Annotated in this window: 113 protein-coding genes, 1 pseudogene and 1 riboswitch (1 of these 115 only partly in view); of the genes and pseudogenes, 92 read left to right on the forward strand and 22 right to left on the reverse strand. The window is 37.8% G+C overall.

Annotated elements, in window-relative coordinates; all coding sequences use genetic code 11:
* Nucleotides 1–331 precede the first annotated feature (331 nt).
* The 22 genes from FZF09_RS22985 to galU (FZF09_RS06475) all read left to right on the forward strand — a co-directional run bounded on the left by FZF09_RS22985 (nt 332) and on the right by galU (FZF09_RS06475) (nt 23,399).
* On the forward strand, nt 332–466 hold the full coding sequence (locus FZF09_RS22985; protein ID WP_255450391.1) for a hypothetical protein: 135 nt from the start codon (nt 332–334) through the stop codon (nt 464–466).
* 217 nt (nt 467–683) lie between these two features.
* Nucleotides 684–1,448, forward strand: coding sequence for a tyrosine-protein phosphatase (locus FZF09_RS06375; protein ID WP_158735752.1), 765 nt, complete (start codon nt 684–686; stop codon nt 1,446–1,448).
* A 239-nt stretch (nt 1,449–1,687) separates the two neighbouring features.
* Nucleotides 1,688–2,413 (forward strand): YveK family protein, encoded by a 726-nt coding sequence (locus FZF09_RS06380; protein WP_158735753.1) that lies wholly within the window; start codon nt 1,688–1,690, stop codon nt 2,411–2,413.
* A 19-nt stretch (nt 2,414–2,432) separates the two neighbouring features.
* Entirely contained in the window at nt 2,433–3,137 is a 705-nt protein-coding gene (locus FZF09_RS06385) for a CpsD/CapB family tyrosine-protein kinase (protein ID WP_233269420.1), read from the forward strand.
* A gap of 20 nt (nt 3,138–3,157) precedes the next feature.
* Nucleotides 3,158–4,060: an LCP family glycopolymer transferase gene (locus FZF09_RS06390; RefSeq protein WP_158735755.1), complete on the forward strand. Its 903-nt coding sequence runs from the start codon at nt 3,158–3,160 to the stop codon at nt 4,058–4,060.
* 552 nt (nt 4,061–4,612) lie between these two features.
* Complete coding sequence (locus tag FZF09_RS06395; RefSeq protein WP_158735756.1) at nt 4,613–6,430, forward strand: polysaccharide biosynthesis protein; 1,818 nt, start codon at nt 4,613–4,615, stop codon at nt 6,428–6,430.
* Nucleotides 6,431–6,449: 19 nt separating this feature from the next.
* Nucleotides 6,450–7,334: a UTP--glucose-1-phosphate uridylyltransferase GalU gene (galU, locus tag FZF09_RS06400; protein WP_158735757.1), complete on the forward strand. Its 885-nt coding sequence runs from the start codon at nt 6,450–6,452 to the stop codon at nt 7,332–7,334.
* 151 nt (nt 7,335–7,485) lie between these two features.
* Nucleotides 7,486–8,595, forward strand: coding sequence for a DegT/DnrJ/EryC1/StrS family aminotransferase (locus tag FZF09_RS06405; protein ID WP_158735758.1), 1,110 nt, complete (start codon nt 7,486–7,488; stop codon nt 8,593–8,595).
* Between the two features lie 5 nt (nt 8,596–8,600).
* Complete coding sequence (locus FZF09_RS06410) at nt 8,601–9,272, forward strand: sugar transferase (protein ID WP_304503057.1); 672 nt, start codon at nt 8,601–8,603, stop codon at nt 9,270–9,272.
* Nucleotides 9,241–9,861, forward strand: coding sequence for an acetyltransferase (locus tag FZF09_RS06415; RefSeq protein ID WP_158735759.1), 621 nt, complete (start codon nt 9,241–9,243; stop codon nt 9,859–9,861). Before FZF09_RS06410 ends, FZF09_RS06415 begins: the two co-directional genes overlap by 32 nt.
* A gap of 20 nt (nt 9,862–9,881) precedes the next feature.
* The gene (locus FZF09_RS06420) at nt 9,882–11,048 is read left to right on the forward strand and encodes a glycosyltransferase family 2 protein (RefSeq protein WP_158735760.1); all 1,167 of its coding nucleotides are present in this window, start codon (nt 9,882–9,884) and stop codon (nt 11,046–11,048) included.
* A gap of 40 nt (nt 11,049–11,088) precedes the next feature.
* A complete protein-coding gene (locus FZF09_RS06425) occupies nt 11,089–12,294 on the forward strand; it encodes a glycosyltransferase (protein WP_158735761.1) in 1,206 nt (401 codons plus the stop codon).
* A 164-nt stretch (nt 12,295–12,458) separates the two neighbouring features.
* The gene (locus FZF09_RS06430; RefSeq protein WP_255450431.1) at nt 12,459–13,460 is read left to right on the forward strand and encodes an EpsG family protein; all 1,002 of its coding nucleotides are present in this window, start codon (nt 12,459–12,461) and stop codon (nt 13,458–13,460) included.
* 114 nt (nt 13,461–13,574) lie between these two features.
* Nucleotides 13,575–14,675 carry a glycosyltransferase gene (locus tag FZF09_RS06435; RefSeq protein WP_158735763.1) on the forward strand — a complete coding sequence of 367 codons (1,101 nt, stop codon included), beginning with the start codon at nt 13,575–13,577 and terminating at the stop codon, nt 14,673–14,675.
* A 36-nt stretch (nt 14,676–14,711) separates the two neighbouring features.
* Nucleotides 14,712–15,644: a hypothetical protein gene (locus FZF09_RS06440; RefSeq protein WP_158735764.1), complete on the forward strand. Its 933-nt coding sequence runs from the start codon at nt 14,712–14,714 to the stop codon at nt 15,642–15,644.
* An 82-nt stretch (nt 15,645–15,726) separates the two neighbouring features.
* Complete coding sequence (locus FZF09_RS06445) at nt 15,727–15,945, forward strand: hypothetical protein (protein WP_158735765.1); 219 nt, start codon at nt 15,727–15,729, stop codon at nt 15,943–15,945.
* Between the two features lie 115 nt (nt 15,946–16,060).
* On the forward strand, nt 16,061–17,038 hold the full coding sequence (locus tag FZF09_RS06450) for a glycosyltransferase family 2 protein (protein WP_158735766.1): 978 nt from the start codon (nt 16,061–16,063) through the stop codon (nt 17,036–17,038).
* Between the two features lie 42 nt (nt 17,039–17,080).
* Nucleotides 17,081–18,184, forward strand: coding sequence for a polysaccharide pyruvyl transferase family protein (locus FZF09_RS06455; protein ID WP_158735767.1), 1,104 nt, complete (start codon nt 17,081–17,083; stop codon nt 18,182–18,184).
* A 91-nt stretch (nt 18,185–18,275) separates the two neighbouring features.
* Nucleotides 18,276–19,628: an oligosaccharide flippase family protein gene (locus tag FZF09_RS06460; protein ID WP_158735768.1), complete on the forward strand. Its 1,353-nt coding sequence runs from the start codon at nt 18,276–18,278 to the stop codon at nt 19,626–19,628.
* 73 nt (nt 19,629–19,701) lie between these two features.
* Nucleotides 19,702–21,138 (forward strand): hypothetical protein, encoded by a 1,437-nt coding sequence (locus FZF09_RS06465; RefSeq protein WP_158735769.1) that lies wholly within the window; start codon nt 19,702–19,704, stop codon nt 21,136–21,138.
* Between the two features lie 255 nt (nt 21,139–21,393).
* Nucleotides 21,394–22,449, forward strand: a complete 1,056-nt coding sequence (locus tag FZF09_RS06470) for a GDP-mannose 4,6-dehydratase (RefSeq protein WP_158735770.1) — start codon at nt 21,394–21,396, stop codon at nt 22,447–22,449.
* A 62-nt stretch (nt 22,450–22,511) separates the two neighbouring features.
* Nucleotides 22,512–23,399, forward strand: coding sequence for a UTP--glucose-1-phosphate uridylyltransferase GalU (gene galU / locus FZF09_RS06475; protein ID WP_158735771.1), 888 nt, complete (start codon nt 22,512–22,514; stop codon nt 23,397–23,399).
* Nucleotides 23,400–23,710: 311 nt separating this feature from the next.
* Here galU (FZF09_RS06475) and FZF09_RS06480 read toward each other — a convergent pair whose 3' ends face one another.
* Nucleotides 23,711–24,247: a competence protein ComK gene (locus tag FZF09_RS06480; protein ID WP_158735772.1), complete on the reverse strand. Its 537-nt coding sequence runs from the start codon at nt 24,245–24,247 to the stop codon at nt 23,711–23,713.
* A 77-nt stretch (nt 24,248–24,324) separates the two neighbouring features.
* Nucleotides 24,325–24,579 (reverse strand): helix-turn-helix domain-containing protein, encoded by a 255-nt coding sequence (locus FZF09_RS06485; RefSeq protein WP_158735773.1) that lies wholly within the window; start codon nt 24,577–24,579, stop codon nt 24,325–24,327.
* 788 nt (nt 24,580–25,367) lie between these two features.
* Here FZF09_RS06485 and FZF09_RS06490 point away from each other — a divergent pair.
* The 5 genes from FZF09_RS06490 (at nt 25,368) to FZF09_RS06510 (ending at nt 30,223) form a co-directional block, all read left to right on the forward strand.
* Complete coding sequence (locus FZF09_RS06490; RefSeq protein ID WP_158735774.1) at nt 25,368–26,678, forward strand: UDP-glucose dehydrogenase family protein; 1,311 nt, start codon at nt 25,368–25,370, stop codon at nt 26,676–26,678.
* A 415-nt stretch (nt 26,679–27,093) separates the two neighbouring features.
* Complete coding sequence (locus FZF09_RS06495) at nt 27,094–27,894, forward strand: SGNH/GDSL hydrolase family protein (protein WP_158735775.1); 801 nt, start codon at nt 27,094–27,096, stop codon at nt 27,892–27,894.
* A 250-nt stretch (nt 27,895–28,144) separates the two neighbouring features.
* Nucleotides 28,145–28,519, forward strand: a complete 375-nt coding sequence (locus tag FZF09_RS06500) for a GlcG/HbpS family heme-binding protein (RefSeq protein ID WP_158735776.1) — start codon at nt 28,145–28,147, stop codon at nt 28,517–28,519.
* 446 nt (nt 28,520–28,965) lie between these two features.
* Entirely contained in the window at nt 28,966–29,262 is a 297-nt protein-coding gene (locus FZF09_RS06505) for a hypothetical protein (protein ID WP_158735777.1), read from the forward strand.
* Between the two features lie 478 nt (nt 29,263–29,740).
* The gene (locus tag FZF09_RS06510; RefSeq protein ID WP_158735778.1) at nt 29,741–30,223 is read left to right on the forward strand and encodes a hypothetical protein; all 483 of its coding nucleotides are present in this window, start codon (nt 29,741–29,743) and stop codon (nt 30,221–30,223) included.
* 132 nt (nt 30,224–30,355) lie between these two features.
* On the opposite strand, the gene FZF09_RS22990 is transcribed toward FZF09_RS06510, so the two are convergent.
* Both FZF09_RS22990 and FZF09_RS06515 read right to left on the reverse strand, forming a co-directional pair.
* A complete protein-coding gene (locus FZF09_RS22990; RefSeq protein WP_255450396.1) occupies nt 30,356–30,481 on the reverse strand; it encodes a hypothetical protein in 126 nt (41 codons plus the stop codon).
* Between the two features lie 180 nt (nt 30,482–30,661).
* Nucleotides 30,662–31,600 carry an AraC family transcriptional regulator gene (locus FZF09_RS06515; RefSeq protein WP_158735779.1) on the reverse strand — a complete coding sequence of 313 codons (939 nt, stop codon included), beginning with the start codon at nt 31,598–31,600 and terminating at the stop codon, nt 30,662–30,664.
* Between the two features lie 230 nt (nt 31,601–31,830).
* Between FZF09_RS06515 and FZF09_RS06520 the strand changes: the two genes are divergently transcribed.
* The 11 genes from FZF09_RS06520 to cysC all read left to right on the forward strand — a co-directional run bounded on the left by FZF09_RS06520 (nt 31,831) and on the right by cysC (nt 47,741).
* On the forward strand, nt 31,831–32,778 hold the full coding sequence (locus FZF09_RS06520; protein ID WP_233269422.1) for a formylglycine-generating enzyme family protein: 948 nt from the start codon (nt 31,831–31,833) through the stop codon (nt 32,776–32,778).
* A 77-nt stretch (nt 32,779–32,855) separates the two neighbouring features.
* Nucleotides 32,856–34,400, forward strand: a complete 1,545-nt coding sequence (locus FZF09_RS06525) for a sulfatase (protein WP_158735780.1) — start codon at nt 32,856–32,858, stop codon at nt 34,398–34,400.
* Nucleotides 34,401–34,532: 132 nt separating this feature from the next.
* Nucleotides 34,533–35,576, forward strand: coding sequence for a tripartite tricarboxylate transporter substrate binding protein (locus tag FZF09_RS06530; RefSeq protein WP_158735781.1), 1,044 nt, complete (start codon nt 34,533–34,535; stop codon nt 35,574–35,576).
* 528 nt (nt 35,577–36,104) lie between these two features.
* Nucleotides 36,105–36,563 carry a tripartite tricarboxylate transporter TctB family protein gene (locus tag FZF09_RS06535; protein WP_158735782.1) on the forward strand — a complete coding sequence of 153 codons (459 nt, stop codon included), beginning with the start codon at nt 36,105–36,107 and terminating at the stop codon, nt 36,561–36,563.
* Between the two features lie 23 nt (nt 36,564–36,586).
* The gene (locus FZF09_RS06540; protein WP_158735783.1) at nt 36,587–38,104 is read left to right on the forward strand and encodes a tripartite tricarboxylate transporter permease; all 1,518 of its coding nucleotides are present in this window, start codon (nt 36,587–36,589) and stop codon (nt 38,102–38,104) included.
* A 25-nt stretch (nt 38,105–38,129) separates the two neighbouring features.
* Nucleotides 38,130–39,509 carry a sulfatase family protein gene (locus tag FZF09_RS06545; RefSeq protein WP_158735784.1) on the forward strand — a complete coding sequence of 460 codons (1,380 nt, stop codon included), beginning with the start codon at nt 38,130–38,132 and terminating at the stop codon, nt 39,507–39,509.
* Between the two features lie 807 nt (nt 39,510–40,316).
* Nucleotides 40,317–41,831, forward strand: a complete 1,515-nt coding sequence (locus FZF09_RS06550) for a sulfatase family protein (RefSeq protein ID WP_158735785.1) — start codon at nt 40,317–40,319, stop codon at nt 41,829–41,831.
* A 331-nt stretch (nt 41,832–42,162) separates the two neighbouring features.
* On the forward strand, nt 42,163–43,281 hold the full coding sequence (gene tnpB / locus FZF09_RS06555) for an IS200/IS605 family element RNA-guided endonuclease TnpB (protein ID WP_158735956.1): 1,119 nt from the start codon (nt 42,163–42,165) through the stop codon (nt 43,279–43,281).
* Between the two features lie 85 nt (nt 43,282–43,366).
* Nucleotides 43,367–44,374 (forward strand): LacI family DNA-binding transcriptional regulator, encoded by a 1,008-nt coding sequence (locus FZF09_RS06560; RefSeq protein WP_233269423.1) that lies wholly within the window; start codon nt 43,367–43,369, stop codon nt 44,372–44,374.
* Between the two features lie 639 nt (nt 44,375–45,013).
* Nucleotides 45,014–45,913 (forward strand): sulfate adenylyltransferase subunit CysD, encoded by a 900-nt coding sequence (cysD, locus tag FZF09_RS06565; RefSeq protein ID WP_158735787.1) that lies wholly within the window; start codon nt 45,014–45,016, stop codon nt 45,911–45,913.
* A 1-nt stretch (nt 45,914) separates the two neighbouring features.
* On the forward strand, nt 45,915–47,741 hold the full coding sequence (gene cysC, locus FZF09_RS06570) for an adenylyl-sulfate kinase (protein ID WP_158735788.1): 1,827 nt from the start codon (nt 45,915–45,917) through the stop codon (nt 47,739–47,741).
* Between the two features lie 51 nt (nt 47,742–47,792).
* Here the strand turns inward: cysC and FZF09_RS06575 are convergent, their stop codons facing one another.
* Nucleotides 47,793–48,209 carry a hypothetical protein gene (locus FZF09_RS06575; protein WP_233269424.1) on the reverse strand — a complete coding sequence of 139 codons (417 nt, stop codon included), beginning with the start codon at nt 48,207–48,209 and terminating at the stop codon, nt 47,793–47,795.
* Between the two features lie 935 nt (nt 48,210–49,144).
* Here FZF09_RS06575 and FZF09_RS06580 point away from each other — a divergent pair.
* A complete protein-coding gene (locus FZF09_RS06580) occupies nt 49,145–49,345 on the forward strand; it encodes a hypothetical protein (RefSeq protein WP_158735789.1) in 201 nt (66 codons plus the stop codon).
* On the opposite strand, the gene FZF09_RS06585 is transcribed toward FZF09_RS06580, so the two are convergent.
* The 4 genes from FZF09_RS06585 to FZF09_RS06600 all read right to left on the reverse strand — a co-directional run bounded on the left by FZF09_RS06585 (nt 49,272) and on the right by FZF09_RS06600 (nt 53,657).
* On the reverse strand, nt 49,272–50,633 hold the full coding sequence (locus FZF09_RS06585) for a GntP family permease (RefSeq protein WP_158735790.1): 1,362 nt from the start codon (nt 50,631–50,633) through the stop codon (nt 49,272–49,274). The two genes, FZF09_RS06580 and FZF09_RS06585, sit on opposite strands and share 74 nt — an antisense overlap.
* A gap of 138 nt (nt 50,634–50,771) precedes the next feature.
* The gene (locus FZF09_RS06590; RefSeq protein ID WP_158735791.1) at nt 50,772–51,797 is read right to left on the reverse strand and encodes a zinc-dependent alcohol dehydrogenase; all 1,026 of its coding nucleotides are present in this window, start codon (nt 51,795–51,797) and stop codon (nt 50,772–50,774) included.
* A gap of 14 nt (nt 51,798–51,811) precedes the next feature.
* The gene (locus FZF09_RS06595) at nt 51,812–52,807 is read right to left on the reverse strand and encodes a transketolase family protein (RefSeq protein WP_158735792.1); all 996 of its coding nucleotides are present in this window, start codon (nt 52,805–52,807) and stop codon (nt 51,812–51,814) included.
* 1 nt (nt 52,808) lies between these two features.
* A complete protein-coding gene (locus tag FZF09_RS06600; RefSeq protein WP_158735793.1) occupies nt 52,809–53,657 on the reverse strand; it encodes a transketolase in 849 nt (282 codons plus the stop codon).
* A gap of 195 nt (nt 53,658–53,852) precedes the next feature.
* Here FZF09_RS06600 and FZF09_RS06605 point away from each other — a divergent pair, with 195 nt between their 5' ends.
* Nucleotides 53,853–54,851, forward strand: a complete 999-nt coding sequence (locus tag FZF09_RS06605) for a LacI family DNA-binding transcriptional regulator (RefSeq protein ID WP_158735794.1) — start codon at nt 53,853–53,855, stop codon at nt 54,849–54,851.
* A gap of 859 nt (nt 54,852–55,710) precedes the next feature.
* Here FZF09_RS06605 and FZF09_RS06610 read toward each other — a convergent pair.
* The gene (locus FZF09_RS06610; RefSeq protein WP_158735958.1) at nt 55,711–56,073 is read right to left on the reverse strand and encodes a VOC family protein; all 363 of its coding nucleotides are present in this window, start codon (nt 56,071–56,073) and stop codon (nt 55,711–55,713) included.
* A gap of 272 nt (nt 56,074–56,345) precedes the next feature.
* Here FZF09_RS06610 and FZF09_RS06615 point away from each other — a divergent pair, with 272 nt between their 5' ends.
* The 5 genes from FZF09_RS06615 (at nt 56,346) to FZF09_RS06635 (ending at nt 58,855) form a co-directional block, all read left to right on the forward strand.
* The gene (locus FZF09_RS06615; protein ID WP_158735795.1) at nt 56,346–56,597 is read left to right on the forward strand and encodes a hypothetical protein; all 252 of its coding nucleotides are present in this window, start codon (nt 56,346–56,348) and stop codon (nt 56,595–56,597) included.
* Nucleotides 56,598–56,873 carry a type II toxin-antitoxin system RelE/ParE family toxin gene (locus tag FZF09_RS06620; RefSeq protein WP_158735796.1) on the forward strand — a complete coding sequence of 92 codons (276 nt, stop codon included), beginning with the start codon at nt 56,598–56,600 and terminating at the stop codon, nt 56,871–56,873.
* A gap of 478 nt (nt 56,874–57,351) precedes the next feature.
* Nucleotides 57,352–57,960 carry a hypothetical protein gene (locus tag FZF09_RS06625; protein ID WP_158735797.1) on the forward strand — a complete coding sequence of 203 codons (609 nt, stop codon included), beginning with the start codon at nt 57,352–57,354 and terminating at the stop codon, nt 57,958–57,960.
* 180 nt (nt 57,961–58,140) lie between these two features.
* On the forward strand, nt 58,141–58,350 hold the full coding sequence (locus FZF09_RS06630; protein WP_158735798.1) for a hypothetical protein: 210 nt from the start codon (nt 58,141–58,143) through the stop codon (nt 58,348–58,350).
* Between the two features lie 106 nt (nt 58,351–58,456).
* Nucleotides 58,457–58,855, forward strand: coding sequence for a hypothetical protein (locus FZF09_RS06635; RefSeq protein ID WP_158735799.1), 399 nt, complete (start codon nt 58,457–58,459; stop codon nt 58,853–58,855).
* Between the two features lie 458 nt (nt 58,856–59,313).
* Here FZF09_RS06635 and FZF09_RS06640 read toward each other — a convergent pair whose 3' ends face one another.
* On the reverse strand, nt 59,314–59,991 hold the full coding sequence (locus FZF09_RS06640) for a PspA/IM30 family protein (protein ID WP_158735800.1): 678 nt from the start codon (nt 59,989–59,991) through the stop codon (nt 59,314–59,316).
* A 303-nt stretch (nt 59,992–60,294) separates the two neighbouring features.
* Between FZF09_RS06640 and FZF09_RS06645 the strand changes: the two genes are divergently transcribed.
* The 3 genes from FZF09_RS06645 (at nt 60,295) to FZF09_RS06655 (ending at nt 63,174) form a co-directional block, all read left to right on the forward strand.
* A complete protein-coding gene (locus FZF09_RS06645; RefSeq protein WP_158735801.1) occupies nt 60,295–60,840 on the forward strand; it encodes a DUF4247 domain-containing protein in 546 nt (181 codons plus the stop codon).
* A 312-nt stretch (nt 60,841–61,152) separates the two neighbouring features.
* Nucleotides 61,153–61,551, forward strand: coding sequence for a DUF350 domain-containing protein (locus FZF09_RS06650; RefSeq protein ID WP_158735802.1), 399 nt, complete (start codon nt 61,153–61,155; stop codon nt 61,549–61,551).
* 69 nt (nt 61,552–61,620) lie between these two features.
* Nucleotides 61,621–63,174, forward strand: a complete 1,554-nt coding sequence (locus tag FZF09_RS06655; RefSeq protein ID WP_233269433.1) for a polyamine aminopropyltransferase — start codon at nt 61,621–61,623, stop codon at nt 63,172–63,174.
* A gap of 9 nt (nt 63,175–63,183) precedes the next feature.
* Here the strand turns inward: FZF09_RS06655 and FZF09_RS06660 are convergent, their stop codons facing one another.
* Both FZF09_RS06660 and speD read right to left on the reverse strand, forming a co-directional pair.
* Nucleotides 63,184–64,218 carry a potassium channel family protein gene (locus FZF09_RS06660; RefSeq protein WP_158735804.1) on the reverse strand — a complete coding sequence of 345 codons (1,035 nt, stop codon included), beginning with the start codon at nt 64,216–64,218 and terminating at the stop codon, nt 63,184–63,186.
* Entirely contained in the window at nt 64,206–64,598 is a 393-nt protein-coding gene (gene speD / locus FZF09_RS06665) for an adenosylmethionine decarboxylase (RefSeq protein WP_158735805.1), read from the reverse strand. The genes FZF09_RS06660 and speD overlap by 13 nt, the downstream gene beginning before the upstream one ends.
* A 136-nt stretch (nt 64,599–64,734) precedes the next feature.
* Between speD and FZF09_RS06670 the strand changes: the two genes are divergently transcribed.
* From FZF09_RS06670 to FZF09_RS06720, 12 genes are all read left to right on the forward strand, one after another.
* Nucleotides 64,735–65,262: a DUF4178 domain-containing protein gene (locus tag FZF09_RS06670; protein WP_158735806.1), complete on the forward strand. Its 528-nt coding sequence runs from the start codon at nt 64,735–64,737 to the stop codon at nt 65,260–65,262.
* A 462-nt stretch (nt 65,263–65,724) separates the two neighbouring features.
* Entirely contained in the window at nt 65,725–65,895 is a 171-nt protein-coding gene (locus FZF09_RS06675) for a hypothetical protein (RefSeq protein ID WP_158735807.1), read from the forward strand.
* A gap of 109 nt (nt 65,896–66,004) precedes the next feature.
* Nucleotides 66,005–66,208, forward strand: coding sequence for a type II toxin-antitoxin system PemK/MazF family toxin (locus FZF09_RS06680; RefSeq protein ID WP_255450432.1), 204 nt, complete (start codon nt 66,005–66,007; stop codon nt 66,206–66,208).
* Between the two features lie 164 nt (nt 66,209–66,372).
* Entirely contained in the window at nt 66,373–66,504 is a 132-nt protein-coding gene (locus tag FZF09_RS22995; protein ID WP_255450400.1) for a hypothetical protein, read from the forward strand.
* Between the two features lie 453 nt (nt 66,505–66,957).
* The gene (locus FZF09_RS06685; RefSeq protein ID WP_158735808.1) at nt 66,958–67,188 is read left to right on the forward strand and encodes a hypothetical protein; all 231 of its coding nucleotides are present in this window, start codon (nt 66,958–66,960) and stop codon (nt 67,186–67,188) included.
* A 194-nt stretch (nt 67,189–67,382) separates the two neighbouring features.
* A complete protein-coding gene (locus FZF09_RS06690) occupies nt 67,383–67,667 on the forward strand; it encodes a nucleotidyltransferase family protein (protein WP_158735809.1) in 285 nt (94 codons plus the stop codon).
* Entirely contained in the window at nt 67,664–67,996 is a 333-nt protein-coding gene (locus tag FZF09_RS06695) for a HepT-like ribonuclease domain-containing protein (RefSeq protein ID WP_158735810.1), read from the forward strand. Before FZF09_RS06690 ends, FZF09_RS06695 begins: the two co-directional genes overlap by 4 nt.
* Before the next feature lie 283 nt (nt 67,997–68,279).
* The gene (locus tag FZF09_RS06700) at nt 68,280–68,525 is read left to right on the forward strand and encodes an ATPase (protein ID WP_158735811.1); all 246 of its coding nucleotides are present in this window, start codon (nt 68,280–68,282) and stop codon (nt 68,523–68,525) included.
* A gap of 314 nt (nt 68,526–68,839) precedes the next feature.
* Nucleotides 68,840–69,658 carry a DUF368 domain-containing protein gene (locus FZF09_RS06705; protein WP_158735812.1) on the forward strand — a complete coding sequence of 273 codons (819 nt, stop codon included), beginning with the start codon at nt 68,840–68,842 and terminating at the stop codon, nt 69,656–69,658.
* Between the two features lie 349 nt (nt 69,659–70,007).
* Nucleotides 70,008–70,532: an RNA polymerase sigma factor gene (locus FZF09_RS06710; protein WP_233269426.1), complete on the forward strand. Its 525-nt coding sequence runs from the start codon at nt 70,008–70,010 to the stop codon at nt 70,530–70,532.
* Complete coding sequence (locus tag FZF09_RS06715) at nt 70,519–71,232, forward strand: DUF4871 domain-containing protein (RefSeq protein WP_158735813.1); 714 nt, start codon at nt 70,519–70,521, stop codon at nt 71,230–71,232. Before FZF09_RS06710 ends, FZF09_RS06715 begins: the two co-directional genes overlap by 14 nt.
* A 132-nt stretch (nt 71,233–71,364) precedes the next feature.
* On the forward strand, nt 71,365–71,961 hold the full coding sequence (locus FZF09_RS06720; protein ID WP_158735814.1) for a class I SAM-dependent methyltransferase: 597 nt from the start codon (nt 71,365–71,367) through the stop codon (nt 71,959–71,961).
* A 643-nt stretch (nt 71,962–72,604) separates the two neighbouring features.
* On the opposite strand, the gene FZF09_RS06730 is transcribed toward FZF09_RS06720, so the two are convergent.
* The gene (locus FZF09_RS06730; RefSeq protein ID WP_158735815.1) at nt 72,605–73,240 is read right to left on the reverse strand and encodes a GntR family transcriptional regulator; all 636 of its coding nucleotides are present in this window, start codon (nt 73,238–73,240) and stop codon (nt 72,605–72,607) included.
* A gap of 327 nt (nt 73,241–73,567) precedes the next feature.
* Here FZF09_RS06730 and FZF09_RS06735 point away from each other — a divergent pair, with 327 nt between their 5' ends.
* The 8 genes from FZF09_RS06735 to FZF09_RS06770 all read left to right on the forward strand — a co-directional run bounded on the left by FZF09_RS06735 (nt 73,568) and on the right by FZF09_RS06770 (nt 80,888).
* A complete protein-coding gene (locus FZF09_RS06735; RefSeq protein ID WP_158735816.1) occupies nt 73,568–74,374 on the forward strand; it encodes a sugar phosphate isomerase/epimerase family protein in 807 nt (268 codons plus the stop codon).
* Nucleotides 74,371–75,222 (forward strand): phosphogluconate dehydrogenase C-terminal domain-containing protein, encoded by an 852-nt coding sequence (locus tag FZF09_RS06740; RefSeq protein WP_158735817.1) that lies wholly within the window; start codon nt 74,371–74,373, stop codon nt 75,220–75,222. Before FZF09_RS06735 ends, FZF09_RS06740 begins: the two co-directional genes overlap by 4 nt.
* Before the next feature lie 159 nt (nt 75,223–75,381).
* A complete protein-coding gene (locus tag FZF09_RS06745) occupies nt 75,382–76,401 on the forward strand; it encodes a DctP family TRAP transporter solute-binding subunit (protein WP_158735818.1) in 1,020 nt (339 codons plus the stop codon).
* Nucleotides 76,402–76,658: 257 nt separating this feature from the next.
* Nucleotides 76,659–77,135, forward strand: coding sequence for a TRAP transporter small permease (locus tag FZF09_RS06750; RefSeq protein WP_158735819.1), 477 nt, complete (start codon nt 76,659–76,661; stop codon nt 77,133–77,135).
* Nucleotides 77,136–77,137: 2 nt separating this feature from the next.
* Nucleotides 77,138–78,412 (forward strand): TRAP transporter large permease, encoded by a 1,275-nt coding sequence (locus FZF09_RS06755; RefSeq protein WP_158735820.1) that lies wholly within the window; start codon nt 77,138–77,140, stop codon nt 78,410–78,412.
* Nucleotides 78,413–78,435: 23 nt separating this feature from the next.
* Nucleotides 78,436–79,428 (forward strand): dihydroxyacetone kinase subunit DhaK, encoded by a 993-nt coding sequence (locus FZF09_RS06760; protein ID WP_370514432.1) that lies wholly within the window; start codon nt 78,436–78,438, stop codon nt 79,426–79,428.
* 30 nt (nt 79,429–79,458) lie between these two features.
* The gene (gene dhaL / locus FZF09_RS06765; protein WP_158735821.1) at nt 79,459–80,106 is read left to right on the forward strand and encodes a dihydroxyacetone kinase subunit DhaL; all 648 of its coding nucleotides are present in this window, start codon (nt 79,459–79,461) and stop codon (nt 80,104–80,106) included.
* Nucleotides 80,106–80,888, forward strand: coding sequence for a triose-phosphate isomerase (locus tag FZF09_RS06770; protein ID WP_158735822.1), 783 nt, complete (start codon nt 80,106–80,108; stop codon nt 80,886–80,888). The genes dhaL (FZF09_RS06765) and FZF09_RS06770 overlap by 1 nt, the downstream gene beginning before the upstream one ends.
* A 518-nt stretch (nt 80,889–81,406) precedes the next feature.
* Here the strand turns inward: FZF09_RS06770 and FZF09_RS06775 are convergent.
* The 3 genes from FZF09_RS06775 to FZF09_RS06785 all read right to left on the reverse strand — a co-directional run bounded on the left by FZF09_RS06775 (nt 81,407) and on the right by FZF09_RS06785 (nt 83,653).
* The gene (locus FZF09_RS06775) at nt 81,407–81,673 is read right to left on the reverse strand and encodes an HPr family phosphocarrier protein (protein ID WP_158735823.1); all 267 of its coding nucleotides are present in this window, start codon (nt 81,671–81,673) and stop codon (nt 81,407–81,409) included.
* Nucleotides 81,674–81,692: 19 nt separating this feature from the next.
* Complete coding sequence (locus FZF09_RS06780) at nt 81,693–82,487, reverse strand: DeoR/GlpR family DNA-binding transcription regulator (RefSeq protein WP_158735824.1); 795 nt, start codon at nt 82,485–82,487, stop codon at nt 81,693–81,695.
* Nucleotides 82,488–82,639: 152 nt separating this feature from the next.
* Nucleotides 82,640–83,653 (reverse strand): LacI family DNA-binding transcriptional regulator, encoded by a 1,014-nt coding sequence (locus FZF09_RS06785; RefSeq protein WP_158735825.1) that lies wholly within the window; start codon nt 83,651–83,653, stop codon nt 82,640–82,642.
* 329 nt (nt 83,654–83,982) lie between these two features.
* Between FZF09_RS06785 and FZF09_RS06790 the strand changes: the two genes are divergently transcribed.
* The 12 genes from FZF09_RS06790 (at nt 83,983) to tkt (ending at nt 95,553) form a co-directional block, all read left to right on the forward strand.
* Entirely contained in the window at nt 83,983–84,741 is a 759-nt protein-coding gene (locus FZF09_RS06790; protein ID WP_158735826.1) for an SDR family NAD(P)-dependent oxidoreductase, read from the forward strand.
* 16 nt (nt 84,742–84,757) lie between these two features.
* Nucleotides 84,758–85,579 carry a sugar phosphate isomerase/epimerase family protein gene (locus FZF09_RS06795; RefSeq protein ID WP_158735827.1) on the forward strand — a complete coding sequence of 274 codons (822 nt, stop codon included), beginning with the start codon at nt 84,758–84,760 and terminating at the stop codon, nt 85,577–85,579.
* A gap of 4 nt (nt 85,580–85,583) precedes the next feature.
* Entirely contained in the window at nt 85,584–86,591 is a 1,008-nt protein-coding gene (locus FZF09_RS22620) for a dihydroxyacetone kinase subunit DhaK (protein ID WP_199256755.1), read from the forward strand.
* A complete protein-coding gene (gene dhaL / locus FZF09_RS22625; RefSeq protein WP_199256756.1) occupies nt 86,588–87,244 on the forward strand; it encodes a dihydroxyacetone kinase subunit DhaL in 657 nt (218 codons plus the stop codon). Before FZF09_RS22620 ends, dhaL (FZF09_RS22625) begins: the two co-directional genes overlap by 4 nt.
* Nucleotides 87,237–88,007 (forward strand): triose-phosphate isomerase, encoded by a 771-nt coding sequence (locus FZF09_RS06805; RefSeq protein ID WP_158735828.1) that lies wholly within the window; start codon nt 87,237–87,239, stop codon nt 88,005–88,007. The genes dhaL (FZF09_RS22625) and FZF09_RS06805 overlap by 8 nt, the downstream gene beginning before the upstream one ends.
* A 21-nt stretch (nt 88,008–88,028) precedes the next feature.
* Nucleotides 88,029–89,063, forward strand: coding sequence for a TRAP transporter substrate-binding protein (locus tag FZF09_RS06810; protein WP_158735829.1), 1,035 nt, complete (start codon nt 88,029–88,031; stop codon nt 89,061–89,063).
* Between the two features lie 142 nt (nt 89,064–89,205).
* Nucleotides 89,206–89,694, forward strand: coding sequence for a TRAP transporter small permease (locus tag FZF09_RS06815; protein WP_158735830.1), 489 nt, complete (start codon nt 89,206–89,208; stop codon nt 89,692–89,694).
* Nucleotides 89,691–90,962 carry a TRAP transporter large permease gene (locus tag FZF09_RS06820; RefSeq protein WP_158735831.1) on the forward strand — a complete coding sequence of 424 codons (1,272 nt, stop codon included), beginning with the start codon at nt 89,691–89,693 and terminating at the stop codon, nt 90,960–90,962. Before FZF09_RS06815 ends, FZF09_RS06820 begins: the two co-directional genes overlap by 4 nt.
* Nucleotides 90,963–91,048: 86 nt before the next feature.
* Entirely contained in the window at nt 91,049–91,501 is a 453-nt protein-coding gene (rpiB, locus tag FZF09_RS06825; RefSeq protein ID WP_158735832.1) for a ribose 5-phosphate isomerase B, read from the forward strand.
* Between the two features lie 204 nt (nt 91,502–91,705).
* Nucleotides 91,706–92,653 (forward strand): class II fructose-bisphosphatase, encoded by a 948-nt coding sequence (glpX, locus tag FZF09_RS06830; RefSeq protein ID WP_158735833.1) that lies wholly within the window; start codon nt 91,706–91,708, stop codon nt 92,651–92,653.
* Between the two features lie 27 nt (nt 92,654–92,680).
* Complete coding sequence (gene fba / locus FZF09_RS06835; protein ID WP_158735962.1) at nt 92,681–93,544, forward strand: class II fructose-1,6-bisphosphate aldolase; 864 nt, start codon at nt 92,681–92,683, stop codon at nt 93,542–93,544.
* Nucleotides 93,541–95,553 (forward strand): transketolase, encoded by a 2,013-nt coding sequence (tkt, locus tag FZF09_RS06840; RefSeq protein ID WP_158735834.1) that lies wholly within the window; start codon nt 93,541–93,543, stop codon nt 95,551–95,553. The genes fba and tkt overlap by 4 nt, the downstream gene beginning before the upstream one ends.
* A 129-nt stretch (nt 95,554–95,682) precedes the next feature.
* Here the strand turns inward: tkt and FZF09_RS06845 are convergent, their stop codons facing one another.
* The 5 genes from FZF09_RS06845 to FZF09_RS06865 all read right to left on the reverse strand — a co-directional run bounded on the left by FZF09_RS06845 (nt 95,683) and on the right by FZF09_RS06865 (nt 100,880).
* On the reverse strand, nt 95,683–96,951 hold the full coding sequence (locus FZF09_RS06845; protein WP_158735835.1) for a TRAP transporter large permease: 1,269 nt from the start codon (nt 96,949–96,951) through the stop codon (nt 95,683–95,685).
* Nucleotides 96,948–97,466, reverse strand: a complete 519-nt coding sequence (locus FZF09_RS06850) for a TRAP transporter small permease (protein ID WP_158735836.1) — start codon at nt 97,464–97,466, stop codon at nt 96,948–96,950. Before FZF09_RS06850 ends, FZF09_RS06845 begins: the two co-directional genes overlap by 4 nt.
* A gap of 252 nt (nt 97,467–97,718) precedes the next feature.
* On the reverse strand, nt 97,719–98,720 hold the full coding sequence (locus FZF09_RS06855) for a TRAP transporter substrate-binding protein (protein ID WP_158735837.1): 1,002 nt from the start codon (nt 98,718–98,720) through the stop codon (nt 97,719–97,721).
* A gap of 317 nt (nt 98,721–99,037) precedes the next feature.
* Complete coding sequence (locus FZF09_RS06860) at nt 99,038–100,030, reverse strand: transketolase family protein (RefSeq protein WP_158735838.1); 993 nt, start codon at nt 100,028–100,030, stop codon at nt 99,038–99,040.
* A gap of 1 nt (nt 100,031) precedes the next feature.
* Nucleotides 100,032–100,880 (reverse strand): transketolase, encoded by an 849-nt coding sequence (locus tag FZF09_RS06865; RefSeq protein ID WP_158735839.1) that lies wholly within the window; start codon nt 100,878–100,880, stop codon nt 100,032–100,034.
* Nucleotides 100,881–101,105: 225 nt separating this feature from the next.
* Here FZF09_RS06865 and FZF09_RS06870 point away from each other — a divergent pair, with 225 nt between their 5' ends.
* From FZF09_RS06870 to FZF09_RS06930, 12 genes and pseudogenes are all read left to right on the forward strand, one after another.
* Entirely contained in the window at nt 101,106–102,107 is a 1,002-nt protein-coding gene (locus FZF09_RS06870; RefSeq protein WP_158735840.1) for a LacI family DNA-binding transcriptional regulator, read from the forward strand.
* A 218-nt stretch (nt 102,108–102,325) separates the two neighbouring features.
* Nucleotides 102,326–103,159, forward strand: a complete 834-nt coding sequence (locus tag FZF09_RS06875) for a YitT family protein (protein WP_158735841.1) — start codon at nt 102,326–102,328, stop codon at nt 103,157–103,159.
* Nucleotides 103,160–103,379: 220 nt separating this feature from the next.
* A complete protein-coding gene (locus FZF09_RS06880) occupies nt 103,380–104,438 on the forward strand; it encodes a YeiH family protein (RefSeq protein WP_370514433.1) in 1,059 nt (352 codons plus the stop codon).
* Between the two features lie 161 nt (nt 104,439–104,599).
* Complete coding sequence (gene pta / locus FZF09_RS06885; protein WP_158735842.1) at nt 104,600–105,613, forward strand: phosphate acetyltransferase; 1,014 nt, start codon at nt 104,600–104,602, stop codon at nt 105,611–105,613.
* Between the two features lie 921 nt (nt 105,614–106,534).
* Nucleotides 106,535–107,122, forward strand: a complete 588-nt coding sequence (locus FZF09_RS06890; protein ID WP_158735843.1) for a histidine phosphatase family protein — start codon at nt 106,535–106,537, stop codon at nt 107,120–107,122.
* A gap of 41 nt (nt 107,123–107,163) precedes the next feature.
* Nucleotides 107,164–107,348: riboswitch (cobalamin riboswitch) on the forward strand.
* Nucleotides 107,349–107,700: 352 nt separating this feature from the next.
* Nucleotides 107,701–108,315, forward strand: a pseudogene (locus tag FZF09_RS06900) (precorrin-2 dehydrogenase/sirohydrochlorin ferrochelatase family protein).
* Between the two features lie 15 nt (nt 108,316–108,330).
* A complete protein-coding gene (gene cobA / locus FZF09_RS06905; protein WP_158735845.1) occupies nt 108,331–109,107 on the forward strand; it encodes a uroporphyrinogen-III C-methyltransferase in 777 nt (258 codons plus the stop codon).
* Nucleotides 109,108–110,142: 1,035 nt separating this feature from the next.
* Nucleotides 110,143–111,039: an AEC family transporter gene (locus FZF09_RS06910; protein ID WP_158735846.1), complete on the forward strand. Its 897-nt coding sequence runs from the start codon at nt 110,143–110,145 to the stop codon at nt 111,037–111,039.
* 1,062 nt (nt 111,040–112,101) lie between these two features.
* The gene (locus tag FZF09_RS06915) at nt 112,102–112,890 is read left to right on the forward strand and encodes a sigma-70 family RNA polymerase sigma factor (protein ID WP_158735847.1); all 789 of its coding nucleotides are present in this window, start codon (nt 112,102–112,104) and stop codon (nt 112,888–112,890) included.
* 124 nt (nt 112,891–113,014) lie between these two features.
* Nucleotides 113,015–113,227 carry a hypothetical protein gene (locus FZF09_RS06920; protein ID WP_158735848.1) on the forward strand — a complete coding sequence of 71 codons (213 nt, stop codon included), beginning with the start codon at nt 113,015–113,017 and terminating at the stop codon, nt 113,225–113,227.
* 344 nt (nt 113,228–113,571) lie between these two features.
* A complete protein-coding gene (locus tag FZF09_RS06925) occupies nt 113,572–114,756 on the forward strand; it encodes a M24 family metallopeptidase (protein WP_158735849.1) in 1,185 nt (394 codons plus the stop codon).
* Nucleotides 114,757–114,777: 21 nt separating this feature from the next.
* Nucleotides 114,778–115,343: the 5' portion of an AMP-binding protein gene (locus FZF09_RS06930; RefSeq protein WP_158735850.1), read on the forward strand. It continues 1,069 nt past the right edge of the window; the window shows 566 of its 1,635 coding nt (coding positions 1–566); its start codon is at nt 114,778–114,780; its stop codon lies off the right edge, out of view.

The raw sequence follows: 115,343 nt of genomic DNA on the forward strand, positions 1-115,343 counted from the left end.
CGACTCCGGGCCGCAGGCGACCCTGCGCGAAAGCTCCAGAACCTGTCGCGGGCTCCCAGGATGGGAGTCAGTTCGGCGTTGTCACAGGACGTGACGCTCGTAGCCGAACTTCCTTCTTTTAAGGCGCTGGCGCTTTTTTTAAAAGGTAAGAAATGATAAATAGTTGGCGTTTTTGATGTCTAGCTTCAGCGCCCAGCCGCTCGGGGTTTCTTCCCTTTCGACTCCGGGCCGCAGGCGACCCTGCGCGAAAGCTCCAGAACCTGTCGCGGCTGACCAGGGCGCTTGCGCTTTTCTTTAAAAGGTAAGAAATGATAAATATGTGGCGTTTTACATGTCTAGCGCAAGCGCCTACTCGCTCGAGATTCCTTCGGTTCGTCAATGGAAAGCAAAGATCAGCTTTCCATATGCCGACCCTCCAGGACTTGTCGCTCGTGAGCAAGGCGCTGGCGCTTTTCTTAAAAGGTGAGAGATTATAAATAGTTGGCGTTTTTGATGTCTAGCTTCAGCGCCCAGCCGCTCGGGGTTTCTTCCCTTTCGACTCCGGGCCGCAGGCGACCCTGCGCGAAAGCTCCAGAACCTGTCGCGGCTGACCAGGGCGCTTACGCTTTTCTTATAGCATTCATGTAAAATGGATGCTAAGATGTAACTAATAACAAGATGATAGAAAGGTGTGGCCATTTACCATGATAGATCTCCATTGCCACATTCTGCCGGGAATCGATGATGGTGCCAAGACGCTCGAAGACAGCCTCGACCTTGCTAGAGCGGCAGAAGCAGACGGTATACATACGATTGTCGCAACACCGCACCATCGAAATGGGGCATTTGACAACGATGGAAATGCCATTCCTCAACTCGTAGAAGACCTCAATAGCCATATAAAAGAGCACGAGATCGATGTAACGGTACTGCCTGGCCAGGAGAATCGCTTAACAGGAGAGCTGGTCGATGAATTAAAACAAGGCACAGCCATCCCCGTTCATAAGAGCCGCTACGTATTAGTAGAATTTCCAAGCGTCCAAGTACCGCATTACGCGAACCGGCTGTTTTTTGATCTGCAGGTGGAAGGGTACATGCCCATTATCGTTCATCCCGAGCGGAACAAAACATTCGCGGAGCATCCAAACAAATTGTATGAGCTGCTGCAAGCCGGAGCGCTCACACAGGTGACAGCGGATAGCTTTACGAAAAAAGTACCGAAAAAAACACGGCAATGTGCTGAACTTCTGCTAGACCATCACATGGTGCACGTGATCGCAAGTGATGCCCATGATGTGAATAGGAGGACGTTTGACCTTAGTACAGCCTACCAGTCGATTCAGGCGAAAAGAGGAGAAGAAGAAGTCTTCTATTTAATGGAGAATGCCGAGCGCATCATAGACAATGAAACTATTTACCCCGAACCGCCCCAGCAGGTGAAAAAGAAAAAGTTTCTCGGCATTTTTTAGAAATTCAAGCGGCAGTCATGCACAAAGGTGCAGGCTGCCGCTTTATTCGTTATGAGGTTACACCTAACGGCTCGTAATCTATACATAAAAAAGGCTAATAATTACCAAAAACAGGGTGAAACGGACGAAATTACTATGCATGAAAATAGCACCAATCGCGGGGTTGGCGGGAAATTCACGACCTCATTTGTGTTATAATGACGCATGACATTTGATTAATGACAAGCAGGAGGCGCACCATGGAAGAGACGATTTCATTAAAAGAAATAGCAGACGTCTTAAAAAAGCGGCTGCTTTTAATTATCGCTGTAACAGTCGGTGCCGTAATGATTAGCGCAGCGGTTACCTTTTTTCTATTAACACCAACCTATGAATCGACGAGTCAATTCATCGTCAATCAATCAGATGAGGAAATGCCAAATAATATATACGATGGAAACGATATACAAACAAGTGTAGAGCTCATTAATACATATAACGTGATTATTAAAAGCCCGGCCGTTCTCGAACAAGTGATTGACGATCATAATTTACACGTAACACCTGAAAAACTTGCCCAAAAGATTCAAGTCTCCAGTGAAGAAAACTCACAAGTAGTGACCGTAACCGTTACAGATGAAAGTCCCCACGCAGCAGCAGAAATGGCAAATGCTACCGTTAAAACATTCCAAGCCGAAATTCCGTCCTTAATGAACGTAGACAATGTCAATGTGCTCTCAGAAGCGAAAGTATCGCCAGATGAATCTCCTGTAAGCCCGCAGCCTCTATTGAATATAGCAATAGCTATGGTAGTCGGTGCAATGGCAGGGATCGGTCTAGCATTTTTACTAGAATTTATGGACAGCACAATTAAAAACGAAGAAGACATTGAAGGCTCGCTGACACTTCCTATTATGGGAAGCATTTCCACCATGAAAGACAGTGATGCACCAGCAGGAAAGTTCGAGTCACAACATATCAGTTAGGAAGAGAGGAGAAAGACGGTTGAGACTAAAACGGAAAAAGAATAAGCATAAGAACGCATTGGAAAAGCGGACGATTATTGCTCATGAGAATCCGCGCTCGCCCATTGCAGAACAATACCGTACCATCAGGACAAACTTGCAATTCGCGTCAGTTGATAAAGAGCTGCAATCTTTCTTGATTACTTCCCCAGGTCCATCAGAAGGAAAATCACTTACCTCAGCCAACGTAGCAGCGGTATTTGCACAGCAAGGAAAGAAGGTCCTGCTCGTTGACGCGGATTTAAGAAAGCCGACGGTCCATTATACGTTTCAAATAAACAATACAACGGGATTAAGCAGTTATTTAGTGAACGACATCGATTTAAACAGTACCGTACAGCAAAGCGGCATCGATCATTTATACGTTTTGCCAAGCGGGCCTGTCCCTCCGAACCCGTCGGAACTGTTAGCTTCCACCAAAATGAAGCAGATGATGTCAGAAGCAAATGACCTGTTTGATCTCGTCATTTTTGACACACCTCCGCTTTTAGCGGTCACCGATACACAAATTCTATCAAACGAAGTAGATGGTGTTGTGCTTGTCGTTCGCAGCAAACAAACCGAAGTCGAAGCAGCCGAGAAAGCACGCGACTTGCTGCAGCAAGCCCATGCCAATATTTTAGGTGTGGTGCTAAATGACCAAGACATTAGAGAGAACAAATACTATACTTATTACGGAGAATAACGTAAAGGCTGGAGAAGAATATGAGAAGAAAAAAGCGTCGGCTTCTTAAAATAGTGCTTGTGATCGCTTTGCTGCTGCTTATCGGAGGCGGAGCGTACGGCTATTATATCTATGACAATGTCAAACAAACCGTAGATACAAACATGAACGACCCGGTGGAGACAATTGATTACGAACGTACCGAACGAAAAGTAGAAGAACAAGAGACGATCAACATCCTGTTGTTAGGTGTTGATGAACGAGACGGTGACAGCGGCCGCTCAGACACCATGATTGTGATGACGCTCGACCCTAATAAAGACAGCATGCAATTAATCAGCATTCCAAGAGATACGAGAACGGTCATAGAAGGCACAGGGAATGAAGATAAGATCAATCACGCGTATGCGTTTGGCGGAACCGACATGGCACTGGACACCGTCGAATCCTTTCTAGATATTGAACTTGATTATTATGTGGACATGAACATGGAAGGCCTGGCGCAAATGGTCGATGCGGTCGGCGGCATTGAAGTAGAAAACGACTTTGCTTTCGAACAAAACGGAAAAGAATTTGAAGAAGGCACGATTGAATTAACCGGCGACGAAGCATTACGTTTCGTACGAATGAGAAAAAATGATCCAGATGGAGACGTAGGCCGCAACCAACGGCAGCGTCAAGTCATCCAAGGAATGATCGAAAAAGGCGCCAGTCTATCAGGAATGAACAATTATATGGAGATTCTCCAAGTAATGGGAGATAACGTCCGCACGAATATGTCATTTGAAAACATGACAGATTTAGCAATGAATTATCGAAGCGCACGAGAAAATATCGAAACCTATCAAATGACCGGAGAAGGGACACGAATCGACGATATCTATTATTTGATCGTGCCAGAGGAAGAAATTGAAAAAGTACACAAGATGATTACCGCATTCTAGTAAAAAAGAATGGGTGTTGTTTTTAATGAAAAACAGCACCCAACTCATTGAGAAAATATGGTAAAATGGTTGGCAGATAACAGTATAGAGCTTTCGAAAAATAGTTGATTTTGCTTAAAGTAGGAATATAGAACCAGATGGGATAAATAACAAGGAAAATTGTCATATATTTCATCTCTATTTATATTGTTGAGTAATAAAATTTAATGTAGAATATTGCGATGTAAATATTCACGTCATATACATATTTACTAGTTGAAAGGTTATTGTTCGTAGGACCTCTATCACAACGAACACTCGGCCGTGCTGTGGGACCCTGCAGACGCACTCCTTAGGCGCCCGTCGCCACTGGTGCGGTGTGAGGAAAGGTTGAATGCCTTACACATCAAAAGTGAAAGTGCTTTCATTATACTAAAGAAAATACAAATCACGCAAGAAAATTTAATATGGGTGAGTGTATTTTCTCTTGAGAGAATGGTGAGAGAACGTTCTTTCAAGTGAGAATATACGAATTTTATTTTGGGGAGAAAAAGTAAAAAAGAGGGGGTTCCAATGACTTACGGAAAACGGTTATTAACGTTGATGGGAATGGACACTTTTATTGTGATGATCGCAGTTTTTATCGGGGGCTTTCTTATTTATAATACGTCATACGTTGGATCTGCAATTATTTTCGCCAGCTCGTTCACTTTAGTGATTTCTCATCATATTTTTGCGTACATTTTTAAGCTATACAAAAGAGTCTGGCAATATGCCAGCATTAATGAACTGACAGAAATATTTAAAGGTGTTACGTTATCAATCTTAACAACAGCTGCAATGCAAGTGGTGGTGTTCGATGCTCTGCATATCCGAACCCTTACCATCACCTGGATGCTGCACATTCTATTAATCGGCGGATCCAGATTCGCTTGGAGAATGTACCGGGATAATTACATAAAACCGAACAAAAATAAAAAACGGACATTAATCGTAGGCGCTGGTCACGCCGGAACGATGGTCACAAGGCAAATGCTGCAGAGCTTAGAAAGTGAGCTGCTGCCAGTCGCTTTCGCGGATGACGATATCACAAAGCAGCATCTTGAAATCATGGGTGTCCCTGTAGCCGGCCCGGTAGATGACATAGAGCTCATTGTGGAAAACTTAGAAGTTGAACATATTGTCATTGCTATTCCATCGTTGAAAAAGCAAGAATTACAGCGCATTTATGAACAGTGCCAGAAAACAAACATACGAACACAGATCCTGCCAATGATGGAAGACCTCCTATCCGGAAAAGTTTCGGTCAAGCAGTTCCGCGATGTCGAAGTAGAAGACCTGCTCGGCCGGGAGCCAGTAGAACTTGATATTGACGAAATCTCTGACACTATCACGGGAAAGACCGTGCTTGTAACAGGTGCCGGCGGATCAATAGGTTCAGAGATTTGCCGTCAAATTGCCGACTTTGAACCAGAAAGACTCATTTTACTCGGGCATGGCGAAAACAGCATCTATGACATAGAAATAGAACTGAAACAAAAAGACCTACTTACCGAATTGATCACAGAAATATCAGACGTAAAAGACAAAGAAAAAATGCAAATCGTCTTCGAACGAGAACGACCAGACGTAGTCTTTCACGCCGCCGCACACAAACACGTACCGCTGATGGAACGAAATCCAGAAGAAGCCGTGAAAAACAATGTCATTGGAACAAAAAATGTTGCCGAAGCCGCAGACGAAAACGGAACAGAAACATTTGTGATGGTCTCAAGTGACAAAGCCGTCAATCCAACAAGTGTGATGGGCGCTACCAAACGGCTTGCGGAAATGGTCGTCCAGCACATGGACAAGACAAGCACCACCAAATTTGTTTCTGTACGATTTGGAAATGTACTCGGCAGCCGCGGCAGTGTGATTCCATTATTTAAAAAACAAATCCAAAACGGCGGCCCGGTTACTGTCACACACCCCGACATGGAAAGGTACTTTATGACAATACCAGAAGCGTCAAGGCTTGTCATCCAAGCTGGAGCTCTGGCTAGAGGCGGAGAGATTTTCGTTCTCGATATGGGGGAGCCAGTGAAAATCGTCGACCTTGCCAAGAATCTTATTAAATTATCAGGATACAGTGTGGATGAAATTGGGATTGAATTTGCAGGAATACGACCAGGAGAAAAAATGTTTGAAGAACTGCTGAAAGACGATGAAGTGTATCCCGAACAAATTCACCCAAAAATTCATATCGGGAAGACACCGGAAGTTCAAGAACAATTCTACAGCGGTGTGGTGAATAACTATCCTGTACTAACATCGATAGAATTACGAGATAATTTAATAAACATAGCAAATTTTAAAACGGAAGAATATACACTAACCAAAATGAGTTAAAGTGCTTGGGGGAAAGGCTATGAAAGTAAGAAAGGCTATTATTCCAGCAGCAGGCTTGGGGACTCGCTTCTTACCAGCTACAAAAGCACAGCCAAAAGAAATGCTTCCCATCGTGGACAAGCCAACCATTCAATATATTGTCGAAGAAGCAATTGAGTCCGGAATCGAAGATATTATCATTGTATCTGGACGTGGTAAACGTGCAATTGAAGATCATTTTGATAAATCCTATGAGCTAGAAGAAACACTAATAAAGAATCAAAAAATGGAGATGCTTGATGTAGTCCAGCGCATCTCATCCCTTGCAAATATACATTATATCCGCCAAAAAGAACCGAAAGGACTCGGACATGCTATTCACTGTGCCAGACAATTTGTTGGGAACGAGCCATTTGCTGTCCTGTTAGGTGATGATATCGTACAAGCAGAGCAGCCATGTCTGCGTCAACTCATCGATGTGTACGAGCGCTATTCTTCGTCAGTGGTTGGGGTACAGCAGGTTCCGGATGAAGATGTGTCGAAATATGGCATTGTAGCACCAAAAGGAGAGCCAATCCAGAACGGTGTCGTTCATGTACAGGACCTTGTTGAAAAGCCGGATGTTATCAATGCTCCATCTAACTTTGCAATTATGGGCCGTTATGTACTGCGACCAGAAATCTTTAATGTTCTCGAAACCTTGCCACCCGGGGCAGGCAATGAAATCCAGCTGACGGATGCAATTAAACAGCTCAATCAACAGCAGGCTGTGCTTGCCTGTGAATTCTCCGGAGAACGTTATGATGTTGGAGACAAGTTAGGATTTATTAAAGCAACCATTGATTTTGCTCTTGAGCGGAACGACTTGCGAGAAGATGTAAAAAAATATGTAGAAGAAGTTCTTGATAAGGAGCTTGTAAAATAAAAATAGACTATCCCTTAAAGCAGACTTCTATTTTGCTTTAAGGGATCTTTTTTTCGTAAGAGATCATTAGTAGTTTAGTAGTTGGTTGGATAGAATTCCAGTTAAGTACTAAGCAACTAAATGACTCCATAGAGGAAGGAAGTTTTTAAAAATGGGAGATCGGATATTCCTCTCATCGCCTCATATGAGTGATGAGGGTTATGAAATGGAATATGTTAAGGAAGCTTTTGATACGAACTGGATTGCCCCGCTTGGAGAAAATGTGAATGAATTTGAAAATGAACTAACGACTAAAGTTGGTTCTAATGCTGCAGCAGCATTATCCTCTGGAACTGCTGCTATTCATTTAGCACTAAGAGCAGCTGGAGTAGGTGAAGGAGATATCGTGTTCTGTCCGACACTTACATTCTCAGCGACAGCTAATCCCATTATCTATCAAAATGCCATACCTGTATTTATAGATAGTGATTATATAACTTGGAACATGTGCCCAAAAGCATTAGAAGAGGCTTTCAAGAAGTATCCAGAAGTGAAGGCAGTGATTGTTGTACATCTTTATGGTTTGTCTGCAGACATGGATAAAATAGTAGAACTGTGTAAGAAACATGATGTTATTTTAATAGAAGATGCTGCGGAATCTCTTGGAACTTACTATAAAGGAAAGCATACTGGAACCTTTGGTGATTATGGTATCTTCTCATTTAATGGGAATAAGATCATCACTACTTCCGGTGGTGGAATGCTCGTTTCCGACAATGAAGAGAGGATTGATAAAGCTCGATTTTGGGCGACTCAGTCTCGGGATACGGCAAGGCACTATCAGCATAGCGAATTGGGGTTCAATTATCGTATGAGCAATGTCGTTGCTGGTATTGGTAGAGGGCAGCTTAAGGTATTAGATCAGAGAGTTAAGAAAAAACGATATATCTTTGAGTGTTATAAAAGAGAACTTGGTGGACTTAACGGGGTTCAGTTCATGCCGAGTAATAAGTGGGATGAATCCAATTATTGGTTAAGTTGTTTGACGTTGAGTGAGGAAGTGAGACCACTTGATATGATGAAAGCTCTTGAAAATGAAAATATTGAAGCTAGGCCAATATGGAAGCCAATGCATATGCAACCGTTTTTTGAGAAATATGATTTTGTAGGAACGGATGTGTCGGAAAAGTTGTTTGAGAATGGAGTTTGTTTACCTTCTGATACGAAGATGACGGAAGGAGATTTGAAGAGAGTTGTAGAGATTATAAAAGGATTATGGTGAGTTAAATGGAGCATTCTAAAATTGGTATTTATAGAAGATTTATAAAGAGACCGATGGATTTAATATTAACCTTGATAGCTATTATAGCTCTCAGTCCAGTTATTATATTAGTAGCTATCTTAGTAAGAGAAAAATTAGGAAGTCCGGTGTTGTTTAAACAAGAACGGCCAGGTCTGAATGAAAAGATATTTATAATGTATAAGTTTAGAACGATGAAAGATGAAAGAGATAAAAATGGAGAGTTATTACCGGATAGTGTTAGATTGACGAAGTTTGGTGAACTCCTGCGTGCTACATCTCTTGATGAGCTGCCAGAACTCCTTAATATTCTTAAAGGTGACATGTCTATCATTGGGCCTAGACCATTATTGGTACAATACCTGCCTCTTTATAATGATCATCAAAAACGTCGCCATGAAGTTAGACCTGGTTTATCAGGTTTAGCGCAGATAAATGGTAGGAATGCAATCAGCTGGGAAGATAAATTTAATCTCGATGTAGAGTATGTAGATAATGTAAGTTTCATAGGGGATTTGAAGACTATATTTCTAACGTTAAAAAAGGTTTTTGTAAAGGAAGGTATCAATTCGGAAACCGCTGCAACTGTGGAACCCTTTAAAGGTAATCAAAGGACGGAATGTAACAATGAAAAACAAACTTCTAATAGTTGGAGCTAGTGGCCATGGGAAAGTAGTGGCTGACGTTGCACTAAAAATGAATAAATGGGAAAGTATTGCTTTTCTAGATGATCATGAAAGTATTAAATTATCCATGGGGATAGAAGTTATTGGGAGATCAAATGATGCTCTTACACATGTGAATCATTGCGATATTTTTGTAGCTATCGGTAATAATGCTATACGAGAAAAGGTGCAGGAAAAACTTGAAGCTGAAGGTGCAAGTATAACTACGTTAATTCACCCGAATGCAGTTATAGGAGAAGAAGTTAGGATAGAGTCAGGAACAGTGATTATGGCTGGAGTAGTCATTAATTGCTGCACCAAAATAGGAAAAGGATGTATTATCAATACTGGTTCCACGATAGATCATGATAATTTAATTGAAGATTTTGTTCATATATCACCAGGTGCACATTTAGCTGGAACGGTAAAAGTTGGACAAGGATCGTGGTTAGGGATTGGTAGCGTCATAAGTAATAACATAAGTATTACAAGTGGCTGTGAAATTGGTGCAGGAGCAGTAGTAGTTAGAGATACAAGCGAGACTGGAATTTATATTGGTGTTCCAGCAAGGAAAAAAGATTAAATATAAGGGAGAAATCTCTCATGGATCTAATTTTTAAAATTCTATTTTATTTAAGTGGATTTATTATTGTATGGGCAATGATTGGTTACCCGCTATCTTTAAAATTTATAGGGAAAGTTTACAAGAGACGCAAAATTGAAAAAGACTATTCTTATAAACCATCAGTAACTGTAATGGTGGTTGCCCATAATGAAGAAAAAGTAATACAAGATAAGCTAAATAACATATTGGGATTAAATTATCCGAAAGGTAAAATAGAGTTCTTGATTGCATCTGATAATAGCACTGATAAAACTAATGAAATCGTTAGGAACTTTATAGAACAAAACCCAGATAGAAATATTCGTCTATATGAAGTTAAATCTCGTAAAGGAAAAACAAATGCACAAAATGAAGCTCAAAAAACTGTTACAACAGAGTATCTTGTAATGACTGATGCGAATTCTATAATGGATAAAGAGTCTGTTAAAGAACTGATGGCAACCTTTACATCAGAAGATATTGCTTATGTTTCAGGAAGGTTGTCTATCATAAATCAGGAGTCTAGTGATGTAAGTAGTGCTGAAGCAAGCTACTGGGATAGTGATATGACTATTCGTGAAATAGAAGGAAGAATTCAAACTATAACAGCTGGGAACGGGGCATTATATGCGTGTAGGACAGTAGATTATTATGAATTCAATCCTATTGAATGTCATGATAGTGCAATGCCGCCATTATATGCAGTTCAAGGTAAAAGGGCAATTGCGAATCATGATGCTATAGCTTATGAGAAAGCCGGAGAAGTAATTGAAGATGAATTTGGCCGTAAGGTAAGAATGAATAGGATTATTCTAAAATATATTTTACCCGACGCAAGGATACTAAACATATTTAAGTATAAGTGGTTTTCTTACTTTTATTTTGGTCATAGGACATGTAGGTACTTACTTTGGATTTCACATTTTTTAGTATTAATTTCTAACTGTTTGCTGATTTCAGAGTCATGGTTTTATTTGATGGCATTTGTTGGTCAGGTAATGTTTTATTTACTAGCCCTAGTTAGAGCAATAATAAAAACAAATAATAAATATTTAACTTTAATATATTATTATTGTGTCACAATAAGTGCACAATGGGTTGGTGTTTATAACATATTAACTGGAAAGGCGAAGCCGTTTTGGGAAAAGGCTGAGAGTACAAGGTGAAAATTACCCAATAGTTATAATAAATTAAAGAAGGTGGAGTATGAAAATATTTATAATAACAATGATATTCCCAGCCAAGTCAGAAACATTTGCCGCACATGATGTCCTATCTTATCATGAAAAAGGTACTGATGTATCAGTCCATTCTCTTAGAAAAAAAATAAAAGGTACGACGAAATTAACAAGTGAAAGAAGCTTAGAAAATATACGCATTACTCATAGTAATTTACTGAGTGTTATAAATGGTATTTGTTTTGGGATGATGAGAATTAGTATTTTATTAGACTTGTTTTCCTGGATTGTTAAAAATAATATTAATAACAAAATACATTTACTAAAAAGTATTATTTTAATACCAAGATCATTAGATATAATAAAAACTATTAAAAAGGAAAAACCGGACATTGTTCATTTGTTTTGGGGGCATCTACCTTCAATAGTTGGATATTTAGTAGAGAAATATTGTTCCAACTCTAAATTAACAATGTTTTTAGGAGCTTATGATCTTGAAATGAATTATAATGGAAGTGGTATAGTAGCAAGAGATGCAAAGGTTGTTTTTACTCATGCTAAATACAATGTACCCTGGATTATGGAGTTAGGAGTTAATCCACAGAATATAATAGTATCATATAGAGGAGTTAATTTGGGGAATTTTAAAATAGAGGAAAATCCTAGGAAAGAAAAACGACGTATAGTATGTGCTAGTAGATTAATTGAATCTAAAGGTGTAGACAAAGTAATAAACATTTTTGCTGATATTAATTTAAAATATCCAGATTCAACTCTTGTTATACTGGGAGATGGAAATAAAAGACCTGAATTAGAAGAAATGGTAAAATTATTAAATTTATCAAGCGTTGTAACATTCAAAGGACATGTTAATCAAGAAATTTTATTTGAAGAAATGAAGAAGGCAGAAGTTTTTATGTTACTTTCTAAAAAACAATCAGAAAGGTTACCGAATGTTGTTAAAGAAGCTATGTTAGCAAAGTGTTTGTGTATAGTGACTGAAACACCTGGAATTGAAGAGTTGGTTGAAGATGGTAAAAGTGGATATGTAGTGAATTTGGAATATCCAAATAAAATACATGAAATTATAGATAAGGTATTTGTAAATAAAAGTAATAAGGAAGAAATAATAAAAAAAGGATTTAGTCATATAACGAATAATTTTGACATAAAAAAATTAGCTAAAAATTATATAAATAATTGGAAAGAAATAAAGAATCAGGTTCCAAAATAAATTTTTAATTTTTGTCATTATAATACTTTTATCTATTTTTATTGTTAAGTTTAGTAGGAGGATAATTCTTTGGATGTATATTCTTTATTGTTTTTAAAAGGTTATTTAGTCTCGGTATTTAGTACAATAAAAGATACAAAAAAAATTGTAGCTGTTTTTTTGTTATTGCGATTGTTATTTTGTTGATAATGAGCGGATTCAGATCTATAAACGTAGGATACGATAATGAAGATCACGAAAGATTCTTTCACAAAATAGCAAGTGGAAGTGTGTCTGTTCATGATTTTAAGGAACCAGGGTACAGCTTATTAAGTTTAGTAGTTTCATATTTTGGAAATTATAGTTTATTTCTTATAGTATATTCAGCAATATCAATATTGATATTAATTATTACCATTAGATATTTCTCGGTTAATCCTTATGTTTCTCTTTACATGTATTATGCATTTTATTTTTTAGGGAATAATATGGGGAAAATAAGACAATCATTGGCTGTTTTGTTTTTATTACTTGCTCTAAAATATTTAAATAAAAATGAAAAAAAAATTTTTGTAATCATCGTTATAATAGGGGCTACATTCCATGCTTCAGCACTTTTTTTCTTAGTTTTTTTATTCTTAAACAAAATAAATTTATCAAAAAAGGTTATGTACTTCTGCATAGTTTTAGCTGTAATTATTGGTCAATTAGGTATTGTTGAATATATATATTACAATTTAATTGGGAAAAGTCAATTTATTAGTTCAATTGATTTTTTAGATCTTAAAAGATTATCACTATATTCGGATTCTGAATATACAGTTAGACAGGGGGGAGGTTATTTAGGATTTCTTTATATTTTAATTAATTCCGTTTTAGTAGTTTGGTTTTTCGATAAATTTAAACAATTTAAAGATAAGAAAGCACTTATAATTGCTAAGACATATTATTGGGGGACGATATTTTTCTTCTTATTTTTTAATTTAGCCCTAATAAATTCAAGACTTACAATGGGATTTTTAATGACTCAAATTTTTTTAGTTCCATATTTGTTTAAGTTTATAAATAATAAATATATAAAATTTTTATTTGCAGCAATTATTTTAATCGTAGTGACGTTAAGAGGATATATAAATTTTGTTGATAATTATGATTTATTTGTACCATTTGAATTCTTTTGGGAATAATTCATAAAGGCTTTATAATGAATATTTAAAAATCTATAATTTGGAGTCTGCTTACTTTATTATTGGAGATTATATAACCGTTTATTCAACAGTGATATAGAAGGGGATTTGAAAATGAAAAAAAAAATATTGTTTTTTATGCATTCTCTCACTGGTGGAGGTGCTGAACGAACTGTAGTAAATATAATAAATAATCTCGAAAGGGAAAGCTTTGAAGTAGTTTTAGTTCTAGGTTCAAAAAAAAATAATGATTATATAGATTTTGTTTCAAAAGATATTAAAGTTAAATATTTAAATTGTGATCGACTTAGATACTGTTTGTTAAAATTAAAAAAATCTATTAAAGAAGAAAAACCAGATTTATTATTTAGTACTCTCAATAATAATAATATTATATTACTGTTAGCCAAAATATTTACTTTAAAAAAAATTCCTACTTTTGTAAGGGAGACTAATAACCGAACACAGTCAGGTAAATCCTCAAAGCTAAATAAATTAGTTACTTATATTTTATATAATTTTGTATCTAATAAAGTTATTGCATTATCCAAGGGTGTAAAAGAGGATTTATATAAAAACTTTCATATAAATAATAAAAAGATAGAAGTGATCTATAATCCAATTGAGGTTGAAAAAATAAAAAAAATAAGTCAAGAAATGGTGGAAGATACAGATAAAGTTAACGGTGAGAAATTAATAATTGCTGTAGGTAGGTTGGTAGAACAAAAAGATTTTTATACGTTAATAGAAGCTTTTAATTTAGTTTCAAAGGAAGTTAATGCTAAATTACTAATTCTTGGGAAAGGGCCTTTAGAAAATGATTTAAAGGACTTGAGTAAAAAGTTAGGTATAAATGATAGGATTGTTTTCTTAGGGTTCAACAAAAACCCTTATAAATATATGAAGGGTGCGGATGTATTTGCACTAAGTTCCAAATGGGAAGGTTTTGGACATGTAATCGTTGAGGCAATGGCAACAGGTACACCTGTAATTTCGACTGAATGCAAGTCTGGACCAGCAGAAATAATAAAAAATAATAAATACGGTATTTTAGTACCAGTTGGTAATTATGAATTATTAGCAAAAGAAATTACTCAATTGTTGAGCAATGAAGAGATGAGAAAATACTATTCCAATGTAGGATTAATGCGTGCAGATGATTTTAATGCTAAAAACATAGTAAAAGAATATGAACAGTTATTCATGATTACTTGAAACTTTTAAATAATTTAATTAGGAGTAACGAAATATATGTTAAACATTCTTTATAAATTCTATTTTTCCCTTAGAAGACAAAAGTGCAATGCCAAATTTTTGAAGAAATTGTATAATTTTATATCTAATATCCTTAGCAAAGCTGCAAACTTTTATGTGAAAGGCTATTACAGATTACCATTTTACAAAAACATTATAGGCATTAATACGAGTAAAAAGAGAGAGAAAAAGATAATTGTTTCTTTAACAACTTTTCCGGCAAGAATTAATGTAGTTTGGATTTCAATAGAATCTCTATTAAGACAATCGTATAAGCCTGACAAAATAATACTTTGGTTAGCGAAAGAGCAATTTAATGGAATTAAGAGTGTTCCCCACAAACTTTTAAAGCAGCAAAAAAGAGGTTTAGAGATAAGATTTTGTGATGATTTAAGATCACATAAAAAATATTATTATGCTTTTCAAGAGTATCCCGAAGAAATAATAATAACCGTGGATGATGATATTATTTATCCTAGAAACACTTTAAAAATACTAATAAATTTACATGAAAGATTCCCTGACTGTATTTGTTGTAATAGAGCACATTTAATCAAAAAACTTAAAAATAACGATCCTGCTCCCTATTCTGAATGGGTTCAAAACCCTCTAAGTTTAAATGAACCATCAAAGTTACTTTGTCCTACAGGTGTTAGCGGTATATTGTATCCACCAAATTCAGTTCATAATGAAGTTTTTAATAAACGAGACATTAAAGAGCTTTGTTTTCACGCAGATGACTTATGGCTTAAAATCATGTCATTAAAAAACAATACAAAAGTAGTTAAGACTGCAGAATTTACTAGTGTTCCTTTTAAAATAAATTCAAGTCAAAAAGAATCATTAGCTCAGTTGAATGTTAATGAAAACAAAAATGATTTGCAGTTGAAGGCAATATTAGATAAATATAATGTTGATTTCGACAAGTAACAATTTTGTACATACATTTATAACAATTAATAATCCTGTACTAGTTATATTGCTAGGGTCGAATTACCAGGCGGCTGTCACTATGCGATTTTTAGTAATCATCCAATATTTTACACGAGTTCGGAAACAACTAGTAGGTATTAATTTCTATAAGAAAGCAAATTTGCATTTAGTGATTGTAGGTGTCAATATTAACTGGTTGCTCGATCCTAATCATGGAGCTATAGGAGCTTCTATCTGCAGCTTTTTCATATATTGTCTTTTTTACGATAAGAACGTTTTGTACTTTGAAGTTTTTTAAAGTAAAATATACACTTATTCGCATATATGTAATGATATTTGTTGTTCTTATATGCGTTGATATCTATCATAACATGAAAAATGGGTCCACCATAGAAAGAGAGTGATTTCACATTATGACACAGCCCAAAATTACTATTATTATACCGATTTATAATAGTGAAGACTATCTAGCAGAATGTCTAAAAAGTGTTATAGAACAAACCTATAAAAATCTTGAAATATTGCTTATAAATGATGGGTCAACAGATAAGTCTTGGGAAATTTGCAAATATTATTCAGATAGAGATAATAGAATTATATTTATTGATAAACCAAACGGAGGTGTTTCTTCTTCCCGAAACTGTGGTCTTAAGTATGCCACTGGAGATTATGTAGGCTTTGTTGATAGTGATGATTATTTAGAAAAAGATATGTATGAGAGGTTACTTTGTGCCACTAAAAATTATAATGCAGACATTGCGGAATGTGGCTTTTATATAACTGATTCAGCAAAAAAAATACAAAAGAAATACAAATTAGAAAATAACATTATTTACGGTAATTATGAATGCAGTTACAACTATGTTACTAAAAAAAATACTACAAATTATAATTGGAATAAATTATATAGAAGGTCTCTTTTTAATGGTATACGGTTTCCTCATCTAGACTATAGTGAAGACTATGTGGTAAACGTAAAAGTCCATTATAAGTGTAACAAGAAGATAAGCATATCTGGTTGTTATTACAACTATAGGCTTAACGGTCAAAGTGCAGTGAATCGAGAGTTTTCATTATCAAGATTGGACACAATTAAAGCTGGAAAAGAAATATATAAATTTCACGAAGAACGATTTTCAGAATTATGTCCATTTGTTGCTTTATATATATTAAATTACATACGCAAATTTTATTTTCAAGTAAAAAGTTCAAACAATCCAAACAAATTAAAAATTACTAAAGAATTACTTACAGATTACAGATATTATTATTCAATTATTAAGAGAAATAAATTTGAAGTAATATCTTATCAAAAGAAAACAATTATATCATTATGGTTATTCAGTTTATGTCCATGTCTTTATCATTATGTAAAGATTGTAAAACTTTAATTTATTTATAGTAAATTATTAACACAAGGATGATACAAAACTATGAAAATAGGCATATTAACATTTCATGATGCGGATAATTATGGAGCTGTATTACAAGCATATGCATTAAAGGAAAGTATTCAAAGAATTAATAATAACTGGAATGTGCAAGTTGTAGACTATAAGATGTCATATATTATCAAAAATTATAAATTAATTAAAATTAATACAAAAAATCCTACTATACTGATTAAGAGTTTGATATTAACACTTTTAACTTTAAAAACCAATATCACTAAAAAGATCAAGTTTAATAGATTTAGAAACGATTATATGAATTTATCAGATTCAGTTTATCATAAACCTGAAGATATTAAAGAGTTTGACTCATTTATAATTGGAAGCGATCAAGTGTGGAATTTTGATATTACAAAAGGTGATAGTATTTTCTTTTTAGACTTTTGTAATGAAAAAACTAAAAAGATATCCTATGCTGCAAGTATCGGAAATGATAAATTAAGCTTAAAAGAAATTAATCACATTAAAAAAAATATTAATAATATAGATAATATTTCTGTTAGGGAACATAGTGCTGTAAATATCTTAAATAAAATTACAGATAAACATGTACATAGGGTATTAGACCCAACTTTATTAGCGGACATAACCATTTGGAATAATGTAATAAAACAGAATGCAAAAACAAGAAATGAAAAATATATTTTGGTTTATATGGTGTCAACTAACGAAGAAGTATTAAAGACTGCCGAGTTAGTTTCAAAAAAGAAAGGTTTGAAGGTTTTATTAATTCATGATTCTTTCAAAAACAACAAATATGGTTTTCAACACTTAAAAGGAATAGGACCAGTTGAATTTGTGCAACTAATTAAAAATGCTGAGTATATTGTAACAAATTCTTTCCATGGTACAACTTTTTCTATTATTTTCAATAAGAATTTTATAACAATTCCTCATAAAGTAACTGGTTCAAGGATGAATAATTTACTTGAATTATTAAATTTGGAAAAAAGATTAATCAATAAAAGGGAAGATGCTAATGAAATCATAAAATTTAATATAGACTATACTTTACCAAATATGTTACTAAAACAAGAAAAGGAAAAATCTCTTAAATTCTTGGTGGAATCTTTGAATAAGGAGTAATAGAAAATAAAATTATTATCTTTGGAAGTTTTAAATATCAGAATAATACAGAACTTGTTTTGCAAAGAATTTTATAGAAAGAACAGATAGAATGATGATTCAAAAATTAAAGTTAAAAATTATAAAAAAACTATCAAAAAATAAGAAGAATGTAGCGAAAATTTTAACTGGAACCTTCTTAGCTCAAGGAATCTCTTTGATTACATTGCCAATATTTACAAGGATATACGGCGCTGAAGTATTTGGTACTTTGGCTCTATTAAGTGCAATTTCTATAATTATCAACTCGTTTTCAGATTTAGGTTTAACAAATGCTATCATGACAGAAGATAGTGAGAAAAGAGTAATTAAAATATATAAAGTTATATCATCAATTGTTGCACCAATAAGCTTATTTACTGGAATTTTAATAGTATTTTACCATGGTATTTTTTTACCAAAACTAGAAGTGAATGTATTGTTTTTATTTTCATTTGTCGTGATATCAACCTTCACTTCAAAGCAAATTCATGTTTGTTATACCTGGCTTAACCGCAATGAAAGGTATAATATTTTAATGAAAAATCCACTTATATCTGGAATAATTCTGGGAGCAGTGGGAATTAGTCTAGGTTTAATGGGATTTGTAAAGTATGGTTATTTTATTGCTAGTATTTTAGGTCAAATTGCAACACTGATTCATATGAAACGATTTTTACCTAAAAATATGTTTACTCTAAATGTTCAGGACTATAGGGATGTTGTTACAACAAATCGAAAGTTTGTTGTATTTCAGTTACCAACAAATATACTAGTAAGTTTTAAGAATCAGTTACCGCAGCTATTAATTTCAACTCTATGGGGGGTTGGGATGTTAGGGTATTATTCTATAACAGTAAGATTGCTTCAACTTCCTATTAAGTTAATTGCAAATTCGTTAGGGCGAGTGTTTTTTCAAACTACTTCGGTAATGTATAGAGAGGGAAAAAATATAGGTGATTATGTTTATAAAACGATTACCACTGCTATGAAGATTGGCTTTTTGCCAATGTTCATATTAATGTCACTTGGTGATATCATAGTTGTGACAATTTTAGGAACTGATTGGGAGATAGCTGGGTATTTCATCCAAATCTTATCAATTCAGTACTTTTTTATGTTTTTAACTTTTACCACTCGAGGTGTATCAATAACAATAGGTAAACAAAAATATGCAATGATCTCTAATTGTGTGCAGGTTGTCGCTTATATTATTGGAGCTACAGTAGGTAGATATGTTTTTAATGATATATTCATTGCTTTAATATTAATGTCCTCTTTATTCATCACAATCAACATAATATATTATTGTAATCTATTTAAAGTAATGGGTGTTTCATGGATAAAATACTTGATTCATATAATATTTAATATTTATATGATGCTGACTTTAACAGCTATTTTGAGACTGTGGATATTTAATTAGTTTTGAAAGCAAGAGATTTATAAAAATAAATGATTATAGAGTATAAAATGTAAGTCCAATTAGGGGGAAAATAATGGAAACGTTAGTAATTGGAATTGATGGTGGAGACAAGAGAATTATTGAATCTTTAGAATTGCCTAATCTACATAAATTACTAAATGATCTTAAAGGGTTTAAAGTAACTAGTGATTTATGGAGTAGAGGATGGGCAGAAATTCTAAATGGACAGCCTGGTATGGAAAGTGGTGCCTTTTATGAAAAACCAAAACTTGATGGAACATATGGATTTACTCAATCATTTGGTTCTAAAGAACATGAAAATATAAATAACGTTAAACCTCTTTGGAAACTTATAAACGACTGTGGAAAATCTTGTGGCTTCATGAACGTGCCCTCAACCAATCCCGCACCAGAAGTAAATGGCTTTTTTGTTTCTGGAGCAGGAGGAGGGCTGTTAAGTGGTTCAGACGAAGTTCCCAAGGGAGCATGTTATCCAGAATCAGTATCAATGGAATTAGCGCAAATTAAATATATATTTGATACACGATTTAAACAATCAGGAATTCGAAACAAAGAGGTATTTTTTAATAGACTTACAAAAATGATAGAAAGAAGAACAGAAGCATTTATACATTTAAACAAGAAGTATGATGTTGACTTTGGATTTATAGCTTATATGGGTACCTGCAGAATTAACTATTTGGCGATGAGTGAAATAGAAGAATTAATAAAAAACCATGGTATTCCTCAAAATGACTTTCAACAAAGAATCGTTAAGTTATACAAAGATTTTGATAAATCATTAGGGATATTAATAAACAATATTAAAGCAGATAAGGTAATGATTGTCTCTGATCATAGTCAATCTCCGTATTTACATAGAGTTAATGTAAACAGCTTTTTACAAGAAATAGGCTTACAGCATAAAAAGAAAATTGATTCTGTAAACAAATCCTTATTCACACAAATTAAGAAAGCTATACCTGCTGATTTTAAAAATAAAATTAAACGTGGAATGAATATCCCAACTAAATCTAGTATTATTGATTATAGTAAGGATTATGCTTTTGGCTCAAATTATGTAAGTGGTATATATATTAATGATAATGAAAGATTCGGTGGCCCTGTCCATGGTCAGGAAGAAATTGATAGAATGGTTAATGATATAGTGGAAAAATTTAACAACAATAATAACGCAAAAAAACATATGCTAGTTGCTAGACCATATAGAAGAGAACACCGAACGGCTCGTTACAATAAAACATTACCTGATATATGGATAGATCATCCTGATTCTGTTTTCTTTGTTGGTCGCGGCAAGTTTGTTGAAGCAAATGAGAACTATGGTCCAATAAAATCTTTAAAAGATATTAAAGGGGATATGAATACAGGAATTAAAGGAAGATATCCTTTATTGTATGTAGATAAGAAAATAACTGAAGAATTTAAAGATATAAAGGAAACAGACCTTACTTTAGCATATAAATTTATAGAAAAGATTATAAAATAAGTTTGTATACAAAGAACAATCCCACCTATTCTAAAAGCAGTTATTTAGTTCATAATCATTATAGTAAAGCCGGGGAAGCTACCATTGAATTTCAAAGTGTAGACATCTTAATCATACAAAGTTTGATGAGAACTATGCCTGTACATGATAGTAGAAAAATTTGTGAAGATAAACAGATGAAAGAAGTAGGATTGAGATATTACTCCATTTTAAAGACAATCTACAGGTAAGAAGGTACAAAGGAGCCGAAGAACCTTGAATTATAAAACTCTTACAAGTAAAAAGTTACTGATCACAGGAGCAGCTGGTTTCATTGGATTTTACTTATGTAAAAAACTATTAGAGCGAGGCTGCCAAGTGATAGGTGTTGATAATATTAATGATTTCTATGACGTGAATCTTAAACATACTCGTTTAGAGAAACTTAAGCCCTATAAAAAGTTTACCTTTATCAAAAATGATATCTCGGACAAAACTATAATTAGTAAAATTTTTGAAGAATACAGGCCTAATATTGTAGTAAATCTTGCTGCTCAAGCTGGAGTACGTTATTCAATTGAGAATCCAGATGTATATATTCAAAGCAATATCATTGGTTTTTACAACATTCTAGAGGCTTGTAGAAATTACCCAGTGGATCATCTTGTTTACGCATCATCTAGTTCAGTTTATGGATCGAATAAAAAGATACCATTTGAGGAAACCGATTTTGTGGACAATCCAGTTTCCCTATATGCTTCAACAAAAAAATCAAATGAATTGATGGCACACACTTATAGCCACCTTTATAAAATCCCAGCAACTGGCTTGCGGTTTTTTACAGTTTATGGTCCTATGGGACGACCAGACATGGCTTACTTTGGATTTACGGATAAGCATTTTGCAGGTAAATCAATTAAGATTTTTAATAACGGTGATTTTGAAAATGACCTTTATCGTGACTTCACTTATATTGATGACATTGTTGAAGGAATTGAATGCCTATTAAATAACCCTCCTATGAGTGATGTTCAACATAAAGTATTCAACATTGGAAATAACAATCCGGAAAAGTTAATGACATTTATTGAAACTTTAGAAAAAAGTTTGAGTTATGCTTTAGGTAGAGAGGTACTATTTGAAAAAGTATTTGAGCCTATTAAACCAGGAGATGTACCCGCAACTTACGCGTCAACTGAATTATTACAGGAAGCGGTGGGATATAAACCAAAAACATCTATTAAAGAAGGTTTACAGAAATTTGCAAACTGGTATGTGAACTATTATGAGCTTAACAAAAAGCAGACGTTTGATAACTCACAAAGTAAATAGAACGTTATTATTACTTCTTTCCAGTGAAGAAAAGTTTTTTATGTATAAAAGGGGGCTTTAACTTGACAGTTAAAAAAGCAGTTATTCCAGCGGCTGGTCTTGGTACTCGTTTTTTACCGGCGTCCAAGGCTCAGCCGAAGGAAATGCTGCCGATTGTGGACAAGCCAACCATTCAGTACATTGTTGAAGAAGCGATAGTGTCGGGGATTGAAGATATTATTATTGTCACTGGACGCGGCAAGCGTACGATTGAGGATCATTTTGATAAGTCGTATGAATTGGAAGAAACGCTTTTAAAGAAACAAAAGATGGATATCCTCGATGAGATTGTAAGTATTTCGTCGATGGCTAACATTCATTATATTCGTCAAAAGGAACCAAAAGGGCTCGGGCACGCGATTCAGTGCGCGAGTCGTTTTATTGGAGATGAACCGTTTGCGGTGTTGTTGGGCGATGATATTGTACGCTCGGAAACGCCGTGCTTGCGTCAGCTGATGGATACGTATGAACGGTTTTCGTCATCGGTTGTGGGTGTGCAGCAAGTGGCGGATGAAGATGTGTCAAAATATGGCATTGTCGAGCCAAAAGGATCTCCTGTTCAGGAAGGGATTGTTCACGTCCAAGATCTCGTGGAAAAGCCGGATCTAGCTCATGCTCCGTCCAATTACGCGATAATGGGACGCTACGTACTTCGGCCGGAGATTTTTGACATTTTGGATTCCCTTCCACCAGGTGCTGGTAATGAAATTCAGCTCACGGATGCGATAAAAGAGTTGAATCAGCAGCAAGTGGTTCTTGCCTGTGAATTTACAGGTGAACGTTATGACGTTGGAGATAAATTTGGCTTTGTGAAAGCAACGGTAGACTTTGCTTTGCAGCGCGATGATTTACAAGACGACGTAAAGAACTATATTCAACAAGTACTCGGACAGCAGCTTGTGAAAGGATAAGGAACGATAACAACGAACATACCGTCGCAGGTACCTGTTATGTTGGGCTGGTGACCGGTGTGACTCTTAGAAGTCGGTTACACACTTCACTATATCAATGTGGATGAAACGAAAGTAAAGAACGTAAGGAAAGTCACTTCTCCTATTTACGAATCTGGCCTCGAGTAGTTTTTTTACGATGAACAAGGGGTTGAATAATAACATTATTTGTTCACATTTGGAAATAAGGTGTTTATGGCAGACTAAAAAGTCTATATTTAGGATTCCTAAGCGTACTGCAAACCCAGGAACGAAGGGATGCAAATAAGCTCTTAGGAAGTACCTGCTCCTTTTTTATGCAAAAGTTGCGATTCCTGCAATGGATTTGTAAAACGCAGAATACACATGGCGGTCCGCTGCATTTGTTTTTCTAATATGTACGTTGTTTCATTCATGGGAAGTTGGTGGCCGTTTTTAAAGGTGATGATCGATTGAATGGAAGGTTCTTCTGGAGAGCGGTGGGCTTGGATGGAATGGACGTGGTGATAGAAGATCCATTTGCATTCGTAGGTTCTTGGGGAAAGGGTTGGGAAGGCGAAGATATGATGAAGCGGGTCCACCGGAATCGGAACTTTCTGTTTGGACCCTGTTTGATGTATAACGGCCAGTCGCCTTCCTTCATAGGTTGAACCACCATCTAAACAAGCGGACTGAATCAAATGAATCGGTCTCTTCCGAACGAAAAACTCTTGCTGCTGTTCTAAAACATTGACATCGTAGTCGATGTTAGCTACAGATAGCAGAGCCATCGTGCTCGGGTTTATTTCGTAATAATCCACCACTTTTTTATTCTTAGACAAAACACTCATTCATCAAACACTCCTTTTTGGGGTTCATTCAATCAAGTGAATGTAATAGGGGGAGGGAAGAGGGGGATAAATAGGGGTTACATGTCTTTTTCGTTTTTAAGAAACTCGTATAGCTCTAAAATGTCATCAAATGTATGTTTCGTAAGGTTCAATGCGATAAAAATTCGAAAAAGGGTATGAGCCTTTGGTATTTTTTCACCCCGCTCAATTCTTCCTAAATTTTTGTCATTAATATGTGCGATGGATGCTATTTTTTCTAATGTTTTATCTTGTTCTAGTCTTTTTAATCTTAAAAACCTGCCTAAGGCTTCAGCGAATACATAATCTTTCACAACTGTCCACATCCTTTTTCCTCCATTATTTAGGAATGGAAAAAGAGTGAACACGCCCTTGAGGTAACTTTTTGGTAATAAATGTAAAAACGACAAAAATTTTTCCGTGTTTTTGTGGGGGGGTAGGAAGGGAAATGACTATTTCTCGTAAGGCTTATCTGTAGAAGACCCTGATTTCGAAAGATTGGTAAGCGTCAAATAATTCCTGCCTTTAAAAGAGATGGGGATTATGGGATGCTTGCTTATATCGTTATAGAACAGACACGAAATTTCTTATACGTAAACGTATCAAACTCGTCAAGGAATGTTGGGGATCTTTACCGTAGTATTTTGAAAGAGAAAGGTCTATGTTAGGTGAAGTATTGTATTTGGCAACCGAACAGTGAAGTAATAAAGATTTTTACGAACCGAATCTGGCCTTTTCCCGCCGATTCGTATATGGATGAAAAAAGTTAGAAGTTACTGATAAAATTATGCGTGAGATGCCCCGGCAGTCCTGCTAAGTCTTTGCCTATTTTTTCATATAAACCGGAAACCAGGTACGCAATAATACCGGTATAAAAGTTCACCCTTCAATTATGATGGTGTTATAAAGATAGTTTCTCGAAAAAACTTCACAAAAACGGAGGGAGAACCCTGAAAATATAATGTTCGGCGCATATATGTATTGTAGCTATTTTTCACATTTTAAAAGAATGGCCGATATTAACAATAGAGGAAGAAATTGTCATACTGCAATAAGTGCTGCTGGATGAGCAGCTTGTGAAAGGTTAAGGAGGGGATAAACCATGAACATTACCGTTATAGGTACCGGTTATGTTGGGCTCGTGACTGGTGTGGCTTTGTCTGAAGTTGGCCACACCGTCACTTGTATTGATATTGATGAAACGAAAGTAGAGAACTTACGAAAAGGGATTTCTCCTATATATGAACCCGGCCTTGAAGAACTTCTTACAAAGAACATAGAAGGCGGGCGTTTATTTTTTACAACCAGCTATGAAGAAGGCTGCCGCGATACGGATGCTGTATATATTGCTGTTGGTACCCCGCAGAAAGAAGACGGTACCGCGGACCTTCGCTTTGTTGAAGCGGTTGCGCGGGAGCTTGCTGATGTGATCGAAAACGAAACGGTGATTGTTACGAAAAGCACCGTTCCGATCGGCACTAATGACTGGCTGCAAGAACTAGTAAGCAGCTTAACCGATGTGTCTGTTCATACGGTTTCTAATCCTGAGTATTTGCGGGAAGGCTCTGCGGTAAAAGATGCGTTTGAAGGGGACCGCATTATTATCGGGGCAGATAATGAGAAAGCCGGAGATCTAATTGAAGCTATTCAACGCCCGTTCGGTTTACCGGTTTACAGAACTGATGTGCGTAGTGCTGAAATGATTAAATATGCGGCCAATGCTTTTTTAGCGACAAAGATCAGTTATATTAATGAAATTGCCAATCTGTGTGAAAAGCTTGGTGCTAATGTAGAGGATGTTGCTGAAGGAATGGGGATGGATCACCGCATCGGCCGCGCCTTTTTAAATGCTGGTATCGGATATGGCGGCTCTTGTTTTCCAAAAGATACGAAAGCTCTTACCAACATTGCATACAACGCCGGTCATGATTTTGGCATGTTAGAAGAAGTTGTTATCGTAAACGAACGCCAGCAGTTAAAACTTGTTGAGCAAGCGAAAGAACGGTTTGGTAGCTTAAAAGGTAAGAAATTCGCCGTCTTAGGCCTTGCTTTCAAACCAAACACCGACGACATGCGCGAAGCGGCTTCTATCAAGGTTATCGAACAACTCATTCTAGCAGGTGCAAAAGTTGCTGCCTATGATCCTATTGCGGTAGACAACGCAAAGAGCATTCTCCCCGAAGCTGTTGAATATATGGATACTCCAGAAGAAGCTCTCACACGAGCAGATGCTGCATTTTTATTAACCGAATGGGACCAAGTAAAGGGGCTGGATTTGTCTGTCTTTCCCAACATGATGAACGAACCGATTCTCTTTGACGGCCGGAATTGTTTTGAACTCACGGAGGCAAAGGATGCTGGTTTGGAATATTATTCGATTGGACGAGCAGCAGTCGTGCAGGAGAAGGTATGAGGATAAATCCAATAGGATTTGTCCGCTCCCTTCTCTCCCAGCCAGCAAGAGCCAACACTCCTGCTGGCTGGGAGGGAAAGAAGTCTAACAATAGAGCACTAGCAAAATGAAATCTCATTGTAAGGAAAGTCTCCTCCTATTCTAAGAACTGAGCATAAGCGGAAAGGATATATTGCTCCTTCTCATAGAACACCCGTTTTTATCCACCCTTCTTCATTTAAACTTCCTCTTAGACTGAACCCTCTATTAGGCAATTGATTCTGTATGGTTCCAACCTATTTTCTAAAATAAGGTAGTTTCAGTGAGGCCGTGTTACAGCTTTTGAAATCCTGTATAATGTCCATGAGTCTATTAATCAAACGTTTGATTAACGAAAGGATATAGAATAGAACAGGGATTTAAAGGAGCGTTAGAAGTGAAAGGTTTTTTCTATGGACTTATTGTATTTCTTCTTATCACTGTAATCGTATACGGCAAATTTCATTATGATCAAAAAATTGCGGACACGGTCAATAACTCACTTTCCTCTAATACGGTTCAAAACGAAGCGAGCGAAGGAGAAGTTGCTGCAAACGAGGAAACGTTAGACGAGACGTTAGAAGGAGCAGAAGAAGTATTTGCCGAAAAAATGCGCAGTACAGTCGGAGAAGGCGAACCATTGACTATAGTCGTTGCCGGATCTAGTGTAATAAATGACCAGGAAGAAGAAAGTTTTCCCGCATTGCTTCTAAAAGACTTGCAAGAGAAGTATCAAACCGATCAAATTAAAATGGAAGTCGTCGATTTTAAAGATCAAACCTCGCTGGATGTGCTCGACAACGAGGAAGCAAACCAAATTGCTGCTTTGGAACCAGATGTTTTTATATTCGCGCCGCTTGTTTTAAATGATGACGGCCTTGTTAGTATGGATGATACTCTTTACAGCATGAATGACATCGTGCAGACGGTTGAAAAGGAAAACCCAGATGTGGCAACCTACATCCAGCCGCCGCAGCCCGTTTATGAAAACACATATTATGTAGATCGAATCGAACAATTACAAAATGAGACCGCATCAAATGATGTCACCTATATCAATCATTGGGAAAGCTGGCCGGAAGCAGGCGATGAAGCGATGGACATCTATTTCGAAGGCTCCGAACCGACATTAGAAGGACACAAACGCTGGGCAGACCACCTCTTTACCTTTTTTACCAATCAACCATTAGATGAGTAAAGTAGAGAAAACCAGCAGGTAAGCATTAACTATCATAAAATTAGTGATGCCCGCCTGCTGGTTTACTTTTTTTGCACTTCAAAAGGGAAGCGTTAAAATGAACTAATTTTTTTATTATTGAAATAATTGTTATTCTTTCATCAAACGTCTTAAAATTATAACAATTATTAAGAAATCTTGTATGAAAGGTGGAATGCAAAATGAAAAAAGTAATAGAAACCAAAGAAATTAGTTTAGATCTTGCAACAAAATGTTAGAAAAAGTAATCGAAAAAGGGGAAGAGATTGGTAAAGCATTTAGCATTTCCATTGTGGATGGGGCAGGGGACATCAAAGCCTTTGCAGGGATGGATGGAGCTCAAATACTTACGAAAGATATTGCTCGGGACAAAGCGTATTCCGCTGCGGCTTTTAGTCGTCCCACGCATGAGTGGTATAACCGCATTAAAGATGATGAACCATTGCTTCACGGAATGGTTCACACCCCAAGGCTCATTATTTTTGGAGGCGGTTACCCCATTAAAATAGACGGTGACGTCATTGGTGGAATTGGTGTTAGCGGCGGGCATTACACAGAAGATATGGAAGTGTGCCAAGCAGCATTAGAAGTCGCAGAAAATGATTAATATAATGTTTATGAAACGAGAAATGACTATCATTAGACGTGATAAGCCGAGTTTTTCTAATAGCTATTTCTTCAGCGTTTGGCGAGTAAATGTTGATTGTAGGCGAGTAAATGAACGTTTACGGATAGTATTTGTTGGCAAACGGCGAGTAAATCAGCAATTACGGATAGTAATGGAAAATAAATGGAAAATCGACTCCTGCTATTTATGAAATTAAGATAAAAAATAAAGATGGCGAGTGCATCGAGATTAAAAAAGAGCTTCAATTACCACTAAAATAGAGGCGTTATTCCGAAGATTCTCTTTTCTTCGTACCAAATACAATCTTTAGTTATTGATAAACCAATCGTTATTTATCCTATATATCTCGTTTGAATAATTCACTCCTGCCGTGAATAGGATACAGAAGGGAAAAGGATAAAAGGCAGTTAATGAGGTGATACAAGATGGCTTCTAAGGGGAAGTTTACTGCTGCTGATTTTCTAAGCACGAGAGAACTAAGAAAAGCCGAGTACCTTCGTAATAAAATGCTTCGATCCCCCACGCCTAGAGCAGCAGCCATTTATGAAAAGCAGTTAAAACAACTATTCCAACTAGCACAGAACCGAAAAAAACAGGGGAAAGATCAAGTGAACAGGAAAGTAAAAGTGAAGACGCCAAGCAGCACAGCAGAGTTTAGAAATAGAAATGCAGAAGATGCTGCTAGACGCATTTCGGGAGACTTTTCAAGACCTAAAAAATAAGGTCTTTTTCTTTTGTTATACTTCAGAACAGACACGAAATTTCATATTATAACGGGAACATCTTCACCATAGGCTATGCTAGAATACTTGTCTATAAATGAAGTTGCCTCTATGTAATGGAAGAAAGTTTTGTGGAAATAAACATGTAAGCTTGTAAAGTCGTTTCGTAAAATGAGTGTGATATGATTTAAATGAGAAATACGGCGGGGTTGGCATGGGAAAGGTGCAATCTTCAGAAGATCTCATGAAATATTTCTAAAATGAATCGTGAAAACTCGGTCGTTCCATTTTCTATTCCAGGTAAAGGTACATTCACTCTCGTTTTACAAGAGGAAGATGATCACTCAATACAAGCTGATGTTGAATAAAATCCACAACTTGAACCTATGTTTACAGAAAGGGAAGAAAACAAACAGCGCAGCCAGTAGAGAAATCATTTTTTCTGAAAAAAAGAAAGAACCTCATAAGGAGGAAAGGTATGAAGAGGATGCTCCTGATGTTGGTGTTAATGTCAACGATCCCATTAATAGGCTGTAATTTCATAGAAGAAAACAAAGCAAAAAATGTTGCCAAAACGTATTATCATGCACTTATGGATGAAGATTATGAAAAGGCGTTTGAACAACTGTATTTGTATGATCATACCGAAGAAAACCACCCTGCAGACGGCACGACATTGAGTGAAGAAGAAGCGGAAAAGTTTTATATGAAGAAAGTGGACTACATAAAGGAACAAGATTATAAAGTGAAGGGTTTCGACATTGAAAATATTAGATACGAAGATGGGCATACATTTTTTCTTGAAATGATACTTCAGGTGGAACAAGACGGGGAAAATTTTGAACGATCGGAAACAGTAGATATCTGGGAAGGACAAGCGTGGATTATCGAAGAAGATGATCCTTTTTCTTCGTACCGCGATGGGAATATGAGTGTTGAGATAGAAAAAGTACTAGAGTAATGCGGGCTTTGACTGGTCCACCTATCCACAATGGTGGTAAATAATTGAAAAGGAAGAATCCCATAAATCAAATTCATTTTCCATTTGGAATATGTGGGTAACTGTTCTATATAATTTGGTTCATGTCTAGTTTCAGCGCCAGCCGCTCGGGCGCAAACGACAAAGAGGAACTTTTGCTAAAACCGCGATTTGGTGGTCATTTCTACGGTCACACTCGTCGCCAAAAACGCCGCGTCCTGTCCGTAAGCGTCGAATCATCCCCATCTCTTTTAACGGTGAGGATTATTTGACGTATACTTTTTAATAAGAATAGCTTCGAGGAACGGAGTAGTATAACCATTACAATACTATTCAAGCCTTGTGGAATGCGCGGCGTTCGCTTGTTTTGAAAAAGGCCACCTTATTTGATTGTTCTTTTTTAACTAACAAGATAAATAGCTATTGTTGCCCAATTGCCCCCATTCTTCCCTGTTTTCTATATTCGTTGGGACTCATATTCGTCTCCTTACGAAATACTCGACTAAAATAGCTCACATCATCGAACCCAACAAAGTGTGAAATCTCCTGAATAGAATGCGAGGTCATCATCAGAAATTCTTTCGCTTTGTCTAAACGAACTTGCCGCAGGTAATTGACAGGGGACGATAATAGATTTTGTCGAAAGAGCAGGCGCAAATGACTCTCACTCGTATGTGCCACTTGTGCTATGTCCTGCAGGCTAAGTTTTTTTTCGTAATTTTTTTGAATATACATACAAGCTTGTTCTACTCTTATATCTTTAAATTTAGGACCGTCTGGGAGACGATGATGTAAAGATTGCATTACCCAGGCCATCCATAGATAGAAAGTGCCTTTAAGATGAAAATAACTTTCCGTTTGCAAGGTTTGTAGTTGAATGGGAGTATTTAGTGACAACGTTTTTAAATTAAACTTTTCTGACATTTCTTGGTCGAGGTCTTCTATGAAAGAATCCCATAATCGTTTCATGGACCACCATGTCGACAGTAAGCCTTCAAAAGATGGCCTGGATTCTAGAGGTGTGTATGTCGGTATTTGATAGAGATCAATCCAATCAAAAGCCCCTATCATACATTCGCAGCCCATCGCTAGATAGTAGAGATACTGGTCAGAATAATGTGGCGGATCTATAATAAATTCTGTGTTCCGAGGAATAACCAGGAAATCTCCCCTTTTAAGGTTATATTTCACGTTATTAATCGTCACCCCCCATTCCCCATCCAGAATAAGCCAAAACGTGGTAAATGGATTTTGAATTCTATTAAAACCCCAATCTCCTTTTCTATTCCATTCAAACATAAACCATATCCGAGTTTGTAAGTTGTCCAAATAAATAGCTGATCTATCGAAGCGAAACAATATTCCACACCTCCAAAAGTATAATCGTTTTGTCCTATTATATAAATGTAAATTCTCATTACAAAATTGAATTTAAATAGTAGTATAAGGATACAGTTAAAGTAACCTATAGTTGATTAGTAATATTATAAAATATGGAGAGGTTTTTTGAAAACGAATACATCAATTGGTGATCATTTCCTTCTATATTTAAATGATAGAAAAGGTTTAATCTGAAATGAGGTGAAAAAGTGGGTAATAAACCATGTTGTTCAGCAAATCGTGATCAAGTGGAAGTGGCAGTCAGCGGTTCTAAGCAGGAGGTTACCATTAAGAAATCTCAGACATTAATGCATACCGAACATTTAATAGAATTATCAGGTGGGCAATTTTTAATGGGAACAAATGACGGGGAAGGTTTTAAATCGGACGGTGAAGGTCCCGTTCGAAAAGTAAAAATATCCCCCTTTGCTGTAGATCGGTTTGCAGTGACTAATGCTCAATTTAAAGAGTTTATTGAAGATACACAGTATAAAACGGACGCAGAAAAATTTGGATGGTCCTTTGTCTTTCACCTTTTTGTAAATGAGGAACAACAAGTTCTAGGATCACCTAGAGAAACGCCTTGGTGGTATGCCGTTAATGGAGCTTCATGGAAGCAGCCGGAGGGAATCAACTCATCTATTGAGGATCGGCTGGATCACCCTGTTATTCACGTTTCATGGAATGATGCTATGGCTTATTGTGAATGGTCAGGAAAAAGACTGCTTACAGAAGCGGAATGGGAATATGCCGCACGAGGCGGGCTTATTCAAAAGAAATACCCCTGGGGAAATAAGCTGACATATAAAAAGAAACATCAATGTAATATATGGCAGGGAGAATTCCCGGTAAAAAACACAGGAAAAGATGGGTACATTTCAACGGCTCCGGTAGATGCCTATTCTCCTAATGGTTATGGCTTATACAATGTAGCAGGAAATGTGTGGGAGTGGTGTTTAGATTGGTTTACAAATGTTCCTTCTAAAGAGTCAAAAGACCCTAAAGGACCTCATTCGGGAAATGCGAAAGTCATGCGCGGTGGTTCTTACCTTTGCCATAAGTCTTATTGTAACCGCTATCGCGTTGCGGCAAGAAGCAAAAATACGATAGATAGTTCTGCTGGAAATATGGGTTTTCGATGCGGAATCGATGTTTAGGCAAACTATTGTTAGTTGAATTATTTTTGCAAAAATAGAAAAGTTAAAATACCTAACTACTAAGAGGGAGATTAATTATGAAAGCAATTGTTATTCTAACAGATACTCTTAGAAGAGATTTTTTAAGTACATATAGTAATACAGACGTTAAAACTCCTAATCTAGAAAGGCTTCAAAAAAAATCGGTAGTATTTGATCAGCACTGGGCAGGCTCCCTTCCGTGCATGCCAGCAAGACGTGACATGATGACAGGCAGGCTCAATTTTTTAGAAAGAAATTGGGGGCCAATTGAACCCTTTGATGAAACACTGCCTGAAACGTTAAATGAAAATGGTATATTTTCACACATTGTGACGGATCATTATCACTATTTTGAAAAAGGAGGAGAGAACTACTGCCAAAGTTTTAATACGTGGGACTTAATTAGGGGACAAGAACATGACCCCTGGGTATCCAAAGTCAACGACCCAGAGCTGCCGGAATACATCGGTAGATATCCTAAACAATATCATTTAAATAGAAGTAGATTTGTGGAAGAAAAAGATTTTACATCACCAAAAACGATTCAATCTGCCATTCAATGGCTGGATAATAATAAAGATGCGGATGACTATTTATTGTGGGTGGAGATGTTTGATCCGCATGAACCATTTGATTTACCTTCTGAATACTTGGATTTATATGATGATGAATATGATGGTCCACTATACATGTGGCCTAAATACCGGAAAAACGCTTCTTCTGAAAAAGATTTAGCACATGTTCGCAACCGTTATTCCGGACTGGTGACAATGATGGATAAATGGATAGGGAAATTACTGGATAAAATGGATGAACAAAATATGTGGGAAGACACGATGTTGATTTTTACAACCGATCATGGAACCTTGCTTGATGAACATGAATTTATGGGGAAAAACTTTATGCCGTTGTACAATGAGATATCCCATTTGCCGCTTATGGTTCATATGCCTGGTGGAAAGAATGCAGGAACAAGGACCGATGCTTTAACGCAGAATATTGATATAATGCCGACCATACTAGACTTTTTTGGGGTTCATCCATCTGAAAGTAACATGCAAGGAAAGTCTTGGCTGCCATTGTTAGAAAAACAAGAAAGCAAACGGAGAAATTATGCGATTTATGGGTGTTTTGGCAAAAATGTAAATATTACTGATGGAGAATTCACCTACTTTAGAGCAGCTATAAATGAAAATAACAGCCCGCTTAATCTTTATACATCGATGCCAACCACATTAACTCATTATTACAATGATGAATATATTAAAGATTTCAAAGATATTGAGATGGGAAGATTTTTGAAATGGACAGATTATCCAGTTTATAAAATCCCTGGTTATACTATTTCCCTTACAGACGAATCGTTAGGTTTTACTCATCGAGGTGAATTTATTGGAGAAAATCTATTATTTAATATTCAGTTAGATTATTCACAAGAACGTCCAATAAAAGATCCAAACACAGAAAAAAAATATGTAGATTTATTAGCAGCTGCATTAATAGAGTATGATGCACCCGATGAACAATTTGAGCGCTTAGGCTTGAAAAATCCTTCCGTCCCTATTGATAGTGAGCTTTATCGAAAAAATGTGAAAAATTAAATTATATATAAAAAAGAGTTACCTGCTTCATTGGGAATAGTTCATTTCAACAAGGAGGTGTTTTGAAAGGTTATAGTCATTGTACCTACCAGCTCGACTTGAAATTATTAAAAGTATATAGGGGGTTTTCCAATGAATATGAAAAAGATAGTATTCTTAACCATTATTTTGCTTACTTCTTTGCTTTTTGCTGCATGTTCTTCAGATTCCTCAGAAGAAAGCAGTGCCAACGAGAATAGTGATTCGAATGAAAATAGTGATTCCAGTGAGAATGCGGGAAATGATGCTGATTATCCAAGTGATACGATGAAATTAATCATTCCTTGGGGAAGCGGTGGAAATGCAGACGTCTTTGGAAGAAAGGTAATGAGTGTCATAGAAGAGGGCATAGATGAATCAACCGTTGTAGAAAATCAAACGGGAGCAGGTGGGGAAGTAGCTATTACAAATTTTGCTGTGGAACAGCCTGATCCCCACACCTTTCTAAAAACATCAGCTTCCAATTTTGCATTAACTCCACAGTTCAAAGAAGTGAAATACTCACAAGATGATTTTAAACCAGTTGTTGGCAATATTTTCTCGCAATTTGTATTGATGACAAACCCTGAGGAAACAGGGATTGAAAGTATGGAAGATTTAAAGGAATATGGTCAAGATCAAACCATTAAATTTGGAAGTACGAGTGGACCAGGTGGAGATACTTACACCATACAAGCAGCGTTATTCAAAGAAATGGGAATTGATGCAGAAAATGTCGTTTTGGATGGTGGTCAAGATTTAGTCAACAATTTGTTGGGTGGCCACGTTGATGTTACCGTCGGTATTCAGCCACTAGCCGATGAATATTACAAGAGTGGAGAATTGCAGCCGCTTGCTTCATTTTCTCCGGAAGCTTATGAATTAGAAGGAATTGATCCTGTACCACCATTAACAGAATTGGGCTATGATATTGAGTATCGTTCGTTAAACTTTTTAAATGTAGCTAAAGACACTCCAGATGAAGTGGTGGATGCCATACATGATAAGTTTATAGAAGCTTATGAAGATGAAGAATTTAAAGAATTTGTTGAAGAAAACAGTTTTGTTATGGCTCCTATGAATAGTGAAGAGATAACAGAGTTCATCGAAAATCAAAAGAGTGACATGAAGAGATTTTTAGAATTAATTGAAGAGTGAATCAATTTCATAATTGCTTGTTTTAATTAAAAAGACGAATGTTTTTACAATAACTAATCTATTTGTTCGTTCATAAAAATTTTCATTTTGTTAAATGGAGCGCAAGGCGGCGACTCCTGCGGGAAAAGCTTGAGCGTAAGACCCCGCAGGAAGCGGTTTTCTTCCGAGGAGGCTGAAGCCAAGCCCGCGGCAAAGAAGACACTACGAGAACGAACAAAGGGAGTTGGAGTAGATGTCGCGCTTGTGCCCCGAGGGTGAAAGCGTCCGCCTGGAGTGGAATTAACTTTGTTCGGATTTGCATATTGATTTTTCTGTTATGAAATTAATTCGAATAATTAATTTTCACTAAATAACAACGATGCTTTTAAATTCCCCATAGGAATTGTCTCACAAACAGGGTGAACAGCGGCTTGAGTAAATTCCATTTATGTTGCAAAAATAGACGGGACCGTTTCTATGGGGGAATCCTATACATAATATACCGTGGCTAGAAAGTAAACAGAGATCACAAATGGGAGTGACGCGATTATGAAGCTAACGATGAATTCAAATTTAATCAGTGGTTTCATTTTTTTGTTGTTATCGTTATTAATTTGGCTTCTCATACCCAGACAAATACAAATTTTAGAAGGAGTGCCACAACTAAATGCACAAACCTTCCCGAAAATTGTAACGGGAATCATGCTAGTTCTAAGTATAGTGTTAATTATACAAGGGTTGTTTTTTACGAAACAAGAAAGCGGCGCTCAAACAACCAAAAAAGAGGTTATAAGAAGAGAAATGAATGCTATCATCATGATTGTAATCTTCTTGGCGTATGCGTTTCTTTTTGAAAAAATAGGTTTTATTATTTCTTCCATAGCTCTCTGTATCACTTGTTTAGCTTTCTATAAAATAAAAAATTGGAAATATTACTTGATAACAATTACTGTGGTGCTTTTCGTATATTTCATTTTTGAACAGGTGTTGCAACTAGATCTACCTTAATTCTAGAAAAGATGGTGATTACTATGATTGAAGGCATCATTTCTGGTGCAGGTGAATTATTTACTTGGGAGATTTTAATTGCCACAAACATTGGTATATTATTAGGAATAATTTTCGGCTCCGTACCAGGATTGACAGTTGATATAGCGATTGCACTCTTTACTCCAATAACTTTTGCCTTAGACCCTACAATGGCGATTTTAACATTGTTAGGAATTTATTGTGGTGGTACTTATGGAGGGTCAATCACTGCTATCACCATCAAAACTCCTGGAACCCCAGCTGCAGCAGCAACATTGCTGGATGGTCACCCATTAGCTGAAAGAGGACAAGCTAGAAAAGCGTTAGATATGGCGATCATCGGGTCGGTCATTGGAGGGGTTATTAGTGCCTTAGCTTTATTAACATTTGCACCACAAATTTCAAAATTAACTTTAAACTTTGGGCCTGCAGAATTTTTCACCTTAGCTATTTTTGGTTTATCTGTTATTGCTGGGGTAAGTGGAAAAAACATAATTAAAGGTCTGATCGGAGCATGTATTGGATATTATATAGCAATGATTGGAATGGATTCTGAAAGTGCTGTTGCTCGATTTACATTTGATGATTTTAGGCTCTTAGAAGGAATACCATTACTTGTTGGTTTAGTTGGTTTATTCATTATTTCAGAACTATTAATTAAATCAAATAACCGTACAAATGATGTAAATAATAAAACGAAACCCATTACATTAAATAACGATGGTATTAAATGGAAAGAGGTAAAAGGGAACTCTAAAACACTTTTTAGATCTAGCATTATTGGAACCATTGTTGGTGCAATACCAGGAACTGGCGGAGGGGTCGCAGCTTTTTTAAGTTATGACCAGGCGAAAAAGAGATCTAAAAACCGAGATAAATTTGGGACTGGTGAACTTGAAGGTATTGGAGCAGCCGAAACGGCTAATAGTGCAACTACTGGTTCGACATTAATTCCTTTATTGACATTAGGGATTCCAGGGGATGGTGTTACCGCAATATTATTAGGTTCGTTAATGTTACATGGTCTAACACCTGGTCCCACATTATTTGAAGATCACACTAATGTCATCTACGCTATTATGCTTGGTTTGCTGCTCATCAATATTTTAATGTTGCTTCAAGGAAGGTATTTAGTTAAATGGTTTTCTAAAATTTCCGTCGTTCCGTACTCGTTATTAATTCCATTAATCGCTGTATTTAGTGCAACAGGTTCGTATGCAGTTAACTATTCTTCTTTTCATGTCATTTTAATTATGATTATTGGGATTCTTGGTTATGTATTGTTTAAATTAGGGTTTTCGACGATTCCTGTGTTATTAGGTTTTATACTTGGCCCCATAGCGGAAGAAAACTATAGAAATGCTATGGTCATTTCCGATGGAAGTTTTCTTATTTTTCTTACGAGACCGTTTAGTCTCATATTTGTCATTTTAACACTAATGACCATTATAACTTTTTTTATTAATAACATTAGAAAAAAAGAGAATGGTGATAGCAGTCAAAAGCTAAGTCAAAGGTAATATTACTAGAAAAGGGGGGGTAAATATGACGAACAAGGAGAAACCGAATGTAATCGTTTTTTTTACTGATCAACAACGTTGGGATACAACGGGTATTCATGGAAACCCATTGGACTTAACACCTCATTTTGATCAAATGGCTAAAACGGGGACAGATGTTCATTCATCTTTTACTTGTCAACCCGTTTGCGGGCCGGCGAGATCAAGTATGCAGACTGGATTATACGCGACAAGCACCGGTTGTTATCGTAATGAAATTCCATTATCTGAACAAACAAACACACTTGCTCATTATTTTAAGGATGCCGGCTATAAAACCGCTTATATAGGTAAGTGGCATCTTGCGGAAAGGGACCCTGTTCCAGAAGGCCAACGCGGCGGGTATGATTACTGGTTAGGGTCTAATACATTAGAATTTACTTCCGATGCATATGATACTGTGCTATATGATAATGATTGCCAATCGGTGAAACTACCTGGATATAGAGTAGACGCATTAACAGATGAAGCCATTCGCTATATTGATAGAAATCAGGATGATCCATTTTTTATGTTTCTTTCTTTTCTAGAGCCTCATCATCAAAATCATAGTGAAAATTATCCGCCTCCAAATGTATATAAATATCGGTATATGAATGAATGGATTCCATCAGATTTAGCGGCATTAGGAGGAGTAACACATCATCACATTTCAGGATACTACGGCATGGTTAAGCGCTTAGATGAAGCATTAGGAAGATTAATGGACGCACTGAAAAGCCTTCAAATGGATGAAAATACTATTGTACTTTTCACGTCGGATCATGGCAATCATTTTAAAACGCGAAATGGCGAATACAAGCGTTCATGCCATGAAAGTTCGATAAGAGTGCCTACAGCATTTATTGGTCCGGGGTTTGTTGGTGGAGGTCAAATTCAAGAATTAGTAAGTTTAATTGATCTACCACCGACTCTATTGGATGCAGCAGGAATAAAGGTTCCAAATACGATGCAGGGAAGATCCATCCTGCCTCTATTAAATGGACGTAAGGAAGAATGGCCTCAGGAAGTGTTTATCCAAATTAGTGAATCACAAGTCTCTCGTGCCATTAGAACGAAAAGGTGGAAATATGCTGTCACTGCACCAGATAAGGATGGCTGGCGAGACGCATGCTCCGATCATTATGTCGAGGAATTCTTATATGATTTAGAAGCTGATCCGTACGAGCTGGAGAATTTAATAGGTTATGAATCTCATTTAGAAGTTTCTAATGAATTAAGAGAATGCTTAAAACAACGTATTGTAGAAGCTGGAGAACCAGAGCCAGTTATTCAAACGGCTCCAATTCGCTCTGCTGGAGAAAATGGACAGCGGCGAGTTTCTATAGAAGATTATCGAAAATTTATTTCTAACAACACAACGTAATAGGAAAGAGAGATTAGCTGGCAATTATTTTCACGGAATCTTTGCGACGAGATTTCCTATTTTGGTATGAAAGATAAAAGGATTGAAAACGATTTCGGTGTGCATGGAGATGGGTTCCATTTGTGCTGATAAGAAGGAGAATCTGCTGTGAATTTACTGGAGGATAGTAAAAGTGTTGAGTCATTGTTAAGGGAAACAAGGCTTCCACGTACTCGCACGATCATTGTGAGAGTACCTTCTTAACCCAGCTTCCTTTCTTAAAGAACACCTCCAAAAGGGGCCGCTGTTCTGTACGCGTCCGCCGCGTACACATCCCCAACCTGAACAGAGGCAAAAGCAAACTGGGTAATCCCACGATCGATTCATTCATTGGCCAAGTCATGATCACCATTATGACCCTACCTTTGCGAAACACAGCTGCCGATTTCATCGAGGAACCAGGAAGAAGCGGACAAGATGCTGTAAGGAAAACAAAAAAAAGACAGCGCTGAGTGATGAAGATAGATCATGAGGAATATTTCGATAATTTGATCGATAGATAGAATGAATGCTCAGCAGATCAGAATGCCGCGTCTCATCTGCCGTTACCTGCAAGAGAGCTTGGACTTGCCAAACTAAAATACAGAGGGAAAGCAGCAGGGTGGCCATTTAAGTCCATTTCTCTCCTGTATGGAAATGAAAGGGACTAGGTTAATTTTTTGGCCAGCCAAGCTAAAAACTTATATATGTTAGGGAGTTAGTCGCTCCCCTTACTCGATTTTATATGTTGAAACCGCATTGAATACAAGTTTGGATGGAGAGGATAAAATGAAAGCTATAATGATTATGTTTGACTCATTGAATAGACATATGCTTCCGCCATATGGATGTGAAGACATTGAAGCACCTAATTTCAAGCGGCTTCAAGACAGGACGGTTACTTTTGACCAGTCTTGGGTAGGGAGTATGCCTTGTATGCCAGCACGTCACGATTTACATACAGGCAGATATAATTTTCTGCATCGTGGCTGGGGGCCGATGGAGCCATATGATAACTCTATGCCTGAAATACTGAAAGAAAATAATGTGTATACACATTTGGTTACGGATCACCAACATTACTGGGAAGACGGAGGATATAATTATCATACGCGATATAATAGTTTCGAGTTTTTCCGTGGGCAAGAAGGAGATACTTGGAAAGGAGAAGTCTTTCAGGAAGATCCTCCGATATTAGGCGGAAATGAATTGGAAAGTGTCAATAAACATGACTGGGTCAATAGAAAGTATATTAAAGAAAAAGAAGACTTTCCTCAAGCGTTCACCTTTAATAATGGTCTGGATTTTATAAAGAAAAATAATAATGAAGACGATTGGTTTCTTCAAATTGAAACATTTGATCCACATGAGCCGTTCTATGCACCGGAAGAATTTAGAGCAAAATATGCGCATGAGTATAATGGTCCGCATTTTGATTGGCCGAGTTATCGAAATGTCGTTGAAACAGAGGAGCAGGTGGAACACGCTGGGTTGGAATATAAAGCATTGGTAAGTATGTGTGACCATTACTTAGGAAAAGTGTTGGACATGATGGAAGAGTATAATTTATGGGAAGACACCATGCTCATTGTAAATACGGATCATGGCTTCTTGCTTGGAGAGCATGATTGGTGGGGCAAATGTGTTCAGCCATTTTACAATGAAGTGGCAAGGACTCCTCTATTTATATGGGACCCAAGAAGCGGTAAACAAGGAACTCGTTCAGATAAATTAGTACAGCTCATTGATCTCGCACCAACATTATTGGATTTCTTTAACGTCGAGATTCCAAAAGAAATGCTTGGAACACCTTTACGTGACACGATCGCAGAAAACAAAGAAACGCATGAAGCTGTCTTATATGGTATTTACGGCGGTCACGTAAATTGTACAGATGGCCGTTATGTCTATATGCGTGCTCCAGTGTCAGAGGAAAATACGCCTCTTTATAGTTATACACTTTTCCCTGTTAGGCTGCGAAGATTTTTTAATCTGGAAGAGATAAAAACAGCAACATTGACAGAGCCATTTTCTTTTAGTAAAGGGGCGCCTTTAATGAAAATGGAAACGAAATCGGATTATGATGTTGATTTTCATAGATACAGCACGATGTTATTTGATATTAAAAAAGATCCAGAACAAAAAGAGCCTATTAACGATCCAGAAATAGAAAAGAAAATGATTAACCTTTTAGTACAATTAATGAAAGAAAATGATGCCCCGACTGAACAGTATGAGCGTTTAGGTTTAAGTATTCCGGAAAACAGTTTAAACCCTCCTTTAGAGAGTAATGCAAGGCAGTAAGTTGTCACGTTGAAAAAGCGATGAATGGCGCTATTGACTTATCATTGGAACAAGTCCATTTTTCCAATGATAGTGTAGCGCCCATCAATAACTATTTATCGTAATTAGGCGAGAAGACTCCCACTTCAAGGAGCGTTAGCGAGTAAGTGGGAGATGAATCGCCTTCGGACAAGAGATGGCTTTAGCTATCTCTATTGTCCGACAATTCCCCTCTGTCTCCTTGTTAAGAAGCCAAAATATTTTAAATAGAAAAGAGAATATACGTTCCCTTTTTCCTGCCATTGCCTTATAATAAGAGTAGCTTACATTCTTCATGGGAAGAGGTGGGGACATAGTGGTTCACAAAGCATATAAATTTCGGATCTATCCAACCAAAAAACAGGAAGTACTTATTGCGAAAACCATTGGTTGTAGTCGTTTTGTGTTCAATCATTTCCTTGCTAAATGGAGAGATACGTATCAAGAAACAGGCAAGGGATTAACGTATAACACTTGTTCCAAACAGTTAACACAACTCAAGAAAGAATGGATTTGGTTAAAAGAAGTGGACAGCGTTGCTATTCAATCTTCTCTTAAAAATCTTGCCGATTCCTATACGCGATTCTTCAAGAAAGAGAACAAAGCACCACGATTTAAGTCGAAAAAGAACAGAATGCAATCTTATACGACGAAACAAACAAACGGTAATATCGCCGTGATGGATAGTAAAATCAAATTACCCAAACTTGGATGCATTACATTTGCAAAAAGCCGTAACGTAGAAGGGCGCATTCTTCGTGCTACAGTTACAAGGAACCCAAGCGGCAAATACTTTGTATCCATTCTGGTAGAAACAGAAGGGCATGAGCTGCCCAAAACACATTCATCCGTTGGGATGGATGTTGGCATAAAGGACGTTGCCATTTTGTCGGATGGCACGGTGTATAAAAACCATAAATATTTTCGAACACTCGAAAAGAAATTAGCAAAAGCACAGCGGATTCTTTCCAGGCGTAAGAAAGGCTCTTCTAACTGGCATAAGCAACGTATCAAGGTTGCCCGTATCCATGAGAAAATAGCAAACACAAGAACAGACTACTTGCATAAAATCTCTACCGATATTGTTAAAAACCACGACATTATAGGTATAGAAGATTTGCAAGTATCGAACATGTTAAAGAATCATACATTAGCTAAAGCGATCAGTGACGTATCGTGGTCTCAATTCCGTACCATGCTTGAATACAAAGCAAAATGGTATGGAAAGCAGGTTGTAACGGTTGCGAAAACCTTTCCTTCCAGTCAGCTATGTTCAAGCTGTGGTTACCGAAACAAAGACGTTAAGAATCTCGCATTACGTGAGTGGACGTGTAAAGAATGTGGCACCCATCATGATCGAGATATTAACGCAAGTACCAATATTCGTAACGAAGCTATACGATTAACCGCAGGAACTGCGGGGATAGCCTAATCAAAAACTAGCAGTTACGCTGGTGTTCTTAGGAATCTCCCACTTCAAACAGACGTAAGGTTGTTAAGTGGGAGTAGTTCAAGATGTGGCGAAAAAAGCGGATGTATCCATTGCCACCGTTTCTAAAGTGATAAATAATACAGGACGAATGAGAGAACCTACGAGACAGCGGGTACTTAACACAATAAAACAGTTGAATTTTCATCCGAGCGTAATGGCATCGGCTTTAACGGGGAAGAGGACCAAAATACTTGGACTGCTTGTACAAGATATATCCAATCCCCTTTTTTCAGAGATGGCTCGTGCCATTGAAGACCGAGCCCATGAGCAAGGAATGAACGTAATGATGTGCAGTACAGATAATAATGCAGAAAAAGAGAAAAAATATTTAGAGTTATTGAAACGAAAACAAGTGGATGGTTTTATCATAGGTTCTAGTTTTCATGACAAAAATGTAATAAAAGAACTTATTGATCACAAAATTCCGCTTGTTTTACTCACCCAAAATGATTCCTCTCTTGATGTTTCGAAGGTCTCTGTCGATGATTTCAAAGGTGGTTATGATGCTGCATCTCATCTTTTTTTCAATGGACATCATAAAATAGGGATTATTGCTCAACATGCTCATAGCAGCAGCTTACGCATAAAAGGTTATCGGGCCGCACATGAAGTGTATGAAGTGGAGTGTAAGAAAGAATACATTTACCGTACGACAGCCTCTATTTCGAATGGAAAGGCTTATGTTGAAAAATTATTTAGTCAAAAAGCTACAGCTCTCCCAACAGCCATCTTTGCTTGTAACGAACAACTTGCGATTGGTGTCATTCAAGGAGCTAAAGAAAAGGGCCTTGAGATCCCTAAAGATTTGTCAGTTGTTGGGTTTGATAATACGATTTTAGCTACAACCACGGTTCCGGGCCTAACAACCGTTTCTCAACCAATTGAAATGATTGGAAAGAAGGTCGTTGATGTTCTCATCCAAGAAATTGAGGAAGGAAAATCATTAAAGGAGAGAATCTTATACACTCCTGAGCTTATAGTAAGAGGCACAACATCTGTTTTGAAAGAATCCATTAAAGACATTAGTTCGTAAAACAGGTATTACAATAGTTAAAAAGCTACTATTTAAAGGTAACAAGTAAAGCGGCCATTCCTAGGTGCCTTTAAACAGCCTTAAGGCAAAGCTCGCACTATACCTATTATCTCCAAAAGGAGTCAGCCCCGCTGGTTTCATCGGTGAAGAAGAAAGAGAAAAATTTTCAGTACTTCCATATTATAAAACGCTAGGGTGATTTATTACTCTAGCGTTTTTGCTATGGTTTTTTGATCAGACATAAGGTTAAATCGTATAGATAATATTAGCGAACTTGAGAATGCAGTGCGCTTTAATGGTATAAGGAAGGCCATTTTAGATGGCCGGTAACTCACCTCAAAAACCATTTAGACAAAAGTATATACAAACTTTAGGAACCAGGAGTCATCTTTTGGTTCCTTTTTTAAATAGTTATTAACGTTTGATTAATTAAAGTTTTATTACCTGTCACAACGTCATAGTGTAAGAATTTTTGTATATTGCTCTCCACCCTTGTTTTTCCAGAGTGAAGAAGAATAAAAATATTTCCTTTAAAAAAACAATTAACCCGACTATTCTTATATGGTATACTTGCATTAACGGAAAACGCCGTGATTAAAAATGATTAATAAATATCCTTTATAGAGGAGGCGCATTTTGATGCAGGAACTAACTCACCTCGACCAACTCGAGGCCGAAGCAATATACATTATTCGAGAAGTAGCCGCAGAATGTGAAAAACCGGTGATGCTTTATTCGATCGGGAAAGACAGCTCTGTGATGCTGCATTTAGCCATGAAAGCTTTTTACCCGGAGAAACCGCCGTTTCCTTTCATGCATATTGACACAACCTGGAAGTTTCAAGAAATGATAGAATTCCGCGATCGCAAGGCCGAAGAATTAGGAATTGAAATGATTGTACATACCAATCAAGACGGTGTGGAACAAGGGATGAACCCGTTTGATCATGGTTCTGCCTACACGGACATTATGAAAACGCAGGCCTTAAAACAAGGCTTGGACAAATATGGCTTTACCGCTGCGTTTGGCGGCGGACGCCGTGATGAAGAAAAGTCCCGTGCCAAAGAGCGTGTGTTTTCGTTCCGTAACAAAAACCATGCCTGGGATCCGAAAAACCAAAAGCCGGAGATGTGGAAGCTTTATAATACGCGCATTCAAAAAGGCGAAAGCATGCGTGTTTTCCCGCTTTCCAATTGGACGGAAAAAGATATTTGGCAATATATCCGTAGAGAAAACATCGATATCGTTCCATTGTATTTTGCCAAAGAAAGACCGGTTGTCTACCGCGACGACAATATTGTGATGGTAGATGATGATCGCATGAAATTAGAACCACACGAAGAAATAGTGTATAAAAACGTTCGCTTCCGGACATTAGGCTGCTATCCTCTCACTGGCGGCGTGGAATCTGATGCGGATACGTTAGAAGAAATTATTGAAGAAACACTCGGTGCGGTGTCATCCGAACGGACCAGCCGTGTCATTGACCAGGAAGCGGCAGGCAGCATGGAACGACGCAAGAGAGAGGGGTATTTCTAAAATGAAGAGTCTATTAAAGTTTATTACGTGCGGAAGTGTAGATGACGGAAAATCAACCTTAATTGGGCATATGCTTTATGATGCGAAACTATTGTTCGCCGACCAGGAAAAAGCATTAGAGCTTGATAGTAAAGTAGGAAGCCGTGGCGGCGATATTGATTATTCTCTTCTTCTCGATGGATTAATGGCCGAACGAGAGCAGGGGATTACAATTGATGTGGCGTACCGCTATTTCACGACCGATGACCGTTCGTTTATCGTGGCAGACACACCAGGTCATGAAGAATACACGCGGAACATGGCGGTTGGGGCATCTTTTGCCGATCTTGCCGTTATTTTAGTCGATGCTACAAAAGGGGTTATTACCCAAACGAAACGCCATGCGAGAATTTGTTCATTAATGGGTATTAAACATCTCGTTTTAGCGGTGAACAAAATGGATTTAATCGATTATGACGAGAGACGTTTTGAAGAAATTAAGCAGGAATTTAAGGAGCTGACGCATGGTTTTAATCTTGAAAGTGTGGAAGTGATCCCTGTTTCAGCCACAGCAGGGGATAACATTACCCAAAAGTCCAGCAATACGCCTTGGTATAACGGACTGCCATTGCTTTTGTATTTAGAAGGCATTGATGTTCACAAAGACATCGCCCAAGACAGCTTTGCCATGCCGGTGCAGCGTGTCAGCCGGCCTAACCACGAATTCCGTGGTTTTCAAGGACAAGTAGAAGCCGGAAACATTGCCGTTGGGGACGAGATAACCACCCTGCCAAGTAATGAAAAAGCAAAAGTAAAAAGTTTATTAGTAACCGATAAGGAAGTAGATTCCGCTGTTGTCGGACAGCCTGCAACCATTCAATTGGACCGTGAAGTGGATGTTTCGCGTGGCTGCGTATTAACCACAGCGGACCGTATGCAAGTGACGGATATGTTTACAGCAAACATTCTATGGATGGATGACTCTCCGCTTGTCCCAGGCCGGAACTACTTAGTAAAAATAGGAACAAAAATTCTTCCTGGTACCGTGATGTCGATTAAACATAAGATGGACACGAACACGGGAGACGAAATTCCAGCCGATCAAATTCATAAAAACGAATTAGCCGAATGTGATATATCGCTATCTGAAAAGATGGTGTTCGATAAATTTGACAACAATGAAGCATTAGGCGGACTTATTTTAGTGGATCGCGTCACAAACATGACTTCAGCCTGCGGGGTAATTGAGCATTCCCTTCGCCGCTCAACAAATGTAGAATGGCAAAAAACAGATATTACAAGAGACATCCGGGCCCAGCAAAAAGGACAGAAACCTATAACCCTTTGGTTTACCGGCCTTTCCGGTTCCGGAAAATCGACGCTTGCCAACGAAGTCGAAAAACGTTTAGTAGCCACCGGCCACCATACCATGCTGCTTGATGGGGACAATGTCCGGCACGGATTAAACAAAAACTTAGGCTTCAAAGAAAGCGACCGCGTCGAAAACATCCGCCGCATCGCAGAAGTAGCGAAGCTCATGAATGACGCCGGTGTGATTACACTAACATCGTTTATCTCGCCATTTGAAAGCGACCGAAATAATGCCAGAGAAATCATCGGTGAAGACTATATCGAAATCTATGTCAGCACGCCGCTCGAAGAATGTGAAAAACGCGACGTCAAAGGCTTGTACAAAAAAGCCCGCGCTGGAGAAATCCCTAACTTCACAGGCATCTCGAGCCCATACGAAGCACCAGAAAACCCAGAGATCGAAGTTGATACAAGTAATTATTCACTAGAAGAAGCAACGGATTACGTCGTGAAGCAGATTATGGAGTATTTGGACTAGAAAAAGGAAGGAAGCTGCTATCCAATTTGAAGGTAGCAGCTTTCTTTATGTTTATTTATTATAATCCCATACAATTTTCCATTCCTCATCTTCTTGAACCACATATACCTCTTGAGATATATCAAAATTACCGTATTTCCCTTTAAAAGTCTGGATCACATTTACCTGATACACTTCCTCTAACTTACTAGAGTCTTTGTTCATCTGCCAGTTTTTTATTTTTTCTGGCTTATCCAAAGTGAATGAAAAAGTGGTAACGTCAAAGTGATTCATAAACACATGCGCACGATCCTGGATGTAGTGCCCTTTGGAGAACTTGTCTTTCATATCGGAGTGAAATAACTCCCAGGACTGAGCAAAATCCCCTTGCTGCTCATGCTTATAAAATTCTTCAACCGTTTCCTTCGCTTGTTCACTCGGGGATCGTGAAAAGGTAAAAAAGAGAGTGATGATCAACAATAATATCAATGTAATTGCTGTTATTGGCAGTATTCCCTTGTAATTAATAAAGCACTTCCCCTTTTGTATTTTTCATATTATTCCTATTCATGAAGGGGAGCAATTATTAAACGAAATATTTGCTAGGCAAGCAGGATTAAGAAAGGAGTAGTTAAAAGGTTAATCAAAGGGAGAATTCTTTTTAATCAATAACTCCGACTCAGCACCATCAAGAAATCTATTATATATGGATCCCTTTCCTTATGACGATTTCCAAAAAAAATACAATAATATAAACCATTTAACAAAAGTATATTAGGAAGAAAATGGATTAGTTTTTTGGAGGGAGTATGGAGAATTGTATGGGCTATGTCAATCAGAAAAGTGGCTTTTTTTTCTTTAGGGAAATATGGAGAAGGCTCACATTTAGTGGATGATTCTCCCTGCTAATAGAGGAAAAACGATATAAAGGGTGATTCGGCATTATCCCCATGATAGAAAGGGGGTGGTGCTATGGTGACAGTATATGAAGCCTTAACGTTTGGAACTTTGATCGTAGTACTGCTGTCAGACAAAAAATAAATCACCCTTGAGTTTAGGCGGCTCAGTAGGGTGATTTATCTTACCTTGTTGCCGATCCCCCTTGAAGGGAATCAAACTATTGTGGACCGTAGGTGTTCGCAGCACCTATGGTCTTTTTTAGGGTATGATCCTTCGTATTTTAATTATACTTGGAATGTTAGTGATATGGAAACAAATTTGAGCGTGACATGTGATAACAACAAAGTATGCGATGGTAATTTACAAAATAATTTCACGGCAAAATGGAAAATCTTCTTCTGATTCATCCAAAATAAAAAAACTCGAACAGATAAGGAAGGGTAGAATTTATATAGGAGCAGGAGTGACGACTCCCACTCCACCATTTTTTATAGGTAAGAAATGATAAATATTTGGCGTTTTACATGTCTAGCCCAAGCGCCTACTCGCTCGAGATTCCTTCGGTTCGTCAATGGAAAGCAAAGATCAGCTTTCCATATGCCGCCCCTCCAGGACTTGTCGCTCGTGAGCAAGGCGCTTGCGCTTTTCTTATTAAATTCCCGGCAAAATGCCTGAAAAGAGACTTAATACATATACAGCGGCTAAGCCGGTTACACCTGCAATAAATCCGCCGATAGTCCACGATTTCAATGTTTCTGTGACAGATAATCCCGCAAACTTACTCACTACCCAGAAACCGGAATCGTTCGGCATAGAAAGACCGATACCACCTGCAGCAATCGCAAGGCCTATGAGAATAGGTGATCCGCCTAGTTCTACTGCCATCGGTCCGATAATACTTGCCGTTGTTACCAATGCCACGGTGGAAGAACCTAAAGAGATTCTTAAGATTTGAGAAAATATAAATGCCAAAATTAACACAGGCAAATTCCAACCTTGCATCGTATTAATAAGGTGTTCTCCGATGCCGGATTCGTTAATCACACTTCCGAATGCGCCGCCTGCGCCTGTAATAAGAAGAATCAGCCCGCAAGACTTAAAAGCTTCTGAATACACTTCATTGATATCTCGTTTGAAATATGGTTTAAGCAAGAATCCAGCGGCAATAACACTGATTAATAATGCCATATTTTTCTCCCCGGTTACGGCGAAAAAACTTGTAATAGATGCGTTAGGCAAGAATAATGAAAACACAGTGTTTAATAAGATTAAAACGATTGGCAGCAAAATAACAAAGAAGGAAAGCTTTGTTGAAATTTCTTTGTGATTTCCGTCAGTAACCGTTTCTTCGTTTGTGGTTGCTATTTCCTCGGAAGCGTTTTCAACAATTGGGTCAGCGGATCTTCCAATGAATTTACCATATAGGACGCCGCCGACATAAATAGCGGGAATGGCAACAATAAGGCCGTATACAAACAGTAAACCAACATCTAACCCTAAATTATCCGCTACAGATAAAGGAGCTGGAGTAGGAACGACTAAACAATACGCAATAATAAGCCCCATCGCCAGCGGTAATACGAGTGAAATATAAGGTACCTTAGCTGTAGCTGAAAGCTTACGAATCAGTCCATTTAAAATAACAAATGCTGCATCGAAAAAGAGAGGAATACCAACAACTAGGCCGGTACCTGCCACAGCATGTCTTGACTTTTCTCGCCCAGCTAAACGTAAAAGGGTGTGGGCAATTTTGTGAATGGCTCCGCTTGCTTCCATTAACTGCCCGAGCATGATACCAAGACCAATTAATATACCAACGCCGGCTAAAGTGCTGCCAAAGCCGTCGGCAATAATTGCGGGTACTTCAGCGACTGGAATCCCTACAACAAATCCAGTTAAACCAGCAACGACCAATAACGCGATAAAAGGTTCCCATTTCATAAACAATATTAGAAAGAATAAGGAAGCTAAAGCTAATATAAAAATAAGAATTAAAGCTCCACCACTAACCATATTTTTTCCCCCTTATAAATAATTTACAGAATAAACGATTGCATATGATTTCCAATTTTCAGACCATTGGTTTTTTAGAGAAGGAGTAAGAAATGGAAGAGAAATTTTGATTTCTTACTCCTAAACAAATAAATTTTATTATGAGTGACTAGGGTTAATTAATACTTTGATCGCTCCATCTTTTTTTGTCTGTGCAACGGACATAGCTGTGTTTATTTCATCCATGGGAAATTGATGTTTTGTTAGTATATCTAGAGGATATTTGTCTTCTTGTAAGATAGAAATAGCTTGTTCAAAGTCTTCCTTTACATACATAGATGAACCAATGATTTCAATTTCTGACATAAATACTTTATTTAAATCAATCCCAGTGTCCCCTTCAAAAATAGCAATGGAAACGATTTTTCCTTTTTTCTTTACGATGTGAAGCGCCTCATCTGCCGCAGATTTTAATCCTATCGTAACGAAGACTTTATCGACGCTGCCAACATGTTCATGAACATAATCAACGATAGATTCTTCTTTGACATTTACTGCGTCTGTTGCGCCTATTTTTTTTCCGGCAGCTAAGTTATGCTCTAGTGCATCGGTAATGCAGATCGTTTCGGCTCCAGCAGATCGAGCAGCCACGGCAGTGAGTAAACCAATAGGTCCGGCTCCCAGTACGGCTACTTTGTCCCCTTTTTGCACATCTGCTTTTTTTACAGCATGTACTCCTACAGCTAACGGTTCTGCTAGAACGCCTACACTTGGAGAAAGGGATTCTGGCAGTTTATACATGGTGGAAGCGGGTACTGCCATATATTCAGCGAAAGAGCCGTCCCATTTTTTTGTGCCTAACACTGTTTTTTGGTTACAGAGATGGTAATCTCCGGCCAGGCATTCCCTGCATTCTCCACATCCGTAATGCGGTTCAATGGTAACCGTATCGCCTATATTAAAATCAGATACGTCAGATCCTAGTTTTTCTATGATTCCTACTGCTTCATGACCTAAAACACTAGGCGGCTTTCTAAAAGGGTGTGTTCCTTTATAGGCATGAATTTCTGAACCGCATATACCAGTTGTGATCACTTTTAATACGGCTTCATTTGGTTTTGCTTCGGGAATATCTTTATCTATCAACGTGATGCTGTCTATTTCATCAAACAGGGCTGCTTTCATTCTTTTCACATCCTTTAGTCACGGTTTACTAGATTTTTCGCAACTTCCGCGATTCCATCCCCATCCAGTTTGTAATGTTTGTATAAATAGTAAGGCTTTCCAATAAGAGAGTATTCGTCATAAAAGCCGTGACGTTTAAATTTACAATTCACGCCTGATTCCATTAATACTTCAGCAACGGCACTGCCTAGACCACCTTGTACATTATGCTCTTCAACAGTTAAAATCGTTCCTGTCTCTTTTGCAGCGTCTAGAATAGCTTCTGTGTCTATCGGTTTAATTGTGTGCATATCAATGACTTGTGTGGAAATGCCTTGATCTTTAAGCTGGTCAGCAGCTTTTAGTGCTTCATTTACTTCGATCCCGCAGGCAATAATGGTTAAGTCTGAACCTTTGGTTAATCGATTTGCTTTGCCGATTTTATTTTGAACCTTTTCGGAGCTGCGTTCATATACCGGTTCTTCACGGCCGCGGCTGACTCTAAAATAAATCGGACCTTCATAGGTTTTTACAGATTCTTCAACCATTTCTGCGAGTGCCGCACCGTCTGCTGGAGAAATAACCGTCATGTTTGCCATCGCTCTTGTAATAGAAATGTCTTCTGTTGCATGGTGCGATGTTCCGTAAAAGCCCATCGCAATCCCGGTGTGCGTACCAATCAAACGGACATTCAAGTTAGGGTAAGCGACGGCCGTTCTAATATTTTCTGCAGCGAGTACACCTAAAAAGGAGGCATACGTAGAAACAAATGGCGTTTTACCAGTGGATGCTAATCCTGCTGCTGCGGTAACCATGTTCTTTTCTGCCAGGCCAAAGTTGAAAAAACGCTCAGGGAATTCTTTTCCAAAATCCCACAGGCGGGTAGGCTTACTTAAATCCGAAGACATAGCCACAATTTCAGGATGGTCTTTTCCCAGTTTAGCCAGTGTTTCGCCTGCTGTTAATTGGGTAGACATTTCAAGGCTTTTATATAATTCCCACGTATCTTTATGAAAAGTGGTTGTGCTCATATTACTGACCTCCTTCGATTTCTTCGATCGCCCGTTTAATATCGCCTTCCCCTAAGTTGGCCACGTGCCATTCATAACCGTGCTCCATAAAGGAAACGCCTTTTCCTGCGACGGTGTCGCAAATGATCGCTGTTGGTTTATCAGAGTCTACAGACGGCAGGTTTTCAAACGTTTTAACTAGTTCTTCCACGTTATGGCCGTCAACCTCTACTACGTTCCAGCCGAAGTTTTCCCATTTTTCTTTAATTGGGTTTATATTCATTAATTCTTCTGTGTTTCCATCTACCGTTACTTTGTTATTGTCGATAATGGCTACAAGGTTGCCCAATTTGAAGCTTCCTGCACTCATGGCTGCTTCCCATACTTGTCCTTCTTGAAGCTCGCCATCTCCCATTAAGATATACGATCTGTATTTTTCGTTATCTACACGTGCGCCAAGCGACATGCCAACGCCGACCGACAATCCGTGGCCAATCGAACCAGAGCTGAAGTCAACGCCTTTGATTTTATTCATATCCGGATGGTCGCCAAACGGACTACCCAAATCGGTATACGTGTCTAATTCTTCTTTAGGGAAAAATCCTACGTCAGCTAATATAGGATAAACACCTACCGCAGAGTGTCCTTTCCCCATGACAAATCTATCTCGGCTAGGCCATTTTGGGTTTTTAGGGTCATAATTTAAAATGTGATAGTAAAGTGTTGCAAATATTTCTGAACTAGAGAAAGAAGAACCGTAGTGTCCGCTTTTGGCTTTTGCTATTAAACGGATGGTTTCCAGCCTTGACATTTTAGCTTTTTCTTTAATTAAGTCTATTTTTTCTGGTGAAACCGAACTAGTTTTCGTCATTTATGATCCTCCTTTTTAGTTAATCGATTTACTTAACTTGTTCTCAGCATAAATTGTAAACGCTTTTATGTCAACAAATATTTCTGAATTTTATTTCATCAGCCTTTTTTATTATGTATTTGCTTCCTTTTTAATAGGAGGGTAATATATAAATAGATTAATTACGGAAATGGATTAACCTGGGGGTTGCATGAGATGAAAATGACAATGAAGGATATTGCTAAAGAAGCAAATGTTTCAACAGCGACCGTTTCTCATGTGATTAACGGTACAAAACATATATCAGAAGAAAAACATAATAGAATTATGGAAGTAATACGTAAATATAATTATATCCCTAATTCAACGGCTAAAAATCTGAGGAAACAATCTACGAAAACTGCAGGATTAATTGTTTCAAGCTTTCCGGATTCCTTCGTGACAGAAATGATATATGGGGCAGAAAAACGGGCAAGAGAAATGGGGTACAATTTACTGTTAATTAATACCAATGAAAACAGCAGTTATGAAAAAGAAACCATCAATTTACTGCATGCCAAAATGGTTGATGGAATCATTCTGGCACCAACAGCGAGCGGCGCAAGTTATTTGAACAGTTTCACAGACGACAACTTCCCGATTGTTTTGGTCAACCGCGATGACCCTAGCCTGAAAAACATTCCTAAGGTGACAGGGGATAATTACCAAACAGGTTTTGATTCAGCCACACATTTACTCAAACATGGTCATGAAAAAATTGGCATTATTTATGCCGTGTCGAATGTATCAACGACAGTACATCGTATCGAAGGGTACAAAGATGCTTTGAAAAAATACAATTTGCCATTTAATGATTCCTATATTGAACAAGGGCATGCTACAGTAGAAGGCGGAGCTGAAGCTGTTAAGTCATTGTTAACCAGGGAAAAGGACATATCTGCTCTTTTCATTTTAAATGATTTAATGACGATTGGTGCTATCTCAAAAATGAAAGAGTTATCATTAAGAATCCCAAAGGACATTGCTCTTATGGGTTTTGGAGATTTTGCTTCTGCTAATATCATTGATCCGCCTGTAACCAACATTGTCCTGCCGCCCGAAACGATTGGTAAGACGGCATTTGATGTGCTGTTAAGCAAAATAAACAACCCAGAATATAATAAACACATTGAACTGCCGCCAACACTCATTACAAGAAAATCATGCGGCTGCTAAACGCTTTATGACAGCGCTTTTAGAAAAACATGGCTGGTCGCCAAGTCCTTAATGGCGAAAGCCTTATTTTTTCTTATACTTTAACCCTTTAATAATGTTAAACTTTCTTAAAGTGCAAAATAAAATATGGTGGTTTTTTATACTAGGCAGTGAAGAGTGAGCTTAGTATAAAAACCAGCAGAATCCAACAGGTTCACTCCTCACAAACCAAAACGCATGGGATTTCACATCGAAATCCTCATGCGTTTTACTATTGTGGATTACTATATTGCGTTAATAAAATCACACCCAAAGTCAACAGGCTGCTGAAAAAGTCAATATTTCAGATAGTAATTTGTATATTTATAAGATTGGATTTATATCAGAGATAGTGGCTGAGACCGGAGCGAGCGAGACTCCTGCGGAAAAAGAAGTCAGGCAAGACCCTGCAGGACGTTAGCCCGAAGCGGCATGACGACTTCTCCGCGGAAAGCGAGTTCGCGCAGAGATCAGCAACCTATGAATAAGACTCACTTTATAAATAAACAGTTACCGTCTCTCTATTAATACTTTTTCAGGGATTCAAAGTCGCAAGGTGTGTTTATTTCTGCGATTTCGTGTGTGGATGGGCATGCTTAAAGAAGGGGATTATATAATTGTAAAATAAATAGTAGAGGGACATGGCAGTTGATAAGCGATGGTTCTTCAACTAACGAAGCAGGTTTGGTAACAAAGCCTTTAAAAAAATGGTGGAAAAATATAACAAAAGCGTAGAGGTGAATAAATGATTTTTTTAAGAAAAAAGAGAGTGGCGAACCACTCACTTAATTACTTTGGCGATTGAAAATCCGTTTTTTCGCTCTCTTATTGCTATGTTCACTTATCTTTCTACCAGTTCTAGCTTCTCACCATTTGGACCCTGGAAAAAGGCGATTTTAACTTTACCATTTAAAACGGTTAGAGGTTCTTCATCTACTAATTTGACACCTGCTTCTTTAAAGCGCACGAGTTCAGCTTCGATGTTTTCAACAGTAAAGGCCAAGTGGTTCACGATTCCTTCGTTTTCAACCGGGCCGCCGTAGACAAGTTCAACCTCTACACTCGGCTGCTCTGGGTAAAATAAAAAGGCAAGCTCAACAGTTTCATTTAACCACTCTCTACTCCTTAATTCTAAACCGAGGATGTTTTGATAGAACGCTAAAGACTCGTCCATGTCATTGACCATGATCCCCACATGTTCCATTTTCACAATGCATTCCTCCTAACGGAAAATAGTATGTATCGTATTCTTATATTATAATCTGTATTTGACTGTTCCAATAGCGAAAAATTCATTTTATATATGCGGGTGATTTCTTGCTCAAGTAAGGGGGCTTATCTTTAATAAGATGCTAAACATTCATCTTCAATAAACAGGGCCATATAATTGAGGAAATCCATTTTGTAGATTTCGGTGTATATTAAAACTGTTGTATAATTAAGGGTAAGTATTGTGAAATGGAGGTTGAAAAGAGTATGAGAAAACTTGATGGCTATGAAGCAGAGTTGATTAAAAGTATTATTGATGATGAAGAATCAGTTATAGAGTTAGACGGTAAAAAATATCATTTAACTTTAATCGAAAAACCAGAATCTACAGTAAAAGAAGATGTTGATGCTGATCCGAAGCTAAAACAAAAATTACTTCAAGCAAAAAAAGATATATTAAATGGGAAAGTTTATTCAACGGAAGACGTATTAGAGATGATTGAACAAGGTGAATTATAGATGAATATAAAATGGACAAATCAAGCATTAAATGGATTTCGTAACATTCAAAGCCAGCATTTCACTTTACATGAGACAAAAGAATATAAGAAAAGCTTAGTAAAAAATATTGAAGAAAAGGTTTCTCTTTTAGGTACTAGTATGCCAGTAAATAAACCAGAATGGGAAGGCAGTTATAAGATAATTATTGATGAATTTATTGTTTACTATTCGTTGTCAGATGACCGAACAACATGTTATATAGAATATTTTAAGCACTCTAGACAAAGACGTTAGCTAGGAATGATATGAAAGTAATTTAAAATGTCATTCCTAGCTTATTTTTGTATTGCTTCTTGTGCTAACGGGCGCTACTAAAACAAGGATATTTGGAAAGAAGCATTGAAATATATTTCCACCCTAAAATAATTGGTATGGAACAATCGAGTGTTTAAAGGTGAGCAAAAAGAATTTCCCGATAAAAAAGGAGTTTGTTATGAAATATTTACTTTATGGTACTATAGCTCTTGTTTTAGTTTTTATCATTTTAAACTCATTGCATTATGATGGAGTAGGCATTTTCGTTTCCTTGATTGAATGGACAACTCGTTTTATCTTACCTTGGGTTGCGCTGTACTGGTTTATTCGGTATGTAAAGGATAGAGAACGTAAGTAAATTCATAAGAGCTAAGTCTTAGTATGCAAGAAACGGGCGCTTTCCTATAGCGAACAACAGCGATAAATAAAGATTAATTTTATTTAGGAGTGATACTTTGTGAGAGGATTAATATTTTTATTAGTAATAACATTTATGATGAATGGATGCTCTAACTCTTCTACAGCGTCAGAGGAACAGGAAGTAAATTCACATTCACCTGACCCTATGGCTATGCATTATGTTGAAATAATAGATTACTATGGTCAATTATATAATACAATTTCTAGGGCTGTAGAGGATAAGAGAGAACTTCCTTATTATCAGGGGATTTCTGATAATGCTAAAGTTACGTTGCAAACAACACATATATATGACCAGATTGAAGATTTATCATTTGAACATCTGGAACAATATGTATCAGATGAAGAGATTGAAAGCGTGAAACAGATTAATCAGAACTTGTATGACGGAACATATCATTTAACACAGATTATTAAACAAGAAGAAATTAATGAAGAAGCGCTTACTATTCATCTTGAAGGACTAAAAAAAGAACTTGATATAAGTGGTGTTTCAACTCAGCATTTGAATTACTATAATTTGTTAAGAAATCCAAAGGCAATTTCAGAAGAAAATAGTGAGCAAGAAATATTTTCATTGATAGAAGATATGCTCAAAAAATCCGAATCCTTTAGAGAATTCACTGTCGAACAGGTGGAAGAATAATGTTGAAATCAAGAAAGAGAACATTACTTGTATCGTATGGTACCCAAAGTAGCGAAAGAACGTTCTTAAACAACCGGGCGCAATAGCTGAACAAGGGGCTGTCGAATTTTACAGCTCCTAGTGGTTAAAGAGACATGTTTACTTTAACAGAATATTACTAAAACGGAAGAGTTGGTGCCAATGAAAAAAAATGAAAATGACCCCGATAATAAAAGAGGATGGAAAATATTTGATGCTATATTTTCTGCTGGATTCTTTCAGATGTTTTATGAAAGCGAAAAAGCACGAAAAGAAAATGATGATAAAAGATTTAAACAACTACTCTATGGTTCTTTATTTGGAGTTTTGTTTTCAATGATATTATTTATTGTTATTTGGTGGGCTTGGTAACTAAATATGATATTCAAGTAACGGTCGCAAATCCGGCATAAAGCTGCACCCGCTATTGTTTTAATGGCCAGATTGAATAGCAATTTCTTAATTGAGGGGGAAAAAATTGTATCGCAAAAATTTATTGTTATTTTCATTTTCATTGATTGTGTTAGCAGCGTGTAACAACAATTATGAGAATGGAGTGAAGGAAGAAGTTACAGAAAATCCGACTCCAGAGGAAATTTTATCAAATGATAAACATGGAGATGTATTTTTTATGGATGGCGTTGTTTATACGAACGCACAGGATATTGAATGGGTGAATGAAGAAGAATTAACGATGGGCGAAGAAATTGGTGAGATAAAAAAACAAACTGATAACCACGAAGAATTTGAGAATTTTACAGCCTCAATACTACCCGTTGGAACGAAGATATTTGAACCTGAAGAAAAAGAAGGTTTAATTTATATTGTTAAATTGGATGATGAGGAAATTCGATATTTAGGATTGGTAGAAGGATAAGTCAACTTCTTCCAGAATAGGGCGCTTTTCTTTAATAAAGAGAAGAGCGCCTATTTCATGTCTCCCAGTTGTTTTGAACTTTTTTATACTGCTATTTCATTCGTATTGTTGAATAACTCAGGATGAGATATTCGTTCGTTATGAAAAGGACAAGGAAGTCATTTTTCATAATCGAGCAGTTTAGCGGGATAAAGGGGTGGGAGTTTGTGTCTATGGGGCAAGGGATTTGGTGAAACTCAAAAGGTACTCCGTTCCAGAACTAATTAGTCATGTAAAGAAAGCACATAGCTGTTTTCTACTAAAAGAGAATTGGTTTACTCACCCTCAATATTCTAGAGTGAATCTGACATGTATGGACGAAGGGGCCAAACACATTGAGGAGGCTCGCTCGTCCTCTCACTGTAAAGATCTGAATAAAAAAAGGCTGCTCTATATGAAAATGAGCAGTCCTTTATTGGTTATTCTGTTTCTTTCTTCTCTTTCATTTTTGATTTCAATGTTTCCAATTCATCATCTACATCATTCTTATCGAGTGCGTCCAATTCGTCATCTAGAGAAGTGTTGGAGCTGCGCATCTCCCGGCTGGTTTCTGCCTGAGCTTCTAGTTCATCCACTTTTTCCGACATACGATCAAAACCAGCAGAGGCGTTTTCAGAGGCAAAACCGGACATAGAATCGTTGATTTGTTTTTGAGCCTTAGCAGAACTAGCCCGTGCTTTTAATGTTTCTTTTTTCGCTTTCATTTTTTCGTATTCATTTTTCATGTCATGCAATTGATCGCGGAGCTGTTGGCTCGACTGTCTGGCGTTTTCATAAGAAGAAGATAGTTGATCCATGGTCTCTTGATGTTTGTTTTTATCCTCGAGCGCACGCCTGGCCAGGTCTTCATTCCCTTTTTCAAGAGCCTTTTCAGCTTGTGACTGTCGTTTGTCACGCATATCTCTCGCGTCATCCATCTGCTTTTTGAATTTCTTTTCGATACTTATCTGCTTGGCAACACTTTTTTCTGCTTCTTTCATATCTTTTTCCATATCGAGGAGGTATTGATCGAGGAGTTTTTCCGGATCTTCTGCCCGATCGATCACAGCATTCAAGTTAGAAAGTGTCACGTCTTTAATTCGTTTAAAGATACTCACCTAATTCCTCCCTAAAAAAGAATCTATATGTCATTTGTCCATTTTATCTCCGTAACACAATATATTATACTTTACTTTTTATTTTATTAAAATAAGTTTTCATTGAAATATATTTATGTGCTTTTCATTCTACTCATAGTCTCGTAAAATAATAGACATTCGATCGTTAAAAATAGAGATTAAAACTGTTTGTAGATATTACAACATGAGGATAGCTGCCTTGCTTGCCAAAACTATTCTGACATTGGGGGGGAGCAAGTATTAGGACTTGTGTATAGAACAATGCAGAAAGGGGGGAATGTCGTGAAAAGAAAGGCAATTATTAGTTTCATTATAACAGTTGTTCTATTGACAGGATGTACGTCTTCAAATGATGTGGTATCCCGAAATTACGAGTTAGAAAACGTCATGGAAGACAACGCTAACAACGAATCATACATATACCGTGCGGAGGCAGCAGCAGTACCTGAAGTAGCCGAAACGATACAGCAGGACAGCGAACCAGTAGAAACATCAGCTGAAGACGATGAACGAATGTTTTTAGTGTATGAAGACCGGACGATTCAGGTTATGGAAGATCCAGAACAACCGCAGGATTCACTTGTGGAAGTCTCTGAAAAAGAGTTTGTCAAAAATAATTACAGCCCTTCCTTGCTTGAGACTTATGCCATATATCGCATCATTAGAGGCTTGTATAATATGGGAAATCAAGATAGAGACAGGGAATATCAAGGTTATGTTACAACGGGCGGAAACTATCATAGGAACCCGGGAGAAACAGGTTCAAACCGTTCTGGCTCTGTGAATTCCAAAGGTACCCGCGGCGGAGGACCAGGGTCGGGAAAATAAGAAAAGTACAAGCATCTTACACTTTTCTTATAAACAATGATTGTTACATGAATCAATTTCATAAGTGTCTTTTTGTTTATAAAAAGCGAACAATCTATCGATTGCAGCGAAAGGCGGCGACTCCTGCGGGAAAAGCTTGAGGTGAAGACCCCGCAGGCAGCTTGCTGCCGAGGAGGCTGAGGCCAAGCCCGCGGAAAGCGTCCGCCTGTAGCGAAAATCGAATGATAGTGAAGTGAATTCATAGAACATATGTATTTTATATTCAAGAACTCAATTATGATATTGATTCACATAATAAAGGAGGAATTTATCATGGAAATGACAGTGTTATTGGATTCAATCAGGTGGTTTGTCATTATTATGGCTGTTATTATTGTTGCCACGTTTATTTTTGAAAAGATAACAAAGTTTAAAGATATGGAAGAAATTAAAAGTGGAAATATCTCCGTTGCCCTGTCTGTATCGGGAAAGATTTACGCACTCGGTTACATTATGAAAGTCTCGGCGGAATATTCATATTCTCTAAGCGAAACGTTGATTTGGGGATTGGCAGGATTTGTACTTCTTATAATCGGTTATTTAATATTCGAATTTTTAACACCATCCTTTAAAGTGGATGAAGAACTTGCCAAAGATAATAAAGCAGTTGGCATTTTATCTCTGGCGATTTCCGTTGTGATTGCTCACGCGGTAGCTATTGCCATCATTTAAAGAGGGGCGCGCGGCGTCCTTTTTTTCTTGTTTTATGGACCGGAAAAGAGGGGATACATCGTGTTTGAAATGTGGAAAAAACCAACCAACCTGTTATACATTTCATCGTTTATTGTGTCAGTATGCGGTATTACTTACCAAATGCTATTAGGGGCAGCCGGCTCCTATCTATTGGGAAGTTCCATTCTTTCCTACGCCATTGCGGTCGGCGGTAGTTTATCAGGAATGGGCGTTGGCTCTATGTTTTCAGAACGCATGAAAAAACACTTAGTTGACCGCATCATTGGAATTGAATATCTGATAGGACCAGTGGGTGCTTTTTCCACTTTGTTCATCTATATGATGTTTTCTGTTGTGGGAAGTGATACTGCGTCTGTTGTCTTTTGTTTATTGATTTTTGTATTAGGATGTCTTACTGGCATGGAACTTCCTATTTTAATAAGGGAAGCGGAGAAGCGTGGAGATGAACTGAAAAAGAGTGCAGCACGCACATTATTCAGTGATTACGCGGGTTCATTAATTGGTACGCTAGGTTTTGCCTTGCTATTAAGTCCGTGGCTGGGTTATATCCAGACGGCATTTTTTGTGGGACTCATTAATGTGTCGGTAGCGTTTTGGCTTTCTTTTGTTTTCAAAAAAGATATTCAGAAGCCAAAGAGCTCCCAAATCATAGGTTGTATCCTGATTCTGGTGATTGGGACGGGATTTATTTTCGGTGATAGTTATGCCAAAGTTCTCGAACAGCGAATGTATGACAATCCGGTTGTGATTAATGAAGAAACCCCTTATCAAAAAATTATAGGAACGAATACTCCAGGAGATTTTCGTTTTTACTTAAACGGGAATTTGCAGTTTGCCGAATCGGATGAATACCGCTATCATGAAACCTTGGTTCATCCAGGGATGGGGCTGCTTCAGCATCAGCGGCAAAACACCAGCAATGGTATGGATGTATTAATAATGGGAGGAGGAGATGGTCTAGCAGTCAGGGAATTGCTTACGTATGATACCATTGATTCCATTACATTAGTAGACCTGGATCCAAAAGTCACGGAGCTGGCCATGACAAGTCCTCATCTGACCGCCATTAATGAACATTCATTAGATGATGAACGGGTTGCTATTGTTCATGACGATGCTTTCTCGTTTATTAAAGAAAGCGAAGACACCTATGACTTCATTTTGTCGGATCTTCCGGACCCTAATAGTCTGGACTTAAGCAAATTATATTCAAGGGAAATGTATGGGTTGATGTATGACAGGCTTGATCAACATGGCGTTGCTGTCGTGCAGTCGACAAGCCCGGTTTTTTCAAGAAAATCCTATTGGACCATTTCAGAAACCATCGAAGGGGCTGGTTTTTTTGTCGATAATCTTCATGTTGACGTTCCATCTTTTGGGGACTGGGGATTTACGATGGCAGCGAAACGTCCGTTTGATGTAAATGATATCACCATACCAGAACAAGCTGAAACCAAGTATCTCGAGGAAGACATGCTAGCAGGATTATTTGAATTTGGAAAGGATGAAAATAAAGATATCGACGGATTTTCTTATCAGGAAAATACGATCAATCATCCGGTATTAGCTGATTTGTATAATGACGCATGGAGATATTACTAACCTCCATGTCTATGACGCGTATTCTTTCATAATTTTTTCATAGGCTTCCTGATTACAGATGACAGCAAGTTTTGTATGGGCTCGAATGGGTTCATCCCAGCCCTCGGTAAGGAATGACGTTTCATCAGCAATAAGGATAGCCCCATGCTTATCCAGTTCATCACGGGCTTGTCGATATGTGCGCCACTTATCTTTTCGGGGGATTAAATGAAGATCATCGCCGTATTGTTTGCTGAGCAATTGCATGAAAAATGTACTAGATCCGTGGTATTCCGCAGATTTTGCAATCAAGTTTGATACGGATTGATATGAAGGAATACACTCGTTGATACCTGCTCGAGAAAAGAGTTCTTCGTGTTTATCTGACATAATTTCAGCAATCGTATAAATGGGTTTGCCGTGTTTTTCTCCGTATGCCTCGATCGTGGAGGCGATTAAATATGTTCGCCCGTCTGCCAAATCCAGGTCTTCGATATCCTGCGGTGCAAAGATTCCCACCGTTTTCGCTTCTAAGACGTTGGCGTTCTTTAGGGTTTGTTCATCTGTAGCACTTCCTCGAATATAATGAAAACGTTCGTGGTGGAAGGGAGATTTATCAAGGTTACGGTCAATTAAGACAACATGTGTGTTATTGTTTGTTAAGAGTTCTTCTACCGCACTTTGTGTTTTTCCGTCTGCCCAGCCGATAAAAACAGTGTGGTTTGTTTCTTTAAACAACAATCTTCCTTCCTCCTTTGCTTGCTTATAATGAAGCATAGAATCAAGAATTTTGGAAATGACAACCCCGATAATTCCAATGCCGATAGGATATACAAATAACATAGTAAACCATTGGCCGCCTGCTGAGACAGGAGAAATATCCCCGTATCCCACGGTTGTAGAAGTGGTCATCACCCACCACAATGCACTCATGAGGTCGAACGTTTCAGGCTCGATCCATTGAATGCCTATAACGGACATAGCCATAAAAAGTATCGTGAATATAAAAAGTGACCAGTTCCCGATATTAATTGCTTTTTCATAAATTACCCTTAATATGTACATTCTGACACTCCCTGTGCTTCCTCGATCCTGCCACTTCCGCGCTTCAGTAATTTTCTATGAACCGTGGATGGAGACAGACAGCGAACCATATAACTGATAGAGGCATCGGAATTAACGGAGGACCCGCACGTATAGCAGTCAATCCCGCAAAATCCCTTTTCCGGATAAGTGTGGATGCTCATATGGGATTCAGACAGCATAGCTAAAACCGTAACACCTTGAGGGTCAAAGCGGTGTGACTGCAGAGAAAGAATGGTTGCCCCTGCCGCAGATACGGCTTCTTTCAAGTAAGTTGTTAACGCTTGCTCATCATCAAGAAGAGAGAACGAACATCCCCATAAATCTGCTATATCGTGTTTCCCTACGGTTGTATATTCCATATGCTTTCCCTCCGTATACGGTTTTACCGAAATTAAACCTGCTGTTTATTTTACCATTATGCCGTTTTGTTATCTATGAAATGAATCTAAAAGAAAGAATATGCTATACTAACAGGAATATAAAGGAGGCTGGAACATGGGCGTTTTTACAAGAATTAAAGAAATGTTTCGAGCAAGAAACGTGGATAAAGAAAAGGGAACAGTGTCGCGGACGATACAGACGTTAGCTCTGCAAGATATTGTTACATATGACCTTGAAGATTATATCGTTATTGGAAAGATAGTGTATGAGGACGGCGGCTGGGAATGGACGGTCTATCATCTAGAAGGAGAAAACAATAAACGCTGGCTTTCGCTAGAAGAGGATGATGAATGGATTATCGGAATCTATGATAAAAGCAGGACACCGGTGGAGGAACCCGGAAACCGCGTTATTACTTATGAGGGCACGGATTATCAGGTGAAAGAAAGCGGCACGGCAACCATTAAAGAAGCAGTAGGAAGTGTCGGAGCATCCGTAGGCCAGACTGTGCAATACTGGGATTTGGCCGACACGGACGCCCAGGAAAAATTACTATCCATTGAGAGGTGGGGCAGCAGTCTCGAAGCAAGCACCGGTTACGAAATTAGTGAAAAAGAAATTTCCATTATAGCAGGGACATAAAAAACAAAAACATGGATGACTTAGAATGGTGTTATTAAAATACGTAGAGCTTTTTCTTTTTGTATCTTTATTCCGTAAGGAGTTTCAAAAGTGCCAGTAATTCTAACAAGTTTTTTTTCAGCTATAATAATTTTCATTACTGTTTTTTCTATGATTAAGGCATTAAGTATAGCTTACAGAAGAAAAGAAATTTCGATTTTAAAATATAGAATTTTAGCAGTTTTTATAAATACTGATTCCTAAAAGGAGCTACTCATACAACTCCTTTTATTACGTTAAAAGGCGCAATAGCTGAACAGAGATGTTGCTTCTTCAACTATTGGGAGGGCTGTTGGAGCAAGGAACAGAAGCTTTTAATATGATTGTCATCTGTTTTTGTATCGATTTAGTAGAAGAAGAACTTTTTATGTTTTTGCGAATATGAGTTATAATGAGGGTATGTTGTTATTGGAGGTGGATATCATGTCCATATCAGATGAAATCATTAAGGAACTTGATAGGTTAGACGAAAAAGAAAGACAAGAAGTGCTCGAAAAAATTAAAGATAAATATATGTCCAAGGACGTTGTTTTATTAAGTAAAAACTATTCCTGGTGGAATAACGAAGAGGATGACATATATAATGAACGGTAAAATGCAACAGGGCGGTGTTTGGCTGGCTGATGTCATGTTTAAAGGGACTCGAGAAGCCAAGCGACGTCCCGTATACCCTCGGAAATGAATTAGCATTGGACATGTAATTATAGCCCCTGTAACCAGCCAGCAGCCAAGAAATGAATTTGATGTGGTTATAGAATATTGGAAAGAAGCAGGGCTGTTAAAGCCGTCTGTAGCACGAACGTCAAAAATTATTTCTATTCATGGTTCTGAACTGAATCGTAAATTAGGGACATTACATGAACATGACCTTGAAAGGGTATTACATATGTGTAGAAATTTATTTTAATTTTTTGAACTCATCTCATATTTATCTATATTACATTTGGGCGTTTTTCAAGGAGAAAAGCGTCTTTTTCGTTTATTAATTAACGTACACGCCTGGAATTGGGTGGGATGATATTAAGTAAACAGGCAGTTTACTTCAACAAATGTATACAAGGTGGTATATCTATGTTTATATTTGCAATCATTGCTTTTGCATTACTAATGTCTACGTTGTTTGCAATAGAGCGTAAGTTAAGTAAAGCAAACGAACAAAATAAAGAGATAATAGAACTGCTGAAAAAACAGAATGATAACTAAATTTTGCTTGGCGTTTATTCAAGTAATGGGCGCTTTTCTTTAATAAGGAAGAGCGTCTGTTACATGTCTCCCAGCGGTCTTGAACTTTTTTATACTGCTATTTCATTAGTATTGTTGAATAACTCAGTATATTTTGAACATACTTAGCTCATCCTAGTAGAAAAGACTAATAGGTTCGTAATTTAGGAGGAGACAGGGAATGTTGTTATCAGAGGCTTGGGAAAGCTATCAGCGTGATAAAAAGATTGAGGGCTATTCAGAATTGACACTGAAAACCTATCGTTTTCAGTACCATCTGCTTTTACGATACTTCGGAGATACCGTATGAATAAAATAACTACAAATCAATTAAAAGAAACTAGTTTAGGACATCGCAATCGTTGTATCCGTTCCATTTTCAAATGGACATATGATGAGGGTTTTATTAATAAAATATAAGTGTGAGGGATGTAGATGAAAGTATCATTGTCTATCTTATTTAGTTGTTTTGTCGTTTTGGTTGGCTGCAATTCAGAACAAGAGAACCAAAAAGTCTGGGTAGAGCCTTCCACAAGCAGTCAAGCAACGATAAACTCAGCAATTGAAAGGCTTTCAGAGGCTGAAGTCGATTTCAAGATTGATGATAATGGTAGAGTCATGGTAAGTGAAAAAGATATGGAAAAAGCAGTAATATGTTGTTCATGAGGAGAAGGATTACGGAATTTATAAAATGTTTATTGGAAAAGAATATAGTCCCGCTAAACAGTAATAAATGTTCCATGGACTGCTTCTCCCCATTCTTATTAAATCTAGGTAGAGACCAGAAAATAAATATTCAGACAAATTTTAGAACATGATATAATGAACTCAAGAAGACATGAAGATTGCGAGGGATATGTATGTTAGACGATCTTCAAGAAAAACGCGACTTGATTTTGAAAATAGCAAGGGAGCATGGCATTAAAAACGTAAGAGTGTTTGGTTCGGTGGCAAGATCTGAAGACGGATCTGCGAGTGACCTTGATCTGCTAGTGGATTTCGAAGAAGGAAGAAGTTTGTTTGATTTGATACGTTTTAAACAAGATATGGAAGACTTACTTAAAATAAAGGTTGATGTCGTTACAGAAAATTCGATTCACTGGCGTATTAAAGAAGACGTGTTAAATGGAGCCATACAACTATGAAAGATGACAAGCTCTATTTGACTCATATTTTAGAGTGTATAACAAATATTGAAACGTACCTTCCAAATGGAGAGGAAGACTTTTTTCGTTCAAAATTAATACAAGATGCGGTGATTCGCAATTTAGAAATTATTGGAGAAGCTACAAAACGTGTATCAAAAGACTTTCGAGAGCAACATTCACACGTGCCGTGGCGCGAGATGGCAGGACTAAGAGACGTGTTAATTCATGACTATTTTGGAGTGGATAACGGCATCGTCTGGAATGTGGTTGAAAAAGAGATTCCACCATTAAAAGACAAAATCACTGACTTACTAAATCAATTATAGGAAATCACAACGTTTGGCTTTGTCTAAGTCAAGCGTTTTGTTTAAGAAGTTGAGTGTTAATAAAAGGTATATTCCAGAATCGGGTGCAATTCTGTAGTAAAGGATTGTGCTCTTTCTATATCTAAAGGGCCAGATGCTGGAGTCGATTTCAAGATTGATGATAACGGTAAAGTCTTTATAAGTGAAAAGGATATGGAAAAGGCAATAATTTGTTGTTCATAAGGAGAAGGATTAGGTGAACGGGCAGGCTTGTTCAATAACAAGTATTATATGGAGGTCTTTTGTGAGGATTGTATGGTTTCCGTTATTATCATCAGTCGGGACAATGGCTCTATTATATTGGATTGGAAATATATTTAACTTGTCTCTTCTTAGGTTTTCATTTGTTCTTAATGAACCGTTAGAAAATGGGTTGATTTTTGATGCAAATATTGCAATACTTCCTTTTGCTATCGGCTTAATAGTTGGATTTATTGTGGAACGCATAGTTAAAGTCAGAAGCAAAAGATTTACTAACGAGGTTCAATGAAAAGAAAGAGATAAAATGAAGAAAAAATGGGGATAAATAAGTTCAAATTTTGCTGAAGGTGTTATTCCACTAACGGACGCGATTGTTAAAAAATGTTGGCTTAGCGTGTAAAGATTCCAATTCACCTATATGTGTTACTGAAACTGTATATGATTCGGCGGAAACATTTATAGCAAATTCAGAAACCAACAATACATATCAAGCATTTTTGTATGAGAATACCCACTTAACACGTGGAAGGGTTTATCAACCGAGTCTTCATATATTTGGAGCGACACAATTGAGTATTAAAAAGATAAAAAGGAGTAAAGCTAATGCACATATTTTTGAGAGGTATGGCTGTGGGGGTTACAGAGTCTGTTCCTGGTGTTAGCGGGAGTACAGTTGCCATTATCTTAGGCATATACAATCAATTGTTGTACTCCTTAAGTCTATTGACAACACCACGCAGAAAAGAAGCTCTTCCTTTCTTGTTTGTTTTTGGGATAGGAATGGTTTGTGGCTTTGGTATGTCTATTTATATTGTTGATTACTTTCTCCATAATTTCCAGGCACCAACCTTAATGTTTTTTGCGGGAGTTGTTCTTGGGTTTCTGCCTGATCTATGGAAAGAGACGATCTCCCACACAGCTTTTAAGATAAAATGGAAATACTGGGGTATTTTAGTTTTTTCCTGTTTATTGGTGGTATTCAGTCAATTTCTTGTTGACGTGAAAGTATTAGACGTGGAGCAGTTGTCAATAGTTACTTGTATCTTTTTAATAGCGGCTGGTTTTTTAGCGAGTTCGGCTCTTGTTTTACCTGGTATGAGCGGAGCTCTCATTTTAACCATACTGGGTACATATGAAGTGGCTGTTCAATCATTGAAAAGCATGAACCTTCCCGTAGTTCTGGCGGTTGGTTCTGGTGTTATATTGGGTGTCCTTGTGATGAGCAGGTTTATACAATTTCTGTTGAAGCGCTATCCTCTTGGGACTTATTTAGCGATAATTGGATTGTTGAGTGGTTCAGTGTTTGCGATTATTTACAGTATAGAGGATCAGGTGGGTATTGCTTCCTTGGGGTTTATTATCATAGGGATTATTGTTGTTACGACGTTAACTAAAACAAAAATAAAGGTGTCTGAACTTTAAGGTGACGGCTTTCCACACGGAATCATGAAATAGCAATTAATCAATCTAGGTAATTTCCATGAAAAACTTCCATTAAAGGGCGCATTCCTGTAATAAGGACTGCGTTCTTTTTTGAATTTGGGCCATATTTGAGAAGATGAAAAGCTAAATATACAGTTGAAAACGCTCGAATTAACTTAGCCGAGCATTTTATTTTATGGTAAAGTCATTGTTTATTTTATTGTCACTATTAGAATTCGAGATGAATACATTTTAATTTTACATAATCAAAAACAAAAAAGTGTGTAACTTTAAGATCTTTCATCCGTTGTTAAGGTGTAAAAGAAATATATATAGAGGAGATGGGATATTGGATCAAGACATTATCAAGCAAAGAGTGAATGATTGGTATCACACTTACAGCAATGATATATATAAATATGTCTTTTTTATGATTGGTGAACATGACCAGGCAAAGGATATATTACAAGATACATTTCTGCGTGCATACCACAATTTTGAATCTTTTCAAGGAGAAAAGGTAAAGAACTGGCTATTTCGAATAGCACGAAACCTAACCATTGATTATATTAGAAAGAAAAAAACTATTGCGTGTTTAATCGATTCCATTTCATCTTCAAAAGTAACCAATAAAACTCCTGAACAAACGATTGTATTAAATGAAACAGAGCGAGAATTATATGATGCATTACGTAAGATTAAACGTTCTTATCGTGAGGTCATTGTATTAAGGAAAATTAAAGAATTCTCTGTAAGTGAGTCCTGTCATATTCTTGGATGGAACGAGAATAAAGTCAAGGTTAATTTACACAGAGGGATGAAAGCTTTGAGAAAACAGTTGGTAAAGGAGGGATATCGTCATGAAACAATTTGAGGAGATGAATGAATATGATAGAGAATTTAAATCTATGAATAATAAGATTAACCTTGCTCAAAAGGAACAAGAAGACATTCTGTATCAAATTAATAATAAAATAGGTAGAAAATCACCAACTAGGAGACAAGTATCTCCAATATGGAAATACTATCTTACGTTGACAGTTACCTCCTTAATAATAATCATTTTATCGCTGCCTCTATTAACTAATATTATTCAAGATAGAACAGGGAATTTAAATAATGAGAGCATTCATCAACAAAACTGGGAAGTTAGCCCAACTTTTAAATTACCTGTTACATTCGGTGATGGTACAAAAGGTGAATATGTTTTAGTTGGCAAAGAAGAAAAATTAGGGTTTTTAGTTGGTTCGGGAAAAGAAGGAGAAGCTGCAGTACAACCAATTGTTAAAGGCAAAGCTAATAAGTATATGTGGCATTTTTGGGGAAGTGAGGAAGAATTAAACGGTGATTTTAAAGTTGTCGGCATAAATGAAACGGGAGAAAGAGAAAAAGTGTTACTTGGAAATAATGAAGAAACAGTATGGAATTATGGTGAACTTGGTGGTTCAAATAACGGTGCTGATAAACATATCCCATCTAGTATGGTGTTCCCAACATCAGGATTATGGAAACTAGAAGTATATATTGGTGATAAAATGTTTGATGAAGTTATTGTTCATGTGCAAGAAAATTAAGGCAGGTTCTTCAAGAAATGGGCCCTTTCCTGTAACAAGGAGAAGCGCTTATTTTTTGGGCCATATTGGGGAACAAATCAGATAAGATAGGACATTTTGTAAAGAAATGTACTTTAGCTAAAGGAGCATAATATGGAAAATAATGTTTTTGAACAGATGGCAAACAAATATGATACAGAAGAACGAATTGAGTTAGCCAAAGTTATAGTTAAAGAAGTAAGACCAGAATTACGAAATAGTAAATCAAAATCTTTAATAGACTATGGGAGTGGTACTGGTCTAATTGGTTTAGACTTATCGGACTTGGTGGATTCTGTTTTGTTGGTGGATTCATCAAAACAAATGTTGGAAGTTGCAAAAGAAAAAATTTCTCGCAAAGGAATTATAAACTCCAAGGTGACTTATGCAGATTTTACCGAAGAAACACCTAAACTTAAGGCAGACATAGTTTTAATGTCATTAGTTCTTCTTCATATTCCGGATACTAAAAAAATTCTACGAGAATTATATAATGTTTTAAATAATGGTGGCACATTAATCATTATTGATTTTGACAAAAACGATAAAGTAAATCATCCAAAGGTTCATAATGGTTTTTCGCATGAAAGCCTTAAGAAAATATTATCCGACGTTGGATTCAAGTCCATCAAAATTAAGACATTCTATCACGGAAATCGTATTTTTATGAACCAAGATGCCTCAATGTTTGTTACCAGCAGTATAAAGTGATTTCTTAAACAATTGGGCGCTAATCCCTAACAAGGATAGTGCCTTTTCTATTGGAAATAAGCATTGTAAGCCGCATTTTCTTTTGAAATAATTGGTGTTAAGCAATCGAGGCAGATTGTTGAACAAGAAGTGTGAAAATAGGGAATGGTGTTTATTATATTATCTTGGAGCGGAGGTAAGTTCTGTGGAGGATATATTAAAACAAATTCTAAGTGAGCTGAAAGACATAAAGACAGACATTGGTGAACTAAAAACGGGACAAGCAAGTTTAGTAGTCGGGCAACAAAAATTATAGCAAAACTTGATTGAAAGTTTAGGGACTTATACAGAGAAAATCACTAAACATGTTGATGACAAAACTGAAATACTGAATAAAAGAGTTTACAAAGGTGAATCTGAAATAGAAAGATTAAGCAGACAGTAGAGAAGCTAAACTTCAACGCTGTCTTTTTCTTTTGTATTTAGTCATTTTGTGACTGTTATCGCTTAAAGGAAAGGGTAGCGTTTGTTGAAGAATAAAAAAGAGCTTGAGAACTTTCTTTTCCAAGCTCTTTTTCGTGAATCCTGGTTGCACCTTGGTTGCACCTAACAAGTGAACCATTAGTAGAAATCCTGCTCGTTTTGGTTTGGGATATTCCTGCCATTAAGGCATAAGTATGCGTCTTCCATACTCTAAATGTTCGGTCATTTTCGCAGCAGCTTTTTCGCCTTGTCCCTTGAGAATGTGCTCAAAAATTTCTTTGTGGTCGTCATAAGATACAATGATTCGTTGATCATCTAACTTAAAGACCTTTACCGCTATTAAATTTAATCGATCTTGTATTTGTTCATTGATATCAATTATTTCTTCATTATCAGCAAATGTAATTAACTGGTGGTGAAATTCAGCATCTTTTAAGGTGAATTGCGGGATGTCATTTTCTTCCACATAACGTTTTTGCAAGGATAAATTTTCTTCAATAATGCTGCGTTGTTGTTTAGTCAGTTCCATATTTGACAGTTTATTTACCACGAAAGACTCCAGTGCTTTTCGCAGTTCATAAATCTCAGCAGCTTTATTAATGGATAATTCTTGTACGACAATTCCTTGCTGGGGGGACTGCTTAATAAAACCATCTAATTCTAAACGATCTAAAGCAGAACGAATGGGAGTACGACTCATATCAAGACGTTCTACTAATGTTCTTTCCGATAAAAAATCTCCTGGTTTTATTTCTCCCGTCAATAATAATTTTTTCATTTCTTGGTACGCTTTTTCCTTTAAAGTTGGTGCCGGCATTTGTAACACTCCTATCATTTTTCATTGCATTGTATTCATAACACTCAAGCTGTCCCTGCTTGGAACGAAGAGGGATGACTGTTTAAATTTCTCATTTTCCATTCATTCTCTTCCACATGATTCACTTTCCATTATATATAAACAGATTTTAAGATTTTTGCAAACAAAAGGTAATTATTACTTGACGAGAGTGGCATACCAGTTGTATATTAATAGACAACTTCAAACATAACCAATTGTTTTCTGTAATCTTATTATACCTCACTGGTATGCCAGTTGTATATATTTTGGTATGTTAATAATTTTCACTTGGAAGGGGGAGGGAAAATGAAAATTGGCATTAGTACTTACGCTCTCTTATGGGAATTCACATCCCCTGATCAGGAGCCGTTAAACGAACCTTTGAGTTTAAAAGAAATGTTAGGGAAGGCGAAAGAATTGGGTGGTGAAGTATTTCAAATTTGTGATTACGAACCACTTGAATCTATGAGCGAAAATGAAATCGCTTTAATAGCGAGGCTAGCAAAAGAGTTGGATATGGAAATTGAATTAGGAACCCGCGGCGTGGAACCCGATCATTTATTGAAATATTTAAAATTAGCTCAATCTTTTGATACCACCGTAGTAAGAACAATGATCAACAGCAAACGATCAAAGCCGAGTATTAATCAGGCCATAGAGTGGATTCAAAACGTGCTTCCAGATTACAAGGAAGCAAACGTCAGCCTGTCACTCGAAAACTACGAACAAGTAAAAGTAAAAGATTTAGTTTATGTCGTCAAACAAATAAATGATCGTAACGTTGGCATATGTCTAGATCCTCCCAACACGATTATGGAAGGACAAAAAGAAGTCATTCAAGAGCTGGCTCCATACGTTAACAATTTACACGTCAAAGATTTTACAATGTCTCGTAGGAATCAATGGGTCGGCTTTTCTGTTGTTGGCTGCCCGCTTGGTGAAGGGTATTTAGAGCTGGATTATATGCTCAATCATTTAAAAAATGAAAATAAAACTCCAAACGCCATTATCGAGCTATGGCTGCCATTCCAGGATACGCTAGAAAACACTCGAAAAATGGAAGATGAATGGATTAAGAAAAGTATAGACCACTTAAGGAGGAAAATTTCATGATCGTAAAAAATGAAAAATTAACTATTGCTGTTGTAGGCGCAGGCGGAAAAATGGGAACGCGGATTACAAATAATCTCGTTAAAGAAAATGTATTAGTGAAATTTTGCGAAAAGTCAAAACCAGGTATTCAAAGCATAAATGAGCGTGGATATGAGGTGAGCGATACTGAAAATGCAGTAAAGGAAAGTGACGTCGTTGTTCTTGCTGTTCCAGATACTTTAATCGGAACAATCTCTGAAGAAATCGTTCCTAACATGAAAAGCGGCGCAATGTTAATTACACTAGATCCTGCTGCTGCTTACGCTGACCAAATTAAACTTAGAGACGATGTGAATTTTGTTGTAACCCACCCTTGTCACCCATCGGTGTTTGCTGAACATACAACCCCTGAAGAACATGCCGATGTATTCGGAGGTGTAGCCTCTACACAGGACATTGTTATTGCCTTGCATAAAGGTGAGGAGAGCTGCATGAAAGACGCAGAGGACATTTGCATTAGCATGTTTGAGCCCGTGAAGAAGTGTCATCGAATTACGGTGGAGCACATGGCTATTTTAGAACCAACCGCAGCAGAGGTTGTCACGGGAACGATGGCTGTCGTTATTAAAGAAGCTCTCGAAGAAGTTGTGAAAAAAGGCGTGCCGCGTGAAGCAGCTGAAAGTTTTATTCTTGGCCATATACAAATCTGTTTGGCAGTGGCTTTAAAAGGTACGAATCCTTTCTCGGATGCTTGTGAAGTTGCCATTGATTATGGTAAAGAAAAAATTCTAGCTTCAGACTGGAAAGATGTATTCACACAAGAATCTCTTAATGAAGTGCTGCAAGAAATGCTGGAGATAAAGAAGTAATCGTTTCAAATGTAAAAGATACGAACTCAAAAACAGTTAGAGGGCATTTTAATAAGGGGGGTGACATTGCACCTCTAATCTGTGCAAGTTTGAAAGCGCATTCTTTGATGAATGGACGTATGAAAAAGCTATTTTTTTAGAAAATGAAGGAGGCAAAAAATGAAAAAATTAACATTTTTCTTATCATTGGTGGTTACTGCATCCTTAATTGGTTGTTCTAACGGCCAAGAAACGAGTGGTTCAGAGGCTAATGGTGAAACAGGAGACAGTGAAGCAGCTCATAGTTTGAATTTCGGGACTACCCAAACGGAAGATTCTCAATTTTCAGCTGCATTGGAAGCTTTAAAAGAGGAAGTAGAAGAAAAATCGGACGGAGAGATTTCAGTTAATTTGCATTATAACAGTTCACTAGGTGATGAAAGAGAAATGGTCGAGGCTGTCAATATGGGTAATCTTGAAGGTGTTATGACATCTACTGGAGTACTTTCCAATTTTGTTCCTGAAACGAGTGTACTAGATTTGCCTTTTATTTTTAGAGATAAAGAGCACGCAAGAACAGTTATGGATGGAGAAGTTGCTGATACATTAGCAGGATCTTTAGAAGATAGCAATTTTAAAGTATTAGCATGGGCAGAAAATGGGTTCCGGCATGTAACGAACAGCCAGCATCCAATTGAAAATCCAGAAGATTTAGATGGAATTAAACTACGCACAATGGAAGTAAGTTCTCACCAAAAAGCATTCCAAGAAATGGGGGCTGACCCGACTCCTATGGGCTGGGGTGAAGTGTTTACATCCTTACAGCAAGAAGTGATTGATGGGCAGGAAAACCCGCTTACGATTATTTATCAATCAAAGCTATTTGAGGTCCAAGACTATTTATCATTAACAGGCCATGTGTATTCCCCAACGGCCATTATGGTAGGAAACGATATTTTTGAAGGGATGTCCGAAGAAAACCAGCAAATCTTGTTGGACGCAGCCCAAACAGCTAAAACAGCAAACTATGAATTTATTGATGAAGTAGAAACAGAAAACATTGAACGTTTAGAGGATGAAGGAATGGAGATTATCGAGGATGTTGATAAGGAACCATTCATGGAAGCAGTACAGCCGGTGATTGATGAATACAAATCGGAATTTCCTGAGCTGTATGAACAAATTATAAACACAAACTAAATAGCGGAGAAGGGCGAAAAAAACTACTTTCGCCCTTTCTACACTAATGAGGGAGTATAAAATTTAGCATGAATGAATCATGACGTCGTTAAACTTTGAGGAAATCAGTATAAGTACAACTAGGTAACTGCCTTTGCCTAAAGACTTGGCGTTATCAAAATGTTGTAAATTTGGTAAACGTAGGCGTGCGTTTTTAGATGGTTTTCCTTATAAGAGCGGCAAGCCAAGTTTTTCTATTAGAGTGGAGAGGTGAAAACATGCAGCTTTATATTAGAGGAATGGATAAAGTAAATAAAGTAACAGCATTTATTGCTGCTATTTTATTAGCCATTTCTTCCGTGATTATTATTTTCCAGGTTGCTTCTCGCTATGTTCTTCATTACCCGCTTCCGTGGTCAGAAGAGTTAGCACGGTATTTGATTATATACGTGGTTTTATTAGGTACAGCCGTAGCAGTACGTCATCAGAAATTAATCAAAGTAGATTTTTTAGTAGAACTTCTTCCTGGAAAGAAGAAACAATTCTTAATTCTATTGATTTCTGCGATTTCGATTGTTTTCTTTTCTATCCTTCTTTATATGGGAACAAATGTGTTTTTACAAGTCAGTACCCAAACGTCGCCATCTCTGCAAATACCAATGTCCATCCCCTATGCTTCGATTCCATTAGGAGCATTATTAATGATGTTAAATTCGATCGTTGTCATTCTTGAAACGATCAGCGGGAGGAATTAATCATGGGCATTGTCCTTATAATCGCACTTTTTGTTCTTTTTATTATTGGAGTACCTATAGCGATTTCTTTAGGAATGGCTTCTTCTATTGCCGTGGTGTGGAGTGGTGAAGTTCCTTTAAACATTATTATTCAAAGAACTTTCACTTCAATGGATTCCTTTCCATTGATGGCCGTTCCTTTTTTTATTTTAGCAGGAAAATTAATGGAAACAGGAGGAATATCAAAAAGATTAGTTCATTTTGCAAACTCCATCACCGGCCATCTTACCGGTGGTTTAGGGTTAGTTGCTGTTGTCACATCGATGTTTTTTGCAGCCATTTCAGGTTCTAGTGCCGCAACGGTTGCAGCAATAGGTAGTATTTTAATTCCAGCAATGATTAAACAAGGATTTGACCGCCACACAGCTGGGTCTATCCAAGCAGCAGCAGGCTCGATAGGAGTCATTATTCCTCCGAGTGTACCAATTATTTTATATGGGGTTGTAACCGGAACATCTATTAGCGATTTGTTTTTCGCTGGTATACTTCCAGGTTTAGTTATAGGTCTTGGTTTAATGATTACGGTTGTTATTATTGCAAAAAAGATAGGTGTCAAAAGCAGTCAAAAAGTCAGCAGAGCAGAAAGCTTCACTGCCTTTAAACAAGCAATCTTGCCGATTTTAATGCCCATTATCATTTTAGGAGGGATCTATGGCGGTGTTTTTACTCCTACAGAAGCAGCCGCAGTGGCTGTATTCTATGCATTTTTATTAGGAGCTGTGATTTATAAAGAAATAACATGGAAAAATATATTAAATATATTAAAAGAGTCCGTTTTGTTGACGTCTATCGTCATGTTTATTATTGCAAACGCTGGGTTGTTTGGCTGGATTATTACACGAGAGAACATCCCGGCTACCGTGACGAATTTCTTTATGAGTTTAACAACGAGTCCTATATTATTCGTTATCATCATAAATGTTTTGCTGTTAATCGTTGGGATGTTTATGGAAACAAGTGCAGCTACTATTATACTTGCGCCTATATTAACACCAGTAGCGATGTCTATGGGAATTGACCCCGTGCATTTTGGGATAATCATGATCGTCAATTTGGCTTTAGGCATGTGTACGCCGCCGCTTGGTGTGAATCTATTTATTTCATGTGAAATCGCCCAAGTAAAGCTGTTACATTTAGCAAAAGCGATGATACCTTTCTTTGTAAGCTTGATTATTAGTTTATTGATCATTAGTTTTCTGCCAGCTTTATCTGTTTGGCTGCCAGAGCTATTAAACTGAAAACTATAATATATGGGGGAAAAATGATGAAAAAAGTCATTAATCGCCAAGAAGACATCATTGAAGAAATGATAGAAGGTTTTTTATGTGTCAATGAAGATTTGTATGAAAAGTTGGATAGAGGTGTTGTACTTAAGGAAAAAAAAGATAAAGTCGGCATCTTAACTGGCGGTGGAAGCGGGCACGAACCACTGTTTTTAGGTTTTGTTGGTAATGGATTGGCCGATGGGGCAGCACTTGGTAACGTATTCGCAGCGCCAACACCATATAACATTCTTGAAGTAATCGAGTCCGTTGATTCTGGCAAAGGAGTCATTCAAATATACGGGAATTACGCAGGAGACGTATTAAATTTTGATATGGCAGCTGAGTTAGCGGAAATGGAAGGAATCGAATGCAAGAGTATTCTGGTTCGTGATGATGTTGCTTCCGCCCCGCTTTCTCGTTACGAAGACCGCCGCGGGATAGCCGGAGATGTTTTTGTTATTAAACTAGCAGGGGCAGCAGCTGATGAAGGCTTATCAATAGATGAAGTAGCAAGAATTTCACAAAAAGCAGCTGATAACACGCGCTCTATCGGCGTCGCCTTATCATCAGCGACGATTCCAGGACTTGAAAAACCTACTTTTACATTAGCAGAGGATGAAATTGAATTTGGGATGGGAATTCACGGAGAGCCCGGAATTAAACGGACAAAAATGATGAAAGCGGACGATTTAACAACGCAAATGATGGAAACGTTGTTCAATGATTATCCATACAAAAAAGGTGATGAAGTAAGTGTTTTAGTGAATGGGTTGGGGTCGACAACGCAAATGGAATTATTGATTGTAAATAGAAAAGTGAATCAAATGTTAAAGGAAAAGGGCATCACCATTCACCATAACGATGTAAATAATTATTGTACGTCCCAAGAAATGGGAGGACTGTCCATTTCACTTCTGCTATTAGATGATGAATTAAAAGCTCTCTATAATAAGCCAGCTTATTCGCCTTACTATGTTAAAAATGCTTAAACATATATGAAATAGAGGAGAGAAAAAGGTATGGAGCATTATTTGAATATTCCACAAACCGTACAAATGATGAAGTTTGTCTGTCAAGAAGTGATGGACAGTAAACCTCTTTTAACGGAAATTGACAGTGCCATTGGTGATGGCGATCACGGCATCGGCATGGAAGTTGGTTGTAAAGCAGCACTGCAAGAACTTCAACGTAATGAGTTCTCTACTATAAATGATATTTTTACAACAACAGGTAAATCAATGATTAAAACCATGGGAGGCGCATCAGGAGTTATCTTCGGTACCATGTTTTTAAGCGGGTTTCATAAACAGGATGAAGTAACTACATTAAACGTAGAAACATTGGCCAAATCTTTTGACACCTCTTTACATGCTATAAAAAAACGAGGGAAAGTCCAGCCTGGCGATAAAACAATGGTAGATGCTCTCGTACTAGCAGTGGAAAAACTTCATCAAAGTGCACATCAAGGGGCTGCATTAAAAGAAGGATTGGAAAACGCCGTTGAAGGTGCTCATCAGGGGGTTGAAGAAACAAAACAATTATTAGGAAGAGTAGGCAGAGCAAAGTCGCTTGGTGAACGTGCTATTGGTCATCAAGATGCTGGCGCGACTTCCGTATGGATCATATTTAAATCCATGCATCAATGGCTTGAGGAGAATGATAAATAATGAACCCATTTTATATAGGTACAAATTGGAAAATGACAAAGACAACAAAAGAGGGAACAGCATACAGTAAAGAATTGGCTGCGTTTAGCGAACAGCTTGATCCTGCACTTATTGAGTTGTTTATTATCCCTTCCTTTCCATCGTTAGTACCTGTCAAAAATGAAATCAATTCTTCTCAAATCCGTCTTGGAGCGCAAAACATGCACTGGGCCGAAAGAGGAGCATATACTGGTGAGGTTTCTCCGGTTATGTTAAAAGAAATTGGGATTGACATTGTGGAGCTGGGTCATTCGGAACGTCGAGAATATTTTAATGAAAACGATCATGATATTAACAAAAAAGTCCATGCCGCTCTTCAATATGGAATGAAACCTCTTGTTTGTATCGGTGAAACACTGGAAGAAAAGGAGAATAATATTTCTGTTGAAATGTTATCCAAACAGTTAAAAGTGTGTCTAAAAGGATTGGAAAAAGATCAATTAGTAAACGTGTTAATAGCTTATGAACCTGTTTGGGCTATTGGGGAACGAGGTATCCCGGCAACACCGGATTATGTATCATATATTCATGGAGAAATTCGTGTCGTTCTAACTGAAATGTACGGCAATGAGGGAGCAGACGTACCGATTTTGTTTGGAGGCAGTGTCAATCACGATAATTATTTGTCGTACTTTGAAGATGATAATGTAAACGGTTTATTTATTGGAAGAGCAGCATGGGATGTATTGTCATTTAAGGAAATTTTGAAAACATGTCATTCAAAATTAACATCGTTAAAATAAACAGAACAGTCACATATTAGGGTTTCCTGACAGTCGGTAAAATGGCTTAAAGGAGACCCTTATTTTATTTAACCAAAAAGGAATGTTAAATAACGTACTTTGGATGAGTATGCTGTCATTGCCGGATATTTCTTCAGGCGATCTGCACGTGACAAAACAAGTAATCCTTAAAAATTGCTTTAATGAATGAATTTAATAATTCATTTCTATATCATTATAAACGAACATTACATAAAATTCCCTCGTTATCGTTCGATTTTCGCTTCAGGCGGACGCTTTCCGCGGGCTTGGCTTCAGCCTCCTCGGCAGCAAGCTGCCTGCGGGGTCTTCAGCTCAAGCTTATCCCGCTGGAGTCGCCGCCTTCCGCTACAATCGATATAATGTTCGTTTTTGATAATCAAAATAGCACTTATGAAATAGATTCTAATAGTAATAATATACATCATTTATTATGGCAGCAAAGAAGGGGAGGATAAAGGCGGTCAAAAGCATGACAGCCTAGATAATCCAAACTAAAATTATTTATTTGCTTGTAAAAAATTCACTACTTCCTCTACAGCTTCTTCCGCATCGGTTCCTTCGGCTCTCACTGTGACATTCACACCATTTCTAAGCCTCAAAGTAGCTAATCCGAGCAGGCTTTTAGGGTTAATCTCTTGAACATCCCCCTCTGTTTCGTTAATAATAAAAATTTCCGATTGATATGTTCGAAGAAGATCGCTTAGTTCAATAATGGTTTGAGATTCCTTAATATTAACCGTTACACTTTTTTTGTATTCTTTCATTCGTATCACTCCTTAGAAATTATGATAAAGCTGCTTCAGGGACAATGATTTTGATATCCTGTTGTTCGAGTGATTGGTTTAAATCATTATCCAACGGTTTATTGGTGATGAGGGTGGATATATCCTCTAATGCTGCAAAAGAAGATATAGAACTTTTGCCAATTTTTGTGTGGTCCACGAGTGCAATGACATCCGATGATTTTTTTACCATTTCTACCTTGAGTTCCACTTCGTGCATATTAAAATCGGTTAATCCCGTGTTTATAGTAAACCCATTAGCAGAAGTGAACATGGTATCTACATATACTTGATCTAAAACATTTGATCCTAAAACGCCCTCCAAGGAGCTTGATCCTTGTCTTACTACGCCGCCCAATATTATAACGGTGAAGTTAGAATTCTCTCTTAGTTCTAAGGCCGTATATATCCCGCTCGTTACGATCGTTAATCTTAACGTAGTGTCTTTAAGAAGTCTGGCTAATTCAAGAGCCGTTGAACTGGCATCAAGCAAGATACATTGCCCGTCATGGATGAAAGGAAGGGCTTCTTGGGCTATTAAACGTTTTTCATTTTTATTTTTCCGTTCTCTTGAGTAAAAAGGGATATTATTATCACTCACAGAATCTTTTGGCAGCATAGCGCCTCCGTGTGTACGGTGCAGGAGGCCTTCTTTCTCCATTTCTTTTAAATCTGAACGGAGCGTGACTTCAGAGACACCCAGGACTTTTGCTAATCTTTTAACCGTTAGACGCTGTTCCTGATTTAACATTTCCATAATTTTATGTCGGCGTTCTGTTACAAATAGTTTATTCATAGCGTCACCTTCTACTTTATTGTTGATACACCACTATCATATGAAAAATAACGACAATAATCAAAAGTAAATAAAATAAATTTGAAAGAAAATGCTATAATACTTATTTTTCTCATCTTTGATGAAGGTTAAACGTTAAACCTTTCACAAGCCTAACATCCGCACGATTTACGGGTGATCAGATATGTAGGGAGGTGAACGCTTTTACTTTTGTTGTACCCCGGGTTGTTTATTTTATTTAAAAGCAGATCAAAAGCCGTTTGTCCTAAAATGTCTGGTGACAAATTAATGTTCGTAATTGGCGGGTCCATGACAGCAGCAGAAGGGAAATCACCAAAACCGATAAGAGCAACGTCATTAGGGACCTTCTTATTCATTTCTTTCAACGCTGAAATAGCACCGATTGTCATAGAATCGTTTAACGTAAATATAGCCGTAATTTGTGGCTGATTTTCTAAAAGTTTCCGGACGGCTTTTTTGCCGCCCTCAACCGTGGCATATCCTTGATATATATGATTTGAAGGCAGTTTTAAACCATGTTCTTTTAACGCATCTTCAAAGCCTCTTATCCGGTCATTCGTTGGAGAGATATCTTCGACTGCGTAAATAATCCCCATGTTTTCATGATTGTGGTACAGGAGATGGGTGGCTGCATCGTACCCTGCTTGATAATCATCTTGAATAACAACGGGACAATCATCAAAAGCTTCATGGCGGCGGCTTATAAGCACAATCGGCATCGAATCTTTTAAGAATGTTACATCATATGGCAATGGTTTAGAAGCTTTAGCGGAAGGAGCCAGAATGATTCCATCTACCATTTTGGCGTTAAGCAGCTTTAATGTTTCTTCTTCATAGTCGGTATCCTCATCAGTATTTACAAACAATAAACTGTATCCCATTTCCTTCGCGCGTTTACTAATGCTGTTAATGTACCTTGTTACATAGGAGTCCGGAAAACTCGGCACTACTAAGCCAGCTGTTTTAGTCGCACTATTACGCAGGTTCTTAGCTGAATAGTTAGGTACATAATTATGACGTTTCACACATTCCATGATTTTATTGTATGTAGGTTCAGATATTCGTTTGGTTCCGTTTATTACATGAGAGACGGTAGTTACTGAAACTCCCACCTCTTTTGCAATCTCCTTCATTGTTATTCGCATTGTTATACCCTCCTATATGACACCCTGTTATTGTAAACCATTTTTTAAATTATCCAAAGTTATTACGAAAGGCCAAATAGCGGAAGACGTAGTTTTCCTTATACTTTTACCCTTTAGCAAATTTTAACTCCTAAAAGTCTAAACAGAGAAACAAAATAATTTAAAAATACATTTGACAAAAGCGCTTTCAGAATTTATGATTTTATTTAACAGATTGGTTAAACGTTTTTCCAAATTTGGTTATAAACATTATACGATTTTTACCGGTAAATTTATATAATTAATTTTAACCAATTCATTAATTTAGAAACGATGGGGGTTACGACACGATGAACTTTGAAAATCAAGTAGCTTTAGTAACGGGAGCAGCTTCAAAAAGAGGGATTGGACGAGAAATTTCAAGACAATTAGTAAAACGCGGAGCAAAGGTGATTATTTCGGACATCGACGAGAACATGTTAAACGACGCAGTAGAAGACATTAATCAGGAAAAGGGATCAGCTCATGGTTTACTTTTAGATGTCACCAATCAAGATCAAGTTAATGAAAAAATGAAAGAAATCGTAAACGATCATGGCAAAATTGATATTTTGATTAACAATGCAGGAATCACACGGCCAACGAGAGTGTTAGATATTTCTAAGGAAGAATGGGATCTCATTTTTAATGTGAACGTCAACGGCACATTTTATTTAACCCAGGCAGCTTTACCGTACATGAAAGAAAATAAGTATGGAAGAGTTGTTAACTTAAGTTCTGTTTCTGGTAAAAGAGGCGGCGGAGTATTTGGCGGGTCCCATTATTCTGCAGCTAAAGCAGCTGTTACTGGCTTTACGAAAGCAGCTGCAAGAGAAATGGCTGAATATGGCATCACATTGAACACGGTAGCACCTGGATTTATAGCAACGGATATTACAGGAGGACTATTAACACCGGAGAAACGCGCAGAAATTGAAAACGGCATCCCAGCTAAGCGTGCCGGCACAGCAGAAGATGTAGCCTATACGGTTGCGTTTTTAGCTTCGCCTGGTGCTAGTTATCTAACAGGAGAAGAAGTCGACATTAATGGAGGATCACATATCGATTAAAGAAGGGGGACATACCATGAAAGTTGGTATCAGCACTTACGCTTTCCGGTGGGAAGTAGAAAAATTGCCGAAAGAGCCTCAAACGTTAAAACACTTAATTAGTAAAACGAAAACTTTAGGCGGAGAAGTTTTTCAAATTTGCGATTATGATGAAATAGTCGAATTTTCCGAACAAGAAGTGAAAGATATTTCTCTTTATGCTGAGCAGCAAGGTATTGAATTAGAACTAGGCACCCAAGGAATCCATCCGGATCATTTAAAAACATATGCTGTCGTTGCTTCGTGGTTAAAAGCTGCTACGCTTCGAAGCATGGTGCACAGTAAAAACACTAAACCTTCAAATGAAGAAGCAGTTCATTGGTTAAAAGAATCATTAGATAGTTTAATCGAAAATAATGTAAAAATTGCTTTAGAAACCTATGAACCTGTGAAAACAAAAGATTTGGTAGAAATCGTTGAAGAAGTGAATCATCCACACGTTGGGATTTGTTTAGATCCGGCAAACTCCATTTCAGAATTGGAAATGCCAAACGATGTCATTGACAACGTCATTCACCATAGTACAAACGTACATCTGAAAGATTTTATCTTTATTCGAAAGGATCGAACGATTGGGTTTGATTTAATCGGGACTCCGGTCGGTGAAGGACAGCTGGACTTAGAGTATTTATTAAATAGCTTGAATGGTGTTTCACAAACGCCAAATGGAATTATTGAACTTTGGCTTCCTTATCAAGGATCGATGGAAGAAACCATTAAAGTGGAAGATGAATGGATTCAAAAAAGCATAAAAAATATGAAAAACGCTCTAAGTCAGTATCAAAAAGTAAGCAGGTGATCCTATGAAGAAAGTTATAAATCAAGAAGCGGCCATAGTAGATGAGATGATAGAAGGGTTTATTGCTGCTTATTCAAACGATTACAAAAAAGTTCCTGATGTAAAAGGAATCACTTATAAACATTCTTCTCCTGACAAAGTAGGAATTGTTATTGGGGGCGGAACTGGCCATGAGCCGCTGTTTATTGGTGCAGCGGGAGAGGGATTGGCTGATGGTGTGGCACTTGGAAATGTATTTGCTGCGCCCACACCAGATACCATTTTAGAGGTAACAAAATCCGTAGATCAAGGCAAAGGCGTCCTTTATATTTACGGAAATTATGCAGGAGATGTTTTGAATTTCGATGTTGCTTCTGAACTGGCAGAAGTAGAAGACATTGATACAGAAACTGTGCAAGTGACAGATGATGTTGTCTCTGCAGAAGAAAAAGAAGAACGTCGAGGCATTGCAGGCGACATGTTTGTTTTAAAGATAGCTGGAGGGGCCGCTGCTAGCGGGCTGCCCCTTTCAGAAGTTAAGCGACTTACAGCAAAGGCCAATGATAATCTTTTTTCCATCGGTGTGGGACTATCACCGGGTACAAGCCCAGGGAAAACAGAGCCGATGTTTGAACTGCCTGAAGATGAAATTGAATATGGCCTGGGTATTCACGGGGAGAAAGGTATAAGGCGCTCTAAAATGAAGCCGGCTGATGAACTAACAACAGAATTGTTAGAGGAATTGCAGAAAGTTGCCGGGCTTCAATCAGATGAGGAAGTAGCAGTACTGATCAATGGATTAGGAAAGACAACCCTCATGGAACTATTTATCGTAAATCGAAAAGTGCAGCAATGGTGTGAAGAAAGAAATATAAACGTCTACGATACCGATGTTAATAGTTATTGTACGACTCAAGATATGGGAGGCTTTTCGATAACCTTTATGAAGTTGGATGATGAACTGAAGAAGTATTTTGATGTTCCCGCAGCTTCTCCATATTATACAAGAGCGAATAGGGGTGAAAGCGAATGAGCACGTCGTCAGTAAAGACATTAAATGCAGCTGAGGTCCAACAGATGTTTCTTCATATCGGAGAAGAAATAATAAACGCCAAAGATATGTTAGGCAAAATTGATAGTGAAATTGGTGACGGTGACCATGGTGCTGGAATGGCTACAGGAGCGGAGGCTTTTACTGCTAAGCTCCAAGAAGCTTCCTGTCATAACGTTAATGCAGTGTTTAAGGTAACTGGAATGGAAATGATGAAGTCCATGGGCGGCGCCTCAGGAGTTATTTTTGGGACCATGTTTAGCGGCGGGGTGAAAAATCTTCCTGCAAAGGAAACGCTGGACACAAATACTCTGGCTGCGATCTTCGGAGAATCAACAGAAGCGGTGAAAAAACGAGGTAAAGCTAGTGTAGGAGACAAAACGATGATTGACGCATTGGAACCAGCCTCTGAAGCACTAAAGAAAGCTGCAGGAGAAGGAAAAGGTCTTTACGACAGTGTCGCAGATGCCGAAGAAGCTGCTAACCAAGGCGTAGAATATACGAAAAATCTTGAAGCGAAATTTGGCCGCGCTAAAACATTAGGAGAGAGAGCCTTAGGTTTTCAAGACGCAGGGGCTACCTCCGTCTGGCTCATTTTTAAAAGTATGAGAGTGTGGATGGAAAAAAATGAATGAGAAAATTCTGATAGGAACAAATTGGAAAATGACAAAAACCCTGGCAGAAGGAAGAGATTATTTAAGAAGGTTAATCGAAATAAAGAAATCACTTTCTTCGAAAATAGAATTATTTGTCATTCCTTCGTTCCCGCACCTCTACCCTTTAAAAGAGTTATTGCAAGAATCAGATATTAAGCTGGGAGCTCAAACCATGCATTGGGAGGAGCGGGGAGCTTACACTGGCGAAGTTTCCCCGTTAATGTTGGAAGAAGCGGGAGTAGACTTAATAGAACTTGGTCATTCAGAAAGACGTCAATATTATAACGAAAATGATATAGACCTAAATAAGAAGGTTAAAGCAGCCTTACAAAAACGGATAACTCCTCTCTTATGTATAGGTGAAAATTCCGTTGATAAAGCAAGAAATACCGGAAATGAAAAAATACGAAAGCAGTTAAAAGTCTCTTTATATGGTCTTACGAAAGAAGAAATATCAAACGTCCAGATTGCCTATGAACCTGTGTGGGCGATTGGATCCAAAGGGGTTCCTGCTTCAGCAGAATATGTTAGAGAACAGCACAGTAACATTCGCCATTTATTAATAGAATTATTTGATGAAACAGGAGAGGACGTCCCTATTTTGTATGGCGGCAGTGTCAATGAGCAAAATTTTGAATCCTATTTGAATTGTAAAAATGTAAACGGTTTATTTATTGGAAGGTCAGCTTGGGATATACAATCTTTTGAAAAAATTCTTCTAACGATCGATAAAAATTATTAATTTTTTTAAGGAGAGGGTAAAATGAAAAAATTCTTAATGCAAACTGCTCTCATAGGTTTAAGTGCTACGGTATTAGCAGCATGCGGCGGGGATGAAACACAAGATGAGGCTTCAGGGAATGAAGGAGGAGGAGATGGAGAAGAAATCATCATTGATTTTGGACACGGGTCTGCAGAATCAAATGTGCGCCACGAAGCCGCAGTGAAATTTAAAGAAGCGGTAGAAGAAGAGTCAGAAGGGGCTATTAGTGTTGATATTTTTCCGAATGAGCAATTAGGAAGCGAACCGGAAATGATAGAGAATGTTTCTTTAAATAATTTAGATATTGCCTTAGCTGGTGCAGGGATTTACACACAATATAATGATTTAATCGGGGCTGTAGAACTTCCTTATCTCTTTGAAGACTATGAGCATGCTTGGGAAGTACTAGACGGAGAAGTTGGGGATTTAGTATCAGAGCCTTTACTAGATGACAACATTCGTATATTAAGCTTTTTTGAAAATGGTATGCGTCACGTCACTAACAGCAGCCACCCTATTGAAAGTCCAGAAGACTTAAGCGGGTTAAGTATCCGGACTCCGGAAGCTGATGTGTCTATCGAAACAATAAATGCAATGGGGGCAAGCGCTACTCCGATGGCTTTTGGAGAACTTTATTTAGCTCTGCAGCAAGGTACTGTTGATGGCCAGGAAAACCCTCTAGCCAACATTCATGCGAGCAGCTTTTACGAAGTACAAGATTATGTATCGTTGACAGGACACCAATACAGCGCATTGCCAATGGCTATTAGCGATGAATTTTGGAATTCATTGAGCGAAGATCACCAAAGTATCATTGAAGAAGCTGCCAGCGAAGCTGCACAATTCCACCGTGAATCAGTACGTGATGAAGATGAAGAACTTCTTAAAGAACTAGAAGAAAATGGCATGGAAGCAAATGAACCTGATACAGAACCTTTTGCTGAGTCTGTAGAGAGTGTGTATGACGAATATGCAGATGTAGTCGGTGAAGATTTCATGGATACACTCTTAGAAGAAGCTGAAGCAGCTAGATAAAATCGATAACCTTTAAAACAATGCAGAATACCAAAAACCAACGGATAAGCAGGTACTTTCAAAGATTAGAAGATTTGTTGAATGTAAAAAAGTACCTGCTTTCCGTTTCAAAAATATTATCTTCCGAAAGGAAGGGATCCTCATGAAGATCATAAAATTTTTGGATCGTTACATTGAAGAATACTTATTAATATTCACTACTGCTGTTTTAGTGATCACTCTTTTTATTCAAGTCGTCACCCGCAATATTTTGGGCTTTACTTTTCCGTGGACAGAAGAATTAGCCCGCTATATGTTTATTTGGATGTTGTTTATAGGAGTCAGCTATGCAGTAAAGAAAAATAAGCACCTAAAAATTGAGTCTCTTGCTCTTTTATTTAAACTAAATGGAAGATTTTTTATTAGAACCGTCTCTAATTTAGCTTTTTTAATATTTTCGGTCGTAGTTATATATTATGGCCTCAACACAGCTTTTGGCATTCAACGGACAACTCCTGGATTAGGAATTTCCTACGGCTGGGTGTATGCATCTACACTTGTAGGGTTTTCTTTAGCTTTTATTCGCTTAATCCAGGATCAATGGAAGGTAACAGTAAGATGGCGCAATAAAGAGGGTGAGGAGATACTATGATTTCGCTGATTCTATTTGGAACCCTGGCTTTTTTGTTAATAGCTACTGTACCTATTGGAATTGCTTTAGGTTTAGCATCTTTAATAACGATTCTTTTCGTTCCTTCTCTTGCCGCCGAGGCTCTTATTAGAGATTTGGTAACTTCTGTAGATACCTTCCCATTACTCGCTGTTCCTCTGTTTATTTTAGCAGGAGAGTTAATGAGCGGGGGAGGCATCTCTAGTCGGTTAATGAATTTAGGGAAAGTTATTGTCGGTAATATTACTGGAGGGATGGCTGTTGTTGCCGTACTAACTTCCATGTTTTTTGCCGCTATTTCAGGGTCAGGTCCAGCTACTGTCGCTGCAGTAGGGGGGCTTATGATACCAACAATGATTAACGAAGGATATGATAAAAAATTCGCGACAGCTGTTGTTGTTTCAGCTGGTTCTTTGGGAATTATTATTCCCCCAAGTATTCCAATGATCATGTATGGCGTTTCCTCTCAGACTTCTGTCGGAGATATGTTCTTAGGCGGGATACTGCCAGGAATTTTAGTTGGACTAGTCATGATTTTATGGTGTTACCTTTATTCGAAAAAGAAAGGATACAAAGGTGTAGGAGAAAAATTTTCTTTTAACGCTTTATTTAAGCAGATAAACAAAGCCAAATGGGCTTTATTTACACCTATCATTATTCTTGGCGGTATTTACAGCGGGAAGTTTACGCCTACAGAGGCAGCTGTTATAGCCGTGGTATACGCTTTAGTTATCAGCCTGTTTGTGTATAGAGAAATGAAATTAAAAGACCTGCCTAACATTATTACGAAATCGGCATTAACAAGCGCTACTATTTTAATTGTTATTTCTGCGGCGACCGCTTTTGGAAGAATTTTAACGTTAGAACAAATACCTATTAAAGTAGCTGATGCGCTTACGACGGTATCGGAAAATCCGATCGTGATTATTTTGTTAATTTGTATTCTGCTATTAGTGGTAGGCATGTTCATGGACACCGTAGCAGCGATCGTTATTTTGACGCCTATTTTATTTCCGGTGGTAGCAGAGTTAGGAATTGATCCGGTTCATTTTGGGATTTTAATGATAACTAACTTGTCGATTGGCTTTATCACGCCGCCATTAGGAGTTAACTTATTTGTTGGATCAGGGATTTCTGGAATAGGTATACCTACTCTAGCAAGAGCAGTTACGCCTTTTTTCGCTGCAATGATCCTAAGTTTAGCGGTCATCATTATTGTACCTTCACTTTCACTTGTTTTCATAAGATAAAAGAAAACGAAAAATAAAGTAAGTTAAAATTGACAATCGAAAATAAATGATATAAAGTATAATTAAACAAAAAGAGGTGATGGTAAATGAAAATCGCAATCGGAAGCGATCATAATGCTTTTCATTTAAAAGAAGAGATTAAGAGTTTCATAGAGGGATTAGGACATTCGGTAAGTGATTATGGCTGCCACAGCTGTGATGCGGTAGATTATCCCGATGTTTCCTTTGAAGTGGCCCAAGCGATTCAAGACGAAAACGTTGATCGCGGCATTCTCATATGTGGCACCGGTATAGGAGTGGCGATAGCAGCTGGTAAAATTCCAGGTATCCGCGCAGCTTTGTGCCATGATACTTATTCGGCAGAACGTGCCCAATTAAGCAATAATGCACAAATTTTAACGATGGGCGCTCAAATCATTGGTCCGGAGGCCGCAAAAAAAGTAGTGGAAAGTTACTTGAGCGTAGCTTGGGAAGGTGGATCTTCTCGAAAAGTACAAAAAATTATCGATAAAGAGCAGGAATATGTTTCAAAAAGCTAGAGATGGTTCTTACATTAGGAAAAATCACGAGGGGCATTCCCATAAGTCGACTCGGCAAATTTGTTAAGTTAACTTCAGCTGCAAAAACCTTTTGGGAGAACCTCATCAAGTTTTTCTAACAATAGCCGCAAAAGTCTAAATCGTTAAACTTTTGGGCTATTTTTGGTATAAACCGTTTCGCTAAAACGAAATAGAGGTGGGAAAATGATCAACCTTGCGATTCCATTGGTGAACGTCACCCAGCAGGCTGCTGCAGCCGTTTATCCTCACATTGGAAATCAAGATAAAAATAAGGCAGATTTTCATGCAACAGAGGCCATGCGCCGGGAATTAAATAAAGCGAGTATAAATGGAACGATAGTGATTGGTGAAGGCGAAATGGACGAAGCTCCGATGTTGTTTATTGGAGAGAACGTAGGGGATGGAACGGGACCAGAAATAGACATTGCAGTCGACCCCATTGATGGCACGAAACTGGTAGCCTCCGGAGCAAACGATTCTATTGCCGTATTAGCTGCAGCGGAAAAAGGCAGCCTGCTCCATGCGCCTGATATGTATATGGACAAAATAGCAGTTGGGCCAAAAGCAAAAGGGGCCATTGATATAGAGCTTTCTCCCGAAGACAACATAATAAATGTGGCAAAGGCTTTAGGAAAATCAGCAGCAGAAGTAGAAGTGATGGTTCAAGAGCGGCCGCGTCACGATCATATTATTGAAGCAGCTAAGAAATTGGGAGCAAAAGTTACTTTGTTTAAAGAAGTGGATATCAATGCAGCGTTGGCGGCTGCCCTAAGCGATCATTCTGCGGATCTGTTTATGGGAACCGGAGGAGCTCCAGAAGGAGTTGTTGCAGCAGTGGCGATGCGCAGTCTTGGCGGCGACTTCCAAGGGAAATTACGTCCTGCCGATAAAGAGCAGTTTGATCGCTGTATTTCTATGAATATAAAAGATCCCGACGCTTTTTTGCGATTAGACGATATTGTATCAACGGATAATTGTTTATTCGCTGCCACTGGAATTACGAACGGTCTATTAACAAAAGGCGTTGAAAAAAGCGGAGATTTATTAAAAACACAATCCTTTTTAACATTAAATAATCAAGCGTATACGATCGAGTCTCAACATGAAATGAAAAAGGTTCTAACAGTATAGAAAGGGGTTGGAAAAGTGTTAGTTTCAATGACTGAAATGCTGAACAAAGCAAAAAAAGAACAATATGCTGTCGGGCAGTTCAATATTAATAATTTGGAATTTGCGCAAGGTATTCTGCTGGCTGCAGAAGAAGAGCAGTCTCCTGTTATTTGCGGGTTATCTAAAGGAGCCGCTAAATATATGGGCGGATTTCAGACGGCTGTACACATTGTTGAAGGGTTAATGAAAGATTACGATATTACTGTTCCCGTTGCCATTCATTTAGACCATGGCTCGAGCGTGGAACTGTGTGTGGAAGCGATTCACGCTGGTGTATCATCCGTAATGATTGATGCCTCTCATCTGCCAATCGAAGAAAACATCCGTATTACGAATGAAGTATTAAAAATAGCCCGCGTCACAGGTGTTTCCGTCGAAGCGGAAGTCGGACATGTTGGGGCTCAGGACAGCGGTGTTATTACAAATCCAGAAGAAGCATATGCAAAAGTGGAGGACTGTTTAAAACTCATTGAAGAAACGGATGTAGACTGTTTTGCCCCAGCTTTAGGTTCTGTTCACGGACCATACAAAGGAGAACCTCATCTCGCATTTGACCGCATGCAGGAAATTCATGAAAAAACAGATAAACCACTTGTTCTTCATGGAGGTTCCGGCTTGCCGGCCCAAGATATTCAACGAGCTATTTCTCTTGGCACTTCCAAAATAAACGTCAATACAGAAAATCAAATCGCGGCAACGAAAACAGTTCGGGAGATTTTAAACGAAAAGCCTGAATTGTATGATCCTCGCAAATACTTAGGCCCTGCACAAGCATCTATTAAAGCCGTTGTGCAAGAAAAAATGCAAGAGTTCGGGTCTTCCAAGAAAGCTTCTCAGGAGGTAAGTGTATGACCTTTCACAACACAAAAGACCAGCAAGTCATAGATACCATCCGTATGCTTTCCATTGATGCTGTAGAAAAAGCAAATTCTGGTCATCCTGGTATGCCGATGGGAGCCGCTCCCATGGCCTGGGTGCTGTTCTCGAAATATTTAAAGATGAACCCTCAGGACCCAGATTGGAGAGACCGCGACCGATTTGTATTGTCAGCCGGACATGGGTCGATGCTTCAATATAGTTTGCTTCATTTGTTTGATTATGATATTTCTATGGAAGATTTAAAAACCTTTCGTCAATTGAACAGTAAAACTCCCGGCCACCCTGAGTACGGCCATACAGCAGGGGTAGAGGCAACAACCGGTCCGCTTGGCCAGGGAATTGCCATGACAGTTGGCATGGCGATGGCAGAGGCACATCAAAGCGCCGTTTTTAATAAGAATGATCATGAGCTGGTTGATCATTTCACTTATGCTATTTGCGGAGACGGTGACTTAATGGAGGGCGTCTCTCATGAAGCAGCATCTCTTGCAGGCCATTTAGGATTAGGAAAGTTAATTTGGATGTATGATTCCAACGACATTTCTTTAGATGGTGATCTTCACCAATCTTTTTCAGAAGACGTTCAAAAACGATTTGAAAGTTATGGCTGGCAAGTGTTGTACGTAGAGGATGGAAATGATGTGGACGCGATTGATCGTGCCATCCAAGAAGCTCGCAATAATAAAAACCAGCCTTCCTTAATAGAAGTGAAAACGGTGATTGGATTCGGTTCTCCAAACAAGGGAGGAACTTCTCAAGCACATGGTGCTCCGCTTGGAAAAGAGGAAATTGGCAAAGTAAAAGAAGCGTATGGATGGACAGAGGATACTTCTTTCTTTGTGAGTGAAGATGTTCGGTCTTATGTAAAAGAAATTGTGGAGAGAAAAAAGAGAGAGTATGCTCAGTGTAAAGAAAGAGAAGAAATGTTTAAAACATCTTTTGCAGAAGCATATGACGCTTTTGAACAAGGATATATGTCAATTCCGCAGTCGGTGTGGGAAAACATCGAAGCAGCGGTTGATTTATCAAAAGATCAGGCTACACGTGCTTCTTCAGGCGATGTGATTCAAGCCGCAGCGTCGAATGTTACTTCTTTTATCGGTGGCGCAGCTGATTTAGCGTCCTCTAACAAAACTGCAATAAAAAATGAACAGGACTTTTTAAAAGGGCAATATGAAGGCCGGAACATTTGGTTTGGAGTCCGTGAGTTTGCAATGGGCGCAGCCTTAAATGGTATGGCTTTACATGGCGGATTGTACGTTTACGGCGGCACGTTTCTTACTTTTTCTGATTATATGAGATCGTCTATTCGGTCTGCTGCATTAATGAACCTGCCCGTAACGTATGTATTTACTCATGATAGTATTTTTGTCGGAGAAGACGGGCCGACGCATCAACCGATTGAACATTTAGCATCTTTGCGCGCGATGCCAAATGTAAGAGTAATTCGGCCGGCTGATGTAAAAGAAACTTATGCAGCATGGAAGCAGGCCCTTACCTCAGGAAATCGTCCTACCGTACTGGCGCTATCCAGGCAGGGACTCCCGGCGCTTGATCTTTCCGTGGATGAAGCAGCTGCAGGGGTAGAACACGGTGCTTATGTGGTGAAAGACCATCCGGAAGCAGACTTGTTACTACTTGCGACCGGTTCTGAAGTATCTCTTGCATTAAACGTGCAAGCACAACTTGAGAAAGAAGGGTACAAGGCGAAAGTGATCAGCATGCCTTCTTGGGAAAACTTTGATGCCGAGTCACGTGAGTATAAACAAAAAGTGCTGGATCCTACCATTACAAAACGAGTTGCGATTGAAATGGCAAGCCCGCTAGGCTGGGAGAAATACACAGGTACCGACGGGTTGATCGTAGGCATGGATACGTTTGGCATTTCCGCACCAGGTCCTGAGGCCGCAGAATATTATGGTTTTACAGTTGAAAACATTATCAAAAAAATAAAACAAGAGTACGCCTTAGAAGAAGCTTAGTTAGATAATACCTTCCCCCTTAATAAATTATATAGATATATCTATTGCTCGAACAGCAAGAATGATACAACCATGAAAAATAGCCTGTGGTGCGTGCGCTTTTTACCACAGGCTCCTTATTATTAACTCTTAAAGAAAGACGAGTGATAATTCTGGAATAAGGATAATGACGAAGAGACTAACAACCATAACCGCAAAGAACGGAATCACTGCTCTTGCAAGGACAGGCATTCCAAGTCCGGAGATGCCGGAACCGACAAATAAATTGACCCCAAGCGGAGGAGTAATAAATCCAATGGAAAGAGAAACAATCATTAAAATTCCAAAGTGAATAGGATCAATACCGATTTCCATCGCAGTTGGTAATAAAATGGGTGTAAAAATAATCACCGCTGCTGAGGTGTCGATAAAACAACCAATGATCAATAATAAAAGAACGACAAGTAATAATAATACAAATGGCTGCTGCGAGATCGACAAAAAACCGTCTGCCAATACTTGAGGGATTCTTTCCATAGATAATAGCGTTCCAAATGTATTCGCCGTTCCAATGATTAACAGGATAATAACGGAGTTTAAGGCGGCATCCCTGATGATACCTGGCAAATCTTGAAATGTCATCTCTTTATGCAAGAATACGCTTACAAAAACGGCATAAACCACGGCAATCACAGCTGCTTCTGTAGGTGTAAAGATGCCTCCATAAATTCCTCCTAATACAAGGACTGGAACAAGCAGGGACCATTTTGCATTATTTAAGGAATGAAAAGCTTTATAGAAGGTAAACTTTTCTTGGGTTCCTTTATAATTTTTCTTTTTTGAATAAATATAGATCCAAACCATCATTGCTAAACCGAGGATAAGACCTGGCACAATCCCGCCCAAAAATAAATCACCAATCGATTGGCCGCCGGACACTCCAAATAATACTAATGGGATGCTTGGTGGAATGATAATCCCTAACGAACCGGCCGATACAATGACTGCTGTTGCAAATTTTTTATCATATCCTTGTGCAACCATGGCGGGAATCATGATTCCTCCGATGGCAGCTACGGTTGCAGGACCAGAACCAGATATGGCTGCAAAGAACATGCACGTTAAAACAGCTGCCATCGCAAACCCGCCTGTAAATCTGCCTACAAATACATTTGCTGCATCAAATAACCTTGTTGATATTCCGCCTTTCCCCATGATCTCACCGGCTAAAATGAAAAAGGGGATAGCCATTAAAGCAAAGTTATCTGTAGAAGTTACAAGATTTTGAGTTAAGAATGTGATAGAAATATTAGAAGAATATAAAGCAGTTATTAATCCTGCCAGCCCCAGGGCAATACCAATAGGCACCGTTAAGATTAAGAAAAAAAAGAAACTTCCGAATAAAATAAAGGGTGTCATATAGCTTCCTCCTGAATCTCATGATGATCTTTTTTCTCTTTTGTCTTTAGATTTTTTAACGCATGTCCTTGTGTTACCAGGTTTTGAATAATCCTAATAACAGTTAATAACATCCCTATCGCTGGAGCGGCGTAAACCCAGCCCATTGGTAATTGCAATGCTGCAGACTCTCTTGTAATCTTAAAAGCAATATCTATGCCGTAATAGGTTATAACCACAGCAAAGGTGAGGAAACATACATTAGAAATCATTCCGAGAATAATTTTCCCTTTCTTCTCAAAAAGCAAAGAAAAGGCATCTACATTTAAGTGCCGCTGTTTCTTCACTCCATAGCTTATCCCGATATAAATCATCCATATAAATGCATATCTAGCCGTTTCCTCTGACCAGGAGAGAGAATGGCCAAAAACGTACCGCATGACGACTTGAGTGAATATAAGGATTACTGTAAAGCTGCTTAATATAATTAACGCGTATTCTTCTAAATGTTCATCCATCCATTTTAATAATTTCATGCTGCCTCACCCTTGGTTCATACTTTAGGAAAGTTTAACTTTGTTAAAGGATCAACGTACAAGCAAAACTACGTCTTCCAACGTACAGGACGTACTTCCACTGGATGTGGTGACTTACACCTCGCCAAAAACGCCATGTCCAGTGGCATTAGCGATATTAACACATCCTAGCGTTGCAGTGTGTGTTTAGCAGAAGTTCCTTTAACTGGCGGTTTCTTTACGTGGCGGTAAGCCGATTTTTTTTCAAATGCGTTATTCTTTTACTTGCTGAAGAATCTCCTCCACCATTTCATCTCCAAATTCATTTTTGAAGTGTTCATATACCATTTCTGTGTCTTTTTCGAATTGTTCGGTGTCAGGTTCTATTACTTTCATGCCATCTTCTTGTAATTCTTTGACCATTTTATCTTCGTTTTTTACAATCAAGTCTCTGTGATACTGCGCGGCTTCTTGAGCACTGTCTTTTACAATATTTTGCGAATAAGGAGATAGAGACTGCCAGAAATCCTCACTTACAGCCACTGGTAGAGGCATGTATTGGTGGCCGGTGAAGTTAAGGTATTTTTGAACTTCTTGAAATTTACTAGAGTGAATGTTAGCCACCGGATTTTCCTGGGCATCAACCGTACCTTGCTGAAGCGCTGTATAGAGTTCTCCAAAGGCCATAGGGGTAGGATTTGCTCCCAGAGTCTTAAATGTACCTAGTGATAAAGGGGATTCCGGGGTTCTAATTTTTAACCCATTTAAGTCATTTGGTGATTCGATAGGCTGGTTCGAAGTCACATGACGAAATCCATTTTCAAAATAAGAAAGAATTCTTAAATTATTTTCTAATAACGGTTCCGCTGCTTTCTCTCCAATTTTTCCATCTAATACGTTCCACGCCTCTTCATAAGAGGAGAAAAGGTAGGGTAATTCAAAAACGCTTATACGTTGGTCGTATTGACTAAATGCACTCGAAGCGACCATCTGCAGATCATTTAAGGTAACACTTTCGATCATTTCTGCTTCTGAACCGAGTTGTTCATTTGGATAAACTTGTACCTGAATGTTCCCATTCGATTTATTTTCAACAAGTTCTTTAAAATGCAGGACAGCGAGATGTCTTTCATTAGATTCTTCTGAACCGTGACCAAACCTTATGATTGTTTCATCCGCAGGTTCTACCACTTGTCCGCCAGAAATAAATACAATCATGACACTAGCTCCAAGTAAGATGACTAAAGATGTGACCAAATGTCGTAAGGTTTTCATTTCTCCCCTCCTATTCAATAGGTGATTTTTCGGTGTTGTAAAGGGACTTTTGATAACGTTTACATTTTTAGCAATAAGGAAATCAGGCATTGTTTTTATCCAAGGCAACCAATCGAGGGCTGACTTGGATAAAAAGGATTGTTTAGCTTTGTTAAAGGAAGTAGATAAACTGCGACTCCCGCCATTTGGAGTTGGCGGCAAGTCGAGTTTTATTAATACTTTAAGTAAAACTACGACTTCCACCATAAGTGCGGGTGGGAAGTCGAGTTTTTCTAATGACTTTATTCCTATATTATTTATCTTATCATCTAGTACATTTATTTATCTAGTAAATCTTTTGCTACAGAAGCAATGCCGTCTCCATCTAACTTGTAGTGTTTATAAAGGTGATACGGTTTACCAATGAGAGAATACTCATCGTAAAAGCCGTGACGTTTAAATTTACAAGGAATACCGGATTCCATTAGTACTTCGGATACAGCACTGCCTAAACCACCTTGTACATTATGCTCTTCTACGGTGAGAATGGTGCCTGTTTCTTTCGCTGCTTTTAAGACCGCTTCTGTATCCATAGGTTTGATAGTGTGCATATCTATCACTCTTGTTTTGATCCCTTGTTCTTCGAGCTGCTTGGCTGCTTTAAGAGATTCATTAACTTCAATTCCGCAAGCAATAATGGTTAAGTCATTGCCGTCTGTTAACGTATTCGCTTTTCCAATTTTATTGTGGGTTTTTGAGTCGGTTTTCTCGTAAACGGATTCTTCACGGCCGCGGCTCACCCGGAAATAAATCGGCCCTTCGTAAGTTTTTACCGATTCTTCTACCATTTCTGCTAGTGCCGTACCGTCAGCAGGTGAGATAACTGTCATATTAGCCATAGCTCTAGTTATCGAAATATCTTCTGTAGCATGGTGGGACGTTCCATAAAATCCCATAGCAATTCCAGTGTGGGTACCTATTAAACGCACATTTAAGTTAGGGTAAGCAACAGCCGTTCTAATATTTTCAGCGGCTAATATACCTAAGAAAGAAGCGTAAGTAGAAACAAACGGTGTTTTTCCTGTGGAAGCTAAGCCTGCTGCAGCCGTTACCATATTTTTTTCAGCCAACCCAAAGTTAAAAAAGCGTTCAGGAAATTCCTTGCCGAAGTCCCATAAACGGGTAGGCTTGCTGAGGTCAGAGGACATAGCAACGATTTCTGGATGATCTTTTCCTAGTTTAGCCAGTGTTTCTCCAGCTGTTAACTGTTTGGACAATTCGAGGCTTTTATACAATTCCCATGTATCTGGATGAAAGGTAGTTGTGCTCATTTTAGTTACCTCCTTCGATTTCTTCGATTGCTCTTTTAATGTCGCCTTCCCCTAAGTTGGCAACGTGCCACTCATAGCCATGCTCCATAAATGAAACTCCTTTACCAGCTACAGTGTCACAAATAATTGCAGTTGGCACGTCAGAATCAGCAGGCGGCAGGTTTTCAAATGTTTCTACTAGAGCTTCTATATCATGGCCATCGACTTCCACGACATTCCAGCCAAAGTTTTCCCATTTTTCTTTGATCGGGTTAATATTCATTAATTCTTCTGTATTGCCATCTACGGTCACCTTATTATTGTCTACAATAGCGACGAGATTCCCTAGTTTAAAAGAGGCTGCGCTCATCGCTGCTTCCCAAACTTGTCCTTCTTGTAATTCTCCATCTCCCATTAAGATGTAGGATCTATAGTTTTCGTTATCTACGCGGGCTCCAAGAGACATGCCAACACCAACAGATAAGCCGTGTCCAATCGAACCAGAACTAAAATCAACGCCTTTAATTTTGTTCATATCAGGGTGGTCGCCAAACGCGCTGCCTACCTGCGTGTAAGTATCCAATTCTTCTTTAGGAAAGAAACCGACATCGGCTAATATAGGATAAACACCTACAGCAGAGTGGCCTTTTCCCATGACAAATCGATCTCTCTTTGGCCATTTTGGATCGTCAGCTTTGTAATTCATAATATGGTAATACAGCGTAGCGAAAATTTCTGAACTGGAAAAAGAAGAGCCGTAATGACCGCTTTTTGCCAAAGAAATTAATCGTATCGTTTCTAACCGGGACATCTTTGCTTTTTCTTTTATGAGTTCTATTTTTTCTGGAGAAATAGAAGCGGTTTTTGTCATGTTAATCCTCCTTTTGGTTAATCGTTTTACCGATTTGATTAAAATGTTACTATGTAAACGCTTTTAATGTCAATACTAAATGGCATGAAATTTTATAAAAGGGGTTTTAAGTTGAAAATTAGTTGTAAATATATAAAAATATATAAATTGAATTATAAAAATAGATAGTATAATATATAATTAGTAAAACAGGAAGTAAAAGGTTTAACTTGGAGGAGTTAAAACATGAAAGTCACGATGAAAGATATCGCCAAAGAAGCACAAGTATCAATTGCTACAGTATCTCATGTCATAAATGGAACAAAGCATATTACCGAAAACAAACAAAAAAAAATCATGAATCTTATTCAAAAATATAATTATATTCCAAACTCCACGGCAAAAAATTTAAGACAAAAAACCACAAAAACCGCAGCAATGGTAGTATCTAGTTTACCGGACAGCTTTGTAACCGAGATGGTGTATGGGGTTGAGGAAAGAGCCAGGGAAATGGGGTACAATCTGCTTCTCGTTAATACAAATGAGGTGAAGGATTACGAAGAAGAAACCATTAGTGTACTTCATTCAAGAATGATAGACGGTATCATTTTATCACCAGCTTCTAGTGATTTAGAGTACTTGAATAAGTACACAAGTGAAGATTTTCCAGTAGTCTTGGTTAACCGTTACACGGACCTTGCTAAAAACACTCCTAAAGTTACGGGGGATAACTTTCAAACTGGATACGATGCTGCTTTTCACTTATTAAAGCACGGTCATAAAAAAATTGGAATGATATACGGTGTGTCGAACGTATCTACGACAGATGAGAGGATAAAAGGTTATAAAGAGGCTTTAAAAAACTATAATTTACCCTTTAATGAAAGTTATATGGAACTTGGTCATGCAACTGTTGCGGGAGGAGCAGCAGCAGTAAAGTCATTGTTAACTAGACATAACGATATATCTGCTCTTTTTGTACTCAACGATTTGATGACGATAGGAGCTATTTCACAAATGAAGGAGTTTTTGTTGAAGATTCCTGAGGACATTGCTTTAATCGGATTCGGGGATTTTGCATCAGCTTCTATCGTAGATCCCCCGATTACAAATATTGTACAACCGCCAGCTACCATTGGTAAAACAGCATTTGATGTGCTTTTAAGTAAAATACACAATCCAAACTATAAAAAACATATAGAATTACCACCTTCTTTAATTGTGAGGAAATCTTGCGGGTGTGTTTGAGGGGAGAGGAATAGGTTATTAATAATTATTTCAGCCATAAATGATTGAAACATTTAGGCGTGAGAATGGAAATGCAGACTCGGCGGCAAGCCGAGTTTTTCTAATATTTGGCTTTTTGTGCTCACATTTAGCCCCAAACGAAGCCCTTGAGTACAAATAATTTAAGAGGTATAGTCAATGGAGATTATTACGTTGATTTTTAAAAGGGAGGGGAGTAAATGAAACAAAGAGCCAGCGATATTTTTATAATAATAATAGGAACATTTATATTTGCAATCGGTATCAATTATTTTGCTATTCCAAATACGTTATCAGAAGGCGGTGTTATTGGTTTAACCATCATTACTTATTATCTATTTGGCTGGTCGCCCGGAATAGTCAATTTGATTTTGAATCTTTTGCTGGTAGCAATTGGCTACAAATTTTTCACGATTAAGACAACCATTTATACGATGGTTGCTATCGTTTTTATGTCTCTTTTTTTAGAGCTTACTTATGGGTGGGGGGAGGAATTAAATGACGATAGTCTGCTTGCCGCTATGTTTGCTGGTTTATTTGTCGGTATCGGTCTTGGGATGATTTTTCGAGCCGGGGGTACATCGGGGGGAGCAACGACTTTAGCAAAATTGTGTAATAAGTTTTTAGGTTGGAGTATTGGGAAAGCCATGCTCGTTATTGATATAGCCGTCATTTCAATGTCTGCCTTTGTGATTGGAAAAGAAAAAGCTATGTATACATTGATCGCTGTATTTGTTGGTGCGAAAGTTATCGATAAAATCGTAGAGGGTGCAAATGAGCGCACCGCCGTGATGATTATTTCCAAATATCAAGAAGAAGTTCTCGATGAATTGATAAATAGAATGGGGCGCGGTGTGACGATCTTAGAAGGAAGAGGCGGCTATACGAAGGACGTCCGCAAAATTCTTTATATCGTCATAAATAAACGCGAGATTGTTCAACTTCGCCGCATCATTGAGCAGATTGATGAAGATGCATATGTCACAACGAGCAATGTCCAAGAAATTTTTAAAAGGGGTTACAAAGAAGCATAGGGAAATGGAATATCTCTTCATTTTGACTTTGTAGCTGCTGGAAAATTTTCATTCATGGAACTTACTAACCTTTGAATCTGTGGCTGTCTTGAGTGTTTATTATATTTTTATATGTAAGCCATTATGAAGTCAAATAATAGCAGTGCTGTTTTCTGTGGTATCGTAAAATCAAACACATTGTTTACGAATGGACCACTTTTTCAGAAAGGAGCACGAAACCATGCAGCCCCAACAATACGAAATGAAGGAAACGTATCATGAGCCGTCCGGACGTACGGACAATAAGAAACCTTATCGTTTTTTACAGTGGAGCGGAGGAATTGCATTTACGTTTTTCATTGCTCTTCTAGGTGTTGGTTTATCCAATATTACAGGGTTTGATCGGGTCGGCCCGCTTGCTTGTGCTATATTAATTGCGATTGTCTGCCGGCAAATTTGGGAGTATCCAGAAAAAATTCGAAAGGGCATCGAATTTTCGTCTAAAAAGCTGCTCCGATATGCTATTGTTCTTTATGGGTTGCAATTAAATATTGCGGTTATTTTTAGTCAAGGCTTGCCCTTGTTAGTTCGGGGAGCGGGCACGATTATCTTTTCGATTCTTGCCATAGTATTCATTGCGAAATGGATGAAAGCTGATTTTAACTTGTCTCTTCTTTTAGGTGTTGGAACGGGGGTATGCGGAGCTGCTGCCATTGCTGCAGTATCACCGATTATAAAATCAAAAGAAGAGGACACAGCGATTGGAGTCGGAATTATTGCCTTAACGGGTACCGTTTTCGCTCTTCTTTATACTGTCCTGCAGCCGATATTACCACTTAATGAGGAAGCATACGGTATATGGTCTGGGATAAGTTTACATGAAATTGCCCATGTAGCATTAGCTGCCGCCCCCGCTGGAGAAGATGCTTTAGCTATTGCTCTTTTAGCCAAGCTGGGACGTGTTTTCCTGTTGATCCCTCTTTGTTTTATATTGATGTATTGGATGAAAAAGCGAAGCAAGAGTGAAAGCGGGCAAGCAAAAATGGATTTCCCTTGGTTTCTCATTGGCTTTATTGTAATGAGTCTGGTTGGAAGTTATATCATTGGTCCTTATCTGCACATTCCAACCTATGTTATGGACGGAGTTTCTGACCTGTCTACATTTATTCTAACGATGGCGATGGTAGGGCTAGGTTTGAATGTTAATTTTAAGGCACTGCGTACAAAAGCATTACGTCCGTTTATAGCAATGATGATCGTTTCTATACTGCTGGCACTCCTTACGTTTACTATTATTTAATAGGATAAAAACTAGATTAGACTGTGATGCAGGTACTGGCATAACAACAAATCCTGCTTTCAGTGCATAAGTGGTACTGACATCATGATAACTATAACTCTGTTTTTCAAACATCAATGAGCAGCTTTACGATTTGATATCTTTTGGAAAAGAGGGATGGTATGAATGTATTATTTGCCGAAATGGTTGAAAAAGTGCGCAGCAAGTATCCAGCGATTGTTTTTCCAGAAGGGGAAGACGAACGTGTACTTCAAGCAGCATATCAGTTAGATAAGGAAAAGATTATTCGTCCAGTGTTGATTGGACAGGAAAAAGAATTGATAAAAAAATGGAAGGACTTGTTCTCGTCTATTCCTGAAACGGTAAACGTTTGTGATCCACAAACCTGTCCCAAACGAAATACGTATAGAGAAGCAATGTATGAAAGACGAAAATCTAAAATGTCCAAAGCAGAGGCAGGGGCTCTCATTCAAGAGCCAAATTACTTTGCAATGATGCTCTTAGAACGCGGGGAAGTAAATGGATTTGTCGGTGGGGCACGGTATGCCACCCGCGACATTTTAAGACCCGCTATGCAGCTTATTAAGACGAAGCCTTCTGTAAAAAGGATTAGCAGCCATTTTGTGATGTTGAAAGAAAAAACGGTTTATTTTTTTGCAGATTGTGCCGTGAATGTTTCTCCAGAAAGCCGAGAATTAGCCGAAATTGCTAATCTTACCTCTTGTTCGGCTGAAATGTTTAATATAACTCCACGCGTTGCATTTTTAAGCTATTCTACGAAGGGGTCTGCTCAATCGGAAGAGACAGCGGTGGTCCATGAAGCTGTCCGTTTATTTAAACAAAACTACCCTAAGCGGCCTGTTGATGGGGAAATTCAGTTTGATGCGGCCATCATCCCCGAAATTAACCAAAAAAAATCACCTCGCTCCCCTTTGCAAGGTAATGCTAATGTATTTATTTTTCCCAACCTAGATGCTGCCAACATAGCGTATAAAATCACACAAAGATTAGGAGGTTTTCAAGCATTAGGGCCGATACTACAAGGCTTAAATAAGCCAGTCAATGATCTTTCTAGAGGATGCAGCAGCACCGACATCTACTATATGGCTCTTATCACGGGGTTACAGTGCATTGAACAACGTCAAACGGCTGAACCAGGTAAGAGCGTTCAATGAAACAGGAGAACCTTTCAACCGGTTCTCCTGTTTTTCTTTCTAAAAAGGTAAGAAATTATAAAGTCTAGCTCCAGAGCCTACTCGTTCGAGGTTCCTTCGGTTCGTCAATGGAAAGAAAGATCAGCTTTCCATATGCCGACCCTCCAGGACTTGTCGCTCGTGAAGAAGGCGCTTGCGCTTTTCTTATAGATCTATCTTTCCAAACGGTGTGACAGAGGTGTCCCGTATCTGCCAAATATTTATACCGATAGTGATAAACCCGTCTGCGACCTTTCTAGTTCTATTGGAAAGGTTTATCGATATCCTGTATTGTTTGAACATGCTCTACGATTTTAGTCAAAATACAAGTTTGCGGGTTTGTCGGTGTCAGTGAAAAAGAAGGTGCAAACATGGATAGTTCCCGCTACTGTAAATGTAAGACGCCAATGTTTTTTCTAATGATAAGTCAAGGGATGCAATATAAAGTAACAATGATACTTGCGAGGATAGGCTGTATTACATGTTACTCATATACGTTGCATCTTCAAAACTGATGTTTTTACAGGTGATTTAAACGAAGTATGACATCATTTAAATTATGCTAGTTAATCGCACAAACCGTTTACTAGTCGGGAAATCATTTGCTTCACCTGCCACTGTTTTACTGTAGAGCATCTACTAAAAGGAAGAAAACAAAGGCATAGGTTTGAAAGCGCACGAGCTCTGCTAAGCGTCTAGTTTGATTGTTAAAGCAATTCAACGGCATTTTTCCAAATAGCTCTTTAGTAAGACTCTGTTCTACAGTCGATATTCACGTCCAGACGTTAACCGTTTGTCATTTGTATAGAGTAAGTGTCATTTTGTCATTTGAATCTTGATTGAATATCCACCAGCGATGGAAAATTTTAAAACTCAACAGTCGGTCAATAAGGAGTAAATAACATGACAACAATATGTCTTGTTCGGCATGGGGAAACGAACTGGAATCGATTAGGAATCATGCAGGGGCAAAAAGACATTTCTTTAAACGAAAAGGGGATCAAACAGGCCTGTCTCTGTGGAGATTTTTTAAAAAGAGAACATTGGGATATTATTGTTTCCAGCCCTTTGAAGCGAGCAAAAAAAACGGCGGAAATCATTGGGGCATACATCGGAATGGATAAAGTCTTGGAAATGGATGAATTTAAGGAAAGATTTTATGGAGAAGACGTTAAAGCAATGAAGACATCAAGGAAAACAGCGCTTCTCGGTCCAGATATAAAAGAAACGGAATCGATACAAATGCTGACTGACCGGTCCTTGCTAGGGCTTACAATCCTTGTTAATAAAAATCCGGGTAAAAAGATTCTTGTTGTTTCCCATGGTGATGTGATTCGTGCAATTTTATCGGCCGTTTCAAACAGAGAAATCAGTTACGATAAAGTGAAATTAGAAAATGCTAGTTTGAATCTGTTATATTACAATACTAATAAATGGAACATCGACGGTTATAATCTTATTTCTCATCTGGAAAAGTTAGAATATTATTGATCATATAAAGTTTGTACACTAAAGTATTTTAATAGAAAAAATAAATATTTAACTTTAAAAGTTTCAAGCGATGGAATGAAAAGGGAATTCAGTGCAAATCTGATGCAGCCCCCGCTACTGTAATCGCCGATGAAATTGGACAAATTCCACTGGTCAACGTGACTGGGAAGGGCCAAGAGTAAGATGAAGCGTAAGCCAGGAGACCTGCTTTTAAAGTCGTTTGTTTTTCTTCGGTGGGAGGAATAAACATCAACATTGAGACGCTTTGGCATCGTGTGTTTTTTGTACTTATGCCTTATATGGAAGTGTTTTAATGTAGCATGATTTAAACCCTTAGCCCTCCGAAAGGCTAAGGGTTTATTGGGTTTCATGCTCATTGAATGAAGTAGATTGGGGGAGTATCTCCCGTTACTTAAAATTCACAATCTATGAAATGATCCTCCATCTTTTTCTTCTCTGTGGGGAAGGGAGGAGCTAGACGTTAGGGAAGAGATTTAAGCTATTTCAAAAAAGAAACCCCTAAATGCAAAGTAGAAAATAATAAGGAGATGTCCGGTCTGAATACGTATTATCCAGCTATGTTACGGATAAAAGGAAAAAGAGCCATTGTTGTTGGCGGCGATTCTGTCGGTACAAGGAAGATTGGGACATTGCTAAAAGCATAGGCAGAAATCACTGTCATTAGTACTAAAACCACGGACAAAGTTAAGGAATGGGTGAACAAAGGACAACTGGTATGGAGATCAAAACGATTTGAAGCGGAAGATTTAAAGGGTTCATTTTTAGTTATAGATGCCACAAATCAACCGGAAGTAAACTTACAAGTATACCAGGCAGCTGCTCAAAATCAATTAATCAATATCGCCGATCGTCCGGATCTTAGTAACTTTATTGTCCCCTTTTCATTTACAAGAGGAAAGCTGACCATATCTGTCTCCACTTCGGGTGCAAGCTCTGGATTATTACGGAAAATCAAGACAGAACTTTCATCAGAATATGACGAAGCATTTAAAGAATATGTAGATTTTCTATATGATTGCAGGAAAAAAGTAATAAAAGAAATTAACGATGTGAGGATAAGGAGACAAATTCTTAAAAAATTAGTACATCCTCCATTTTTAGAAATGACTCGTTTAGATCAGTTAAACGAGAGGGACGAAATATTCTTAAAATTATTATCGGAACCAAATTAATAGGGGGAATAAAAAATGATGGGAAAAGTTTATCTTGTTGGTGCTGGGCCCGGGGATCCTAAATTAATTACATTGCGCGCACTCGAATGTATTAAAGAAGCTGATGTCATTGCGTATGATCGGCTGGTTGGTTCGAAAATCCTGGATTATGCCAAAGAAAGTGCAGAAATGATTTATTGCGGAAAATCACCAAACAATCATGCCTTTATTCAGGATGAGATCAACCATCTTCTTTTAGAAAAAGCATTACAAGGCAAAGTGGTTGCAAGACTAAAAGGCGGGGATCCATGCGTATTTGGAAGGGGAGGAGAAGAAGCAGCAGTTTTAGCTGATCATCATATAGAATATGAAATCGTCCCGGGGATCACTTCGGGAATTGCTGCTCCCGCGTTTGCCGGAATTCCGGTTACTCACCGGGATTACGCTTCCTCGTTTGCCATCGTGACAGGGCACGGTCAAGCTTATAAAGGGCAAGATAATTTGAATTGGGGGGCACTTGCACAGGCTATAGACACCATAGCTTTTTATATGAGTGTAGGTAACTTAGAACATATATGTAAACAACTTATTCAACACGGAAAAGATTCTAAAACGCCTGTCGCTATCATTCAATGGGGGACAACAGAAAAACAAAAAACTATTACAGGGAATCTTGAGAACATCATGGATCAAGCAGAAGAGTCAAACATCACCCATCCTGCAATTATTTTAGTGGGCCAAGTTGTTTCCTTAAGAGAAAAATTAAAATGGTTTGGAGAACAGCTTGATACTCAAAAGCAAGCATTGACCTGAACATATTTAAAAATAATTTCATAATGAAATTGGTAGCAGCGAAAGCTTTTAAACTGCTGGAGCAAATCCCAATCATTGCTGTAGGAAAGTCTAGAAAAAATAGGAACAAACTGAAAGCCTTATCGACCTTGCCACCTACATCAATCGGCTCGGTGCTCTGTCTGCTATTGGTCAACAGTTGAAAAAGATTGTTGACGAGGTTGCTCATTTTCAGAATCCCTATTACACAACTGCACAGATAAATAATAGCCAACATTCTATCAGACTAAGTTCGGGTCTAAAACCAGGGCAGGGATCGGGTACTCCTTGTTGAAATGCTTTGAAAACAGTGCGCCGTGTACCGCGATATGTATCTTTTTTGGTTGTGTGGAGGAAAACGGCTGCTAGATTGAGGGGCATTTCTTCAGAAGAGTCGACAGGAATGAGGGATTTCTTTCTCATAAAACAATTTGGAGAGGAGTTGGATCGGAAAGAAATCATTTATAAAGCAGCAGGGAACTGATAACAAGTAGCCGCACCTTGTTCAAGTTTAGGGCTTCCGCAACACCTTGCCAGGAACATCGGCCATCATTGATATAGACTACACTTTACTAATTATTTATGGCTGAAGATAAGTAGGTTAGCATCTGATTTTTCTCCAGCGAAAGAATAGGTTACCAGCTAGTCTCTATAAATAAAGAAGATTCGGTGAAAACCTGGGTTGGTTCCGCTACTGTAAATTAGAGTATTTTGTGTACACCACTGCTTTTCTAACAAGGGGATGCACATAACTATAAACAAAAGCACCACTTGATATCTACGAGGATAGGGAGTTGTGTACATAGTATTTTATGACGTCCTCATCCAAACCAAAGTTGATTATGAGTTATAGGATATGAATTAGATTTGGTAGAGAATACTCTAAACATATTTTCAAAGTTTTGGTCTTCCCGCTTAGGCCTGGCAGGATAATTGTATTTTTACACGGGGGCGGGTATGCTCTTGTCTAGCATAAAAGATGGCCCATATGAAACATGAAATGAAGAAGGTGGTTAGTTGATTATAAGTGTTATTGTCCCAGTAATGATCATAATGTTGGGAGGGTATCTATTTGGACATTTTTCCCGGGTGGACCATAATGCAATATCAAGACTCGCAATGATAATTCTTAGCCCGGCCTTAATATTTAGCTTTTTAGTTCGGAATCCCTTATCCTCCACTGAAATATACCAAATTTTGATATCAGTGTTGATTTTTACCATCATTATGGTAATAGTAACTTTTTTAATTTTTAAAATGATGGGTAAAAAACATTTATTAACTCCTGCATTGTTGTCAACAGTTTTTCCTAACACAGGAAACTACGGTTTGCCAGTTTTGTTACTAGCATATGGTGAAAAAGCTTTCTCATTAGGAGTAGTAATTGTCGTTATAAATTTTATACTTATGTATTCCTTAGGTATTTATTTTGCATCATTGGAAGATGGGAATTGGAAAAAGGCCATTTATAATATCTTACGGTTACCAACCACCTATGCTGCTATTGCGGCGATTGCTGTAAATACGTTTCATATTGAGATTCCAGATTATTTATATGACCCCATTAAATTGGTAGGAGATGCTATGATTCCCGTAGTTCTTTTATTACTCGGAATTCAACTGGCACGAACCTCTTTTAAAGGGTACTTTGGAGTCACAATGACATCAAGTATTCTTAAAATATTAATAGCACCAATTATTACCATTGGTATTGTTAATTTATTGGGGATAGGAGGAACAGTGGCAAAGGTAATAATTTTGCAAAATTCTATGCCCACTGCGGTTGTTATGACGATAATTGCTGTTGAATATAATGCCCGTTCTGAAGTAGTGGCTAATGTAACATTCTTAAGCACCATTCTAAGTTTCTTTTCCATTACAGGTCTTCTATATTGGTTAAATATACTTTATTAATAATTGGATTCACTCGGGAGGAATGATTAAAGGCTGATTCAATCGGTCTTGTCATTAGAGCTTGTACATCGATTGAGGCGGTAGTGAAGAACAGACAAAAATGTATATAACATCTTAAAAGGTTTTGTTCGTTCATTTTAACGAACTGAAAATCGGAGATCAGCAACTCAGATTTCATCCATTTCACAAAGTTTTATGAAGTGCAGAACTGTACCCTGAATATCCTATAATCTTGGCATTCTATCCGCCTTGTTCACTACGAAACATATTAAATAATCCTTTATCCCAATAGGATTGAAATTCTACGCAAAATCCCATTCACCTCCTTCTCTTTTTTATTTACCTCTCGTTAGTATTCGAAAAGAAAATGGCACTCTGTTTCCATTACAGCCGCATCTTTTAACAACTTCCTACCGAAACAAAAAATTCGTCCCAACGTGATAAACAAAAGATCTCCAAATCCAGGCTGCGGAAGATAAGTAGACTAGGCCAATGATAAACGATTCTTAACATGTTATTAAAATTTCATCGTTCATTTCTATATTATTATAAACGAACAACTTAGGAGGTAGAAGCCAAACCCGCGGAAAAGCGTCCGCCGGAAGCGAAAATAAAACGATAACAAGGGCGGCAAACTGCCTGTGAGGTCTTCAGATCAAGCTTATTTTGCAGGAGTAGCCGCTTCCGCTGCAATCAAATTTGTTAATCAAAATAGCACTTATGAAATTGATTCAAATCACTAAAAATTTAGAAAAATAACAATTGACTTTTAAAGGAGGGGCAAGTACAATGATTTTTAGTTAAGGCGATTGTCTGACAAACATATAAACACACTTTCATTTGTAAATAATGAACAAATTTAACCTTACGTATTAGGCAAAAGAAGAAGTTTTATAATTTGGAGAGAGCCTATATTTTTAATTAGGATGCTTTTTTTTAAAAGTAAAAGAAAACGCTTTCGCAAAGAGTGGAAATCATTACAAGTAAAAGGGACAAAGAACCGTTTAAGGAAAAATATTCCTTCGTAAATAAAGAGAGAAAAGGTTAGGAGTGATTGATTTCATGTTTTTAAGAGATAAACAACAACTTTTAAAAGCAAAAAATGATGATGCTTATTTAAATTCACTGCTTCAAAATGAAGAAGCCATTAAATTTATTAAGTTTGTTATCAAAGGATATACGAAATCTCCTACGAAATTTATGGCAGTCAATAAAGTAGAGTGGGAAGATTTACTTCAGGCAGCTTACATCGGGTTATTTAAAGCCATTAAAAATGTCAATTTGGAATTATCACCAAATGAATGGGTCAGATATTCCTATTTAACGATTCAAGGTGAGATCAGAAACTTTTCACGCTCAAACGACTCGAATATGGTGGTCATCTCACAACGTATACGTGAAATGTACCCTAAATATAGGAATTTCCATGAAGAATTTTGGGTTGAACATGCAAAAGATCCAACTATTGAGGATACCATGAAGCATTTTCATATTTCAAAGAATGATGCTTTTGATCTTGTGTATGGTATGCAGGAGGTCATTTATCAAGAAGATAAAGTCAAAAGCAAGTCTTCAAAAGGAGACAACTCAATAGCTTACACCGATACGATAGCGTTTATGGAGTGGTCTCCAAGAAAAAGCGTTGAAGGTGAAGCGCTAAACAATATCATGGTTGAAAATATTATAAATTACATAAATGAAACTCAGCGTAAGGTCATTTACCTGCATTATTTCAAAGGCTTAAATAAAACAGAGATTTCCAAAATCATTGGTTGTTCAACTTCAATGGTTTCCAAACATATTTTAACAGCTTTTAAAAATATCCGACAATCGGAAGTATTGTCTTCTTAAAATACGTGTTTATTCCGTTTCTTTGGAGATGTATTTATCTAAATCTTAATAAGAAGGTATCAGTTTTCATGTTAAGTCTTTTCAGAACAATATGAAAAAAACACGGGTTAAAAAGGAGAGACCTATGGGTAATGTCACTTTTCTAAAAGAGAAAAAAGGAATACCAACCGTTCTTCTTGTTGATGGCAGCAGATATGTATTGGATGATAAAAAGAGTAAACCTGGCAGTGAAAATATTAATGCAATGAAGGGAACTATTCCGATTTTAAAAAGAAAAAAAGGAAAGGCTACAGTTATCCTGTATAACGAAAGACGCTATACTCTCGATTATAAATAATTCTGTGGGAAGTGTAAGGGGCCCCTCACTTTTAGTCTTGGGTTATCAGCCACTGCTGCTCTAGTTTTTCCTCAACGTTTTTATTACCGAAATTTAATATTTTTCAGACAATAAAAAATATTAAGTTGACAATTATCGATATTTTTATTACGATGTAAATGATTAATAAAGCGATTGTCAGACAATCGCACTGTTCTTTTCTATTATAATATCAGACAATTGAGACTATTGAATTTTTATTAAATAAAAAGGTCGATAGAATTAAAAATAATCTCTTAATAGTCCGACAATCAGATGTGTGAGTTTTTCCTTTTAAGACTCCCCACATAATAGGAGGGAAATGAATGGGCATCTTTCAGGAAAGAATCAAGTCCTTTCAAAATGTACTTGTTGACGCAGAAATAGAAGCATGTTTGATCCAAAAACCAAGAAATGTTTATTATTTTTCTGGTACTGGACAGCCTGCGAACCTGTGGATACCTGCCATTGGAGAACCTGTATTATTTGTAAGGCGAGCTTTTGAAATGGCAAAAGAGGAAACATGGATGGATTCTGTATATGCTTCAGGGAGATTCTCAGACATTATAAATATCTTATTAGAAAAGAATTTGCTTCCAAAACCTAATCAAACACTTGGAGCTGAACTAGATTTTATTTCTTACAAAATGTTAACCAAAATGAAAGAAGATTTTGGAAACGTTCATTTAAAAAATATAACTGGTTTACTAATGGAACAACGATTTACCAAATCTGCAGATGAAATCCACCAAATTAGAGAGGCAGCCAAATTATGGACCAAAGGGCATAGAGCTATTTTAGAGACATTAGAAGTTGGCAAAAAAGAGTACGAAATTGCGGCAAGTTTTGAATATGCAGCACGGTCAAACGGTGGAGATGGAACGGTGTGGTTTCACAGATGGGACGCGGGTCTGCCAGGAGGAGGAATAGTAGCTTCAGGACCTAATACATGGAAAGTATCCGGGCATGCCATGACAGTGACCGGGGTAGGGATGAGTCCAGTTTTTCCCTGGGGAGCTTCAAGCAGACCAGTGGAGAAGGGAGATTTAGTAGTAGCTGATTATGGAATCTCCAAAAAGTCCTATCATGCGGATATGGCTAGAACCTATTGCGTAGGAAAGGCCTCTCTGGAACAAAAAGATTTGTGGAAAAAACTAGTAGAAGTTCACACTGCAGTTATTGAACAAGTGAAACCTGGAGTAACTGGATCAGAACTTTATCAGACAGCATTGAACTATGCTAAGAAAATGAATTTGGAACGTAATTTCATGGGAGTCGAAGAGCAAAGAGGAGAATATCTTGGACATTCCATTGGGTTGGAGTTAGATGAATGGCCAGTAATAGGGCCAAAAATGACGCATCCATTAAAGGAAAATCAAATCATCACTATTGAACCGAAGTTTATGGTTCCTGGACTAGGAGGTGTGATGGTTGAAGATGATATTTTGGTAACGAACGATGGACATGAAATTATTGGAGAAGTCAATCATGATTTGAATGAAATTACATAGTTTCAAAAAGGAGTGAAAAGCATGGAAAATACCGTCACTAATGAAATTAATGAAACAATAATTATTAACAACCTATTAAAAAAGCAAGCAGAAGATCGTCCACAATCTCCTGCTATACAGTGGGAAAACGAGCAACCCATAAACTATTCTGAATTATACCATAAAAGTTGCGGGTTCGCACACGGGTTGCAAAAATTAAATGTACAACCTGATGAAAAAGTACTTGTCATGTTACCTAATAGTCTAGACATATTGTTTTCATGGTTCTCTATTAATTTATCAGGTGCCATTGAAGTGCCTATTAATGTGCATTATAAAGGTTCTTTTCTTGTCCATGAAGTGAATGACTGTGAAGCACGTCTTGCTATTATCCATGAGCAATATTTAAAGCGTTTTCATGAAGTGAAAGATCAATTAAAGTATTTAGAAGATGTTATTATAGTAGGTTATGAGAATGCGGATCTTTCTCAGGTATCTCAGTGGAATGCTTATGATTGGAATGAATGTTATATAGAGGATTCAAAAGAATTTCAACCAGTAGATCGAAAGGTACACGACACACAAGCAATTTTATATACTTCAGGGAC

The organism is Alteribacillus sp. YIM 98480 (assembly GCF_009765375.1).
GTDB lineage: Bacteria > Bacillota > Bacilli > Bacillales > Marinococcaceae > Alteribacillus.

Coding starts and splice junctions, on each gene's coding strand:
- FZF09_RS06745 (WP_158735818.1), top strand. CDS start 75,382: ATGAAAAAATTAACATTTTTCTTATCATTGGTGGTTACTGCATCCTTA.
- FZF09_RS06720 (WP_158735814.1), top strand. CDS start 71,365: ATGGAAAATAATGTTTTTGAACAGATGGCAAACAAATATGATACAGAA.
- FZF09_RS22995 (WP_255450400.1), top strand. CDS start 66,373: ATGTTTATATTTGCAATCATTGCTTTTGCATTACTAATGTCTACGTTG.
- FZF09_RS22985 (WP_255450391.1), top strand. CDS start 332: ATGTCTAGCGCAAGCGCCTACTCGCTCGAGATTCCTTCGGTTCGTCAA.
- FZF09_RS06785 (WP_158735825.1), bottom strand. CDS start 83,653: ATGCGAATAACAATGAAGGAGATTGCAAAAGAGGTGGGAGTTTCAGTA.
- speD (WP_158735805.1), bottom strand. CDS start 64,598: ATGGAATATACAACCGTAGGGAAACACGATATAGCAGATTTATGGGGA.
- FZF09_RS06920 (WP_158735848.1), top strand. CDS start 113,015: ATGGGTAATGTCACTTTTCTAAAAGAGAAAAAAGGAATACCAACCGTT.
- FZF09_RS06670 (WP_158735806.1), top strand. CDS start 64,735: ATGGGCGTTTTTACAAGAATTAAAGAAATGTTTCGAGCAAGAAACGTG.
- FZF09_RS06415 (WP_158735759.1), top strand. CDS start 9,241: ATGAAAAACAAACTTCTAATAGTTGGAGCTAGTGGCCATGGGAAAGTA.
- FZF09_RS06540 (WP_158735783.1), top strand. CDS start 36,587: ATGATTGAAGGCATCATTTCTGGTGCAGGTGAATTATTTACTTGGGAG.
- FZF09_RS06675 (WP_158735807.1), top strand. CDS start 65,725: ATGTCCATATCAGATGAAATCATTAAGGAACTTGATAGGTTAGACGAA.
- FZF09_RS06810 (WP_158735829.1), top strand. CDS start 88,029: ATGAAAAAATTCTTAATGCAAACTGCTCTCATAGGTTTAAGTGCTACG.
- FZF09_RS06480 (WP_158735772.1), bottom strand. CDS start 24,247: ATGAGTGTTTTGTCTAAGAATAAAAAAGTGGTGGATTATTACGAAATA.
- pta (WP_158735842.1), top strand. CDS start 104,600: ATGAATGTATTATTTGCCGAAATGGTTGAAAAAGTGCGCAGCAAGTAT.
- FZF09_RS06380 (WP_158735753.1), top strand. CDS start 1,688: ATGGAAGAGACGATTTCATTAAAAGAAATAGCAGACGTCTTAAAAAAG.
- FZF09_RS06735 (WP_158735816.1), top strand. CDS start 73,568: ATGAAAATTGGCATTAGTACTTACGCTCTCTTATGGGAATTCACATCC.
- dhaL (WP_199256756.1), top strand. CDS start 86,588: ATGAGCACGTCGTCAGTAAAGACATTAAATGCAGCTGAGGTCCAACAG.
- FZF09_RS06850 (WP_158735836.1), bottom strand. CDS start 97,466: ATGAAATTATTAAAATGGATGGATGAACATTTAGAAGAATACGCGTTA.
- FZF09_RS06915 (WP_158735847.1), top strand. CDS start 112,102: ATGTTTTTAAGAGATAAACAACAACTTTTAAAAGCAAAAAATGATGAT.
- FZF09_RS06855 (WP_158735837.1), bottom strand. CDS start 98,720: ATGAAAACCTTACGACATTTGGTCACATCTTTAGTCATCTTACTTGGA.
- FZF09_RS22990 (WP_255450396.1), bottom strand. CDS start 30,481: ATGATTCGACGCTTACGGACAGGACGCGGCGTTTTTGGCGACGAGTGT.
- FZF09_RS06870 (WP_158735840.1), top strand. CDS start 101,106: ATGAAAGTCACGATGAAAGATATCGCCAAAGAAGCACAAGTATCAATT.
- FZF09_RS06790 (WP_158735826.1), top strand. CDS start 83,983: ATGAACTTTGAAAATCAAGTAGCTTTAGTAACGGGAGCAGCTTCAAAA.
- FZF09_RS06770 (WP_158735822.1), top strand. CDS start 80,106: ATGAACCCATTTTATATAGGTACAAATTGGAAAATGACAAAGACAACA.
- FZF09_RS06925 (WP_158735849.1), top strand. CDS start 113,572: ATGGGCATCTTTCAGGAAAGAATCAAGTCCTTTCAAAATGTACTTGTT.
- FZF09_RS06750 (WP_158735819.1), top strand. CDS start 76,659: ATGCAGCTTTATATTAGAGGAATGGATAAAGTAAATAAAGTAACAGCA.
- dhaL (WP_158735821.1), top strand. CDS start 79,459: ATGGAGCATTATTTGAATATTCCACAAACCGTACAAATGATGAAGTTT.
- FZF09_RS06550 (WP_158735785.1), top strand. CDS start 40,317: ATGAAAGCTATAATGATTATGTTTGACTCATTGAATAGACATATGCTT.
- FZF09_RS06490 (WP_158735774.1), top strand. CDS start 25,368: ATGAACATTACCGTTATAGGTACCGGTTATGTTGGGCTCGTGACTGGT.
- FZF09_RS06650 (WP_158735802.1), top strand. CDS start 61,153: ATGGAAATGACAGTGTTATTGGATTCAATCAGGTGGTTTGTCATTATT.
- FZF09_RS06525 (WP_158735780.1), top strand. CDS start 32,856: ATGAAAGCAATTGTTATTCTAACAGATACTCTTAGAAGAGATTTTTTA.
- FZF09_RS06865 (WP_158735839.1), bottom strand. CDS start 100,880: ATGACAAAAACCGCTTCTATTTCTCCAGAAAAAATAGAACTCATAAAA.
- FZF09_RS06610 (WP_158735958.1), bottom strand. CDS start 56,073: ATGGAACATGTGGGGATCATGGTCAATGACATGGACGAGTCTTTAGCG.
- glpX (WP_158735833.1), top strand. CDS start 91,706: ATGATCAACCTTGCGATTCCATTGGTGAACGTCACCCAGCAGGCTGCT.
- FZF09_RS06805 (WP_158735828.1), top strand. CDS start 87,237: ATGAATGAGAAAATTCTGATAGGAACAAATTGGAAAATGACAAAAACC.
- FZF09_RS06690 (WP_158735809.1), top strand. CDS start 67,383: ATGTTAGACGATCTTCAAGAAAAACGCGACTTGATTTTGAAAATAGCA.
- FZF09_RS06395 (WP_158735756.1), top strand. CDS start 4,613: ATGACTTACGGAAAACGGTTATTAACGTTGATGGGAATGGACACTTTT.
- FZF09_RS06460 (WP_158735768.1), top strand. CDS start 18,276: ATGATGATTCAAAAATTAAAGTTAAAAATTATAAAAAAACTATCAAAA.
- fba (WP_158735962.1), top strand. CDS start 92,681: ATGACTGAAATGCTGAACAAAGCAAAAAAAGAACAATATGCTGTCGGG.
- FZF09_RS06620 (WP_158735796.1), top strand. CDS start 56,598: ATGAATATAAAATGGACAAATCAAGCATTAAATGGATTTCGTAACATT.
- FZF09_RS06685 (WP_158735808.1), top strand. CDS start 66,958: ATGAAAGTATCATTGTCTATCTTATTTAGTTGTTTTGTCGTTTTGGTT.
- FZF09_RS06795 (WP_158735827.1), top strand. CDS start 84,758: ATGAAAGTTGGTATCAGCACTTACGCTTTCCGGTGGGAAGTAGAAAAA.
- FZF09_RS06655 (WP_233269433.1), top strand. CDS start 61,621: ATGTGGAAAAAACCAACCAACCTGTTATACATTTCATCGTTTATTGTG.
- FZF09_RS06505 (WP_158735777.1), top strand. CDS start 28,966: ATGGCTTCTAAGGGGAAGTTTACTGCTGCTGATTTTCTAAGCACGAGA.
- FZF09_RS06595 (WP_158735792.1), bottom strand. CDS start 52,807: ATGAGCACAACCACTTTTCATAAAGATACGTGGGAATTATATAAAAGC.
- FZF09_RS06435 (WP_158735763.1), top strand. CDS start 13,575: ATGAAAAAAAAAATATTGTTTTTTATGCATTCTCTCACTGGTGGAGGT.
- FZF09_RS06440 (WP_158735764.1), top strand. CDS start 14,712: ATGTTAAACATTCTTTATAAATTCTATTTTTCCCTTAGAAGACAAAAG.
- FZF09_RS06730 (WP_158735815.1), bottom strand. CDS start 73,240: ATGCCGGCACCAACTTTAAAGGAAAAAGCGTACCAAGAAATGAAAAAA.
- FZF09_RS06545 (WP_158735784.1), top strand. CDS start 38,130: ATGACGAACAAGGAGAAACCGAATGTAATCGTTTTTTTTACTGATCAA.
- FZF09_RS06775 (WP_158735823.1), bottom strand. CDS start 81,673: ATGAAAGAATACAAAAAAAGTGTAACGGTTAATATTAAGGAATCTCAA.
- FZF09_RS06530 (WP_158735781.1), top strand. CDS start 34,533: ATGAATATGAAAAAGATAGTATTCTTAACCATTATTTTGCTTACTTCT.
- FZF09_RS06510 (WP_158735778.1), top strand. CDS start 29,741: ATGAAGAGGATGCTCCTGATGTTGGTGTTAATGTCAACGATCCCATTA.
- FZF09_RS06705 (WP_158735812.1), top strand. CDS start 68,840: ATGCACATATTTTTGAGAGGTATGGCTGTGGGGGTTACAGAGTCTGTT.
- FZF09_RS06455 (WP_158735767.1), top strand. CDS start 17,081: ATGAAAATAGGCATATTAACATTTCATGATGCGGATAATTATGGAGCT.
- FZF09_RS06410 (WP_304503057.1), top strand. CDS start 8,601: ATGGAGCATTCTAAAATTGGTATTTATAGAAGATTTATAAAGAGACCG.
- cobA (WP_158735845.1), top strand. CDS start 108,331: ATGATGGGAAAAGTTTATCTTGTTGGTGCTGGGCCCGGGGATCCTAAA.
- tkt (WP_158735834.1), top strand. CDS start 93,541: ATGACCTTTCACAACACAAAAGACCAGCAAGTCATAGATACCATCCGT.
- FZF09_RS06890 (WP_158735843.1), top strand. CDS start 106,535: ATGACAACAATATGTCTTGTTCGGCATGGGGAAACGAACTGGAATCGA.
- FZF09_RS06630 (WP_158735798.1), top strand. CDS start 58,141: ATGAAAAAAAATGAAAATGACCCCGATAATAAAAGAGGATGGAAAATA.
- FZF09_RS06600 (WP_158735793.1), bottom strand. CDS start 53,657: ATGACGAAAACTAGTTCGGTTTCACCAGAAAAAATAGACTTAATTAAA.
- FZF09_RS06450 (WP_158735766.1), top strand. CDS start 16,061: ATGACACAGCCCAAAATTACTATTATTATACCGATTTATAATAGTGAA.
- FZF09_RS06375 (WP_158735752.1), top strand. CDS start 684: ATGATAGATCTCCATTGCCACATTCTGCCGGGAATCGATGATGGTGCC.
- FZF09_RS06590 (WP_158735791.1), bottom strand. CDS start 51,797: ATGAAAGCAGCCCTGTTTGATGAAATAGACAGCATCACGTTGATAGAT.
- rpiB (WP_158735832.1), top strand. CDS start 91,049: ATGAAAATCGCAATCGGAAGCGATCATAATGCTTTTCATTTAAAAGAA.
- FZF09_RS06585 (WP_158735790.1), bottom strand. CDS start 50,633: ATGGTTAGTGGTGGAGCTTTAATTCTTATTTTTATATTAGCTTTAGCT.
- FZF09_RS06780 (WP_158735824.1), bottom strand. CDS start 82,487: ATGAATAAACTATTTGTAACAGAACGCCGACATAAAATTATGGAAATG.
- FZF09_RS06695 (WP_158735810.1), top strand. CDS start 67,664: ATGAAAGATGACAAGCTCTATTTGACTCATATTTTAGAGTGTATAACA.
- FZF09_RS06660 (WP_158735804.1), bottom strand. CDS start 64,218: ATGTACATATTAAGGGTAATTTATGAAAAAGCAATTAATATCGGGAAC.
- FZF09_RS06755 (WP_158735820.1), top strand. CDS start 77,138: ATGGGCATTGTCCTTATAATCGCACTTTTTGTTCTTTTTATTATTGGA.
- FZF09_RS06420 (WP_158735760.1), top strand. CDS start 9,882: ATGGATCTAATTTTTAAAATTCTATTTTATTTAAGTGGATTTATTATT.
- FZF09_RS06715 (WP_158735813.1), top strand. CDS start 70,519: ATGAAACAATTTGAGGAGATGAATGAATATGATAGAGAATTTAAATCT.
- FZF09_RS06445 (WP_158735765.1), top strand. CDS start 15,727: ATGCGATTTTTAGTAATCATCCAATATTTTACACGAGTTCGGAAACAA.
- FZF09_RS06815 (WP_158735830.1), top strand. CDS start 89,206: ATGAAGATCATAAAATTTTTGGATCGTTACATTGAAGAATACTTATTA.
- FZF09_RS06390 (WP_158735755.1), top strand. CDS start 3,158: ATGAGAAGAAAAAAGCGTCGGCTTCTTAAAATAGTGCTTGTGATCGCT.
- FZF09_RS06860 (WP_158735838.1), bottom strand. CDS start 100,030: ATGAGCACAACTACCTTTCATCCAGATACATGGGAATTGTATAAAAGC.
- FZF09_RS06605 (WP_158735794.1), top strand. CDS start 53,853: ATGAAAATGACAATGAAGGATATTGCTAAAGAAGCAAATGTTTCAACA.
- FZF09_RS06820 (WP_158735831.1), top strand. CDS start 89,691: ATGATTTCGCTGATTCTATTTGGAACCCTGGCTTTTTTGTTAATAGCT.
- FZF09_RS06405 (WP_158735758.1), top strand. CDS start 7,486: ATGGGAGATCGGATATTCCTCTCATCGCCTCATATGAGTGATGAGGGT.
- FZF09_RS06760 (WP_370514432.1), top strand. CDS start 78,436: ATGATGAAAAAAGTCATTAATCGCCAAGAAGACATCATTGAAGAAATG.
- FZF09_RS06465 (WP_158735769.1), top strand. CDS start 19,702: ATGGAAACGTTAGTAATTGGAATTGATGGTGGAGACAAGAGAATTATT.
- FZF09_RS22620 (WP_199256755.1), top strand. CDS start 85,584: ATGAAGAAAGTTATAAATCAAGAAGCGGCCATAGTAGATGAGATGATA.
- FZF09_RS06425 (WP_158735761.1), top strand. CDS start 11,089: ATGAAAATATTTATAATAACAATGATATTCCCAGCCAAGTCAGAAACA.
- cysD (WP_158735787.1), top strand. CDS start 45,014: ATGCAGGAACTAACTCACCTCGACCAACTCGAGGCCGAAGCAATATAC.
- FZF09_RS06875 (WP_158735841.1), top strand. CDS start 102,326: ATGAAACAAAGAGCCAGCGATATTTTTATAATAATAATAGGAACATTT.
- FZF09_RS06845 (WP_158735835.1), bottom strand. CDS start 96,951: ATGACACCCTTTATTTTATTCGGAAGTTTCTTTTTTTTCTTAATCTTA.
- cysC (WP_158735788.1), top strand. CDS start 45,915: ATGAAGAGTCTATTAAAGTTTATTACGTGCGGAAGTGTAGATGACGGA.
- FZF09_RS06615 (WP_158735795.1), top strand. CDS start 56,346: ATGAGAAAACTTGATGGCTATGAAGCAGAGTTGATTAAAAGTATTATT.
- FZF09_RS06500 (WP_158735776.1), top strand. CDS start 28,145: ATGTTAGAAAAAGTAATCGAAAAAGGGGAAGAGATTGGTAAAGCATTT.
- FZF09_RS06880 (WP_370514433.1), top strand. CDS start 103,380: ATGCAGCCCCAACAATACGAAATGAAGGAAACGTATCATGAGCCGTCC.
- FZF09_RS06580 (WP_158735789.1), top strand. CDS start 49,145: ATGTCTAGCCCAAGCGCCTACTCGCTCGAGATTCCTTCGGTTCGTCAA.
- FZF09_RS06740 (WP_158735817.1), top strand. CDS start 74,371: ATGATCGTAAAAAATGAAAAATTAACTATTGCTGTTGTAGGCGCAGGC.
- galU (WP_158735757.1), top strand. CDS start 6,450: ATGAAAGTAAGAAAGGCTATTATTCCAGCAGCAGGCTTGGGGACTCGC.
- FZF09_RS06535 (WP_158735782.1), top strand. CDS start 36,105: ATGAAGCTAACGATGAATTCAAATTTAATCAGTGGTTTCATTTTTTTG.